General features: G+C 65.0%; 96 protein-coding genes, 5 pseudogenes and 2 riboswitches (2 of these 103 cut by a window edge). Of the genes and pseudogenes, 53 read left to right on the top strand and 48 right to left on the bottom strand.

Features of this window, described 5'->3' with window-relative positions; genetic code table 11:
• The 3 genes and pseudogenes from E3T31_RS07670 to E3T31_RS07680 form a co-directional block, all read left to right on the top strand.
• A protein-coding gene (locus tag E3T31_RS07670) for a branched-chain amino acid ABC transporter permease/ATP-binding protein (RefSeq protein ID WP_134468204.1) crosses the window boundary here: on the top strand, window positions 1-1,553 show its 3' portion. It extends 1,159 nt beyond the left edge of the window; only the last 1,553 of its 2,712 coding nucleotides appear in the window; the start codon falls outside the window, past its left edge; it ends in the stop codon at window positions 1,551-1,553.
• Window positions 1,550-2,233, top strand: a complete 684-nt coding sequence (locus E3T31_RS07675) for an ABC transporter ATP-binding protein (protein ID WP_134468205.1) — start codon at window positions 1,550-1,552, stop codon at window positions 2,231-2,233. The genes E3T31_RS07670 and E3T31_RS07675 overlap by 4 nt, the downstream gene beginning before the upstream one ends.
• Before the next feature lie 137 nt (window positions 2,234-2,370).
• A pseudogene (locus E3T31_RS07680) lies at window positions 2,371-3,359 on the top strand (beta-ketoacyl synthase N-terminal-like domain-containing protein).
• A 392-nt stretch (window positions 3,360-3,751) separates the two neighbouring features.
• On the opposite strand, the gene E3T31_RS07685 reads toward E3T31_RS07680, so the two are convergent.
• From E3T31_RS07685 to E3T31_RS07720, 8 genes are all read right to left on the bottom strand, one after another.
• The gene (locus tag E3T31_RS07685) at window positions 3,752-4,684 is read right to left on the bottom strand and encodes a cytochrome b/b6 domain-containing protein (RefSeq protein WP_134468206.1); all 933 of its coding nucleotides are present in this window, start codon (window positions 4,682-4,684) and stop codon (window positions 3,752-3,754) included.
• Complete coding sequence (locus E3T31_RS07690; protein ID WP_241977743.1) at window positions 4,681-5,655, bottom strand: electron transfer flavoprotein subunit alpha/FixB family protein; 975 nt, start codon at window positions 5,653-5,655, stop codon at window positions 4,681-4,683. The genes E3T31_RS07685 and E3T31_RS07690 overlap by 4 nt, the downstream gene beginning before the upstream one ends.
• 37 nt (window positions 5,656-5,692) lie before the next feature.
• Entirely contained in the window at window positions 5,693-6,472 is a 780-nt protein-coding gene (locus E3T31_RS07695; protein ID WP_134468208.1) for an electron transfer flavoprotein subunit beta/FixA family protein, read from the bottom strand.
• Between the two features lie 143 nt (window positions 6,473-6,615).
• Entirely contained in the window at window positions 6,616-7,809 is a 1,194-nt protein-coding gene (locus E3T31_RS07700) for an acetyl-CoA C-acetyltransferase (RefSeq protein ID WP_134468209.1), read from the bottom strand.
• On the bottom strand, window positions 7,802-8,695 hold the full coding sequence (locus tag E3T31_RS07705; RefSeq protein ID WP_134468210.1) for an acyl-CoA dehydrogenase family protein: 894 nt from the start codon (window positions 8,693-8,695) through the stop codon (window positions 7,802-7,804). The genes E3T31_RS07700 and E3T31_RS07705 overlap by 8 nt, the downstream gene beginning before the upstream one ends.
• On the bottom strand, window positions 8,692-9,819 hold the full coding sequence (locus E3T31_RS07710) for an acyl-CoA dehydrogenase family protein (protein WP_092448057.1): 1,128 nt from the start codon (window positions 9,817-9,819) through the stop codon (window positions 8,692-8,694). The genes E3T31_RS07705 and E3T31_RS07710 overlap by 4 nt, the downstream gene beginning before the upstream one ends.
• 112 nt (window positions 9,820-9,931) lie before the next feature.
• A complete protein-coding gene (locus E3T31_RS07715) occupies window positions 9,932-10,762 on the bottom strand; it encodes a cyclase family protein (RefSeq protein WP_134468211.1) in 831 nt (276 codons plus the stop codon).
• Window positions 10,759-11,847, bottom strand: a complete 1,089-nt coding sequence (locus E3T31_RS07720) for an MBL fold metallo-hydrolase (RefSeq protein ID WP_166788422.1) — start codon at window positions 11,845-11,847, stop codon at window positions 10,759-10,761. The genes E3T31_RS07715 and E3T31_RS07720 overlap by 4 nt, the downstream gene beginning before the upstream one ends.
• Before the next feature lie 299 nt (window positions 11,848-12,146).
• Between E3T31_RS07720 and E3T31_RS07725 the strand changes: the two genes are divergently transcribed.
• The 3 genes from E3T31_RS07725 (at window position 12,147) to E3T31_RS07735 (ending at window position 15,139) form a co-directional block, all read left to right on the top strand.
• A complete protein-coding gene (locus E3T31_RS07725) occupies window positions 12,147-13,397 on the top strand; it encodes an ABC transporter substrate-binding protein (RefSeq protein WP_166788423.1) in 1,251 nt (416 codons plus the stop codon).
• 158 nt (window positions 13,398-13,555) lie between these two features.
• Complete coding sequence (locus tag E3T31_RS07730) at window positions 13,556-14,314, top strand: glucose 1-dehydrogenase (RefSeq protein WP_134468214.1); 759 nt, start codon at window positions 13,556-13,558, stop codon at window positions 14,312-14,314.
• A gap of 66 nt (window positions 14,315-14,380) precedes the next feature.
• Window positions 14,381-15,139 (top strand): SDR family oxidoreductase, encoded by a 759-nt coding sequence (locus tag E3T31_RS07735; protein ID WP_134468215.1) that lies wholly within the window; start codon window positions 14,381-14,383, stop codon window positions 15,137-15,139.
• A gap of 294 nt (window positions 15,140-15,433) precedes the next feature.
• Here the strand turns inward: E3T31_RS07735 and E3T31_RS07740 are convergent, their stop codons facing one another.
• A complete protein-coding gene (locus E3T31_RS07740; protein ID WP_092448197.1) occupies window positions 15,434-16,585 on the bottom strand; it encodes a glycerol dehydrogenase in 1,152 nt (383 codons plus the stop codon).
• 391 nt (window positions 16,586-16,976) lie between these two features.
• Complete coding sequence (locus tag E3T31_RS07745) at window positions 16,977-18,398, bottom strand: GAF domain-containing protein (RefSeq protein WP_134468299.1); 1,422 nt, start codon at window positions 18,396-18,398, stop codon at window positions 16,977-16,979.
• Between the two features lie 209 nt (window positions 18,399-18,607).
• Here E3T31_RS07745 and E3T31_RS07750 point away from each other — a divergent pair, with 209 nt between their 5' ends.
• From E3T31_RS07750 to E3T31_RS07795, 10 genes and pseudogenes are all read left to right on the top strand, one after another.
• Window positions 18,608-19,651: an amidohydrolase family protein gene (locus tag E3T31_RS07750; protein WP_104132945.1), complete on the top strand. Its 1,044-nt coding sequence runs from the start codon at window positions 18,608-18,610 to the stop codon at window positions 19,649-19,651.
• Window positions 19,651-20,475: an iron-sulfur cluster assembly protein gene (locus E3T31_RS07755; RefSeq protein WP_241977744.1), complete on the top strand. Its 825-nt coding sequence runs from the start codon at window positions 19,651-19,653 to the stop codon at window positions 20,473-20,475. Before E3T31_RS07750 ends, E3T31_RS07755 begins: the two co-directional genes overlap by 1 nt.
• Window positions 20,472-21,506 carry an NAD(P)-dependent alcohol dehydrogenase gene (locus E3T31_RS07760; RefSeq protein WP_198416993.1) on the top strand — a complete coding sequence of 345 codons (1,035 nt, stop codon included), beginning with the start codon at window positions 20,472-20,474 and terminating at the stop codon, window positions 21,504-21,506. Before E3T31_RS07755 ends, E3T31_RS07760 begins: the two co-directional genes overlap by 4 nt.
• 516 nt (window positions 21,507-22,022) lie before the next feature.
• Complete coding sequence (locus tag E3T31_RS07765; RefSeq protein WP_134468216.1) at window positions 22,023-22,802, top strand: carbon-nitrogen family hydrolase; 780 nt, start codon at window positions 22,023-22,025, stop codon at window positions 22,800-22,802.
• Window positions 22,803-22,909: 107 nt separating this feature from the next.
• Window positions 22,910-23,062 (top strand): annotated as a pseudogene (locus tag E3T31_RS18670) (DUF2848 family protein); the annotation flags it as partial.
• Window positions 23,016-23,279 carry a DUF2848 family protein gene (locus E3T31_RS18675; RefSeq protein ID WP_166788424.1) on the top strand — a complete coding sequence of 88 codons (264 nt, stop codon included), beginning with the start codon at window positions 23,016-23,018 and terminating at the stop codon, window positions 23,277-23,279. The pseudogene E3T31_RS18670 and the gene E3T31_RS18675, both read left to right, overlap by 47 nt.
• Before the next feature lie 75 nt (window positions 23,280-23,354).
• A pseudogene (locus E3T31_RS18295) lies at window positions 23,355-23,970 on the top strand (hypothetical protein); the annotation flags it as partial.
• 45 nt (window positions 23,971-24,015) lie between these two features.
• Window positions 24,016-25,344, top strand: coding sequence for a M20 family metallopeptidase (locus tag E3T31_RS07785; RefSeq protein ID WP_134468218.1), 1,329 nt, complete (start codon window positions 24,016-24,018; stop codon window positions 25,342-25,344).
• Window positions 25,345-25,383: 39 nt separating this feature from the next.
• On the top strand, window positions 25,384-26,961 hold the full coding sequence (locus E3T31_RS07790) for an AbgT family transporter (RefSeq protein ID WP_134468219.1): 1,578 nt from the start codon (window positions 25,384-25,386) through the stop codon (window positions 26,959-26,961).
• 68 nt (window positions 26,962-27,029) lie between these two features.
• Window positions 27,030-28,001 carry a RimK family alpha-L-glutamate ligase gene (locus E3T31_RS07795; RefSeq protein WP_134468220.1) on the top strand — a complete coding sequence of 324 codons (972 nt, stop codon included), beginning with the start codon at window positions 27,030-27,032 and terminating at the stop codon, window positions 27,999-28,001.
• Window positions 28,002-28,108: 107 nt separating this feature from the next.
• On the opposite strand, the gene E3T31_RS07800 is transcribed toward E3T31_RS07795, so the two are convergent.
• The gene (locus E3T31_RS07800) at window positions 28,109-28,390 is read right to left on the bottom strand and encodes a glutaredoxin domain-containing protein (RefSeq protein ID WP_134468221.1); all 282 of its coding nucleotides are present in this window, start codon (window positions 28,388-28,390) and stop codon (window positions 28,109-28,111) included.
• Window positions 28,391-28,551: 161 nt separating this feature from the next.
• On the opposite strand from E3T31_RS07800, the gene E3T31_RS07805 reads away from it, so the two are divergent.
• On the top strand, window positions 28,552-29,496 hold the full coding sequence (locus E3T31_RS07805; protein WP_134468222.1) for a cytochrome b/b6 domain-containing protein: 945 nt from the start codon (window positions 28,552-28,554) through the stop codon (window positions 29,494-29,496).
• Window positions 29,497-29,506: 10 nt separating this feature from the next.
• On the opposite strand, the gene E3T31_RS07810 is transcribed toward E3T31_RS07805, so the two are convergent.
• The 3 genes from E3T31_RS07810 to mmsB (E3T31_RS07820) all read right to left on the bottom strand — a co-directional run bounded on the left by E3T31_RS07810 (window position 29,507) and on the right by mmsB (E3T31_RS07820) (window position 32,770).
• Complete coding sequence (locus tag E3T31_RS07810) at window positions 29,507-30,265, bottom strand: EI24 domain-containing protein (RefSeq protein WP_134468223.1); 759 nt, start codon at window positions 30,263-30,265, stop codon at window positions 29,507-29,509.
• A gap of 87 nt (window positions 30,266-30,352) precedes the next feature.
• Entirely contained in the window at window positions 30,353-31,837 is a 1,485-nt protein-coding gene (locus E3T31_RS07815; RefSeq protein WP_134468224.1) for a CoA-acylating methylmalonate-semialdehyde dehydrogenase, read from the bottom strand.
• Window positions 31,838-31,867: 30 nt separating this feature from the next.
• Window positions 31,868-32,770: a 3-hydroxyisobutyrate dehydrogenase gene (gene mmsB / locus E3T31_RS07820; protein WP_134468225.1), complete on the bottom strand. Its 903-nt coding sequence runs from the start codon at window positions 32,768-32,770 to the stop codon at window positions 31,868-31,870.
• 112 nt (window positions 32,771-32,882) lie between these two features.
• Here mmsB (E3T31_RS07820) and E3T31_RS07825 point away from each other — a divergent pair, with 112 nt between their 5' ends.
• Window positions 32,883-33,785 carry a LysR family transcriptional regulator gene (locus E3T31_RS07825; RefSeq protein ID WP_241977745.1) on the top strand — a complete coding sequence of 301 codons (903 nt, stop codon included), beginning with the start codon at window positions 32,883-32,885 and terminating at the stop codon, window positions 33,783-33,785.
• Window positions 33,786-33,864: 79 nt separating this feature from the next.
• On the opposite strand, the gene E3T31_RS07830 is transcribed toward E3T31_RS07825, so the two are convergent.
• Entirely contained in the window at window positions 33,865-35,250 is a 1,386-nt protein-coding gene (locus E3T31_RS07830; RefSeq protein ID WP_134468227.1) for an MFS transporter, read from the bottom strand.
• 192 nt (window positions 35,251-35,442) lie between these two features.
• On the opposite strand from E3T31_RS07830, the gene E3T31_RS07835 reads away from it, so the two are divergent.
• Window positions 35,443-36,084: a hypothetical protein gene (locus tag E3T31_RS07835; protein ID WP_134468228.1), complete on the top strand. Its 642-nt coding sequence runs from the start codon at window positions 35,443-35,445 to the stop codon at window positions 36,082-36,084.
• A 31-nt stretch (window positions 36,085-36,115) separates the two neighbouring features.
• Here the strand turns inward: E3T31_RS07835 and E3T31_RS07840 are convergent, their stop codons facing one another.
• From E3T31_RS07840 to E3T31_RS07870, 7 genes are all read right to left on the bottom strand, one after another.
• Window positions 36,116-37,573 carry an MDR family MFS transporter gene (locus E3T31_RS07840; RefSeq protein ID WP_134468229.1) on the bottom strand — a complete coding sequence of 486 codons (1,458 nt, stop codon included), beginning with the start codon at window positions 37,571-37,573 and terminating at the stop codon, window positions 36,116-36,118.
• A 175-nt stretch (window positions 37,574-37,748) separates the two neighbouring features.
• Complete coding sequence (locus E3T31_RS07845) at window positions 37,749-40,241, bottom strand: excinuclease ABC subunit UvrA (protein ID WP_134468230.1); 2,493 nt, start codon at window positions 40,239-40,241, stop codon at window positions 37,749-37,751.
• Window positions 40,242-40,256: 15 nt separating this feature from the next.
• A complete protein-coding gene (locus E3T31_RS07850; protein WP_092448079.1) occupies window positions 40,257-41,312 on the bottom strand; it encodes a hemolysin family protein in 1,056 nt (351 codons plus the stop codon).
• Window positions 41,305-42,672 carry a hemolysin family protein gene (locus E3T31_RS07855; RefSeq protein WP_134468231.1) on the bottom strand — a complete coding sequence of 456 codons (1,368 nt, stop codon included), beginning with the start codon at window positions 42,670-42,672 and terminating at the stop codon, window positions 41,305-41,307. Before E3T31_RS07855 ends, E3T31_RS07850 begins: the two co-directional genes overlap by 8 nt.
• Window positions 42,673-42,801: 129 nt before the next feature.
• On the bottom strand, window positions 42,802-44,436 hold the full coding sequence (locus E3T31_RS07860) for an AMP-binding protein (RefSeq protein ID WP_370304377.1): 1,635 nt from the start codon (window positions 44,434-44,436) through the stop codon (window positions 42,802-42,804).
• Window positions 44,437-44,475: 39 nt separating this feature from the next.
• On the bottom strand, window positions 44,476-45,657 hold the full coding sequence (locus E3T31_RS07865; protein WP_241977747.1) for an acyl-CoA dehydrogenase family protein: 1,182 nt from the start codon (window positions 45,655-45,657) through the stop codon (window positions 44,476-44,478).
• A 74-nt stretch (window positions 45,658-45,731) separates the two neighbouring features.
• The gene (locus E3T31_RS07870) at window positions 45,732-46,463 is read right to left on the bottom strand and encodes a TetR/AcrR family transcriptional regulator (protein ID WP_134468233.1); all 732 of its coding nucleotides are present in this window, start codon (window positions 46,461-46,463) and stop codon (window positions 45,732-45,734) included.
• A 1,728-nt stretch (window positions 46,464-48,191) separates the two neighbouring features.
• Here E3T31_RS07870 and E3T31_RS18680 point away from each other — a divergent pair.
• The 5 genes and pseudogenes from E3T31_RS18680 to E3T31_RS07895 form a co-directional block, all read left to right on the top strand.
• Window positions 48,192-49,898 (top strand): annotated as a pseudogene (locus E3T31_RS18680) (peroxidase family protein); the annotation flags it as partial.
• A 378-nt stretch (window positions 49,899-50,276) separates the two neighbouring features.
• Window positions 50,277-52,538: a fibronectin type III domain-containing protein gene (locus E3T31_RS18685; protein WP_370304389.1), complete on the top strand. Its 2,262-nt coding sequence runs from the start codon at window positions 50,277-50,279 to the stop codon at window positions 52,536-52,538.
• A gap of 156 nt (window positions 52,539-52,694) precedes the next feature.
• Window positions 52,695-55,379 carry an Ig-like domain-containing protein gene (locus E3T31_RS17710; RefSeq protein WP_166788426.1) on the top strand — a complete coding sequence of 895 codons (2,685 nt, stop codon included), beginning with the start codon at window positions 52,695-52,697 and terminating at the stop codon, window positions 55,377-55,379.
• Window positions 55,380-55,546: 167 nt separating this feature from the next.
• On the top strand, window positions 55,547-57,175 hold the full coding sequence (locus E3T31_RS07890) for a multicopper oxidase family protein (protein WP_241977748.1): 1,629 nt from the start codon (window positions 55,547-55,549) through the stop codon (window positions 57,173-57,175).
• Between the two features lie 146 nt (window positions 57,176-57,321).
• Complete coding sequence (locus E3T31_RS07895) at window positions 57,322-58,125, top strand: hypothetical protein (protein WP_134468235.1); 804 nt, start codon at window positions 57,322-57,324, stop codon at window positions 58,123-58,125.
• On the opposite strand, the gene E3T31_RS07900 is transcribed toward E3T31_RS07895, so the two are convergent.
• The 4 genes from E3T31_RS07900 to E3T31_RS07915 all read right to left on the bottom strand — a co-directional run bounded on the left by E3T31_RS07900 (window position 58,082) and on the right by E3T31_RS07915 (window position 61,924).
• Window positions 58,082-59,428 (bottom strand): sensor histidine kinase, encoded by a 1,347-nt coding sequence (locus E3T31_RS07900; protein ID WP_134468236.1) that lies wholly within the window; start codon window positions 59,426-59,428, stop codon window positions 58,082-58,084. The two genes, E3T31_RS07895 and E3T31_RS07900, sit on opposite strands and share 44 nt — an antisense overlap.
• Window positions 59,421-60,134, bottom strand: a complete 714-nt coding sequence (locus E3T31_RS07905) for a response regulator transcription factor (RefSeq protein WP_134443231.1) — start codon at window positions 60,132-60,134, stop codon at window positions 59,421-59,423. Before E3T31_RS07905 ends, E3T31_RS07900 begins: the two co-directional genes overlap by 8 nt.
• 123 nt (window positions 60,135-60,257) lie before the next feature.
• Window positions 60,258-61,241: a BTAD domain-containing putative transcriptional regulator gene (locus tag E3T31_RS07910; protein WP_134468237.1), complete on the bottom strand. Its 984-nt coding sequence runs from the start codon at window positions 61,239-61,241 to the stop codon at window positions 60,258-60,260.
• Between the two features lie 101 nt (window positions 61,242-61,342).
• On the bottom strand, window positions 61,343-61,924 hold the full coding sequence (locus tag E3T31_RS07915; RefSeq protein ID WP_134468238.1) for a hypothetical protein: 582 nt from the start codon (window positions 61,922-61,924) through the stop codon (window positions 61,343-61,345).
• 84 nt (window positions 61,925-62,008) lie between these two features.
• Between E3T31_RS07915 and E3T31_RS07920 the strand changes: the two are divergent.
• Window positions 62,009-62,188, top strand: a pseudogene (locus E3T31_RS07920) (family 1 glycosylhydrolase); the annotation flags it as partial.
• A gap of 120 nt (window positions 62,189-62,308) precedes the next feature.
• Here E3T31_RS07920 and thiC read toward each other — a convergent pair.
• Window positions 62,309-63,940 (bottom strand): phosphomethylpyrimidine synthase ThiC, encoded by a 1,632-nt coding sequence (thiC, locus tag E3T31_RS07925; RefSeq protein WP_304993881.1) that lies wholly within the window; start codon window positions 63,938-63,940, stop codon window positions 62,309-62,311.
• An 18-nt stretch (window positions 63,941-63,958) separates the two neighbouring features.
• A riboswitch (TPP riboswitch) is annotated at window positions 63,959-64,066 on the bottom strand.
• A 165-nt stretch (window positions 64,067-64,231) separates the two neighbouring features.
• Window positions 64,232-65,200 carry a response regulator transcription factor family protein gene (locus E3T31_RS07930; RefSeq protein WP_134468240.1) on the bottom strand — a complete coding sequence of 323 codons (969 nt, stop codon included), beginning with the start codon at window positions 65,198-65,200 and terminating at the stop codon, window positions 64,232-64,234.
• A gap of 114 nt (window positions 65,201-65,314) precedes the next feature.
• Here E3T31_RS07930 and hxlB point away from each other — a divergent pair, with 114 nt between their 5' ends.
• From hxlB to E3T31_RS07945, 3 genes are all read left to right on the top strand, one after another.
• On the top strand, window positions 65,315-65,899 hold the full coding sequence (hxlB, locus tag E3T31_RS07935; protein ID WP_134468241.1) for a 6-phospho-3-hexuloisomerase: 585 nt from the start codon (window positions 65,315-65,317) through the stop codon (window positions 65,897-65,899).
• A gap of 58 nt (window positions 65,900-65,957) precedes the next feature.
• The gene (gene hxlA / locus E3T31_RS07940; RefSeq protein ID WP_134468242.1) at window positions 65,958-66,581 is read left to right on the top strand and encodes a 3-hexulose-6-phosphate synthase; all 624 of its coding nucleotides are present in this window, start codon (window positions 65,958-65,960) and stop codon (window positions 66,579-66,581) included.
• A gap of 417 nt (window positions 66,582-66,998) precedes the next feature.
• A complete protein-coding gene (locus tag E3T31_RS07945; protein ID WP_134468243.1) occupies window positions 66,999-68,429 on the top strand; it encodes an FAD-binding oxidoreductase in 1,431 nt (476 codons plus the stop codon).
• A 234-nt stretch (window positions 68,430-68,663) separates the two neighbouring features.
• On the opposite strand, the gene E3T31_RS07955 is transcribed toward E3T31_RS07945, so the two are convergent.
• Window positions 68,664-69,482, bottom strand: coding sequence for an SDR family oxidoreductase (locus E3T31_RS07955; RefSeq protein WP_198416994.1), 819 nt, complete (start codon window positions 69,480-69,482; stop codon window positions 68,664-68,666).
• A gap of 441 nt (window positions 69,483-69,923) precedes the next feature.
• Window positions 69,924-70,592 (bottom strand): HAD hydrolase-like protein, encoded by a 669-nt coding sequence (locus tag E3T31_RS07960; protein ID WP_134468244.1) that lies wholly within the window; start codon window positions 70,590-70,592, stop codon window positions 69,924-69,926.
• A 112-nt stretch (window positions 70,593-70,704) separates the two neighbouring features.
• Here E3T31_RS07960 and E3T31_RS07965 point away from each other — a divergent pair, with 112 nt between their 5' ends.
• Window positions 70,705-71,640, top strand: a complete 936-nt coding sequence (locus E3T31_RS07965; protein WP_241977750.1) for an aldo/keto reductase family oxidoreductase — start codon at window positions 70,705-70,707, stop codon at window positions 71,638-71,640.
• On the opposite strand, the gene nucS is transcribed toward E3T31_RS07965, so the two are convergent.
• From nucS to E3T31_RS08005, 8 genes are all read right to left on the bottom strand, one after another.
• The gene (gene nucS / locus E3T31_RS07970) at window positions 71,637-72,332 is read right to left on the bottom strand and encodes an endonuclease NucS (protein WP_134468245.1); all 696 of its coding nucleotides are present in this window, start codon (window positions 72,330-72,332) and stop codon (window positions 71,637-71,639) included. The two genes, E3T31_RS07965 and nucS, sit on opposite strands and share 4 nt — an antisense overlap.
• A gap of 76 nt (window positions 72,333-72,408) precedes the next feature.
• Window positions 72,409-73,404 (bottom strand): dihydroxyacetone kinase subunit DhaK, encoded by a 996-nt coding sequence (dhaK, locus tag E3T31_RS07975; RefSeq protein WP_134468246.1) that lies wholly within the window; start codon window positions 73,402-73,404, stop codon window positions 72,409-72,411.
• Window positions 73,405-73,447: 43 nt separating this feature from the next.
• The gene (gene dhaL / locus E3T31_RS07980; protein ID WP_134468247.1) at window positions 73,448-74,080 is read right to left on the bottom strand and encodes a dihydroxyacetone kinase subunit DhaL; all 633 of its coding nucleotides are present in this window, start codon (window positions 74,078-74,080) and stop codon (window positions 73,448-73,450) included.
• Window positions 74,077-74,868, bottom strand: a complete 792-nt coding sequence (locus tag E3T31_RS07985) for an HAD-IA family hydrolase (protein ID WP_134468248.1) — start codon at window positions 74,866-74,868, stop codon at window positions 74,077-74,079. Before E3T31_RS07985 ends, dhaL begins: the two co-directional genes overlap by 4 nt.
• A 3-nt stretch (window positions 74,869-74,871) precedes the next feature.
• The gene (locus E3T31_RS07990) at window positions 74,872-75,732 is read right to left on the bottom strand and encodes a class II fructose-bisphosphate aldolase (protein ID WP_134468249.1); all 861 of its coding nucleotides are present in this window, start codon (window positions 75,730-75,732) and stop codon (window positions 74,872-74,874) included.
• A 110-nt stretch (window positions 75,733-75,842) separates the two neighbouring features.
• Window positions 75,843-77,135, bottom strand: a complete 1,293-nt coding sequence (locus E3T31_RS07995; protein WP_134468250.1) for a GAF domain-containing protein — start codon at window positions 77,133-77,135, stop codon at window positions 75,843-75,845.
• A gap of 145 nt (window positions 77,136-77,280) precedes the next feature.
• On the bottom strand, window positions 77,281-78,519 hold the full coding sequence (locus E3T31_RS08000; RefSeq protein WP_134468251.1) for an MFS transporter: 1,239 nt from the start codon (window positions 78,517-78,519) through the stop codon (window positions 77,281-77,283).
• A gap of 90 nt (window positions 78,520-78,609) precedes the next feature.
• Window positions 78,610-79,419 (bottom strand): SDR family oxidoreductase, encoded by an 810-nt coding sequence (locus E3T31_RS08005; protein ID WP_166788427.1) that lies wholly within the window; start codon window positions 79,417-79,419, stop codon window positions 78,610-78,612.
• 233 nt (window positions 79,420-79,652) lie between these two features.
• Between E3T31_RS08005 and E3T31_RS08010 the strand changes: the two genes are divergently transcribed.
• The 3 genes from E3T31_RS08010 to E3T31_RS08020 all read left to right on the top strand — a co-directional run bounded on the left by E3T31_RS08010 (window position 79,653) and on the right by E3T31_RS08020 (window position 83,785).
• Window positions 79,653-80,690, top strand: coding sequence for an extracellular solute-binding protein (locus E3T31_RS08010; RefSeq protein ID WP_134468253.1), 1,038 nt, complete (start codon window positions 79,653-79,655; stop codon window positions 80,688-80,690).
• 174 nt (window positions 80,691-80,864) lie between these two features.
• Window positions 80,865-82,436 (top strand): iron ABC transporter permease, encoded by a 1,572-nt coding sequence (locus tag E3T31_RS18300; RefSeq protein ID WP_134468254.1) that lies wholly within the window; start codon window positions 80,865-80,867, stop codon window positions 82,434-82,436.
• Window positions 82,436-83,785 carry an ABC transporter ATP-binding protein gene (locus E3T31_RS08020; protein ID WP_241977752.1) on the top strand — a complete coding sequence of 450 codons (1,350 nt, stop codon included), beginning with the start codon at window positions 82,436-82,438 and terminating at the stop codon, window positions 83,783-83,785. The genes E3T31_RS18300 and E3T31_RS08020 overlap by 1 nt, the downstream gene beginning before the upstream one ends.
• Before the next feature lie 110 nt (window positions 83,786-83,895).
• On the opposite strand, the gene E3T31_RS08025 is transcribed toward E3T31_RS08020, so the two are convergent.
• Window positions 83,896-85,218, bottom strand: coding sequence for an MATE family efflux transporter (locus tag E3T31_RS08025; RefSeq protein WP_241977754.1), 1,323 nt, complete (start codon window positions 85,216-85,218; stop codon window positions 83,896-83,898).
• 429 nt (window positions 85,219-85,647) lie between these two features.
• Between E3T31_RS08025 and E3T31_RS08030 the strand changes: the two genes are divergently transcribed.
• From E3T31_RS08030 to E3T31_RS08040, 3 genes are read left to right on the top strand one after another with little or no spacing between them, the layout of a single operon-like run.
• Entirely contained in the window at window positions 85,648-86,763 is a 1,116-nt protein-coding gene (locus tag E3T31_RS08030) for an NAD(P) transhydrogenase subunit alpha (RefSeq protein ID WP_134468256.1), read from the top strand.
• Window positions 86,764-86,766: 3 nt separating this feature from the next.
• A complete protein-coding gene (locus E3T31_RS08035) occupies window positions 86,767-87,093 on the top strand; it encodes an NAD(P) transhydrogenase subunit alpha (RefSeq protein ID WP_092448111.1) in 327 nt (108 codons plus the stop codon).
• Between the two features lie 2 nt (window positions 87,094-87,095).
• Window positions 87,096-88,517 (top strand): NAD(P)(+) transhydrogenase (Re/Si-specific) subunit beta, encoded by a 1,422-nt coding sequence (locus tag E3T31_RS08040; RefSeq protein WP_134468257.1) that lies wholly within the window; start codon window positions 87,096-87,098, stop codon window positions 88,515-88,517.
• A gap of 43 nt (window positions 88,518-88,560) precedes the next feature.
• Here the strand turns inward: E3T31_RS08040 and E3T31_RS08045 are convergent, their stop codons facing one another.
• Window positions 88,561-89,130: a hypothetical protein gene (locus E3T31_RS08045; RefSeq protein ID WP_134468258.1), complete on the bottom strand. Its 570-nt coding sequence runs from the start codon at window positions 89,128-89,130 to the stop codon at window positions 88,561-88,563.
• Window positions 89,131-89,677: 547 nt separating this feature from the next.
• Between E3T31_RS08045 and E3T31_RS17715 the strand changes: the two genes are divergently transcribed.
• The 4 genes from E3T31_RS17715 (at window position 89,678) to mmsB (E3T31_RS08060) (ending at window position 94,077) form a co-directional block, all read left to right on the top strand.
• Window positions 89,678-89,842, top strand: coding sequence for a hypothetical protein (locus E3T31_RS17715; protein ID WP_166788428.1), 165 nt, complete (start codon window positions 89,678-89,680; stop codon window positions 89,840-89,842).
• Window positions 89,843-89,941: 99 nt separating this feature from the next.
• Complete coding sequence (locus E3T31_RS08050) at window positions 89,942-91,906, top strand: M13 family metallopeptidase (RefSeq protein ID WP_134468259.1); 1,965 nt, start codon at window positions 89,942-89,944, stop codon at window positions 91,904-91,906.
• Window positions 91,907-92,230: 324 nt separating this feature from the next.
• Complete coding sequence (locus tag E3T31_RS08055) at window positions 92,231-93,112, top strand: serine hydrolase (protein WP_092448202.1); 882 nt, start codon at window positions 92,231-92,233, stop codon at window positions 93,110-93,112.
• A gap of 71 nt (window positions 93,113-93,183) precedes the next feature.
• Window positions 93,184-94,077: a 3-hydroxyisobutyrate dehydrogenase gene (gene mmsB / locus E3T31_RS08060; protein ID WP_134468260.1), complete on the top strand. Its 894-nt coding sequence runs from the start codon at window positions 93,184-93,186 to the stop codon at window positions 94,075-94,077.
• A 104-nt stretch (window positions 94,078-94,181) separates the two neighbouring features.
• Here the strand turns inward: mmsB (E3T31_RS08060) and E3T31_RS08065 are convergent, their stop codons facing one another.
• From E3T31_RS08065 to E3T31_RS08080, 4 genes are read right to left on the bottom strand one after another with little or no spacing between them, the layout of a single operon-like run.
• Window positions 94,182-95,003 carry an energy-coupling factor transporter transmembrane protein EcfT gene (locus E3T31_RS08065; protein WP_134468261.1) on the bottom strand — a complete coding sequence of 274 codons (822 nt, stop codon included), beginning with the start codon at window positions 95,001-95,003 and terminating at the stop codon, window positions 94,182-94,184.
• On the bottom strand, window positions 95,000-96,664 hold the full coding sequence (locus tag E3T31_RS08070) for an ABC transporter ATP-binding protein (RefSeq protein ID WP_166788429.1): 1,665 nt from the start codon (window positions 96,662-96,664) through the stop codon (window positions 95,000-95,002). The genes E3T31_RS08065 and E3T31_RS08070 overlap by 4 nt, the downstream gene beginning before the upstream one ends.
• A complete protein-coding gene (locus tag E3T31_RS08075; protein WP_241977757.1) occupies window positions 96,657-97,256 on the bottom strand; it encodes an ECF transporter S component in 600 nt (199 codons plus the stop codon). The genes E3T31_RS08070 and E3T31_RS08075 overlap by 8 nt, the downstream gene beginning before the upstream one ends.
• A gap of 22 nt (window positions 97,257-97,278) precedes the next feature.
• Entirely contained in the window at window positions 97,279-97,914 is a 636-nt protein-coding gene (locus E3T31_RS08080) for a YkoF family thiamine/hydroxymethylpyrimidine-binding protein (protein ID WP_134468264.1), read from the bottom strand.
• Window positions 97,915-97,931: 17 nt separating this feature from the next.
• Window positions 97,932-98,042: riboswitch (TPP riboswitch) on the bottom strand.
• An 88-nt stretch (window positions 98,043-98,130) separates the two neighbouring features.
• Between E3T31_RS08080 and E3T31_RS08085 the strand changes: the two genes are divergently transcribed.
• Window positions 98,131-98,475 (top strand): PadR family transcriptional regulator, encoded by a 345-nt coding sequence (locus E3T31_RS08085; RefSeq protein ID WP_134468265.1) that lies wholly within the window; start codon window positions 98,131-98,133, stop codon window positions 98,473-98,475.
• Window positions 98,472-99,257, top strand: coding sequence for a hypothetical protein (locus E3T31_RS08090; protein ID WP_134468266.1), 786 nt, complete (start codon window positions 98,472-98,474; stop codon window positions 99,255-99,257). The genes E3T31_RS08085 and E3T31_RS08090 overlap by 4 nt, the downstream gene beginning before the upstream one ends.
• On the opposite strand, the gene E3T31_RS08095 is transcribed toward E3T31_RS08090, so the two are convergent.
• From E3T31_RS08095 to E3T31_RS08105, 3 genes are all read right to left on the bottom strand, one after another.
• The gene (locus tag E3T31_RS08095; protein ID WP_134468267.1) at window positions 99,254-99,616 is read right to left on the bottom strand and encodes a hypothetical protein; all 363 of its coding nucleotides are present in this window, start codon (window positions 99,614-99,616) and stop codon (window positions 99,254-99,256) included. The genes E3T31_RS08090 and E3T31_RS08095 overlap by 4 nt on opposite strands.
• 311 nt (window positions 99,617-99,927) lie before the next feature.
• On the bottom strand, window positions 99,928-100,158 hold the full coding sequence (locus E3T31_RS08100) for a YbdD/YjiX family protein (RefSeq protein WP_370304391.1): 231 nt from the start codon (window positions 100,156-100,158) through the stop codon (window positions 99,928-99,930).
• Entirely contained in the window at window positions 100,155-102,440 is a 2,286-nt protein-coding gene (locus E3T31_RS08105) for a carbon starvation CstA family protein (RefSeq protein WP_134468269.1), read from the bottom strand. Before E3T31_RS08105 ends, E3T31_RS08100 begins: the two co-directional genes overlap by 4 nt.
• A 163-nt stretch (window positions 102,441-102,603) precedes the next feature.
• On the opposite strand from E3T31_RS08105, the gene E3T31_RS08110 reads away from it, so the two are divergent.
• Both E3T31_RS08110 and E3T31_RS08115 read left to right on the top strand, forming a co-directional pair.
• Window positions 102,604-103,989: a glycine--tRNA ligase gene (locus tag E3T31_RS08110; RefSeq protein WP_134468270.1), complete on the top strand. Its 1,386-nt coding sequence runs from the start codon at window positions 102,604-102,606 to the stop codon at window positions 103,987-103,989.
• Window positions 103,990-104,062: 73 nt separating this feature from the next.
• Window positions 104,063-105,112, top strand: a complete 1,050-nt coding sequence (locus E3T31_RS08115; protein ID WP_134468271.1) for an alcohol dehydrogenase catalytic domain-containing protein — start codon at window positions 104,063-104,065, stop codon at window positions 105,110-105,112.
• A 116-nt stretch (window positions 105,113-105,228) separates the two neighbouring features.
• Here E3T31_RS08115 and E3T31_RS08120 read toward each other — a convergent pair whose 3' ends face one another.
• Window positions 105,229-106,608, bottom strand: coding sequence for a glutamyl-tRNA reductase (locus E3T31_RS08120; RefSeq protein ID WP_134468272.1), 1,380 nt, complete (start codon window positions 106,606-106,608; stop codon window positions 105,229-105,231).
• A 72-nt stretch (window positions 106,609-106,680) separates the two neighbouring features.
• On the opposite strand from E3T31_RS08120, the gene hemE reads away from it, so the two are divergent.
• From hemE to hemB, 10 genes are all read left to right on the top strand, one after another.
• Window positions 106,681-107,787 carry a uroporphyrinogen decarboxylase gene (hemE, locus tag E3T31_RS08125; protein ID WP_134468273.1) on the top strand — a complete coding sequence of 369 codons (1,107 nt, stop codon included), beginning with the start codon at window positions 106,681-106,683 and terminating at the stop codon, window positions 107,785-107,787.
• An 8-nt stretch (window positions 107,788-107,795) separates the two neighbouring features.
• Window positions 107,796-109,448 (top strand): NAD(P)/FAD-dependent oxidoreductase, encoded by a 1,653-nt coding sequence (locus E3T31_RS08130; protein WP_134468274.1) that lies wholly within the window; start codon window positions 107,796-107,798, stop codon window positions 109,446-109,448.
• A 225-nt stretch (window positions 109,449-109,673) separates the two neighbouring features.
• On the top strand, window positions 109,674-110,087 hold the full coding sequence (locus tag E3T31_RS17720) for a hypothetical protein (protein ID WP_166788430.1): 414 nt from the start codon (window positions 109,674-109,676) through the stop codon (window positions 110,085-110,087).
• A gap of 75 nt (window positions 110,088-110,162) precedes the next feature.
• Window positions 110,163-110,582 carry a phage holin family protein gene (locus E3T31_RS08140; protein WP_134468275.1) on the top strand — a complete coding sequence of 140 codons (420 nt, stop codon included), beginning with the start codon at window positions 110,163-110,165 and terminating at the stop codon, window positions 110,580-110,582.
• Window positions 110,569-110,817: a DUF3618 domain-containing protein gene (locus E3T31_RS08145; RefSeq protein ID WP_134468276.1), complete on the top strand. Its 249-nt coding sequence runs from the start codon at window positions 110,569-110,571 to the stop codon at window positions 110,815-110,817. Before E3T31_RS08140 ends, E3T31_RS08145 begins: the two co-directional genes overlap by 14 nt.
• 72 nt (window positions 110,818-110,889) lie before the next feature.
• On the top strand, window positions 110,890-111,642 hold the full coding sequence (hemQ, locus tag E3T31_RS08150; RefSeq protein WP_134468277.1) for a hydrogen peroxide-dependent heme synthase: 753 nt from the start codon (window positions 110,890-110,892) through the stop codon (window positions 111,640-111,642).
• A complete protein-coding gene (locus tag E3T31_RS08155) occupies window positions 111,642-112,766 on the top strand; it encodes a ferrochelatase (protein WP_134468278.1) in 1,125 nt (374 codons plus the stop codon). Before hemQ ends, E3T31_RS08155 begins: the two co-directional genes overlap by 1 nt.
• The gene (hemC, locus tag E3T31_RS08160) at window positions 112,763-113,716 is read left to right on the top strand and encodes a hydroxymethylbilane synthase (RefSeq protein WP_134468279.1); all 954 of its coding nucleotides are present in this window, start codon (window positions 112,763-112,765) and stop codon (window positions 113,714-113,716) included. Before E3T31_RS08155 ends, hemC begins: the two co-directional genes overlap by 4 nt.
• A 4-nt stretch (window positions 113,717-113,720) precedes the next feature.
• Entirely contained in the window at window positions 113,721-114,509 is a 789-nt protein-coding gene (locus tag E3T31_RS08165; RefSeq protein WP_134468280.1) for a uroporphyrinogen-III synthase, read from the top strand.
• 58 nt (window positions 114,510-114,567) lie between these two features.
• On the top strand, window positions 114,568-115,343 hold the 5' portion of the coding sequence (gene hemB, locus E3T31_RS08170) for a porphobilinogen synthase (protein ID WP_092448142.1). The gene runs 208 nt beyond the window's last position; only the first 776 of its 984 coding nucleotides appear in the window; its start codon is at window positions 114,568-114,570; the stop codon falls past the right edge of the window.

Genomic DNA, 115,343 nt, shown 5'->3' on the forward strand with positions numbered 1-115,343 from the left:
TCTTGGCCACCATTCCGGTCGGAATTCTCATTGCGCTCCCCGCGGTGCGAACCCGGGGGATCACCCTGGCCGTTGTCACTCTCGGGTTGGGCACGACTCTCGAGTTCATGGTCTTCAACAGCGACTTCCTGACGGGCGGCTTTTTCGGGACCCAAATCGGGCAACCCCGGCTTTTCGGCCTCAACATCAGCGCCATCGTTCATCCCGAGCGATATGGACTCGTGGCCTTGGGGCTCCTGCTCCTGATGACCCTGGTCGTGGGCAACATCCGTCGCGGCCGAAGCGGCCGCAAGCTCATTGCGGTGCGAACGAATGAACGAGCCGCCGCCGCACTCGGAATCAGCATCACGTCAGCCAAGCTGTACGCCTTCGGTGTCGCTGCCGGCATAGCGGCGTGCGGCGGTATCATCCTCGCGTTCCGCAGCGAATCGATCGTCTTCGGTTCGACCTTCACGAGCTTCAACTCGATTTCGGCTGTGGGCTGGGCGATGATTGGCGGAATCGGATTCCTCCTCGGCCCGCTCTTTGGCGCAACGCTGGCTCCGGGATCCATTGGTGCCGCGCTCCTGAACGCAATCCCAGGAGAGTTCAGCACGTTCCTGCCCCTCGTCAGCGGTGTGCTGATCATCTTCTTCGTGATCCAGAACCAGAACGGTGTTGCCAAGGAAATGTCGACGCTGTTCAAGGGACTTCTGCCCAAGCTGGCCCGTGATGCCAAGGCGCATTCCTCCAGGGAGCTGATGGTCCCCAACGCAGCTCCGGTGCGCGTCAGCCAGAAGGTATTGGAAGTCAGGAACCTGACCGTTCGATACGGCGGAACGGTCGCCGTGGAAGGCGTGACCCTGACGGTCCGCCCTGGGCAGGTTCTCGGCCTGATCGGGCCCAACGGTGCCGGAAAGACCTCCATCATCGATGCGATCACCGGTTTCGCCCCGCAGACCGAGGGCGATGTCATCCTCGATGGAGTCAAGATGAATGATCTCTCGGCCATGCGTCGAGCACGGGCCGGAGTCAGCCGTTCATTCCAGTCTCTTGAGCTTTTCGAAGACTGTACCGTTCTCGACAATCTGCTTACGGCTGCCGATCCATTCGAGTCGGGTTCATACTTCCTGGAGATCTTTCGGCCGAGCAAACCGCGACTCTCCCCGGCCACAATCGAAGCGATCCGTGAGTTCGACCTCGCTGATGAACTCGACACGGTGGTTGAGAACCTGCCCTACGGCAAGCGTCGACTTGTCGCTCTCGCCCGCGCTGTTGCCATCGAACCCAGCATTTTGCTGCTGGACGAGCCCGCAGCCGGATTGGGCGATGTCGAATCGGCGGAGCTCGCAGAAATGGTTCGAAAACTCGCAAAGAACTGGGGCATAGGAGTCCTGCTCGTGGAGCATGACATGAACTTCGTCATGGGTCTGTGCGACGAGATCGTTGTCGTCGACTTCGGAAAGAAGATCGCCGAAGGAAGCCCCGCTGAAGTTCGCGGGGACAGCCTTGTTCTCGAGGCCTACCTCGGAGCTCCCTCGTCGGAAGAAATCACGGAAGGAATGAATCGATGAGCGCACTTGACGTTATCGGGATGAGCGCTGGATACGGCACCCAACCCGTTGTGGAAAACATCAACCTGACCGTTGAATCGGGAACCGTCACCGCTCTCTTCGGGGCAAATGGTGCGGGAAAGTCAACCACGCTCAAGGCCATCAGCGGGGCCATCGGCGTCCTGGCGGGAAGTGTGGCGATTAACGACAGCGCAACCACAGCCCCTTTGTACCAGCGTGCACGCAATGGGCTCTCGTATGTCACGGAAGAACGGTCCGTTTTCAAGGGGCTGACCGTTGAGGAAAACCTCCGAGTCGGCGGTGTAGACATTCCCACCGTGCTCGCGCTCTTCCCAGAACTTGAGAAACGTTTGCGCATTAAGGCCGGACTCATCTCGGGAGGCGAGCAGCAGATGCTCTCGCTCGGTCGGGCCATGGTGCGAGGACCCAATCTGATTCTGGCCGACGAACTGTCACTCGGTCTCGCCCCGCTCGTCGTAACACGCCTCTTCAAGGCGTTGCGCACTGCGGCGTCTGAGACAGGGTTGGGTGTTCTCCTCGTTGAACAACACGTTCGGAAGGCACTCGACTACGTTGACCACGTCTACGTCATGAGGCGCGGGCGAGTCGAACTAGACCTTCCGATTGCCGAGGCGAAGAACCGCATTGAAGACATCGAGAACGCCTATCTCTCGGCCTGACGAGCGACCGGCCCGGCCGTTGGACTGCGGACCGAGAACCATCCCGTCAGCTTGCTGACACACGCTGATATTCTCAGCCGAGTCAAACAGACTGCCACGGCACAGACCCCATAATTGCATCGTCGTCAGGAGAGGACGTGGCAGAGGCTTACCTCGTTGGAGGAGCACGAACGCCCGTCGGTCGATATGGTGGGGTGCTGGCGGGGGTGCGTCCGGATGACCTCGCGGCGATCGTGGTGGCGGAGGCGGTGCGTCGTGCCGGGATCGATCCGGCCCTGATTGACGACATCATTTTCGGCGCTGCCACGCAGGCCGGGAAGGACAACCGTAATGTGGCGCGGATGGCGGCTCTTCTGCCCGGTCTGCCCGATCACGTGCCGGGGATCACGGTCAATCGCCTGTGTGCGTCGGGTTTGTCGGCGATCACGATGGCGGCGCAGGCCATTCGCGCCGGCGAGGCCGACGTGATGGTGGCCGGCGGTGTGGAATCGATGACGCGGGCGCCCTGGGTTCAGGGTAAGCCGGACCGGGCGTGGGTGAAGCCCGGTGCGCAGTTCGATACGTCCATCGGGTGGCGCTTCATCAACCCGAAGTTGGCGGCGCGGGATAAGGCCACGTTTTCGATGTCGGAAACGGCGGAGGAGGTCGCTCGCATCGACGGCATCACCCGTGATGAGGCGGATGCCCTCGCCCTTCGCAGTCAGCAGCGGGCGGCGGCGATTGATGCCGGTCATTTCGTGGACGAGATCGTCGGCGTGCCGACGAAGGCCGGCGAGGTGTTCGTGTATGAGGGCCCGCGCCGGAGATCATGGGGCTGGGTCCGGTTGCGGCTACCCAGAAGGTGTTCGCTCGAACGGGACTGCGGGTGGAGGACCTGGGCGCGATCGAGCTGAACGAGGCCTTCGCCACCCAAGCGCTGGCGTGCATCCGGCGCCTCGACCTTGACGACGAGATCGTGAACCGCGACGGCGGCGCGATAGCCCTCGGGCATCCGCTCGGATCGAGTGGGGCGCGACTCGTCGTTACTCTCCTCGGACGCATGGAACGTGAAAACGCCCGGCATGGCCTCGCCACGATGTGTGTGGGCGTCGGCCAGGGCTCGGCCTTGATCCTGGAGCGTGTCTGATGACCACAATGGGACTCGAACTCGCCGCGACGAGAACCTTCAGTTCTCCAGAGGTTTGGCTACAGCAACTCCGCTTCTGAGGCGGAAGCCCGACGCAAGGGACGGCTGCCTTCGAGGCCGGCCTGAATTGCCTCAACAGCATCTCCCACGTCACCGCCGACGCTAACTGACTGGCATCTTTGGGTTTCTTCCCTCCGATGGTGGGATTCTGTGTTCTGGCGGTTCGCCCGAGGATGGTAGCCGCATCGTGAACTGTGCAGGGTCCGGCGGCCTTCATGAGGTGGTGGCCGGCCTGTCCTTCTGTCGTTCCCAACCCGTCGCACTCCGGACGCATTCCGCGACCGGCTCGCCGTGATCGGTCACTTCGCCCAGGCAAGCCCGGAAAATTGCCGCTAGCGAGAAACTGTTCCGGTCAGTGCGGCAACGGAGCGCAGCACGAGCGGTGTCGCTGCGAACCAAGCCGCAATCATGACCACCAGTGATCCTGCGAAAATCCAGAACCCCAACCATGTTGTGTTGTCCTGGGAGGCATACATGTGATTGAGGTTGCGCAGCGCACCTGTTGCGAGCACGAGTGTCACGTGAAGGATCGTGAACCCGGCGAACCAGAGCATGACGGGAAAATGAATTGCTCTGGCCATCGCCAGGGGGAACGCGGCGTTGATTCTTCGGGCACGTTGTGGCCAGGCTGAAGACATCCGGAGCCCGGTTGCGATCGCCAGGGGCGCGGCGACGAAGATTGTCGCCGAGTAGCTCAGAAGCTGAAGACTGTTGTAATTGACCCAACCGTTGTCAGTGGGCCAATTCAGCGATAAATACTGAATGCCCACGGAAACAGCGTTGGGAAAGACGTCCCAACCCAGGGGGACAACTCTCATCCACTGGCCGGTCACGACGAGCAAAACAATGAAGACAATACCGTTGAGAATCCAGAGGAAGTCCAGGCTGAGGTGTAGCCACAGCATGATGCTGACTCTTTGCGGTGCCGATTTCGTGCGGAAGATACCGGAATTGCGTCTGGTCCAATAGGCCGCGGGGCGACGCTCGGTGCGTACCTGCCATCCCGATCGAATGATCAGCAGGATGAAGAAGGCATTGAAGAAATGTTGCCACCCCAACCAGGCGGGCAGGCCCACCGGAGCGTTGGCGGGTAATGCGGAATGCCCGGGGTAAGTCTGCATGAAAGAACGCACCTCGGGTACGTCGCGCACGGCCTGGGCACCGAGAACTGCGGCGAGGAGAAGAAGGACGCTCAGCAGCGCTAACCCGGCGGCCTTGACCCATCGGCGGCGTACCGGCTCCCGCACCTTCAGGGAGGAGCTCAATGTCGGAGCCGATGCAGGGCTTCAATGGTCTGCGGAATGACCGTGAAGATATCACCCACGATGCCGAAGTCGGTGAAGTCGAAGATGGGGGCGTCGGGATCTTTGTTCACGGCCACGATGACCTTGGCCGTTTGCATTCCGGCCAGATGCTGAATTGCGCCGGAGATGCCCAGGGCGATGTAGAGCTGGGGTGACACGATGGTTCCGGTCTGGCCTACCTGCAGGGAATGGGTGACGTACCCGGCATCCACCGCGGCGCGTGAGGCCCCCACGGCTGCACCGAGAGCGTCGGCGAGTTGCTCAACGAGGAGGAAGTCTTCCTTCGAACCGACACCGCGCCCGCCGGAAACCACAGTTGCGGCCCCACGAAGGTCGGGCCGGCCCGAATCGGTGGGTGCTTCCGTTCGGGATGTGATCGTGGCGGCGGCAACGCCTGTGAGGGACAGGGTGATGGTGGTCAGGTCGGGAGTGTGGGCCGTGACCTCCTCGTCGATCGAGCCCTGTCGGAGCGTTATGACAGCCGGCCCGCCGTGGATGGACGACTCGACGTCGAAGGCTCCTCCGAAAACGGAGTTGCGGGCAACCACTCTGTCGTTGACGAGCGCGACGTCTATGGCATCGATTGTGAGGCCTCCACCGATTCTGACCGCGAGTCGTCCCGCAATCTCACGGCCTTCGACGGAGTTCGTCACGAGCACAGCGGTTGAGGTCTCGAAGTGAGAGAACGCTGCCGCGAGGGACTCCACGGCAGGAGTCGCCAACAGGGAATCGGTCTGGGTCGACTCCGCGATGAAGACATGGTGAGCTCCGAGATCGCCAAGCTGTTTCACGTGTTCGCTGTGGTCGCCCGGCGTGGTGCTGAGGACGGCGACGGGAGTTCCGAGTCGCGTCGCGGCGGCAAGCAGCATCTTCGCGCTTCCGCGAATCTCTCCCGACGGAGACACTTCAATCAAGGTCAGTGCAGTTGACACGGTGTCATTCCTTATGTTTGATCGAGGTTTGGCGGGGTTAGACGAAGCGCCCGGCGGCAAGAAACTCTGCCAGTTCGACGCCGGCATTTCCCGAGTCGACAATCTTGATTCCAGCGGTGCGTGCGGGGCGACGCGTGACGGTCGTTATCGTCGATCGGCCGGTTGACCCGAATGAGGTTTCCGGGTTGATGCTCAGGTCGGAGAGGGAGAGGGTTGCCAGGGGCTTCTTCTTCGCCTTCAGGAGGCCCTTGAAACTGGGAAAGCGAGCGTCAGGGGATTGTTCCGTCACCGAGACGATGGCAGGAAGCCGTGCTGTCACGGTGAGGGTCCCGTAATCGGTTTCGCGTGAGCCGTTGACGACATCGGCGGCTATGTGGACCTCGGACAGCGATGTCAGGTGAGGCACCGATAAATGCTCTGCAACCATGGCAGGGATTACGCCTCCGCGGCCATCGGTTGACTCGTTTCCTGCAATCACCATGTCGAAGCCCGCGTGGGTAATGGCAGCAGCAAGCACGCTTGACGTCCATGTGACATCGGCACCGGCGAGGGCGTCGTCCAAAACGTGAACCGCCGAATCCGCGCCCATCGCAAGGCAGTGGCGCAGCGCAACCGCGGCGGAGGCGGGGCCCATGGTGAGAACGATGATTTCTGCGCCGGTCTCGTCTTTGTGCCGGAGGGCAACCTCCAGGGACCGATCACTGATCTCGTCGATGATGTTGTCGGGTGCGGAACGATCAAGCGCCCCGGTCGCTGAATCGAGGGATCGTTCGCCCCAGGTGTCGGGAACCTGCTTCACGAGCACGATGATCTTCACGGGGCACTCTTCCTGCTGTTTGGAGGACGGATGATGATGAGATGCTCGTTGTTCAGGGACAAGAAGCTTGTTCTCCATTGAACACCACGTATGTCGAAAAATCAATCAATCGTTTGTTTTATTCTCACGCTTTTGAAAAGTTGTCAGGACAGCCGCTCGATAACCATGGCCATGCCCTGGCCACCCGCAACGCACATCGTCTCCAGACCGAATTGCTTGTCATGCCACTGCAATGAGTGGATGAGCGTGGTCGTGATCCGCGCGCCGGTCATCCCGTAGGGATGACCGATGGCGATGGCCCCACCGTTAACGTTCACCTTTTCGAGCGGGATGCCCAGCTCTCGGTAGGAAGGGATGACCTGCGCGGCGAAGGCTTCGTTGATCTCTACGAGATCCAGGTCCTGGGCGCTGAGCCCAGCGAGGGCCAACGCTTTCTTGCTCGCCTCGACGGGGCCGAGGCCCATGATCTCGGGGGAAAGCGCGGAGACGGCCGTTGAGACTATCCGCGCGAGGGGCGTCAGGTTCAGTTCTTTTGCCCGCTGAGCACTCATGATGACGAGGGCCGCCGCCCCGTCGTTCAGACCGCAGCAATTACCAGCCGTGACAGATCCACCCTCGCGGAAGACAGGTTCCAACCCGGCTAGTTTCTCCATCGTCGTGCCGGGACGCGGTCCGTCGTCGCGGCTGACGACGGTGCCGTTCGGAAGCGTGATGGGTGTGATGTCGAGGTCCCAGAAGCCAGATAGACGCGCCTGCTCTGTCAGCGCCTGGCTCCGAAAGGCGTACTCGTCCATTTCCCGACGCGAAACGCCTCGAATGCCCGCGATGTTCTCGGCTGTCGTTCCCATATCGACAAATGCATTGGGCATGTCCCCGGTGATCCTGGGGTCAACCCAATCTCCGGACTGCGGTGTTCCGGAGGTGAAGGCACTGTTGCCGTACTGAGGGTCGTCTGGGTTTCCGTCGCGGATGCGGGAGACTATCTCGACGCCGGCGGAGATGAGCACATTGGCTTCACCCGCTCTGATCGCGTGCATGGCCATACGCGTCGTTTGCAGGCTGGACGCGCAGAACCTATTGACCGTCGTCCCGGGGATGTCATCGTAGCCCATCAAAAGCGGGACAATTCGGCCGAGGTTGGCGCCCTGTTCCCCTCCCGGGAGGCCGCAGCCGAGGAGGAAATCCTCGACGGTGGCAGGGTCCAGCTCGGGGATCTGGGCCAGGGCGGCGATCGTGATCTGCGCGGTGAGGTCATCACCGCGGATCTCGGTCAGTGATCCCTTGAAGGCGCGACCAATCGGCGATCGAGCCGTGGCGACGATGACGGCTTCAGGCATGTTCACCGAGCGCCGTGACCATTTCTCGCAGGGTGATGAGGTGGCGCAAGTAAAAGTGAAGACCCATCTCCCAGGTGAATCCGATGCCTCCGTGAACTTGAATCGCCAGCTCAACAGCGCGGATGCTGAGGTCGAGCGAGTAGACAGCACTGCGATGCGCGTTGGCGGGATCCAGGCTGCCCCAGACGACGGCGGTTTCCGCCTGTTCGGCGTCCATGTGGGCATTCGACAAGTGGTGTTTGACGGCTTGGAACGAGCCGATCGGCTTACCGAACTGCATGCGCTGCTTGGCGTACGTCACGGCATCGGCCACGGCGCGTTTGGCGATACCGCTGCCCTCCGCAGCCCACACGACAGATATTTCACGGGCGGCCTCCGCAGTGAACGTTGTGATGTGCGATGAGTGGGCGGCTCGCAGACTGGGAGCGAAAATGTCACTGGCGAGGCTCTGCACGGCAACGAGGGAGCTCGTGTCGGAGATGAAATCAGAGACCACGTGCATGTCTGCGATCTGACCAAAAGGCACCATCCCGGTGCCCGCGGCGAGAGCGCGTGTGGGGATGCTGAAGGTGACGGGACCATCGTGCTCGGCTGCGCGGGCGGAGTGGCGCTTCGCCATGATCGTGGTCAGCAGAGGGAGCTGAACGGTGATTTCTCCCCAGGCTTTGGCGATTTCCACAAGGTCGCGAAGGGTCGCGGACTCGTCGTCCTCGGTGACGCCGACAAGGTCCCAGCCGGCATCAGAAATGTCGCTCCAGGCGAGAGGAGACTGCCCTTCGATATAGGAGGAGATGTTCGCCTGGTCCGTGGCCTTGACGAGGGCTGAACGGATCGCTCCGGCGGCAAGCAGACCGATCTCGCCCGGACGCGTGGTGAGAAGTGTCATCGCGGCAACCCCAATACTCGTTCGCTGATAATGTTTCGTTGGATTTCATTGCTTCCCGAATAGATCGAGGAGGCGCGGGTTTCGAGATACTGCAGACGCCAGTGATCCGATGTTTCGGGGGTCATGTTCTCGAGTCCGAGAATGGAGGTTTCTTGCCACAGCTCGCTCCACAGCAGCTTCAAAATGGATGTCGCCCGGAAGAAATCCGGTGAGTCGAGCTCAAGGTCAACCGCTTTGGAGACCTGCCAGTGGACCAGTTCGACCCGAATGTCCAACTCGTCGAGTTGCTTTCGCAGGTCTGGCCGGTCACCGAGCGTCGCGAGCAGGAGATCCATGTCGGAGCGAATCTCGACATAGCGGCTTGTCGCTTCGACGCCTCCGCGTTCATTCATCAGGGTCGTCATGGCGACTTTCCACCCTGAGCCTTCCGTGGATACCCGGTCGGCGTCGGCGACAAAGACGTCATCGAACTGGACCTCGGCAAAGTGTGTCAGTCCGGAGGCTTGTTTGATCGGGCTGATGTTCACGCCGGGCTGCTTCATGTCCAGCAGGAACATGGTGAGATTCTTGTGGCGGGGCGCGCTCGGATCCGTCTGGGCCAGAAGGAGGCAACGATGGGCCATCTTGGCGAAGCTGGTCCAGGTCTTCCGGCCCGAGATGAGATATCCGCCGTCGACTTTGACTGCTCGGCAAGATACGCCGGCGAGGTCCGATCCGGCATTGGGCTCGGAGAATCCCTGGCACCAGATTTCATCCCCGTTGAGGATCTTCGGCAGGAAGCGCGCAAGTTGCTCATCCGTTCCGTGGCCGATCAGGCTGGGTGCCGTCAGGATGCGGCCGATGCGGGCCAGCCCGTCGGGGGCCTGAGCCTGGGCGGCGAGATCGTGGAAGATCACCTCTTCAACCATGGAGAGCCCCTGGCCACCGAATTCCTTCGGCAGGGAGAGTCCGGCAAACCCGCCGCGGTGAAGCTGACGGTCCCACTCGTGTCGGATCTCGTCCGTTTCCTTCTCGCTCAAGCTGCCTCTGTGTTCCCTCCAACGCGCGGGGACGTTCTCTTGGAGCCACACGCGGGCGGCGCTGGTGAACACTTCCCTCGCATTGCGCTCTTCTGTGGTGGGCATTTGTACTCCTTATAATTCAGCCAAACGATTGTTTGAATATTACACCCGGATTTCCTCCCGTGACTAGTGCTGCGGAGAAACCTGGGAAATTGTTCGGCCCTGACGGTTGTGGTTATTGCGGAACAATCGCGAGAGGCCGAATGGGGGAGCCGGTCCCTCCGCCGATGCGCAGTGGTGTTGCGATGAATGTGAATTCAGAGACGCCTGCCTTGCCCAGTTCTTCGAGGTCCATGGATTCCATGATGGGAATTCCCATTTCAACCAGGTTGTGAACGTGCACGGGCAGGTTGATGATGGCGGAAGAAGGCTTGTGCTCGTAATTCATGGTGTCGGATCCCGTTGCGAGAATGCCTTTCGCACTGAGCCATTGAGCGCCCTCGAGGGTTACTCCGGGCAGTCCTGTTGAAAGCCCGATGTAGCGTTCGGAATCCGCCCAGTACTTCATCCAACCCGTGCGGATGAGCACGATTGATCCGGGGATGGGGAGAGCGCGACCGGTGAACCACTGCTCCAGTTCCCTGGGGCCGAAGCTGTCAGCCGGGGTGAGGTCGCGACCAAAGAGCTCAGGGCCGTTGATAAGGTAACCCGGCCCAATGATTGGTGGCATCTCCTCGATGCTGCCGGCGTCGAGGCCGCCCAGCCCTTCGGCGCCCATGAGCACGTCGCGACACCCAAAGGTCATGCCGTCTTTTGACACATGACCGAGGGCGTCAATGTGCGTGCCGACGTGAGCACCCATGGCGATCATCTCCATCGCGGCAGAGACGCCGTCGCGGTATCCGTGCCCGCCATGCGTTTTGGCCATGGCGAAAGAGTAGGGCGGGTGGTGAGGGTGTCGAGCCATACCGTTTTCCAGACGTACCGCAAGGTCGAAGACGCGAACTCGTCCTTTCAGCGTGATGTCGAGTTCGGTATCGAGAAATGATCCGGACCAGTGGGTCATGGGGTGGTCTCCGTTTCGGTAGTAGGGAGGAAACGAGAGATCTCGATTTCCTCGGTGAGAGTGGTCGTGAAATATATTCTTCCGTCGGTGACGGCCCGACTCAAGTGTCCCCAGGCCAGCAGGAGATGGGCGTAGGCAACGACGCGCGACACAACGAATCCGAACCAAGTCGAACCGGGGTCGGAACGGCTCAGCTGGGAAACCAGTTCCCCGGCGGACTGAGGTTCGTGGGCCGCCTTCAGTAATCGGTTGCAGACCTCGGTGTGTTTCGTCGCCTGTCTGGCGAGTGCGGCGGCAACGCCCCTGAAGGGCTCCTCGTGTCCGGGGAGGATGAGCGTGTCTTCGGGGATGGACCGTCGGATGAGGTCCATGGATGCAATGAACCCAGCGTAGGGATTTGCGTCGGGCTGGTCGGACATGACGGCGACGGGAGGCACCAGCCGGTCCGACAGTTGGTCTCCACAGATGAATATGTTGTCTTCGGAGCAGTGCAGGCCAGATGCAAGAGGGGAGTGCCCGGATAGCGGGAGGATTTGAAACGTCCGTTTCCCCACTCTCACCGGATCACGAGGTCCGATCGGAATGTAGGTTTCGGGAAGGGGGAAGATCATGGACATGTTCTGAAAGCCTTCAGCAAGCCATCGGTCAAGCGCTGGGAGGGCGGCGCCATGGGCCAGCAGGTAACGCCGCTCCCGGTCGTCGCGAGCGTGACGTGTCTGATCCGCTTGACTCGCTCCGCGCTGGTGCTCCTCGTCACTGATCAGCAGGGTTGCTCCGGTGCGGCGAGCGAGCCAGCCGGCCATTCCGAGGTGATCGTTGTGCCAGTGCGTGACGAGAATACGAGTGATCGGCTTGGACGCCAGCGGTCCGGAGATGAGGGCAAGCCAACTTTCTCGGCTGGCCGTGCTGTCGACTCCGGTGTCGACAACGAGCCAACCGTCAACGTCGTCCAGAACATAGATGTTGACGTGGTGGGGGGAGTAGTGAAGGGGAAGGCGCCCCCAGGCTATGCCGGGAGCGATCGGAGTGAGTTCGCCGTCGCAGGGCACAGCAAAGGTGTTGGGCGCAGGTGCTGTGTCATGCACGGGTCCTCCTGAAGTGATGGCGTGAAAGACAGCTTGACCCAGGGATGTACTATCCGTCAATCGTTTGTTTGATTAAGTGTGGAGTCCACCGGCTTCTCCCCCCGAAAGACGCCGAGAAAAGAATTCTCTTGACTCCTATAAGAGGGGGTGGTAAAAAATAAATCAACCAATCGTTTGCTTGAGCAACTGGATGGTTGTCGCTTATCCCACAGCATCCTCACCCTCATCGGGAAATGAGCGACGTGACTCAAACCTCGCGGTTCGGCCCGCACCACATTTCAGCTCAAGGAGGAGCTCAATTGATCAATTTCCGTAAATCCACCCAGAAGCTGGGGGTCGTGGCGGCTGTCGCCGTTGCCGCCCTCATGCTGTCCGCTTGTAGCTCCGGTTCCGCCACCGATGGCAGCGCGTCCGTGGCTGGCGCAGCGGTCGGCACCCCCATCAAGACAGTGACGGTAGCTGCCGCCGACTGGAACGGCCCGACCTACGAGAACATCTTCGTGGCCGCAAAGGCATACGAAAAATGGATCAACGACCAGGGCGGGATCGCCGGACACCCGCTCGAAGTCACCGTGTGCGATGACAAGGGCGACCCTACGCTCACGGCCGCTTGTGCTCGCGACGCCATCGCCGCGGGTGCCATCGCCGATGTGGGTTCCTTCAGCTACAACGCATACGTCAACGTTCCCATCTATGACGCCGCGAGCACGGCCATCCTGGGAGCGTGCTGCAACCTTTCCGCTGTTGAGTACACGAGCCCGAATACATTTCAGATGGGCAACAGCCCCGCGCTGAATCCCGCCGGTGTTGCCCGTGCCGTGCAGGACGGCTGCGAGGACATCGCAGTGCTTGAGCTGGACATCCCGGGCGTCACTGACGACACGAACATTATTTTCAGCAATATCGCCAAGGCGTATGGCTACGAGAAGGAACTTAAATTCATTCGTGTTCCCCTCACCGCCACTGACTACAGTTCCGTTGTCGCTCAGGCCACTGATGGCACTGACTGCATCAGTATGTTCCTCGGGGAGAACAACATCTCCGGAATGATGGCGCCATTCGCACAGTCCGGCGGAACACAGACTCTGTATGGAGCACAGGGAAACCTGAACGCCGTTTCGACCAAGGGATATGAAGACCTTGCCGGCGTCAAGAACAGCGTTGTCACCGGCGCTTATATGCCTTTGAACGACGCCGTCTGGGACGACTTCCGCGGAGCACTCACGGCCAACGACGCTCCGGACACGTTCGACTACAGCTCCCTGGGAGCCTTGTCAGCCTGGTCCGGATACAGCGCCTTCACACAGATCGCCGAGTCGATCACGGGGGACATCACGCCGGAGAGCTTCCTCGCCGCCGCCTCGACAACCGTTGTGGACAACGGCGGCATGACCCCTGCCATCGACTTCTCCAAGACCTGGGATGCCTTCGACGGCCAGTACGCACGGGCCTTCAGCCGGCAGGTGACCTACATGAAGATCGACGGCACTCCTGTTGACGGTGGCGGATGGATTGACCTTTCCGGACCCATGCAGGGACTGGCACCGTAACGCGCGGGGCATCGTTTGCCGATGAACCGTCGAACGACAAGATGTAACGAAACATAGCCACGGGGCCTTCGCTCGGAGTCGATCAGTCAGAAATGATTGCTTCTCCGCATCAGCGAGGGCCCTCCGTGCACCAGCCCTCAACGATAGGAAGTAGTGAAATGAATCGTCTACAAGGCAAAGTCGCACTCATCACCGGGGCAGCTCGCGGCATGGGCGCAGAGCATGCACGCCTCTTCATCGAGGAAGGCGCACGCATTGTCATCGGCGACATCCTTGACGCTGAGGGGCAGGCCCTTTCTGCCGAGCTGGGAGACGACGTCGTGTACGTTCATCTGGACGTGACGAAACCGGACGACTGGATCCACGCGGTCGACACGGCCGTCCAGCGATTCGGCGGCCTTGACATCCTCGTGAACAACGCGGGCATCGCAGAGTTCGCGCCCATCGCGGAGACCTCCATGGCCTTGTGGGATCGAACCCTCGCGGTGAACCTCACTGGCCCGTTCCGCGGAGTCATGGCAGCCCTGTCCGAACTGAAGAAATCAGGACGTGCGTCCATCATCAACCTGTCCTCGACGGCAGGCTTTGTCGGCTACGAAGGGCTCAGCGTCTACAACGCCTCCAAATTCGGAGTCCGTGGACTGACGAAATCCATGGCCCTGGACCTGGCGAAGCACGGTATCCGCGTGAACTCGGTACATCCTGGCGTCATCAAGACCCCGCTATCGGAGGGACTCAGTGAGAGCCCCAGCCATGTTGCCATGCGCCGTATGGGCGAGCCACGAGAGGTCTCCTATCTCGTGCTTTTTCTTGCCAGCGATGAGGCTTCGTTCTGCACGGGCGCTGAATACCTTGCTGACGGCGGGGAAATCGCCGGCCTAGCTAACAACGCCATCTTGTCGCGCCACACCGTCTGACGGCCGCACGCGGGTGCGCTCAAGCCAGACAAATTCGAAAAACACGAATGTTGAAGGAGCAGGACCATGGCACGTTTAGCTGGAAAAGTTGCACTGATCAGTGGGGCCGCACAGGGAATGGGCGCCGCGCACGCGCGCACCATGATTCGGGAAGGAGCCCGTGTCGTGCTCGGTGACATCGGAGATGCCCAGGGTGAAGCGCTCGCCGATGAGCTCGGAGTTAATGCCAGATACGTTCATTTGGATGTCACCGACTCTGAGGACTGGGACCGGGCCGTTGCGGTCGCGGTTGAGAGCTTCGGGGGACTGGACATCCTGGTGAACAACGCCGGAATCGCGGAATTCGTGAGCCTGGAAGACACGACGATGGAGCTGTGGGACCGGACGATCGCAATCAACCTCACCGGTGCTTTTCGGGGGATCCAGGCGGCCCTGCCCGCACTGAAGCAATCCGAGCACGCATCCATCATCAATATCTCCTCAATCGCCGGATTCGTCGGGTTTGAGGGTTTGGGCGTCTATAACGCTTCGAAGTTCGCTCTGCGCGGGCTGACCAAGTCGGTGGCCCTTGACCTCGCGGCCGATGGTATCCGAGTGAACTCGGTGCACCCCGGTGCTGTCAGGACACCGATGACTGTGGGACTGAGCCTTAACCCCAGCAACACGGCCATGCATAGACTAGGAGAGCCTGAAGAAGTCTCCAATCTCGTTCTCTTTCTCGCGAGTGATGAATCTTCGTTCTGTACCGGAGCGGAGTACCTAGCTGACGGTGGCGAAGCAGCGGGCCTTTCCAATCTCATACCTCTGTCGCGGGTTGTCGTCTAATCCGGCACGTTAGCCACGGGACCTGCTGGCTGAACTTCCCTAGGTAAAGTCGACGTGCGCCGATCATCTCCGATCCGTTCAGCGCGCCCGAGGTGAACGAGATCTGAGCGGCGATCGTGGGGGCGATGCTGGGCACCTCGGCTGGGATCGGCGAGGTGCCCGCCATCTGATACGAAGTTGATTCCAAGCGAGGTCTCTGATTCGTCCGCATATGATTTCAGCAAATCGAAACCGCTAAACAATCAGGTCGTCGGCGGCCTCAGCCCGGTTGGACTGGAGAAGCCCAAGAACACGTCAGTGAGCAGCCACGTATGGCGTCGGAACCGGGAGGCTGGCTTCCTCGCGGACTCGGCGAGAGAAACGCTCTATCGACTTAAGGGCCGAAACAACATCGGCCGGCCGCACGTCGAAAGGCATCGCGTGAATGGTCTCGCCTTTCTCGGTAGCCGCACTGGCGACCAATGCGAGCTCCTGGGAGCTTTCCACCGTCAGCCCGACTTCGGTGAGAGTTGTGGGGAGACCCACTCGAGTGGTGAACTCGATGAAATCACGGATGTCGCCGGTCGGTGCCCCCTCAAGTACCAGCTGCGTGAGTGAACCGATGTTGACCTTCTGCCCATGAGCCAGTCCATGTGTTTGCGGTACCGCCGTCAGCCCGTTGTGGATGGCGTGGGCTGCGGCTAGACCACCGGACTCGAACCCCATGCCCGAAAGCAGAGTATTCGCCTCGATGACTTTCTCGACTGCCGGGGTTACGAGGTGATCGCGTACAGCGTCGAGAGCTGGCAGCGCGTTATCCCAAAGGACATCCCAGCTAAGTCGGGCCAGGGCGGTGCCGGTGAGGGTAGGAAGGCCCCCGGCCATCGTCAGCGAGTTTGAAGCTGCCGTTGCCCGTGCCTCAAGCCAGGTGGCCAAAGCGTCGCCCACTCCCGCTGCGAGAAAGGCCGCCGGGGCGTTGGCAATAATCTGCGAATCGACAAGGACGAGGTCCGGGTTGCGAGGAAAGAAGCGGTACTCCTCGAATGCACCTTCTTCGGTGTAAACCACGGCCAAGGCGGAAGTCGGCGCATCCGTGGAAGCGACCGTTGGTACGGTCACCCACCGGATACCTGCGAGAAATCCGGATGCTTTGACCGCGTCGATCGTACTTCCGCCGCCGACGGCGACGACGACGTTCGCATTCGTGCTCTTGATCACGGCAACGAGGCGATTGATCTCTCTTGCAGACGGGATTCCACGGAACGTTTCTCGGGTGACAGGCAGCCCAACCGTCTTCAAGGATGAGGTTACATCGTGCCCCACGAAACCCCAGACGGCATCATCGGCGACGATCAGGGGTGTGTCTCCGATGGGTGCGAGGAACTCGCCCAGACGGGAAATGGCTCCCGGCCCTTGGACGTAGCGCCCCGGGCTGATGACTGTGCGGATGGGACTTATTGCGGACATGTGGGGCTCCTTGACGTCGTTGTCGATGCAGGCCAAATGGCGCTCCCGGAGCCTTTTTTCTGAACCCCGGTGTGAAGAGAGTATTAGGCCGATGGAGTTCCGAGTGATGGCGACTATCTCAACTTGAGACGGGCACTGCGCGTTGTTGCAGCCCCGCGGTTTCGTCCAGTCGGGAGTGTGGACCTGATTTATACGATTGTGTCGTCTCGGATCATGGTGGAGAGGACGTCGCAGCGGCGGTGGGCTCCGGAATGAAGGCTTGGCTGTGATGTTTGCCTTGGGCGATCTTCGGGTGCAGCCATTGCGTGAGACTGGTGCGTTGAGCGTGGCGAATGCGGCGAGAAACAGCGCGCGGTTGAGGCCTACGGTGCCTCGTCTCGAGGGATGTTGTTCAGTCGTGGCGGGGGAGCTGAATTCCGTATTGCGCCAGTTTGCGGTACACGGTGGCGCGACTCATTCCCAGCTCGGCCGCTGAACCTTCTGAGGTGGCACCGGGTCTACTGAGCACGCGCACGATCTCGTCGCGCTCAAACGCCTTGATGCGCGAAAGGTGCTGGCCGCGGGACAGTATCTGTGGCGGAAGGTGGCGCACGTCGACTAAATCGGTGCGGCTCGCGGCCTCTCTGACGGCCTGAGCGAGTTCCTCGACGTTTCCCGGCCAGGCGTAGTCGGTGAGCGCGCGTGAAGCGGCGGTGGTGAAATCGACCTCGCGGCGGCGTGCCCGCCAGGCTAGATGGTTGGCGAGGGGGAGGATGTCGGCCGCCCGCTCACGCAGCGGAGGCACCTGCACCACCGTTTCGACAAGGGTGCGAAGTGGCAGCGGAATGGCATCGAAATGCTCTGCGGACACTGGGCAGGCAGCCGCGTCGGAGGTGCGCTCGCCGACCAGCATCGCGCGCAGGTGCTCGGCGGCGGGAGAGGAGAGATCATCAACGTCGCACAGCACGAACCCGGTGTTGGGACGGCTGAGCTCGGGTGTCCAGACCGAGAACCACGAATCCGTGTCGCGCGGCGCTGGGGCGCGTACGGCAAACAGCCGGTCGTGAGGGTACACCTGCCGAACGGCTTGGGCCAACAGCGTAGCTCGTCCCGAACCTCGCTCGCCCACCGCTGCAACCATACGGCCCGCGGTGAGGGCTTCGACGGTGCGGGTGACGGCATTGTTCCAGGCGTCCGACAGATCGCGCAGTGGAGCGTTCCCCGACTGCTCCCGGAGACCCTCGATGCGAAAGACCTGGCCGCGCGATACCCGCCGCGGGTGGTGGCCCTGCGATCGAGCGAGCATGAGGTTCGCGGTCGACGTGGCAGCCGTCTGCGCCAGCGCGAGCAGCAGGTCAGAGCCTTTCTCCGACCAGGTCGTCAGGTTCACCGCCCCCTCGAGCCGACCGCTCACCGGGTCGAAAACCGGGGCAGCGGCACAGCTGTACAGGCGCAGGCTCAGCGTGTAATGGTCTTCCGCGCGCACGAGGGTGGGTACTCGATCGGCGAGGGCGAGGCCGAGGCCGTTAGTGCCCGCCTGCCGCTCGGAGTATGAGAATCCTGGTGCTAAGTGCACATCGTCGAGCGCGAGCAGCAGCTGGCGGTCTCCGCTGAGTCGGTTGAGCACGAGTCCGTCCGCATCGGTGAGCATGAGTCCGACCGGTTCGGACGAGAGGGTGTCGTGCAGTTCTGTCAGGACCTCACGCCCACACTCGACGAACAGCGATTCGTCGTCGTACGTGCCCGAGAACATGGGCTGGACGTCGTCAAGGGAGACGCCGTAGTCTTCACTGCGCCGCCACGAAGCGAGAAGGCGAGGGGAGATCGCCGCCATCGGTGCGTTATGCACGTGTGCACGGGAAGGAAGATCGTGAGCGTCCATCAGCACCTTTGCGGTAGTCGGTCACCATCAGTTTAGGTCTTCCCGCCACCGAGGTGCCCCGACCGATCTCAGAATGAGACGGCGCCATCGCTCCGCTCCGGCAGGCGTCCGTTAGCGTGACGTAGGTAATCACGATTCCCGCATGCAGCAAAGGAGCAGGTATGTATCAGAAGGATGGCGAGAGCTACTTTATTGTCGACGCCCATGTGGCGCTCTGGGACGCGCGCCCTGAGAATCAGCGCAACATCCACGGCAAGCAGTTCATCGACTGCTTCTACGATTACCACGCCAACCTGTCCCCAGCTTCGGAGAAGTGGCCATATGAGGAGTACCTCTATCAGGGCGGCGAGCGTTTCATCAAGGACATTTTCACCGACGGCTACGTCGACCACGCGATTTTTCAGCCTGCCCACCTCGGCGAGTTCTACAAGACCGGCTTCGGGCAGACCGAAGAAGCGTTCGCGCTCACCCAGGCGAACCCTGGGCGGCTCACCTACAATCATAATTTCGACCCACGCAACGGCGAGGCCGGCCTGGACCAGCTGCGCGCCGACGCCGAGCGTTTCAACTTGAAGGGTGTGAAACTTTACACCGCCGAGTGGCACGGTGACTCCCGGGGCTACAAGCTCAACGACCCCTGGACCTACCGTTACTTCGAGTTGTGCCGCGAGCTCGGCATCCGCAACATCCATGTGCACAAGGGGCCGACAATCCGCCCACTCGATCGAGATGCCTTCGACGTGGCCGATGTCGACCACGCCGCGACCGACTTCACCGACCTCAATTTCATCGTCGAGCATGTGGGCCTGCCCCGCCTCGAAGATTTCTGCTGGATAGCCACGCAGGAGCCTAATGTGCACGGGGGGCTTGCAGTAGCGATGCCGTTCATTCACACGCGCCCGCGTTACTTCGCCCAGATCATGGGGGAGTTGATCTATTGGATTGGCGAAGACCGCATCCAGTTCTCCTCCGACTACGCGCTGTGGACCCCGCGCTGGCTTATCGAAGCCTTCGTGGACTTTCAGATCCCGGAGGACATGACGGAGTACGCTCCCATCACGATCGAGCAGAAGCGAAAGATCCTCGGGCTTAATGCGGCGAAGATGTACGACATTCCGGTGCCGGTCGAACTGCAGTTGCCGAGTGCAGATGAGACGGCGACGGGGCCGCGTCAGCCCGAACGGGCCGATCTGGCTGCAGTGTGATGGGTACCACGACGATGCCAGCCGCAGTGGCGGCCACTCTGCACTGGGAGGCAGGGGCACCAGAGCCGCTCACGGAGGCTGACGTGCTGCGGGCTTTGGATTCGGTCATCGACCCTGAGCTCGACGAGCCCATCACCGACCTCGGATTCGTGCGCTCGGTGACGCTGACGGGTGCGAGCGTTGAGGTTCACCTGCGTCTGCCCACGTCATTCTGCGCACCGAACTTCGCCTATTTGATGGCGTCGGACGCCAAGGACGTGCTCACAGCACTGCGCAATGTCGGGGTGGTGACAGTCGAGCTCGACGACCACCATGACTCCGACATCATCAACAGTGGACTGGCAGCGAACGCCGGGTACAAGGGAACGTTCCTGCACGAGGCAGAGAGTGATCTCGATGAATTGCGGGCCACGTTTCAGCGCAAGGCCCACACCGCGGCGATGGAACGCTCGCTCACCGCGTTCCTGCGCGCTCGGCCTGAACTCGCCGAGACGGCGGTCGCGAACGTGGTGTTGGGCGATTTGCCCGACGACTCGGCGAAGGCTGCCTTGCTGAGGCGGCGGGCGACGATCGGCCTGAGCACCGTCGATTCCGCATCGGTGCTGGTTGACGACAGCGGATCACCGTACCCTGCAGTATCCGTTGCTCTCGCCCTTCGCCGGGCTCGCTCGACTCGTATCTCGATCGACGGCAACGCTCATTTCTGCCGGGGTTTGCTCGCAACGCGGTATCCGGGCGCCGAGGTCGATCAACTACCCAGGGCAGAAGAGAATTTCTTTCCCTTGTCTTCAGTCATCCGCACGCACAAAAGGAAAATTGCATGAGCACCATGAGAGCCGTTCAGGTCGTCGACTACCACCAGAAACTTGTAATGACCGAGGTTCCAAAACCTCAGATCACCGGTCCGTTCGACGTGATCGTGAGGATCGGAGGCGCAGGGGTGTGCCGCACGGACCTGCACATCCTCGAGGGACAATGGGAGCAGAAGTCAGGAATCACCCTCCCGTACACGATCGGCCACGAGAACGCGGGATGGGTCGACGAGATCGGCAGTGCGGTGACGAATGTGGCTGTCGGCGACAAAGTGATCGTGCATCCGCTCATCACCTGCGGGTTTTGTCGTGCGTGCCGATCCGGTGACGACGTACATTGCACCGCGAGCGCTTTTCCAGGGATCGACACCCACGGCGGCTACGCCGAGTACCTTAAGACCTCGGCTCGTAGCATCGTGCCTATCGCTGATTCACTCGAACCGGCGGATGTTGCAGCGCTCGCCGACGCGGGCCTCACTGCCTATCACGCAGCGGCCAAGGCCGCCCGGCACCTGCGCCCCGCCGATCGGTGCGTCATCATTGGGGCGGGCGGGCTCGGGCACATCGGCATCCAGGTGCTGAAGGCGCTCACGGCGTCGGAGCTGATCGTCGTCGACCGTAACCCGGCCGCGCTCGAACTCGCGATGTCGCTTGGTGCCGACCACGGGGTGATTGCCGACGGATCACACGTCGATCGCGTTCTTGAACTGACCGGTGGCGCCGGGGCTGAGGCCGTGATGGACTTCGTCGGCGAGGGCGGATCGACAGCGGAGGGCATTCGCATGCTGCGCCAAGCCGGCGACTACTACGTCGTGGGCTACGGCGAGAACATCGACGTGCCCACGATCGACATCATTTCGAGCGAGATCAACTTCATCGGCAACCTCGTGGGTAGCTACACTGACCTCACCGAGCTGATGGTGCTTGCTGCACGAGGCCAAGTCACACTGCACACGACGTCCTACGCTCTCGACGACTTCCAGCAAGCTGTCGACGACCTCGGGGCCGGGCGCGTGCGCGGGCGCGCCATACTCATCCCCTGACACCGGGTGGGATGTTATGGGCGCGGTTTCACTATTGTCGGGCGATCGCGAGTACATCGCTGTCGGCCGTCGCAAGCCAGGTTGCGCGGTGCAGAGAGACGAGCTGTTCTAGATGGGCGGCAGTCTCGGCCAGAGTGGCTCGTTAGCCGTGTGGATCCAGGCTCTCCGGGCAGCGTGAACGGGTGATTCTCTCCGCCATTTTCCACAGGCTGAGTTAGGGAAGTGTTCCAGCGTTCTGGAGTACGTCCTCGGCGCGGTCGGCGTGATGGTCACGCAGCGAGGTGCTGCGTTCGGCGACACCGAGGAAGGGATACTCGTGCGCCGGACAGGCCTAGAACCCATCCCACGAAGTCCACGGATCCCAAAGTGGCGTCCTCGTTTGTGGCGCCGGAATTTGAGCCCGTGAGACGGGGGATTCCCGCTCAATTTCGTACAAGGCCTCGAGATCGGAAGATGGGGAAGGCGAAATCGACCGCTTAGGAACCCTGCTTCACAGAATCTAGAAGGGCACTGACAATGCGTATTAGCCTCATCCAAGTAGCCAGCCCCGACAACGAAACAAGCAACGAGCGCCGTGACAGAGTATCAAAAATGGTGCTCGGAACCGACGCAGATTTGGTGGTTCTGCCTGAACTATGGGCTGCGGGGTACTTCAACTTCGATCGATACTCTGAAGAGTCCGAGCCGTTCGAGGGCCGCACGGTCACTGACGCCGCCGCGTGGGCTCTCCAACTCGGATGCTACGTCCATGCGGGAAGCTTCATTGAACGGGGCTCCAACGGCGGCTACCACAACACTGCAGTCCTGCTCAGCCCTGAAGGCCGCGTAATTCACTCGTACCGGAAAATCCACGTCTTCGGCTACGAATCCCGTGAAGCTGAACTATTGTCGCCCGGAACCACGGTCACAACGAGCCCATCAAGGTTGGGTCGGATCGCGGCTACTACTTGCTACGATCTCCGATTCCCGGATCTGTGGCGATCGCTCGTAGACTCGGGAGCAGAAGTTGTGGTGACCCCCGCCGCTTGGCCTCTGACCAGACTCTCGCACTGGCGCCTCTTCACAGCAACACGCGCCGTCGAAAGCCAAATACTGATGATCGCCTGCAACGCAGTCGGCGAGCAGCAGGGGGTGGTCCTCGGCGGCCATTCCTCGGTCATCGATCCCTGGGGAAACATCCTCCTGGAAGCACGAGACCGTGAGGGGGTCTTCAGCGTAGACGTATCCGACGACATCGTGAAGTCCGTCCGTAGTGAATTCCCGGTGCTCGGCGACCGTCGACCGGTACTCCCCTGAAGAGCAAAGAAGGTTATCTATGAAATTCCGGCCTCGCCAACTCTGCTGAGCGTAGCTCTGCCCAATTACACAATTCCACGGGCACCGTCGTAGGCTCTGCCGAACGCGATCAGGCTGCCGTTCAACGCCACATCGATGAGCTTGCCGCCATGGGCGTCGCCGCGCCACCCCGAGTCCCTATGCTCTACGCGATGGCGACTAATCCGTTCCAATTTGGAAAATCGTGTCTGCCTCGGCCTAGCAGGCTCTGGTGGAGTTGAGTCCGTTCTCCCACGGGCCAGTGCGGAGTGGCTCCTCACCGTCGGTTCCGACCGCACTGACAAGGCTATTGAGCGCGAAAGCATCGCTCACTTGAGGGAGAGGTCTGGGGAACCCTGCCTCTCTTCGGCCATCCGGCTCCCGAGCGACCGGCTTAGCCTGAATCCACTGGTCGACCTGAGACTTTCACGGCGCGTTAAACTGAGAATGCTACTCTGACCAGCGAAAATAGTTGTTACTGAGACAAATTATTTTACGCTCAGGGAGACATCTCGTAGATGCAACTTTTTCACACTCACCGGGGCGGATTCCATTGATGATATGGCCGTGCTCCGGCACGGTGCTCTCCGGAAACTGTTCAAGGGAACTTACGCACCGTCGACGTTGGGATCGTTTCTGCGGGCGTTCACCTTCGGCCACGTCCGCGAACTCGATGCCGCGGCATCCCGGTGGCTCCAGAGCCTCGCGGCCGTCACGCCGATCATGGCCGGTATGGACCTCGCCCTGGCCGATATTGACGACACCATCAGAAAAGTGCACGGCTACAAGAAGCAAGGCGCCGGTTTCTGCGACTCCGGTGTTCGCGGCCTCAACAACCGTCGACGCCGACAAAACCCACCGCCACCATGCGATCATCGAAAATTTGGACGCCGATATGAAAGCGTCGGCGATGGCGCACGTCCCGTCCAGCGTATTCACCGCCAACGCCGCCTGACTCGTGCTGGCCTGCATCGCGTTCAACCTCACCCGCGCCGCCGGTACTCTCGCCAGTCCCGCCCTCGGAAAAGCCGTCACCGCGACCGTCCGCCCCAAACTCATCAACGTCGCTGCGAGGATCTCCACCGATTGGCGACCTCAGTCCAAGTCCACCGGCGGCAAACCGGCGCAACGGCCGGAGATTGCGGCGTAGGTCAGGATGGTGCCACGAGATAATCACCTTGTCTAGTGTGGATATATGAGTCATTCGATAGTGCCGACTACCACTTATCTTCAGAAGCTTCAGGCCGACACTGCGCGGAGGATGCAGACCTCGGTGCCGGTGCCATCGCGGTTCGCCGGGGCCCCGGAGGAACTGGTAATCGTTGTCGAAGCCCACGCCGAGGCGCTTGCTAAGGATCTGCGGGACGTCGTTCACAGCCTGCACGCCGACCCGGAGACCGCGTTTCTTGAGCACCGCAGCGCCGCCTATTTAGTGGAGCTGCTCGGTCGCCACGGGATAGCCGCACAGCTGGGCGTGCACGGGGTTGATACCGCAATTCGCGCCGAGATCGGGTCGGGCGACGGCCCGGCCATCGCGATTCTCAGCGAGTACGATGCTTTGCCTGACGTGGGGCATGGCTGCGGCCACAATGTGATCGCAGCGGCCGGAGTCGGTGCCTTCCTCGCGCTGGCGAACACACTCATTGAGAATCCCAACGCATTCACGGGCCGGGTGGTATTGCTCGGCACCCCCGCTGAGGAAGGCTTCTCGGGCAAGGAGGTGATGGCCAGGCACGGTGCCTTCGATGGTCTCGACGCCGCGATCATGGTGCACCCCTACGGTTACGACCTCGCCGACCAGGTGTGGCTCGGCCGCCGGGTGCTCACCGTGACGTTTATGGGCGTCGCGGCGCACGCATCCGCTCAACCTTTTATGGGACGCAACGCCCTCGACGCGGCAACCCTGGCGTATCAGGCCGTTGGCCTGCTGCGTCAGCAGCTGCCGCCGGTGGACCGCGTGCACGCCGTGATCAGCGAGGGGGGAACTCGGCCGAGCATAATTCCTGAGCGGGCGGTGATCGAGCTCTACGCCCGCTCCAAATTCGCCGAGACCCTCAAGGACCTCAGTGAACGGCTGAACGGCATCGCCCGAGGCGCGGCCTTGATGACCGGAACCAGCGTCGAGGTCGACTGGGATGAACACGCCCCCACCCTGCCGGTGCGAACGAACGACGCGCTCACCGAACGTTGGGTCGCTGCCCAGCAGCGCCGCGGCCGCCAGCCGCTGCCGCTCGGTGTGGTGTCGGAAACCATCGCAGCGTCGACCGACTTCGGCAATGTCAGCCATCGCATCCCCGGTATCCACCCACTGATCAAGATCGCGGCACCAGACGTTGCCCTGCACACCCGAGAATTCGCGGCGGCTTCAGCAACGGATGCCGCCGAGCTCGGCGCCATCGACGGAGCCTGCGGCCTCGCGCTCACCGCCCTCGACTTTCTCTGCGACGCCGAGCTGCGCCGGAGCGTGGCCGAGGAGTTCGCGGAGCAGGGCGGCGCGATCGATGTGCCGCACTTCTTCGACTGACTCCTCATTCACCGATCGACCCGAAGCAAGGTGGGCCCCATGTCTTCACAACCGTCCCTAACCCGGCGCAGCGCCCTGATCGATCGTGTTCTCGGCGGAATCGAACGCGTCGGTAACAAGCTGCCAGACCCGTTCATTCTCTTCCTCCTGCTCTTTGGCATCACGGCGGTGGCGTCGACCGCGATGGCGTGGGCGAATGTCACGGTGCAATTGCCCGGAACCGACGAGATCACGGTGGTCAAGGGCTTCTTCACTGCGGAGGGGCTCACCTGGTTCACGCAGAATATCGGGGTCAACTACCTGGGCTTCCCGCCGCTCGCGACGGTGCTGCCCATCCTGCTCGCGGTCGGTGTGGCCGAGAAGTCCGGTCTGCTCGCGGCGCTGATCCGCAAGGCCTTCGGATCGGCGCCGCGCTGGTCACTGCCCTATGCCGTGGCGTTCGTGGGGGTCGTTGGATCGATCATGTCTGATGCGGCCTTCGTAGTCATCCCTCCGCTGGCCGCAATGGTATTCAAGGCAGCCGGCCGGCACCCGGTGGCTGGGCTGCTCGGCGGGTTCGCGGCCGTGGGCGCCGGCTACTCAACCTCGCTGTTCGTGACGAGCCTCGACGCATTATTCGCCGGAATCACAACGTCTGTGACGCAGAACCTGCCCAACGCCGGTTCCGCCGTTACCCCGGTGTCGAACTATTTCTTCAATGTGGCCTCCGCGCTCGTACTCATCGCCCTGGCCGGCTTCATCATCGACAGAATCCTCGAACCGCGTCTGGGCCGCCAAGGGATTGCTCGCGAGGAGATCCTCGACGATGACGCCGTGTTGGTTCCCACCGTGATGAACACGCGACTCACGGACACCGAGAATCGCGGCCTGTTCTGGGCGTTCGTGGCCGGCGTCGTGGTCGCCGCAGTGATCCTCATCGGCGTGCTCTTGCCGGAATCCCCGTGGCGCAACGAAGACGGCGAGTTCTTGCCGCGCTCGCCCTTGTTAAGCTCGATCGTGTTCATCGTCTTCGCCATGTTCGCGATTCCGGGTCTGGTATACGGCAAGATCACCGGTTCCATCGCCAGGGGCAGTGACGTGCCCCGCGTGATGGGGCAAGCCATCAAGGACATGAGCGGATTCCTCGTGCTCGCGTTCATCCTCGGCCAGTTCATTGCCCTGTTCAATTTCTCCGGAATCGGGAGTTGGCTCGCCGTTGCAGGAGCCGGGGGCCTTGAGTCCATCGGCCTCACCGGATTTTCGGCCGTCGTTGCCTTCGTACTGCTCGCCTCGCTGCTGAACCTTTTCATCATTTCAGGCTCGGCGATGTGGACGCTGATGGCGGCCGTCTTCGTGCCGCTGTTCGTGCTCCTTGGCTACGAACCCGCGTTTATCCAAGGTGCCTTCCGAGTGGGAGATTCAGCCACCCAGGTGCTGACACCCCTCAACCCGTACATGATCGTGCTGCTCACGATGCTGCGCAAATACGAGCCACAGGCGGGGCTCGGTACCGTGATCGCCCGCATGCTGCCCTTCGCTGTTACGTTCTGGCTCGCCTGGGTGGGGGTGCTGAGCGTGTTCTACTTCTTCGACCTGCCGATGGGCCCGGGCAACGGCATCATGATTCCGCAGCAGTGACCACGCGAGATCCAAGGAATACGCCGCGCCGGAGCCTCCTTAAGTTCATTGCAACCGAAAGGATTTACATGACTTCCAGCCAGCCCACGATCTATGCCCTGCACGAGAACCCCGAGTGGTTTCCGCCGTTCGCCCGGGCGTTTGAAGCAGAGGGTCTGGAGGTGAAGGAATGGCTGCTCACCGACGGCGTTCTCGACCTGGATTCGGTGCCGCCGGAGGGAATCTTCTGGTCGCGCATCAGCGCATCCGCTCACACCCGCGACCACGGAATGTCGAAAGACTACGCGCGCGCCGTACTGGCCTGGCTCGAGGCACACGGCCGCCGCACGGTGAATGGCCGGCGCGTACTCGAACTGGAGATGAGCAAGGTCGAGCAGCTGGTCGCGCTCAAGGCCGCCGGCATCGACACCCCGCGCACCGTGGCAGCGGTGGGCCGCGAGCAAATTCTCGCCGCGGCGCAGGACTTTGCCGCCCCGTTCATGACCAAGCACAATCAAGGCGGCAAGGGCCTGGGGGTGCGCAAGTTCGACAGCCAGGACGAGCTTGCTGAGTATGTGGCCTCCGACGAGTTCGAGGAGCCGCAGGACGGCATCACACTCATTCAGGAATACATCCAGGCCAAGGAGCCCTTCATCACCCGGGTCGAGATCGTGGGGGGCGAATTCATCTACGCGGTCAAGGCCGATACCGCGCGCGGCGGCTTCCAACTCTGCCCAGCGGATGCCTGCGCCATCGACCCGATCACCCGCGAGCTGATCATGCCTCCTGGTGCCACCATCGCGCCAGTGGCCGGTCAGCAGCTGTTCAGCCTGCGCGAAGACTTCGACCACTCAATCATCGAGAAATACCTCGAGTTCGCACGCCGCAACGGCTTGGAAGTATGCGGCATCGAGTTCATTGAAGCTGAAGACGGCCGTGTGCTCACCTACGACGTGAACACCAACACGAACTACAACGCGCTCGTCGAGGCCGAGGCGCCTCGCTCGGCTCCATTGGCCCTGGCCGGCTACCTCAAGGGGCTCGCGACCGGCCAGAAATAAGTCGTAACGGTCGAACCCGCACCGACGAGCCCGTCACGGTAGGCAGCGTCGGCTGCGGCCCAAGCCCCTGCTCCCGAGGCCACGCCGTGCAACGTGGTGGCTTCAAACTAAGAGATGACGCCGAGCGCGGTGAGCTTCGCGTGCAGGGCGGCGTCGGTGGGCTCGACGACGTGGGAGCTGTCGGGGAAGGCGATGACCGGAATCTTGGTGAGGCCGCTAATGGCCTTGGCCCGGTCGGCACCACCTTCGACGGACTCAAGGTCGACATAGTCGTAGTCCACGCCCAGGGTGTCGAGCAGCTTCTTGGAGCGACGGCAGTCGCCGCACCACTCGGCACCGAACATAGTGATGCGCTGGCTCTGGACTGTGGGTGCGGCTGTGTCAGTCATTCTCTGAGTCTAAAGGTGTCACATCCGCTTATGCCGAGTGCGGCACTGCGCGACCGGGCAGGTTTTGTGACCTACCGTGTCAGTGATCTACACCCCGGCCCGAGGGACAAGTAGCCTTGCGTGGACGCTGCGGTAAACCGCCCGCGCGGGAACGGATCAGGATGACGACGGGTGCCTCCCGGGCGAGTGCATTTCAGCCGAGTCGGTGGTTGCGGCTGGTCTGGATCGTGCCCGCGGTTCTTGTGGCACTGGCCCTCGTCGCGCTCGCAGCCCAAGGACTGCGCACCGTTCCATTCATCGAATCCTTCCTGCGCAGCTATCCCGGCGTCTCCACCCACTCGGCCGCCACACCCGTGGGAATCCCGGCGTGGTTGGCCTGGCAGCACGGGCTCAACGCCTTCTTCATCCTGTTCGTCATTCGCACCGGCTGGCAGGTGCGCACGACCAAACGCCCGTCCATCTTCTGGACGCGCACCAATACCGGCTGGTTGCGCACCAGGAATCCGCCGATCCGCATCACCCTCGACCTGTGGCAGCACATCGTGTTCGACACGCTGTGGCTGGTGAACGGGATCGTGTTCTACTTTCTGTTGTTCGCGACCGGGCAATGGCTCAAAATTGTGCCGACCAACTGGGACGTCTTTCCCAACGCCGTGTCTGCCGGCCTGCAATACGCCTCGCTGAACTGGCCGACCGACAACGGCTGGGCGTACTACAACGCCCTGCAACTGCTCAGTTACTTCACGGTCGTGTTCGTGGCAGCACCCATCGCGCTCGTTACCGGCCTGCGCATCTCTCCCGGACTCTCCGCCCGGTTTCGGCCCCTGGACCGGGTCTTTCCCCTGCCCGTCGCACGCAAGCTGCACTTCGCGGCTCTTATCTTCTTCGTGGCATTTATTGTCGTGCACGTTCTGCTCGTGGTCACGACCGGTGCCCGCGCCAACCTCAACCACATGTATGCGGCACGCAGCGACACGGGCTGGCTCGGCGTCTGGATCTTCGTCGGCTCGATCCTGCTGACGGTTGCAGTCTGGGTCGGGGCGCGCCCGGTCGTGGTGCGCGCCATCGCCGCGCGCAGCGGGCGCATCATTCACCGCAAGCGCTAAACCGTAAGCTCTAGGCGGTCCGGGCCTCGGCCTCAAGAACGTCCCGGCTCAGCAGTGCGGCGCCCGCGACCGCGGCGGGCATCACGATGACCGCCGCGCCCGGAATCAGGAACAGCAGGTAGGTGAGTACACCGAAACCGAGGCTGCGGGATCGGCGGGCGCGCAGCATCCGTCGTCGCTGGCTGAGGGTGAAGCCACGGGCGTCGAAGGCGAATCCGGTGAGTTCAAGCGCGAGGATCCAGCCGCCCAAAACGGCCCCGAGAACGAGCGCGAGCAGCTGACCGAGACCGGGAATCAGGCCGCAGATAAGCAGCAGCAGAGCGGCCAATGCCGCGAGGGCGATGAGTCGCACGTCGTCAACGATCGACCATAGCAGGCCGCGCTTCGCTTCGACCGGCGCGTCGCCGAGGCTGGTCTCGACCGCGCGCCAGATGCGCTCGTAGAAGGCGTCGCCGACCAGCAGCGTCACGGCCACAAAGGTGTACGCGAGCAAGAGGATGCCGGCCGCCGCGACCGCAACGCCGGTCACGACCCGCATCCCCGTGCGCCACGGCTCATCCCAGCCGCTCGCGAACGGACTGATAGCGACGGCAATCGTCTCGAGGTTGACCAGCAGCACCACGATCCCGGCCAGATAGACGAGGCCGACGATGAAGGCGGGCAGGGCGCCGAGCAGCATCAGGCGGGGCGAGGTGATCCACATTCTGAGGCCGCGACCGAGAAATGCGGCTCCGGCGAAGAACTCAATCCTGGCGGGTGGACGGTTCATAGGTGTGGGCGTGGTTGAAGGCGGCACCCCCACACCCTAACCCGCCGCCGTGCAAGCCAGGCGGATCCCCGCGGGGACCCGCCTGGCTTACGCGAGCTGCGGAAACCCGAGGTCGATCTCGGAGCTGGCCGGGTCAGGCCAGCGGGTCGTGACTACCTTGCCCCTGGTATAAAAACGGATGCTGTCCGGCCCGTACATATGCGCGTCGCCGAACAGCGAGTTCTTCCAGCCGCCGAAGGAGAACGACCCGACCGGCACAGGGATGGGCACGTTGATGCCGACCATTCCGGCTTCGATCTCGAACTCGAACTGCCGGGCCGCCCCGCCGTCGCGGGTGAACAGGGCGACGCCGTTGCCGAACTCGTGCTCGTTGACGAGCGTCACGGCCTCGTCGAAGGTGTCAACGCGCACGACCGAGAGCACCGGGCCAAAGATTTCGTCGTCATAGACCTGCATTCCGGGGGTGACATGGTCGATCAGGCTGACGCCGAGAAAGAAGCCGTCGCTGTCGAAGTTCTGGGCGCGGCCGTCGACGACCATCGTGGCGCCGGCTGCCTCAGCGCCGGCCAGGTAGGACGCGACCCGGTCGCGGTGTTCGCCGGTGATGAGCGGTCCCATTTGCGAGGCCGGGTCGGTTCCGGGGCCGACGGTGAGGGTCTTCATGCGCTTTTCGATCGCGGCGACGAGGTCGTCGGCGATGCCGCCGACGGCGACAAGCACGCTCACGGCCATGCAGCGTTCCCCGGCCGATCCGTACGCGGCGTTGATGGCGGCATCCGCTGCCATGTCGAGGTCGGCATCGGGCAACACGACCATGTGGTTCTTGGCCCCGCCGAGTGCCTGTACCCGCTTGCCGTTCGCGGCTGCCCGGCTGTAGATGGATTTCGCGATCGGAGTGGACCCGACAAAGCTGATCGCCCGGACTTCCGGGTTGTCGAGCAGCTCGTCGACGGCCTCCTTGTCGCCCTGCACGACGTTGAGCACCCCGGCGGGCAGTCCGGCCTCCGTGAAGATCTCGGCGATGAAAATAGCCGATGAGGGGTCTTTCTCGCTCGGCTTGAGCAGCACGGTGTTGCCGCAGGCGAGGGCGCTGCCGATCATCCAGAGCGGCACCATGGCTGGAAAGTTGAACGGGGTGACGCAGGCGACGACGCCGACGGGCTGGCGCACCGAGTGCACGTCGATCCCGTGCGAGACCTGCTGGGAGAAGTCGCCCTTGAGCATGTGGGCGAGCCCGGTCGCGAACTCGATGTTCTCGAGCCCGCGGGTGATCTCGCCGGCCGCGTCGGAGAGCACTTTGCCGTGCTCGCTCGTGAGAATCGCCGCGAGTTCACTGGTGCGCTCGGCGAGCAGCTCGCGCACCTTGAAGAAGATGGCGGTGCGCTTGGCCAGACTGCTGGCCCGCCACTCCGGCAGTGCCGCCCTGGCCGCCTCGATCGCCTCGACGACGACAGCGCGGGAGGCCAGGACCACCTGCTTCTCCTGCACGCCGGTTGCCGGGTTGAACACCGGGCCGAACCGTTCAGCCGACTCGACGCGCTGGCCGTTGATGTAGTGGGGAATCGTTTGCATGGGGGTGCTCTTTCTGGTGGATGACATGGTTCAGGCGCTCGGCTGCAGGCTGCCGTCGACGAGTTTGACGATCATGGAGCAGTCCTTGCCGCCCTCGCCCTCGTCAATCAGTCGCTGAAACAACTCGGCGACGTGCTCGCCGATTTCGAGCGGGGTGTTGGTCGCACGGGCGGCCGCTATGGCGAGGCCGATGTCCTTGCTTGCGAGCGCGGTGGTGAATGTGGGGGCGAAATCCTGGTTGGACGCGGCCGTCGCGACGACATCCTTGATCGGATACCAGGTGCGCAGCGCCCAGCTGTCGCCAGAAGAAACGGATGCGATATCCCAGAACACCTGCTTGTCCAGTCCCAGCCGCTCGGCCAAAACGGCGCCCTCGGCGGTCGCGGCCAGGTTGATGAACAGCATCAGGTTGTTGCAGATCTTCGCGGCCTGACCGGTCGTTGCTGCCCCGGTGGGGATGATGTTAGCCGCCATCGGCTTGATGAACGCGGTCGCGTCGGCCACCGCGCCGGCCTCGCCGCCGATCATGAAGGTCAGTGTTCCGGCCTTCGCACCGCTGATGCCGCCGGAGACCGGGGCATCGACGAACCGAGAGCCCGCCGCTGCTGCGGCATCGTGCAGCGCCTGGGCGGTCGCGATGTCGATGGTGGAGGAATCCACCAGCAGGGTTTTCGTGTCAGTGTTGGCCAGCACGCCGTCGGCGCCGAAATAGACCGAGCGGGCATGCTCCCCCTTGGGCAGCATGGTGAAGACGACATCAGCCCCGGCCACGGCCTGGGCAATGCTGCCGACGGCGGTGACGCCCCCCGTCACTGCGGTGGCGACGGCATCCGGATTCAGATCGAACCCGCGTACCTCGTGGCCTGCGGCCACCATATTGGCTGACATGGGTCCACCCATGTTGCCCAGCCCGATCCAGGCGACTACTGACATGTGAAGCTCCTTTGCTTGTGTTCCTCCACCCTCGCAGCCGGATAGAGTGCAATCAAGGCAAAATTTCACAGGGGGTATGTGCGCAGATGCACAGACTCGAAGGGACCATTCCGTGAGTTCACACCAGCTTCCGAGCCCGAACGACCTGCTCGTACTGCTCACCGTGGCCCGGCTGGGCCGGTTCAACGCGGTCGCCGAAGCACTCGGCACCACCCACACGACGATTTCGCGGCGCATCCTCTCGCTCGATCGCGAACTGGGCGGTCGCACGCTCGAACGCAGCCCGCACGGCTGGGAGCTCACCGAACTGGGGCGGCACGCGGTCAGCGCGGCCGAAGCGATCGAAGATCGGCTCGGCGCGCTCAGCACGGCGATCAGTCAGACAGATCCGCTTTCCGGGCTGCTGCGCATCAGCACGATCGACGGATTCGGGGCTGAGGTCGTCACGCCGGCGCTCGTGAAGCTGCAACAGAGTCACCCGCGCATCAACATTGAGATGTTCAGCGCCACCCGCAAGGTGAGCCAGAACCGGTCGGGGGTCGACCTGGAAATCGTGGCGGGGCGCAACGACGTCAACAATGCACAGGCGGTTTTTCTCACCAACTACTTTCTGCGGCTGTACGCGAGCCGCGGCTACCTGTTCGCCCGCGGTGTTCCCGCGTCGCTCGACGATATTCCGTCGCACGGTTTTGTGTCCTACGTCGAGAGCGCACTGCTCGTCACCGACCTCGGCTACCGGTCCTCTGAGCTGCCCGAACCCGCCACGACCTTTCAGGCGACCAGCCTGTTCGCGCAGCTGGAAGCCGTGCAGGCCGGCGCCGGAATCGGCCTGCTGCCCAATTTTCTCGTACACGACCGGCCCGAATTCGTGCCCGTCCTGCGCGACGATTTTCAGCGTCAGCTGCCGATTTGGGCCGTGGTGCGGGCCGAATCGCTGCGCTCCCCGGTGGTGCGCGCCGCGATCGAGGCCATCACGCTCGAGATCGCGGGTCGACCGGCGGCCTTCACCGACTGACCGGGCGAGCGGATGTGCGTCACTCGCGCAGCGAGATGGCCCGATCGACGAGATCGGGCCATCGCTTCGTTCCGCCGAGCTAGCGGCGACCGGCCCCAGCCAAATCGGCGGCGGCGCGATCGGCTGATTCGGCGGCATCCGCTGCATCAATGTCGTGCAGCGAGAGGCCGCGCGTCTCCTTGAGGGTCAGCACAACGAGGGCCGTCAGGAGGCAGGCTGCCGCGAGGTAGATGGCCACCGGCACCGAGGAATCGAAGGCGGAGAGCAGGCTCACAGCGATGATCGGGGCGATCGAGCCCGCGATGACCGAGGTGACCTGGTAGCCGAGCGAGACACCGGAGTAGCGCATGCGGGTGGGGAACATCTCCGCCATGATGGCGGGCTGCCCGGCATACATGAGAGCGTGGAACAGCAGACCCAACATAATCGCGACGATGATGATGAAGTCGTTCGCGGTATCCATCATGGGGAAGGCGAAGAAGCCCCAGGTGCCGGCGAGGACGGCACCGAGGAAGTACACCGGGCGGCGGCCGACTCGGTCGGACAGGTGGCCGACGAGCGGAATGACACTGAAGTGCAGGGCGTGGGCGAGGAGTAGAAGCAGCAGTACCCGCGAGGTGTCCATCTCGACGATGATCTTCAAGTAGGTGATCGAGAACACCACCACCAGGTAATAGAGGACGTTCTCGGCGAAACGCAGGCCCATTGCGGTGAAGACGCCGCGCGGGTAGCGACGGAAAACCTCGACGATGCCGAAGCCCTTGTCGCCCCCCATGACCTCTTTCTGCGCCTTGAGAAAGATCGGCGCATCGCTGACCTTGGTGCGAATGTAATACCCGACCAGAACGATCACGGCGGACAGCCAGAACGCGACGCGCCAGCCCCAGCTCAGGAAGGCCTCATCGGAGAGGGTGGAGGCGAGTACGAACAGTACGCCGGTGGCCAGTAGGTTTCCACCGGGCACAGCGGCCTGCGGCCAGCTGGCCCAGAATCCGCGCGACTTCTCCGGGCTGTGCTCGGCGACGAGCAGAACAGCGCCGCCCCATTCGCCGCCGACCGCGAAGCCCTGAATGAAGCGCAGGAGCACGAGCAGAACGGGCGCGAGGTAGCCGATCTGCTGGAAGGTCGGCAGACAGCCCATCAGGAAGGTGGCGACGCCGACGAGCACGAGGCTGAACTGCAGCAGTCGTTTGCGGCCGAACTTGTCGCCGAAGTGTCCGAACACGATGCCGCCGATGGGGCGGGCCAGGAATCCGACCGCGTAGGTGGCGAAGGCGGCGATGATGCCCTCGAGCTCACTGCCCGCGTTGGGAAAGAACAGGGTGCCGAAAACCAGGGTTGCCGCGGAGGCGTAGAGAAAGAACTCGTACCATTCCACGACCGTGCCGGCCATGGAGGCTGCCACGACCTTTTTCAGTCCGGACGTCTGTACGTCCTGTCGGGAATTGGATCTGGTCGTGCTCATGGGAATCCCCCTCGTGTCGTCATTGACACAACGTGCGTGCACGTCGTCTGGCTCGTCTCAGCTTGCGCTTCGCACTGCTGACTGTCAAAGGCGATTCGCGCAGGGGCGCCGTGCAGAAATGCACACGTGGTCTGAGGGAACGAACTCGGCAACGGTATTCTCAAAGGAACAAACAGTGAGGTGGGAACAACCGTGACGCACGCGCATCCGCTGCACGTCGACGTGGAGGTACCGTGCCTGTGCTGCCTCGCGCCGCAGCCGTTTCACTTCACCGCGCTGAGCGATCAGGTGGTCTGCGCGCAGTGCGTGCACCACATTGGGGCCGAGAAGAGTGAGCGTCGCGACGCTGAGCACGTCAAGCTGTGGGCCGCTCGCTGGGCGGTTTCCGAGTCCGCGCACGAAGAATATATCGCCGAAACGGATGCTCTCCTCGTCGCCCGCGACATTGATCTGACCGCCCTGCGCGCCCAGGTCACCGAGCTCAGTGCCGTCGTGGAAGGTCAGTTCGCGGACGGGATCGACGGGGTGCGTGCCCTGCTGCAGAATGATCTGGTCAAGCGGGCCGAACGCAATACCGAGCTGGCCCGGCGCCAGATTGACTGGGCGATGGGCGGCCTCTGGCGCATCGCTGGGCTGCACCACGACGACCCGGCTCAGCCGGCGAAGTGCTCCTGCGGACGCACAGCCGGCAGCTGCGCGGAGAGCAGCGCAATCGACGCGCTGAGGCAGGCGCTAGGCGACTGGGAGAAGAAGAACGTGCTGCTGCTGCAGGGTGGCCGCCGGCATGGACTGCCGGCGGACCACCCTGCGGTGCTGAACCAGCGCATCCGCTGAACCAGCGTGCTGCGCTGTGCAGGTGCGCGGGCTAGCGCCCGATCGGAACCGGCGCGCCGAGCTGCGGACGCCGCACCAGGAAAGCTGCCGGAATGGCGAACAGCGAGATGATCGCGCCGCAGAGGAACGCACCGCGAATACCGGCGGCCGTCGCCGACACCTCGTTGACGCCCTGCGCAATGAGCGTGGCCGACTGCGAGGTCATCACGGCGATGAACAGGGCTGTGCCGATGGCACCGGCCAGCTGCTGGACCGTGCCGACGACCGCGCTGCCGTGGGAGTACAGGCTCGGTTTGAGTGAGCCGAGACCCGAGGTGAACAACGGTGTGAACAGCAGGGACAGGCCGGCGCTCATGCCGATGTGGGCGACCATGAGCATCCACGGTTCGGTGGTCTCGCCCATCCTGGTCATGGCCCAGAACGCCGCGCTGACGAGGAACGACCCGGGCACCAGCAGGATGGTCGGCCCGCGACGGTCGTAGATACGGCCGACGAACGGCGCGAGCAGGCCCATGGTCAGCCCTCCGGGCAGCAGCAGGAGCCCGGTAGCGAGGGCGGTCATGCCGAGCACGTTCTGCATGTAGAGCGGCAGCAGAATAATGGTACCGAACAGGGCCAGCATGCTAATGCTGAGCATCGAGATGGAGAGGGTGAACGTGCGCGAGGTGAACACGCGCAGGTCGAGCAGGGCACGATCGGTGCGCTGCAACTGCAGTTGGCGCAGCACGAACAGAGCCAGGGCAACCAGGCCGATGCCGAGCGGCAGCCAGCCGGCCGTTGCTGCGCCGCCCAGGTTGCTCAGACCGTAGACGAACCCGCCGAAGCCGAAGGCCGAGAGGATGACCGAGAGCACGTCGATCGGAATCTGGCGCGGCGTGGTCACGTTCTGGATGCGCGTGGCGCCGAGGACAAGGGCGCCGATGGCGATCGGCAAGACCAGGATGAACATCCAGCGCCAGTCGAGCACGCTGAGGATGATGCCCGAGATCGTCGGGCCAATCGCCGGGGCGACCGAGATGACGATGGAAATGTTTCCCATGGTCTTGCCGCGGGAGCTGGGTGCGACGAGGGTCATCACGGTGGTCATGAGCAGCGGCATCATGATGGCCGTTCCGCTGGCCTGCACGATGCGGCCGAGCAGCAGCACCTCAAAGCCGGGAGCGAGCGCGGCGATCAGGGTGCCGGTGCTGAACAGGGTCATCGCGGCGATGAACACCGGGCGGGTGTTGAAACGCTGAATGAGAAAACCGGTGATCGGAATGACCACGGCCATCGTGAGCATGAACGCCGTGGTCAGCCACTGCGCGGCGGTCGCCGTGATGCTGAGGTCGTCCATGAGGTGCGGCAGGGCCACACCCATGATGGTCTCGTTCAGAATGACCACGAACGCCGAGACCAGCAGCAGCCGAATCACCAGCTGGTTGCGCTTGGCATCGGCATCGGGGCGGCGGTCCACCGTGGTTGTGGGCACGCTGGCTGTTGTGGTCATAACTGGTCCTGACAGTGGTACGAAAAAGGATATGCATAAAACGACATGCGAAAATGAGCTGCCGCCGCCCCCGAGCCGGCTCGCTGTGTGCGCCTCTAGGTGCAGCGTTTTGCAGGGTGTGAATTATTCCTGTGCACGCGAATTAGCCACCAAGAATCGGGATGAGGCGCGCGATTTAGGGCAGCCGGAGCTTGAGATAGGGCGCGGTGCGGCTGGTCGAGTGGGCCGCCACGGTCGCGGGGGTGCCGGCCGCGATGATTTGGCCGCCCTGGTCGCCCCCGGACGGGCCGAGGTCGATCACCCAGTCGGCGGCGGCGACCACGTCCATCTCGTGTTCAACCACGACGACGGTGTTGCCGGCGTCGACCAGGCGTCCGAGCTGCTGCAAGAGCAGCTCGACGTCGGCCGGATGCAGCCCGGTCGTCGGCTCGTCGAGCAGATAGAGGGTGTGGCCGCGGCGGGCGCGCTGCAGCTCGGTCGCGAGCTTGATGCGCTGGGCCTCGCCGCCGGAAAGCTCGGTGGCCGGCTGCCCGAGTCGCAGATAGCCCAGGCCCACCTCGCGCAGGGTCTCGAGGCTGCGCGCGGCGACGGTTACGTCTTCGAGAAAGTCGAGTGCGGCATCCACTGTCAGGCCGAGTACCTCGGCGATGTTCTTGCCGCGGTAGGTCACCGCGAGGGTCTCGGGGTTGTAGCGCGAGCCCCCGCAGTCCGGGCAGGGCGCGTAGCTGCCCGGCAGAAAGAGCAGTCCGACCGCCACGAAACCCTCACCGAGGCAGGTCTCGCAGCGGCCGCCGGCCACGTTGAACGAGAACCGTGACGCGGTGAAACCGCGCGCCCTGGCGTCGTCGGTGGCGGCAAAGGTGGCTCGCACCGCATCGAACAGGCCGGTGTAGGTGGCGAGGTTGGAGCGCGGGGTGCGGCCGATCGGCTTCTGGTCGACCTGCACCAGACGATCCACGGCTTCGAGGCCGGTGACCGCGGCGACCGGGCTCGAGTCGAACTCGACTTCGGTATCGGGGTCGCCCAGATCGAGTACCGGCACGTCGTCGGGGTCGGGGTGCAGGTGTCGACCGACAGCCTCGGCGAGCACCTGGCTGACCAGGGTGGATTTGCCCGAGCCGCTGACGCCGGTGACGGCCGTCAGTACCCCGAGCGGAATCTGCGCATTGAGACCCTGCAGGTTGTGCCGGGTCACGTCGTGCAGGCCCAACCAGCCAAGCGGATGCCGCAGCTCGCCCCGCGCCACCGTCTCCCGGTCCGCAGTAAACAGGTAGCGCCGCGTGACCGAGGCGTCCACCTCGGCCAGCCCCGCGGTCGGCCCGCTGTAGAGCACCTCGCCGCCACCTTCGCCGGCCCGAGGACCGACGTCGACGACCCAATCGGCGCGTCCGACGACGTCCATATTGTGTTCGACCACGAAGACGGAGTTGCCCGAGAGCTTGAGCTGCTCGAGCACGAGCAGCAGTGGTTCGGCGTCGGCCGGGTGCAGACCGGCGGAGGGCTCGTCGAGCACGTAGATCACCCCGAACAGGCCAGAGCGCAGTTGGGTGGCGATGCGCAGCCGCTGCATCTCGCCCGGCGAGAGCGTGGGGGTCGAGCGGCCGAGGGCCAGATAGCCGAGGCCCAGTTCGAGCAGCACATCGATGCGGCGCAGCAGGTCCCCGGCCAGGGTGACGGCCACCTCTGACACAGAATCGCCCGCCACAATCGGCCGCAGAACATCGGCCAGGGCCGTCATCGGCAGGGCGTTGAGCTCGGCGATCGAGTGACCGGCCACGGTGACGGCGAGGGCTTCCGGCTTCAGGCCGCTGCCACCGCAGTCGGGGCACGGGCCGGTATCGACGTAGCGCAACACCCGCTGCCGCACGTTCGGGCTCTTGCTGTCGGCGAGGGTATGCAGCACGAAACTCTTGGCGCTCCAGAACCGGCCCTGGTAGGGCTTGGCGATGCGGTCGCGCTGCGGCACGACCTCGACCACCGGCTGTTCCTCGGTAAACAGAATCCAGTCCCGGTCGGCTCTGGACAGGTCCTGCCAGGGCAGGTCGATGTCGTAGCCGAGCACCGCGACGATGTCGCGCAGGTTCTTGCCCTGCCAGGCACCGGGCCAGGCCGCGATGGCGCCGTCGCGAATGCTGAGGGTGGGATCGAGCACCATCGATGCTTCACTGACCGTGTGTGCCATACCCAGACCGTGGCAGCGCGGGCAGGCACCCATCGCGGTGTTCGGCGAAAAGGAGTCGGATTCGAGGCGACCGGCAGCATCCGCTGGATATATGCCGGCACGGGAATACATCATGCGGAGCGAGTTAGACAGCGTGGTGACCGTGCCGACGCTCGAACGGGAACTCGGTGTACCGCGTCGTTGCTGCAGGGCGACCGCCGGGGGCAGGCCGGTGATCTCATCGACGTGCGGGGTATGCCCTTGTTGAATGAGCCGACGGGCGTAGGGCGCTACCGACTCAAAGAAACGGCGCTGAGCCTCGGCAAAGATGGTGCCGAAGGCGAGCGAGGATTTGCCGGAGCCCGAAACGCCGGTGAAGGCCACGATGGCGTCCCGGGGCACATCGACGTTCACATTGCGCAGGTTGTTCTCGCGGGCACCGCGCACCCGCACGAAACCCTCGGATTGATTTTCACTAAGCATCCGAGCAAGTGTAGTTCGCTCCATTGGGAACCGCGCTGGTCAGATCGAGGTGGCGTCCTCGACCTGACCGACGAGCTCTTCGATGATGTCCTCCAGAAAGAGCACACCGGTCACGGTGCCGTTGGCGTCGAAGGACGTCGCTACGTGCGCTCCGAGGCGTCGCATCGACGCGAGCGCGTCTTCCAGCTCGCTGTCACACGACACGGATGCGAGACGCCGCAGTCGTTTGCTCGGTACCGGCTGGGTGAAGGTGTCGCCGCTGGTGAGATCCATGACGTCCTTGAGGTGCAGGTAGCCGGTCGGCTGATCGTCGTCGTCGGTGAGGATGTACCGCGAGAATCCGTGCTGGCTGACGGCCCGCTGGATGTCGGCCGGTGAGGCCGTGGAGGGCAGGCAGACCATCGATTCGATCGGCACCTGCACGTCGGACACCTTTTTCGCCGTGAACTCGAACGCGGCCGTGAGCGTGCCGGAGGCATCCTGCAGCATCCCCTCGCGGGTGGACTGCTCCACGATGCTGGCGACCTCGTCGAGGGTGAACGCGCTCGTCGCCTCGTTTTTGGGCTCGACCTTGCACAGGCGCAGCACGCCGTTGGCTAGCCAGTTCAGGCTGAAGATGATCGGGTTGAACACCCGAGCCACGAACACGAGTGGCGGCGCCAGAATGAGGGCGGCCTTTTCGGGAACGGAGAACGAGATGTTCTTCGGAATCATCTCGCCGAAGACAACGTGCAGAAAGGTCACCAGAATCAGCGCGAAGCTGAAGGCGATCGTGCTGATCATGCCCTCGGAGAGGCCGGTTCCCGCGAGCGGGTATTCGAGCAGACCGTGAATGGCCGGCTCGGAGACGTTCAGAATGAGCAGTGAGCACACCGTGATACCCAGCTGGCTGGTGGCGAGCATGAGTGTGGCGTGTTCCATGGCCCACAGGGTGGTCTTGGCGGCCTTGCTGCCCTGGGCGGCGAGCGGTTCAATCTGGGAGCGCCGGGCGGAGATGACGGCGAATTCGGCGCCGACGAAGAACGCGTTCACCACCAACAGCACGACGAGCCAGATCAGTCCGGGCAAGTACGCGGTTAAATCGGCGCTACTCATGGATCAGATCTTTCTGAATTTTGTTGACGATGCGGTCGTGCGGGGTGGCGAGGCTCGGATCGGTCTCGGGGTCGACGGGCGTGTAGCGGACGCGGTGAACGCGTACGCCGTCGACGCGGTCGATGCGCAGCACGCCGCCCTCGATGGCGACCTCGTCACCGAGTTCGGGAATGCGATCGAGCTGATCGGCGAGGAATCCGCCGACCGTGTCGTAGTCGCCGTCGGCTGGCACGGTGACGCCGGCCCGGTCGAACAGCTCGTCGGGGCGCCAGGCCGCGTCGAACACGACCGACCGGCCGGAGCGGATGACGCCGGCCTTGGCCCGATCATGCTCGTCTTCCAGCTCGCCGACGAGTTCTTCGACGAGGTCTTCGAGGGTGACGATGCCGGCGGTTCCGCCGTATTCATCGGCGACCACGGCAATCTGGAACCCCTGCTGGCGCAGAGCGGCGAGCAGGGAATCTACGCCCATGGTCTCGGGAACGCGCAGCGCGGGGGCCTTCAGGTCGGCAGCGGTCACCGTGGCCCGCTCACCCAGTGCAACGGCGAAGGCCTGTTTCACGTGCAATACGCCGACGATGTCATCGGCGTTCCTATCGATCACGGGGAACCGTGAGTAGCCGGTGCTGGTCGCAAGACGCACAACGGCCTCGGCCGTGTCGGTGACATGAACGGAAGCCATGCGCACCCGCGGCGTCATGACATCGGCAGCAGAATGGTCGGAGAACCGCAGGGTGCGGTGCAGCATGGCGGCGTGGTCGTCGTCCAGCACCCCCTCGAGGGCTGAGCGGCGCACCAGAAAGCTCAGCTCTTCGGCGCTACGGGCGCCGGAGAGTTCTTCTTTCGGCTCGATGCCGAACCGGCGAATGATCGCGTTGGCCGTGTTGTTGAACAGCAGAATGACGGGTTTAAACACGGCCGTGAACACGGTTTGGGCCGGCACGACGATTTTCGCGGTTGCCAACGGCACGGCGAGGGCGAAGTTCTTTGGAACGAGCTCGCCGATCACCATGGAGAACAGCGTCGCGAGCGAGATCGCGATGATCGTTCCCAGCAGCGGCACGATGCCGGCCGGTACGCCCGCACTTGTCAGCGGCCCGCTGAGCAGGGATCGAATGGCCGGTTCGAAGGTGAATCCGGTCAGCAGCGTGGTGAGGGTGATGCCCAGTTGGGCGCTCGACAGGTGCGTCGAGGTGATCTTGAGCGCCTTGATAGTCGGACCGAGTCGCTTTTCGCCGCGATCACGCCGAGCTTCGAGCTCATTGCGGTCGAGCGTAACCAAGGCGAACTCGGAGGCTACGAAAATTCCCGTTCCGACGGTGAGTAGGAGTCCTACGCCCACCATGATCCACTCATACATGTTGTGCTCCTCTCAGATCGAGAGGCATGTCGGTGGTGGCGGGCGAGGGTTTATGCGAGGGAGGGTCTTCCATTGTGCTTATAACGCTATAGGCGGATGCTGACAAACCGCCGGTCCGCCGCGTCTCGGCTACGAGACCGCCGGTTCGACGACCTCCTCGGGCAGTTCGCGCAGCACGACCTTCATGATCTTGCCGGTGGCCGTGCGCGGCAGCGCGTCGACGAAGGTCACGTAGTCGGGCACCTTGAAGGCGGCGATCAGGTACCGGATGTGGGTGAGCAGGTCGACCTCCGTCACCAGGGAGTCCGGCCGCAGCACGACGTAGGCCTTGGGTCGCTCGCCCCACTTGGGGTGCGGGATGCCGACCACGGCAACGTCGAGCACGGTCGGGTGGGTGAGCATCGCATTTTCGACCTCGATGGTCGAGATGTTCTCGCCGCCCGAGATAATGATGTCCTTGGCCCGGTCCTTGATCTCGATGTACCCGTCGGGGTGCATGACGCCGAGGTCGCCGGTGTGGAACCAGCCGCCGCGAAAGGCATCCGCTGTGGCCTGCGGGTCGTTGAAGTAGCCGAGCATGACGTTGTTGCCGCGCAGCACGATCTCGCCGATGGTCTGCGCGTCGTCCGGCACGTCCTGCATAGCGGAGTCGACGATGCGGGCCGATTCGGCTTGCACCATGCCGACGCCCTGGCGGGAGATCTTGCGGGCGCGTTCCTCGGCGGGCAGATCGTCCCACTCGCGCTGGTATTCGCAGATCGTGTACGGACCGTAGACCTCGGTCAGGCCGTAGACGTGCACGACCGTGATGCCGAGCGCGTCGAGCTGTTCGATCACGCGCGGTGACGGCGGGGCACCGGCGGTCGTGATCGACAGCGGAGTCTCGAGCACGTGCTTCATCGGTGCGTTGGCGATCACGCCGCACACCGTGGGCGCACCGCACAGGTTGGTCACTCCGAGGGTGTCAATGGCCGACCAGACTGATTCGGCCCGAACCGTGCGCAGGCAGACGTGGGTGGCACCGGCAGCCGTGACCGCCCACGGGGTGCACCAGCCGTTGCAGTGGAACATGGGCAGGGTCCACAGATAGACCGAGTCGCTGGTGAACTTATTGTGGAACACCTCGCCGAAGGAGTTGAGGTAGGCGCCGCGGTGCGAATACATGACGCCCTTGGGCTTGCCGGTCGTGCCCGAGGTGTAGTTGATCGAGATCACAGCGCGTTCGTCGGTGACCTCCCACGCCAGCGGCTCGGCTGAGTCGTTGTCGGCTTCGGCCAGGAACGACTCAAGGGTTTGCTGGCCGACGCCCCGGCCGCTCTCGGTGAGGCCAAACTCGCCGTCGGCGATCTCGATCATGCCCTTCAAGGCAGCGGATGCCGCGAACGCGTCACCGACACCGCTGACCAGCTCGGCGTCAATGAACAGCAGGGTCGCCTCGGAATGCTCGAGCACGTAGTGCACCTCCGGCCCGGCCAACCGGGAATTCAACGCGACGAGCACCCCGCCGGCCAGCGGAACGGCGTAGTGGGCGATTAGCATCTCGGGTATATTCGGCGCGAGGAATATAACCCGGTCGCCCGGTGTGATACGCGAGCGGATGGCGTGGGCCAGCTCCTCGGCGGCCTGCGCGAACTCCCGGTAGCTGTAGCGCCGAGCGCCGTAAACGATCGCATCCTTGCCCGGGAATACTTCGGCGCTGCGCTGGAGAAATCGCATCGGTGTGAGCGGTGAATCGTTGGGCGAGCTGGTCTTGGTATCAATCACGCGGGACTCCTTTGTCCGGAAAGATGTAGCGAAGTGGGGCTAGTGGAAGGCGCTGACCCCGGTGAGGTCACGGCCGATGAGCAGCGACTGGATGCTCTCGGTGCCCTCATAGGTGTGGATTGACTCGATGTCAGCGAGGTGCCGAATAACGTGGTTTTCGAGCAGGATGCCGTTGCCACCGAGCATGTCGCGGGCTAGCGACGCGAGCGAGCGCGCCGCCCGGGTGTTGTGGAATTTCGCCAGGCTGGCCTGGATCGGGCGCAGCGTTCCGGCCGCGTCGAGTTCGGCCAGGCGCATGCAGTGCAACTGCATGGAGGTGAGTTCGGAAAGCATGAGAGTGAGGCGTTCCTGGACAATCTGAAAACCGGCGATCGGCTTGCCGAACTGCACCCGCTGCTGGGCATAGTTGAGGGCGGCTTCGAACACCGCGGTGGCGTGTCCGAGAGCCGACCAGGCCACACCGAGCCGGGTCGCGAACAGTACGCCAGCGGTGTCCTTGAAGGTATGGGCGCCCGGCAGGACGGCGTCCAGCGGAATGCGCACGTCGGTCAGCGTGATGCGGGCCTGGTGCACGGCGCGCAGGGAGCCCTTACCGAGCATCGTCTCACCGTGGTAGCCCGGCAGGGACTGATCGACCAGAAATCCGCGCACGTTGCCGTCGTCGTCGCGGGCCCAGACCACGGTCACGTCGCCGACCGAGCCATTGCCGATCCACTTCTTCTCGCCGTTGATCACCCACTCGTCACCGTCTCGGTGGGCGGTGGTCTCCAAGGCCACCGAATCCGAGCCGTGGTCCGGTTCGGTCAGGGCGAAGGCACCGAGCTTTTCGGCCCGGGCCAGCGGCACCAGCCAGGTGGCTTTCTGCTCGTCGCTGCCGAACATGGCGATGCTGCGCAGGGCGAGCCCGCCCTGCACGGCCACAACGGTGCCCATCGAACCATCGCCGCGGGAGATTTCCATGTTGACCAGGCCCGCCGCGAGCGGAGACATGGGCGTGAGGCCCGGACCTTCGACGCCGTCCGTGAGCAGGTCAAGCTCGCCGAGGCGGCGAGCCAGGTGCAGCGGGTACTCCGCTTTGTCCCAGGCTTCGCTCAGCTCGTCGAGCGTCTCCACCGCAAAGGTACGTGCCCTGCCCCAGAAGGCCCGATCCGCCTCGGGAACATCGGCGAAGACGCCGTAATAGTCGGTGTCAAGCGGGGCGGACACATCGTAATCGGGCATCATTGCCTTTCGCAGCAGCGGGTGTGACTACAGTTCTACCTGACACGGAGTGTCAGGTCAAGTGACACTTAGTGTCAGATGCTGCCCGATTGGTACCGGCCCGCGATCGCCCGGGCGACGTCGTCGGGCAGGGCGGAGGCCGGAAACACCGCGACCAGCAGCTCGCTGGCCGGGGTGGCCGCGGCCACGCCTCCGGGGGCAAAGCGAGTGCGTACCGCCTGCAGGTGGGCGGCCAGTCCTGCCGAATCGAGCATCCGTTCTGTTTCGGCAGCGCGAATCATGCGGCGCAGCTCATAATTGTGCGTGGCCGTCACCGCCGCAGCGAATTGAATGGCCAGCACCGGGTCGACCTGCGGCAGCCGTCGCCGCAGATAGGCCGAGAAGGTCTTCTCATAGCGCGACACCATGACCGTTTCCCGGTCGCGCAGAACGGATGTCTGGCGCACCACCCGGTCGCGCACCCGCACGACCTCGAGGCGCTCCCGAAATCGCTCGAAAACGAGCGCGGCAGCGTCGCACACGGCCAGCCACGGGTCATCGTGTTCGCGGGTGAAATACTCGCCGATCTGCTCGAGCAGCTCATCATGATCGGCGAAGATCACGTCGTCCTTCGACCGGAACTGTCGAAAAAAGGTGCTGCGGGACACCCCGGCGGCGGCGGCGATCTGGGCCGCGCTGGTGGCCTCGTATCCCTGGGTGTGGAACAGGCCGACGGCGATGTCGGCGACGGCGACGCGGCTGCGGGCATCCGCTGGTCGCGAACTGGAAACCGGGGTGAGGGCGGCTGGTGCAGACGGATCAGACATGGTCTGGCGAAATTAGCACGGAACGGTGGGCGGCCGTCGCGCCGCCGCGGGAAGACGGCCGGGGCCCGGGCCCGATCCCGGACCGCGGGAGACGGTGGATGGACGTGCCGGCGTATGCACAAGGTTTCCATAAGGCTCACGAAGCACGCTTGCACCATTCGCTCACCCTGAGGAGATAGGCGCGTCATGAGCAGGTTCGAAGGCAAAGGAATCGTTCGCAGCAACAGCAATTCCTCCGGAATGCGAGGTAGTCCACCTTCCCAGGACAGTGGAAGACCCAAGCGCGTCTTCGGCAAGCCCATGCGCATGCTTGCCGCCGGCATGGCTGCCGTGCTCTATGCCGGACTCGGCCTGACGGCCGCACTCCCGGCCCAGGCTGTCGTTGCCCCAGTCGGTCAGGGCTTCGCCGTCACGGCTTCTGACCTCGCCTACATTCTCAAGCAGATCAAGATCGCCGAAGCCCACGTCGCCAACACCACCTCCGCTACCGGACCGTGCGGCGCGCTCGTCGGCACCGGCCCCAACCAGATCGCTAGCCCGCTGCTCTCGCTCGGACTGCGCACCGTCGACGGTTCCTGCAACAACCTGCAGCCCGGCCAGGACCAATTCGGCGCCGCCGACCAGGTCTTCCCGCGCCTGGCGACGCCGGTCTTCTCCGCAGCGGATGTCACTCCCTCCGGCTTCGGACCGCCGAACCCGACCTCCTACGCCCAGAAAAAGGGCCTCGTCTTCGACTCGGAGCCGCGCACGGTCAGCAATTTGATCGTCGATCAGACCTCGACCAACCCGGCCGCCATCGCTGCCGCCGGAAACCCGGTGCGGACCCAGGGCAATGAGGGCGTTGTGGCCTGCACGACCGACCCGAGCCCGGACGTGCCGTTCGGCGTTCCCGCCGGCTGTATCCCCTCCCACGAGACGCTGTTCATGCCGAATGTGACGACCGACGTCGGCCTCTCGCCGCCATACAACTCCCTGTTCACCCTGTTCGGCCAGTTCTTCGACCACGGCATTGACCAGACGGTCAAGGGCGGCGGCACAGTCTTCGTGCCCTTGCAGGCCGATGACCCGCTGGTCGCCGGGCCGGACCACGTGTTCGGCAACGCTGACGACCTCGACCCGAACCTGCGCTTCATGGTGCTGACCCGCGGCCAGAACCAACCCGGAGCCGACGGCGTCGCTGGCGATAACCCGTCCACCCCGGCCGATGAGAGCGCCGACGACATTCGGGATGCCCTCAACACCAACTCGCCTTGGATCGACCAGAGCCAGACCTACTCCTCGCACGCCTCGCACCAGGTATTTCTGCGCGAGTACGTCACCGAGGGAAATCGACCGGTTGCCACCGGCAAGCTGCTCGGCGGACCGGCCGGACCCACAGCTGGCGGTATGGCCACCTGGGCGACCGCCAAGGCCCAGGCCGCGAACGTGCTCGGACTCCTGCTCGTCGACCAGAACGTCACCAACATTCCGATGTTGGCAGTGGATGCCTACGGCAAGTTCATCCCGGGACCGCTGCGCGGAATGCCGCAGTATGCCACCGCGACCGGCCTGGTCGAGGGTGACCCGGCGAACCCCGTGGCCGTTCCGAGCAACGTGCTGTACTTCAACACCCCGTTCCTCACCGACATCGCGCACAACGCGGAGCCGAAAGCCGGACTGACCCCGGACGGCAACTCGACTGCATCCGCTGACTTCGCCAGCCAGCCGGCCGGAACCTACGACGATGAAATGCTCAACGCGCACTTCATCGCCGGAGACGGTCGCGTCAACGAGAACATCGGCCTGACCGCCATTCACCAGGTCTTCCACTCGGAGCACGACCGCCTGGTGGACGATATCGAGAACACCCTGACCAACGACACTTCTGCCAAGGGCGTTGCGGCCCTGGCCGAGTGGAAGTTGGCCAGTGGGGCCGCCGGCTGGAACGGCGAGCGTCTGTTTCAGGCTGCTCGATTCATCACCGAGATGGAATACCAGCACCTCGTGTTCGAGGAATTCGCGCGCAAGGTGCAGCCGGGAATTAACCCGTTCGAACCGTTCGCGTTCACGCAGACCGAGATCAACCCCGCGGTCAAGGCGGAGTTCGCTCACGCCGTGTACCGCTTCGGGCACTCCATGTTGACCGAGACGATCTCGCGTACGAACGAGGGCAAGCCCGGCGCCGACGGCGAGTTCGGCACGAGTGACGACGTTCAGGGCAGCCTGAACGACATCTCCCTGCTCGAGGGGTTCCTCAACCCGCCTTCGTATACCGACGGTGGACCGGAGGGGCAGCTGACCTCGGAGGAAGCCGCCGGCAGCATCATCATGGGTATGAGCGACCAGGTTGGTAACGAACTCGACGAGTTCGTCACCGATACGCTGCGCAACGACCTGCTCGGCTTGCCGCTCGACCTGGCAGCGATCAACATGACTCGTGCGCGTTCTGAGGGCGTGCCGCGGTTGAACGTGTTCCGCCGCGACCTGTTTAACAAGACCAACGACGGGGCGCTCAAGCCCTACACGAACTGGATCGACTTCGGGGAGAACCTCAAGCACCCGGAATCGCTGATCAACTTCGTGGCCGCCTACGGTCAGTACCCCACCATCACGGGCGCGACCACGCTCGACGGCAAGCGTGACGCCGCACGACTGATCGTGAGCCCGGACGCCCTGGCCGGGGAGTTCTCTCCGGATGGCGCCATGGACTTCATGAACAGCACGGGAGCGTGGGCCAACTCGGGCACGCACTCGATCACCGGTCTCGACGAGGTCGACCTCTGGGTCGGCGGACTCGCAGAGATGACCACGCCGTTCGGTGGCCTGCTCGGCACGACGTTCAACTACGTGTTCGAGAACCAGATGACCGACCTGCAAAACGGTGACCGGCTGTACTACCTGGCCCGCACGCCCGGCATGAACCTGCGCACCCAGCTGGAGGGCAACTCGTTTGCCGAATTGATGATGCGCAACACGAACGCGCATTCGCTCAAAGCGGATCCCTTCGCCACGGCCGACTGCAAGTTCGAGCTGAAGAACCTGGCTGGAACCGTCGCAGGCTTCGCGGCTTCGGGCAACACCGTCGCCAACGACCCGCAGTCCGAGTGTGACGAGACAGCGCTGCTGATTCGCATGCCCGACGGCACGATCAAGTACCGTGCCCGCAACACGGTCGACCCGACCGGCATCAACGGCCAGGCGGTCTACAACGGCACCGCGCAGGTGGATCGGGTATTCGGCGGCAACGACAACGACACCTTTTGGGGTGGCCTCGGCAACGACGTCATCGAGGGTGGTGGCGGAGCCGACGTGGCTCTCGGCGGTGAAGGTGACGACATCATCACCGACCTTGCCGGAGACGACGTGCCCAAGGGTGGCCCCGGTAACGACGCGATCGACGCCGGTCCCGGACTCGACATCATCATGGGTGGCGAGGGCAAGGACTTCACCAACGGTGGAGCCAATGCCAACGAAACCTTCGGCGGCGCCGACGACGACTTCATCATTCTCGGTGAAAGCCTCGACGCGGCCTTCGGTGACGGTGGCGACGACTGGGAAGAGGGCGGCAACCAACCCGACCTCATGATCGGAGACAGTAGCAATCTGTTCTTCCTGGACGACTCACAGAAGCCCGGTCACGACTTCATGATCGGCCAGGGCGGCGATGACGACTACGACATGGAGGGTGGCGACGACATTGGCGTTGCCGGTCCGGGAATCGAAAAGAACGCTGGCGGGTCCGGCTACGACTGGTCGACCGGCCAGGGTGACCCGCAGGCGCAGGACGCCGATCTGGCCCTGCCGATCGCGCCCCTCGACATTCTGCAGGTCGGTGTGCGCGACAAGTTCAATGAAGTCGAGGCACTTTCCGGCTGGAAGCTGAATGACATCCTGCGTGGTGACGACCTTGTTCCCAGTGCTGTGGGTGCCGGCGGCTTCATCGGCTGTGACGTTCTGGACCAGGCCGGAGTTGACCGCATTGCGGGCTTCGACGCGCTGATTCCGGAGTTCACGACCACGCTGGCATCCGTTGTCGCACTGTCGGCACAGGGTGACTGCCCGATCCTGACCGGCCCGAACGTCTGGGGCGCCGGCAACGTGCTCCTCGGCGGCGGCGGAAGCGACCTGATCGAGGGACGAGGAGCCGACGACATCATCGACGGTGACGCGTACCTCAGCCTTCGACTGAGCGTTCGGACCAACCCGAACGATCCGGCGACGGAGATCGGCAGTGCCAGCATCAACGGCACGAACCAGAGTGCAATGACCAGCCAATACCTCTCTGACGGCGCCGGTGGGCTCACCGGTCCGACGCTGCAGGAAGCTGTCTTCGCCGGCGCGGTCAACCCGGGCAACATCGTGGCTGTCCGCGAGACCCTGTACGGATCTGGCGGAACCGACACGGCGCAGTTCTCAGGACTGACCAGCGATTACGAAGTCACCACCACCGGCGGCGACGGCACGCTCGGGTCAGCCGGATCGACCACCACGGTGCTCGACAACCGCGGTACCGACGGTACAGACACCCTGCGCAACATCGAACGCCTGCAGTTCAGCGACACCGTGGCTCCGGGAACCCCGACCATCGGTGCTGCCATCGCCGGCAACGGGCAGGCAACCGTGGACTGGACCGCGTCGCCGACCGGCATCGCCACCAGCTTCTCGGTGAGGGTGCTCGACGCGTTCGGAGACCAATTCGGTGCACTCCGCACCGCAGCCGGAACCGCGTTCAACCTGGTTGTCACCGGGCTGAACAACGGCTCCAGCTACACCTTCCAGGTATCGGCGACCAATGTGGAGGGGACGAGTGCATTCTCGGCACCGTCCAACGCGGTGACTCCGTCGGCACCGGTGGTGCAGGTGGTCGCCGATGCTCCGACGATCGGAACCCCGGTCGCCGGTAACGCCCAAGTGACCGTGAACTGGACGGCCCCGACGCCGGTGGCCAACCAGGCGACAATCACGGGCTACCGGGTTCGCACCTACGAAGGAACGAGCGCCACGGTGTTCCGAACCTCGATGGTCGCTGACGTCTCTACCGTCACGATTACCGCTCTGACCAACGGAACCGGGTACACCTTCGACGTCGCCGCGATCAACGCGGTCGGCACCGGAGCGGCCTCGGCCCGGTCAGTGGTAGTCACCCCGACCGCCCCGGTGGTGCAGGTGGTAGCTGGAGCTCCCGTGATCGGAACCCCGGTTGCCGGTAACGCATCGGCGACAGTGAACTGGGCCGCCCCGGCACCGGTGGCCAACCAGGCACCGATCACGGGCTACCGGGTGCGCACCTTCGTCGGAACGGGAGCAACGGCTGTTGCCACCGCGACGGTGGCCAACGTCACCAGCATGGTGATCGGGTCGCTGACGAACCGTACCGGGTACACCTTCGATGTCGCCGCGATCAACGCGGTCGGCACCGGAGCGGCATCCGCTCGTTCGGTCGCGGTCACACCGCGCACGGAGTTCGTGCTCCCCACGGTGATCGCACGCACGCCGGCCTCCGGTGCTCGCTCGGTCAGCCAGACCGGCAATCTGACGGCGACGTTCAGTGAACCTGTCGCCGGGGTCAGCGGAACGACGTTCGTGCTGCGGCTCGGTACCACGGTGGTTCCGGCACTGGTTTCGTACAATGCCACGACTCGGGTCGCGACGTTGAACCCGAGTGCGACTTTGCTCGCCGACCGCAGCTACACGGCTACTCTGTCGGGCATTCGGGACGCGGCCGGCAACACGATGGCGACAAGTACCTGGTCGTTCATCACCGGCCCGGCTCCGACGATCACCACGAGGACTCCCGCTTCGGGAGCCACCGGGGTGCGCCGGAACGCCAACGTGACCGCGCTCTTCAGTGAAGACATCACCGGAGTCAGCGCGACCACGGTTCGGATCACCCGAGTCTCCACCGGTGCGGTCGTCACCACCTCGTCGGCATTCAATGCCACCACGAACGTGTTGACCATCAACCCCTCGGTGACCCTCACCTCGAACGTGCAATACCGGGTGACCATCACCGGTGGTAACACGAGCGTTCGAGATCTGATCGGGAACCCGTTCGTGACGAGCACCTGGACGTTCACGACCGGCACCCTGCTCTAGGAAATACCTGATCAGCTTCACCCGGCCGGCGACGGAATCCAGTCGTCGGCCGGTCCGCGCCGCTCTGATGCCGACTGCAGCATTTTTTCAAGCTCCGGCTGACATGGTTCGTGCACGCGTGAATAGTTCTTCAATTTATGGAATGGAAGGCGAATCATGAAAAAATTGTCAAACGGGTTGAACCGGGCCGAATCCCGGTCGCCGGGTCGGCGCCAGAGCGCACTAGCGGGGCTCGCTGTCGCAGTGCTGTGCTGCAGTTTCGTTCTCGCCATCCCGGCGGCGCAGGCGGCCGTTCCGGCCTTTCCCGACAATATAGTGGTCTTCCCTAACCGAGACTTCGTCGTGCTCGAGGGCTACCAAACCCATGTCGGTGAGACGGCGACCGTTGAAGTCAGCCGCGCCGGGGTTGGCGTGATTGGTTCTGCGCAGGCTGTTGTCCAGGCCGGCGACGTCGCCTTTGAGATCAACCATCCCGGGGGCGTATGCTGGGGCTCCGGAACCGGCCTGCAGGTGACTCCCGATATCCTCCCGGCGGACACCGTATCCGTTAAATTTGGTGCCACCGTTGCCGGAGACACGCTGGTCCAAGACCTGTTTGTGACCGGCCGCGCTGTGCGCAGCGGCACCACCGTCACGGTTACCGGCCATATCGGCGCGACGGTCAACCGGGCACAAGTCGAACAACGAATCATCGAGCCGGCATTGGTACCAACAACCGTGCAGCGTCGCGATGTGCGTGCCGTACCGGGCCCACTGGCCCCCGCTCCCAAAGGTGGCTACCGCTCCAGTCTCGAATTTGATCTGAATGGGCCGAATACCTTCACCGCCACATATGTTTTCGACCAGTTGGACGCGGCGCAGCTCGCGGCCGATGCGGGCGGCGAGCGAGCCATGGGGTGGCAGGCCGAAGACCTCGATGCTAACCGCCAGGGTCTGACCATCGCCGAGTTCGGTGAACTGGGCGGCCCCGGCATGGGCGGTTGCCCCAACGGCCCGCTCGCGTCGGGACCTCCCGGACCGACGAACGTCGCAGCCACCAAGGCAGGCAACGGGATCGCACTCACCTGGACCCCCGCGCAGGTGATCCCCGGAACAGCGGCCGTTACCGGGTACCGGGCCGTCGCCGTGGCGCAAACCATCACCAACAACGAGCAGGTTGAAATTGGCAAGCGCATCACCGGCCAGGGTTCGACCGGCACCACCATCACCGGACTGGCCGTCGGCGAAACCTACGACGTGTACGTGGTTGCGGTCAGCAGTGTCGGAGAAACCTTCCCGGCCGTCCATGCCGTCCCGGTAACCGACAGCACGGCGCCCACCGTCGCAGCAACACCGGCCGGCGGCACATTTGATACGGCACAATCGGTCACGCTGACCGCCAATGAGACTGGAGCGGATATTTACTACACCGTCGGCGGTTCCGACGTGGTTCTTGCCGGCGGTGTCTTGTCCGACTCAGCCACGCTCTACACCGGGGCGATACCCGTCGCCACCTCTACAACGCTCACGTTCAATGCCTTCGATCCCGCCGGAAACGTTTCGGCCACTGTTCAGGCCGTATACACAATCAATGTGGTCAATCCGGAACCTGATGTTGTCGCCCCCACTGTGACGGCGAGGACACCGCTGGCGGGCGCTAGCTCGGTCAGCGCGACCGGCGACCTGACGGCAACATTCAGCGAACCCGTTACGGGAGTCAGCGACACCACTTTCGTGCTCGCCAACGGTGCCACGGCCATTCCCGCCGTCGTCACATACGACGCCACCTCTGGGATTGCGACCCTGAACCCCAGTGCAACGTTGTTGGCCGACACCACCTACACGGCAACGCTGTCGGGTATAGCGGATGTTGCGGGCAACCTGATAACTGCCGACACCTGGTCGTTCACGACCACACCGACCGCCCCGGTTGTGCAGGTGGTCGCTGGGGCTCCCGTGATCGGAACCTCGGTCGCCGGGAACGCGTCGGTGACTGTGAACTGGTCCGTTCCGGCGGCTGTGGCTAACGCCGCGGATATCACGGGCTACCGGATTCGCACCTACGTCGGGGCGGCCACCGGGGTAACCCGCACGTCGACGGTGGCGAACGTCACCACGTCGGTGATCGCAACGCTGACCAACGGTACGGGGTACACCTTCGATGTTGCGGCGATCAACTCGGTCGGCATCGGAGCGGCATCCGCTCGTTCGGTCGCGGTCACACCGCGCACGGAGTTCGTGCTGCCGACGGTGATCGCACGTACACCGGCGTCCGGTGCGCGTTCGGTCAACCAGACCGGAAACCTGACGGCAACGTTCAGCGAACCGGTCACCGGGGTCAGTGGTACGACGTTCGTGCTGCGGCGCGGGACGACGGTGATTGCCGCTGCGGTCGGCTACAACGCCACGACGCGAGTCGCGACGCTGAACCCGAGCGTGACCCTGCTCGCCGACCGTACCTACACGGCTACGCTCTCGGGTATCCGTGACGCGGCCGGGAATACGATGGCGACAAGTACCTGGTCGTTCATCACCGGCCCGGCTCCGACGATCACCACCAACAGCCCAGCTGCAGGCGCGACGGCAGTTGGACGACTGGTGAGCCCGACCGCGACCTTCAGTGAAGCCATCACTGGATTCACCGCAACCTCGGTGAGGGTCACCCGCCCCGGCGCGACGATCGCTACGACCCTGTCGTTCAACGCTGCCACCCGCGTGCTGACGATCAACCCGAATGCCACACTCCTGGCCAACACGACGTACACGGTGACCATCACCGGTGGCACGGGTGCTGTGCGAGACCTGGCTGGCAACCCGGTGGTCACCCGCACCTGGTCATACACGACGGGGGCGGTGAACTAAGACAATCAACCGAATAACCCGGCTGGCGACTCTCGTATGAGTCGCCAGCCGGTTACCAAAACATCCCCAACCAAGCAGTGTGTTCCAGAAAATCAGCAGGAGACGTCATGACATCACGCAGGGAAGTATTACAGCTCGGTGCATTCGGTGCTCTCGGCGTCATCGGAATGAGCGGAGAAGACGAGCCGGTATCCACCGCCCCACTCCTGACGAAAAGCCAACTCGCACCTGCCAATATGCCGGTGCCCTACGCTGGCGTGTTCCGTCGTCCCCCCGAATTAACGCCGTACCAGACGGGCTTCGATGACGGCGATCCGTCGCGTCCCTTTGCCCGCTACGCTCTCACCCAGAAGCTCGGCCAGGCTCAGTTTGTTCCCGGGCTGGCCACGACGGTCGCTGGCTATAACGGGATCTTCCCTGGCCCTACCATCCGGCTCACCCAGGGAACCCGGAGCGAGGTGCGTATTCGCAACGCTCTGCCGGCCAACGGTCTGCTTCACCCAAGTGCGTTTCGCACCGTCACTCACCTGCACGGCTCGGCATCGCTGCCGCAGTACGACGGGTACGCCAACGATTTTACCGCCGTCGGCAAGGTCAAAAACTATCAGTACCCCAACTGGCAGCCGGCGCGTACCCTGTGGTACCACGATCACAACATGCACCTGACCGCGCAGAACGTGTACTCGGGGTTGGCCGGCATCTATCCCCTGCACGACCCGTTCGAACTGGCGCAGCTGCCGCAGGGTGAATTCGACGTGCCGCTTATGATATCCGACGTCATGTTCAAAGCCGACGGCTCCCTCGGCTACAACGATAACGAGCGCAAGGGGTTGTGGGGCGATATCATCATGGTCAACGGGGTGCCGTGGCCCAAGATGAAGGTCAAGCCCCGCATTTACCGGTTTCGAGTGCTGATCGCCTCCATTTCACGCTCCTACCGGCCGACCCTCTCGACCGGTGATCCGATTTACATCGTCGCCACCGACGGCGGCATGACTCCCATCGTTCAAGCAGTGAAATCCTGGCGACAAGGTACGGCCGAACGCTACGAGATTCTGATCGATTTTCGCAAGTACCGACCTGGGCAATCAGTCGAGCTTCGCAACTTGAGCAACAAGAACAACGTGGACTTCGCCAACACCGGCAAGATCATGAAATTCACGGTCGTAGCCGACTCCGGTTCGAACGTTGGGTCGATCTCGGCCATTCCTACTTCCCTCGATGACGGCGGTGCGACCCATCCCGATTTGGGCGGCTTGGCGACCATGAGCCTTACCCCGGACATGGCCAAGGTGAAACGGAAAATGGTGGTGGAGCGAGGCAACGGCCTGTGGAGGATCAACGGCACGACCTGGGCCGACGTGGAGAAGTCGAACTTCACTAAGTTGTTCGGCAATCCGCAGCCCTACGACGTGGAGCAGTGGACCATTACCAACGCCTCGGGCGGTTGGTTCCACCCGGTACACATCCACCTGATTGACGGAAAGATCATCGGGCGAAATACCAATGGCGGCAAACCGTTTGCTTGGGAGAAGGGCCCAAAGGACGTCTTTTATATCGGTGAGAATGAATCTGTCACGGTGCTGATGCAGTTTGATACCGGCAAGGCTTCCGGTGGCCGGTACATGATCCACTGTCACAACCTCGTGCACGAGGACCACGACATGATGATTCAGTTTGCCGTGGGCGATTATCGAGTGAACGATCCGATCACCTCGGACGTTCCCGTGCTTGACAGCACGCCGATGGGCTCCTACCCGCCGGTCTACCAACCGGGATTACCGGCGGGTACCTGATGTTTTACGTGAATCGACTGGCTCCGGCGGTGTTGTTGGTGCTCATTCTGAGCGGCTGTACCGCCGGGGTAGTTGCTTCGGATTTGCCGCCAAAATCGACTATTGCACGCGAGCCCGGCGCTGACCTCGGCAATGACAGGCCCGATGTGACTTTTGACGGCCTCATGGTGCGTCGGAGAGTGGCGCTCGCGGTGCAGACCGACGAAAACGCCGACCTCCCGGGTCTGCGTGCCGAGCTCGAGCGACGGGCGACGGATGCCAGCCTGACGTTGTCGGACATCCCCCCCGACGTCCTCCCAGCGGGCCTCCTCGACCAGACTGTGCCCGTGCTGACGATGCTGCTGCCGGCCGGCACGACGATTGCCCAAACGCGCGCTTTGGTTGGGCCGGAAGCATCCCTCTCGTCGCTGTCAGCGAGCCAGGACTCGACCTTTTTCGTGGTCGATGTGCTCGTGCACGATCTTCGATTCGAGATCGCGGCGGCCGACCCGGCGAAGGTGGCCGATTCGATGGCGACGGAAGGCATAGTTGCTGACGCGATCGGCAACTACAGCACGACTTTCAGCGCTGGTCTGCTCGCGGTTGACTATGTCGGACCACTGCTCAGCGACTCCGTGGTGGAGTCTGTGCGCGTTGGAATCGCTCGCGGGGCCGGCGCGGCGCCGGCGGAGGTAGCCGTGCGACCCGAGTCGGTGACCGGGGTTGGTGTGGACATGGCGATCGAGCCGTTGCCAGCTCCCGCAGTCATCGCCCAGACCATGGTGGATCACTCCGTCGACGAGGAGACCCCGGTGCCCGTCTCGCCTGGCCCGTGGATCGGCTATTGGGTTGGACTCACAGTGCTGCTGTGTGCGACCTTAGCGATCATGTTACGGAGCCGGTTCCAGCGGCGGCGCCGGCGTTTGGCTAGCGCGTTCGAACGGGAACAACCCGATCCAGAGTCGCCATGACGGAGGTGCCGCCGCCCACCCAGGAGCGCACCTCGAGGGTGCCGTCGGCGACCTCGATGGTGTCGCGCATGATGCGCAGACCCAGGTGATTCTCGGGTGCGTCCGCGGCCATGTCGAAGCCGCAGCCGTTGTCATGGATGAGCAGGATGGTGCGATCGATATCTTGCATGAGCGTCAGCTCGACGGTGCCGGCCTTGGCATGCTTCACGGTGTTGGTGAGCACCTCGCGGGCCACCCGATAGAACATCGCCGAGCGGTCCCGGTCGAGATCGCAATCGGGGGAGATATGCAGTTTGACCTCGATGCCGTGCTCGCGCAGCGGGGCGGCCAGCCGGGTGAGGGCGGCCGGCAGTCCGAGTTCCGCCAGATCGGGCGGGTAGAGCTCGGTCGTCATGGCGCGCAGGGTGCGCACGTTCTTTTGCAGGATGGCCTTGGCCTGGCCAAAGAGCGCCCGATTCTCGGGGGTGGAATGCATTTCCTCGGCTTCGAGGGCGTAGGACAGGCCGGCCAGATCTTGAATGACTTCGTCGTGCAGATCACGGGCAATGCGCTGGCGTTCCAGGTCGGAGGCGTCGACCGCGTGCTGCAGGAGGCGGCGTTTCGTTGACTGGTGACCCTGGATGCGCCGGGCCAGCTGGATCGCCGGAATGAGCTGGGCCAGTTGCAGAGCTCCGAGGGAGAGCAAAAAGGTGGGGATCAGGCCGAGAACGAGAGCGTTTTGCTCGTCACGCACGGCGTCGTCATTGAAGTACGCCTCCAAAATTACTACCCGACCGTTGGCCGCCGTGGTGCGCACGTGCACCTCGACCAATTCGCCGGCCTCGGATTCGTGCGCGTTCTCGGCGCCGTCCTGCACGCCGAGGTTTGCACGCCCTTTGCCGCCGGCCAGGAGTTCAGGGGCAAAGCTCGGCAGGTCGAAGACCTGGCCGACCAATGCCGGGAAGTCGGAGTACACGATTCGCCCCCCGGAGTCCCAGACCTTGATGCGCACAATCGATCCGTCGGAGATGCGGGGAGCCAGGCGGTCGTCCAGTCGACGGGTCGATCCGGGCAACCCAGCGAGGAGGTCGTCGGTAATGAGCGGTCCGATGGAATAGTCGGCGAGGCGTTGAGCCTGTTGGATGGCGTTGTCCAGGGCGTTGCTCTTGGATTCAGCGCGAACCCAGAGTGCGGCCGGTACGGCGATGATGATCATGGCGATGACGCCGACGGTGATGAACCGGCCCACCGCCGAGCGCACCTCGGAACGTTCGTCCGACCGGGTTCGGTCGAGGCGGCTGGGCTTCGCCGCCGAGTTAGACATGCTGGGCGGGAACCAAACCCAGGCGAGTGGCGATCACGACGGCTTCGAGCTGGGAGTGTGCGCCGAGCTTGCCGAGGATGGACTTGACGTAACCCCGGCAGGTGTTCTCCGAGATGCCGAGGGTCTTGGCGTTGGCCCGCACGTCGGAACCCTCCCCCATGAGGCGGAGCACGGCGAGCTCGCGCTTGGTCAGCTCGGGAAACGGAACCTCCTCGTTGTGCTGTCGGCGTCGGGCACTGAGCAGGCCCACGAGCGACGGATGCACAATGAAACCGCCAATCCGAGCATGGCGGAGCGTGTCGAGCACCGTGGCGAGCGAACCGTCCTTGGGCAGGAAGGCGCAGACGCCGATCGCCGCGGCCTGTTCGAGGGCCTCGAGGGCCGGGTCGCCGGTGAGGATCACGATGCGGGTCTGCGGGGCGCGGGCCAGAATAGCGGCGGCCGCGACGAGCCCGCTGCCGTCGGGCAGGTGGTAGTCCATGACGACAACGTCGGGGACCAGCTCCAGACACGCAGCGATGCCGCTCGCGACGTTGTTGGCTGAGCCAACGCTGCACAGGTCGGGCTCGCGGTTAAGGGAACCGGTGAGCAACTCGGCAAAGGTCGTGTGGTCGTCGACGATGAGAATGCGAATCTGTGCAATGGCGGGCGAGTAAAGCGCCGTCCCCTGAATGCTGGGTTCAAGGGGGGACATCTGCGTGGTCATCTGCGGCGACCTCTCTGCCCTGTCGCGAGCTGCGTTAGCTCGATCGACCAAATCAGTATCTGCAGAAACTGAGATTCTGTCGAGTCCTGTTGTTTTTGTCCCCCATATGGTACGACTCGGGAATCAGGCGCGAGCGACGGCGCGGCGCAGGAATGAGGTGATGACATCAGTGGCCTCTTGGAGGGAATCCGCGACCGGCTCTGGTCGCGGAAGTGTGCTCGGTCGGGGGCGCGAATCGGGTGCTGGCACTCCCAGCTGTTCGTACAGCACGAGAAGGGCCGAGAGCACGTCGGCAAGGTCACCGTCTTCGGCGGCCGTCGCGTGCAGCAGACGCAGCTGGGCTGAGCGCAGAATCTGGCCGGGTGCGCAGCCCAGTTCGCTCTGCATGGCATGGCGGCACCGGTCATAGGCTTGCAGGCCCTGGGCGTGGCGCCCGGCAGCCTCCAGCCCGAGGATGAGGGCCGTCCAGGCTCGTTCATTGAGCGGGTCATCGGCAATCGCGAGGTTGGCGAGATCGACGGAATCGTCGATCCGGTGCAGAGCAGCGGCGGTTTCGGACGCCAGAACGCGGGCTACGGTCAGCCGGGACGCGTGCTGGTCACGTGCCTCCGATGCCCACGCTGCGACCAGTTCATCGCAGAGCAGTGGGGCTTCGGCGAGGTCGAGGGCGCGAAGTAAGAAGGGGTAAGCCAGCTCGGGATTGGTTTTCTGGGCTCGTTGCAGCAGATGGTCGAACTGGTCAAGGTCGACATCGACCAGGTCGCGGTCCAACACATAGCCGCCGGTCGTTGTCTGCAACGGCCCGAGCTTTCCCGCACCGGGCTGCAGGTGGCTGCGCAGCACGCTGACATAACTTTCCAGGGTGGGCAGGGCTTCGACCGGAGGGTTTGCTCCCCAGAGCAATTCGATCAGGTGGTCTTTCGACACCGGGAGGCCAACGTGTACGAGAAGAATCTCCAGGATCTGGCGTGGTTTCGGTCCGCCGAGTTGGTGGGCGTGCAGAACAATGGAGCCGCGTCGAATGGTCAGGTTGCCGAAGAGTTGAACGTTGAGGTGTGCGACGGGCGCGCTGGCTGGCTGCACTCGGGTGTCCGATTCCATTGTCATGAAGACCTCCACTGTTGGAATGCGACAATGGTGCCGGTTTGCCCAAGCCCGGGGTAAGCCGCGGGTGGACTAGGGAACTACCCCCAATTTCGGGGACAATTTCAGGAGTTGGTATGGTGCCCGGTTCCGAGGGACAGGCTGGCCCCCTGAGGCCCGTCCAGGACGAGGGCAATGACCTGATTGGGGATTTCGAAAACGAGGGTCGCTTGAACGGATGCTCCGCTCTGCTCTGCCGGGTCGACCCAGAGCGCGGTGGACCGCGCGCCGAGTCCGGACAGGGAGTAGTCGGCGGCGCGAAAGGCGAGGCCGGAGGCATCCGTTTCGGTCAGTTCGAGCAGAATGCGCACGCGGTGGGCCCCGGGCTGCACCGGGCTGGAGAGCAGGTCGGCGGCGGTCGCCGGCACCCAGCCATCGGTTTCGAGCGGGATGATCGCGCTGATGCGGGCGAGTCCGCCGGGCACGGTGGCCGTGTCGCCGAACGGGGTGCTCGGCTTCGTACCGGTGAGCAGCAGCACGCCAGCCAGTGCGGCCATCACGAGCCAGGCGATGGCCAATGGGATCAGAATTTTGCGGCGGCGTTGGAACAGGGTTCGAGGCGGGGGACGCCTGTGCCGTGTGGTGCCCGAATGCTTCTCCCCGTCGTCGGGACGCACCAGACGCAGCGTTACATTCGCGGGAGTCATGTGCGGCATTCTGGCCGCGGGACCATGGGAAAACCCTGCTCCGGTCTGGTTTGTCGCGGATGGGCTGGCGTGGGCGCGCCCGTCGAGGACGGCATCGAGGTGCTCGGCTACGAGCACTGGAGCGCCCTCGACAACTACGAGTGCGCGAGCGGATTCCGGCCGACATTCGGGCTCATCGAGGTCGACCGCGAGACGTTCGTTCGCACGCCGAAGCCGAGCCTGGCCTGGCTGGGCGGGGTCGCGCGGGCGAACGGGCTGGAGTAGCGGCTCTTCGCGACCGGTCGTTCACAACTGCTCGCGGCGCCAGCGATCCGGGCCCGGCGACCCCGGAAGCGGCGACCGTGGGAGTGTCGGTGGGCATCCGCTTGTCGAAAATGACCGTCATCAGAGCACCCGAAGCGGCAGGTAGACCGAGCTGCCCAGACGGGTGAACTCGGCCGACTTCTCGGCCATTCCCGCCTCGATGGCCTCGAGACTGGTGAGGCCGTTTTCTTCGGCGTACACCCGAACATCCGCTGAAATGCGCATGGAACAGAACTTGGGCCCGCACATGGAACAAAAGTGGGCGGCCTTGGCTGGGCCGGCCGGCAGTGTCTCGTCGTGAAAGCTCTGCGCGGTGTCCGGGTCGAGCGAGAGCGCGAACTGGTCGGTCCAACGAAACTCGAACCGGGCCCGACTGAGGGCGTCGTCGCGTTCCTGGGCGCGCGGATGGTGTTTGGCCAGGTCGGCGGAGTGGGCGGCGATCTTGTACGTGATCACGCCGGTTTTCACGTCGTCGCGGTTGGGGAGGCCGAGGTGTTCCTTGGGCGTGACGTAGCAGAGCATGGCGGTGCCGGCCTGGGCGATGATGGCCGCGCCGATCGCGCTCGTGATGTGGTCGTAGGCCGGCGCGATATCGGTGGCGAGCGGGCCGAGCGTGTAGAACGGGGCCTCCTCGCAGAGTTCCTCCTCAAGGCGCACATTTTCAACGATCTTGTGCATCGGAACGTGACCCGGCCCCTCGATCATCACCTGCACGCCGTGCGACTTCGCGACCTTCGTGAGCTCACCGAGGGTGCGCAGCTCGGCGAACTGGGCCTCGTCGTTGGCGTCGGCGATCGAGCCGGGGCGCAGGCCGTCGCCGAGCGAGAAGGTCACGTCGTAGCGGCGCAGAATTTCGCACAGCTCCACGAAGTGGGTGTAGAGAAAGCTCTCCTGGTGGTGGGCGAGGCACCAGGCGGCCATGATCGAGCCGCCGCGCGAGACGATGCCGGTCACCCGGTTGGCGGTCAGCGGCACGTAGCGCAGCAGCACGCCGGCGTGCACGGTCATGTAGTCGACGCCCTGCTCGCACTGCTCGATCACGGTGTCGCGGTAGATCTCCCAGGTGAGCAGCGACGGGTCGCCGTTGACCTTTTCGACGGCCTGGTAGAGCGGAACGGTGCCCACCGGAATGGGCGAGTTGCGCATGATCCACTCCCGAGTGAGGTGAATGTCCTTGCCGGTGGAGAGATCCATCAGGGTGTCGGCGCCCCAGCGGGCCGCCCAGACCATCTTCTCGACCTCTTCGGCGATCGACGAGGTCACCGCCGAGTTGCCGATGTTCGCGTTGATCTTCACGGTGAAGGCCTTGCCGATGATCATCGGCTCGCTCTCCGGATGCTTGTGGTTGGCCGGAATGACGGCCCGGCCGCGCGCCACCTCGTCGCGGACGAGCTCGACCGAGACGCCCTCGCGCGCGGCGATGTAGGCCATCTCCGGCGTGACAATGCCGGCCCGGGCCCAGACCAGCTGGGTGGCAGCGCCGTCGATGGGCAGCGGATGCTCCCACCCGGCTCTGGTCTGCGGCAGCCCCTTCTCGAGATCGATACTGGCCGTCTCGTCGGTGTACGGGCCGGACGTGTCGTACAGGTCGAAGTGTTCGCCGTTGCTGAGGTTCACCCGGCGAACGGGAATTTCGAGCCCGGGCCAGTCCTCTACCGGTTCGTAGCGTTTGCTGCTGCCCTGGATCGGGCCGGTCGTGACCGTTTTTGACATGGTTGTTTCGTCAATTGTGCGCATTGGTTTCGAACTTCCTACGCCGGCATTACCCGGACAGGTTCAACGGTCGACGGCCCTGGCCGTCCTCTCAGCTCGCTGGTGCGCGCTCCCGTGGTTGGTGTGTCTTCTGACTCCTTCACCCTAGCGCTGGTTGCGCGCTCGGGTCCTACCGGGGTCGCGGTCACCGCGCCCGGTGGGGGCCATCGCGCCACGCATCGCTGGCGCGATGACCGGGAGCTGGCGCCCGAGTCTGCGGCGGGCCAGGCATAGCTGGCGCTGGGCATCCGCTTAGCGAGCGAGGGCGGCCAGCTCGGCGCGGGTCGAGGCGCCGACCTTGCGCAGCAGGTTGGCCACGTGAAACTTCACTGTGTTCTCGCTGATGGTCAGGGCCTGTGCGATGGCCTTATTGCGCGCCCCAGAGGCGACGAGTTCGAGCACGTCGCGTTCGCGTGGGCTGAGGCCCCAGGCCGCAGCGGCGGTGACGGATGCCGTGGGCGCGTCGAGCGGCAGCGACACGGCCATCTCGGAGCCCCAGCCGGCGGTGGCCTCGACGTTGAGGGTGCCGCTGAGGGCGACGACGCGGGCGGCGAGCTGGCGCACGCTCGGAACCTCGGCATCGAGGTTGCCCGGACCGTCGTCCCGAATGCGGATGAGCAGGTTACTTCCGTCGCAGTCCCACTGCACGCGCACCCGCGCGACCCCGGCCTGTTCGACGAGGGCGAGTACGGCGCCGCGCACGATGGCGCGGGCTTCGTGGGCGACCTCGCCGGGCAATGCCCGACCGTTCACCGGGGGCTCGATGAACTGCACGTCGAGGTCGCCGAAGCGCACGAGCGGGCGCAGGTCGTTCCTGAGGCGTTCGAAGGCGCGGGCGACGGGTTCCTCGGTGAGACTGCGATCGAGGTCGCTCACCGCGCGCAGGGCGACCATCGCGGCGGCGGCGAGTTCGGTGGCCTTCTGTCGGGCGGCGGTGTCACTCGTGCTGCCGGAGCGCAGCACGGCGAGCAGGGATTCCAGCGTGGTGGCGTGTGCGTCGGTGAGGTCGGCGATGAGTTTGGAGCGTTCGGCGGCTGCGCTGCGCGCTGTTTGAACCGGGGAGTTTGCGGGGAGCGTCGGGCGTTTTGCGGTCGTGGCGGATGACGCGGCCGGTTCGGCTGCTCCGGTACCAGCATCAGACCGGAGGGCGGCGGCCGTGCTGCGCGCAGCGGCCTCAGTGGCGGTGGCGCGCACGCCGGGGTTAGATGGAGCGGAAGTCATGCCCCCCAGCCTACCCGGGCCATCCTCGGAACCCACCCAGAGCCATCCGTTTGGGTAGGAAAACCGCTCGTTTGGCGGGCAGCATTCCCACTCGAAGGAGTGGACCATTGAATCATGACCGAAACGACAACCACCCCACTGGCAGCGGATGCCCTCGGCCTCATTTTCGCCGAGAACGGCCGCGTCGTCGAGGCGCTGCGATCGGCATCCGCTTCAGTACTGGATGAGGCGGCAACCCTGCTCGCCGCGGCGCCCCGGGTGTTCGTGCTCGGCGCTGGCCGCTCCGGGCTGGCACTGAAGATGACCGCGATGCGACTCATGCACCTCGGCCTCGACGTGCACGTGGTGGGCGAGGTGACCAGCCCGGCGATCGTGTCGGGCGACGTGCTGCTGGTGGCGAGCGGATCCGGAACGACGGGCGCCATTGTGCGTGCCGCCGAGACGGCTCACGGCGTGGGGGCGAGCATTCTCGCGCTGACCACTGCGCCCGAGTCGTCGCTCGGGCGGCTCGCCGCGGTGACCGTGGTAATTCCCGCGGCTGCCAAGCAGGACCACGCTGGGCAGGTGTCGGCCCAGTACTCGGGCGGCCTGTTCGAGCAGTCGGTGTTGTTCGTCGGCGACGCCCTGTTTCACACGCTCTGGAAGGCGAGCGGTTCCACGGCCGAACAGCTCTGGCCGCGTCACGCCAACCTCGAATAGGGCGCGCACCATTTCCAAAAACTTTCCACTCTTAATTACTAATAGAAAGTAGAATCCCATGAAGCTTCAGGTAGCTATGGACGTACTGACCACCGAAGCGGCGCTCACGCTGGCTGCTCAGGTTGCACCGCACGTCGACATCATCGAGCTCGGCACCCCGCTGATCAAGGCAGAGGGCCTGCGCGCCGTCACCGCGATCAAGAACGCGCACCCCGACAAGATCGTCTTCGCCGACCTCAAGACGATGGATGCCGGCGAGCTCGAAGCCGACATCGCCTTCGCCGCCGGTGCAGACCTCGTAACCGTGCTCGGCACGGCCGGAGACAGCACCATTATCGGAGCTGTCGCCGCCGCGACCAAGCACGGCAAGGGCATCGTCGTTGACCTCATCGGCGTTGCCGACAAGGTCACCCGCGCCCGCGAGGTCACCGCGCTCGGTGCCCAGTTCGTCGAGATGCACGCTGGACTCGACGAGCAGGCCGAGCCCGGCTTCTCGCTCGCCACACTGCTCAACCAGGGCGAGACCGCCAAGGTTCCGTTCTCCCTTGCCGGCGGCGTGAACCTGTCGACCATCGCTTCGGTGCAGCGCGCCGGAGCAACGGTCGCCGTTGCCGGCGGAGCAATCTACGGCGCCAAAGACCCGGCTGCAGCTGCTGCCGCCCTTCGCGCCGCGATTATCTAGTCACTCGCGTTCTCTGGTGCCGTCCCGCTTCTGCGGGGCGGCACTTTTGCGTTAAGCGGATGCCCCTGCCGGGTGACGAGAAATCCGACCGGGCCCGGGCCCGGAAACCGGGCCCATGTTGGATCATGGGCCCACGTCCCGGGCCCGGTCGACGGGGGCATCCTGCACGCATGGGCCCAGGTTCCGGGCCCGGGCCTCGGGGCACGTGTTTCGCGGGACCTGCGTCAGTGCGCGGGGGTGTGCCGCCTCCCGCGTAGCGGCGCAACCCCCGCGTAGCGTGACGCGGATGGGGCAACCCGCGAACAGAGCGGATGCCGCGCCCCGGCCTGTCGGTGGGCGCGGCTAGGCTGGTGGCGCCCAGACTAGTTGGCGGCATCGTCGCCGCGAGAGGACGCCACCCATGACCAGCAGCCACGCATGAGCAGCACCATTTTCGACCGGGCCCGGCCAGCGGCATCCGTTGTTAAAACCTCGCTCACGGGAACACGCCTGGGCTCGTTTTGGCTCGAGGACCTCGAGCCGCGTACCGGCTATCCAGCGCTCACCGGCGACCTGCGCTGCAACCTCGCGATCGTTGGCGGCGGCTACCTCGGACTGTGGAGTGCGGTGCTGGCCAAGCAGCAAAACCCTGATGCGAGGGTGCTTTTGTTGGAGGCGCGCACGGTCGGCTGGGCGGCATCCGGTCGCAATGGCGGCTTCTGCGAGGCGAGCCTGACCCACGGTGACGACAACGGGCGCAGTCGCTGGCCGAAAGAGATCGACCGACTGACCGAACTGGGCAACGAGAACCTCGACGAGATCGAACGAGCGGTGGCAGACCTCGGCATCGACTGCGATTTTGAACGCACCGGATCCATCGACCTCGCCATCGAAGAGCATCAGATTGAGTGGCTGCGCGAAGAGCCGACCGGCGAAAACGTGGTGTTTCTCGACGAGTCCGCAGTGCGGGCCGAGGTCGCGTCACCGACCTACCTCGCCGGCGTCTGGCACCGGCGCAGCACCGCCCTCGTGCATCCGGGCAAGCTCGCCGCCGAACTGGCGCGCGTGGCGACCGACCTTGGAGTGGAGATCTTCGAGCACTCGCTCGTGCAGAGCGTGGACACGGCCCGACATCGGCCGGCCCAGGGCGCCCGGGTAGTGACCGCGGGCGGCACCGTGACCGCCCAGAAGGTCGCGCTCGCCACCAATGTTTTTCCCTCGCTGCTCAAACGCAACAAACTCGCGACCGTTCCGGTCTACGACTACGTGCTAATGACCGAACCGCTCGATGCGAGCCAGCTCGCCGCGATCGGCTGGCAGAATCGGCAGGGCCTAAGCGACCTCGCCAACCAGTTTCACTACTACCGGCTGAGCGCCGACAACCGCATTCTGTTTGGCGGTTACGACGCTGTGTATCACTACGGCCGCAAAGTGCGCACCGGTTACGAGAACCGGCCGGAGACATTCGAGAAGCTGAGCCGCCACTTTTTCACCACGTTTCCGCAGCTGGCCGGGATGCGGTTCAGCCACAAATGGGCCGGCGCCATCGACACGTCCACGCAGTTCTGCGCCTTCTTCGGCCAAGCACGCGGCGGGCGCATCAGCTATGCGGCCGGCTTCACCGGACTCGGTGTTGGTGCCACGCACTTCGCGGCGCAGGTCATGCTCGACCAGCTCGCCGATCGCACCACGGACCGCACTGAACTGGCCATGGTGCGGGGGCGTCCGCTTTCGTTCCCACCGGAGCCGATCGCATCCGCTGGAATTCAGGCGACGCGCTGGGCGCTGAACCGTGCCGACCACAACCGCGGAAAGCGCAACGCCCTGCTCAAGACCCTCGACGCGCTCGGGCTCGGCTTCGACTCCTAGCCGCTAGGGATTTAGCCGAGCAGCAGCTTGCGAAGCTGGTCGGTCGAGTGCACGACCGCGGTCGCCGCCTCGAGCCTCGGCGGGGGAGCCGAAGCCCCATTCCACCAGAATCGTCGGGATGCCATTGGCCTGCGCGCCGATGGCGTCGTAGCTGCGGTCACGCCGTCGGGGCCGCTCGACGACGTTCTGGACGACGGCGGGAACCGCGGTGGGGTACTACGCAGTTCTGCAGTACTAGATGCTGCGGTGGTCCCGTACCGCTAGTTCAAGGGCCTCAAGGCCGGGCGCGACCGCTGCATCCACCGCCATCGGGTCGGTGAAGTTGAGTTGCTGCATCTCGTCCGGTGCGGTGTTGATGTCGTGCTCGCCAGCCTCCAGCGCAGCAATCATGTCGGTGATGACGTCACCCAGACTGCGGCGTCCCCATCCGAGTTCGGCGCCGGCGTTCTGTGACGCCATCATGGCCGTGTCGGTCGCACCGGGATAGACGGTCGCAACATGCACGCCCGTTCCGATCAACTCGCGGCGAAGCGCCTCGCTGAACTGCGCAATGCCCGACTTCGTCGCCGCATAGACCGAATAGAACGGCATCGCCACGAGCGCAATCCCGCTGGAAATGTTCACGAGGATACTGCCGCGTCCCTTCCCGCTCTGCAAAAGCGCAGGCAGCAGGGTCTTGGTCAGCAAGATCGGGGCGGTCAGATTCAGATCGATCATCGAGTGAACATCCGCATCACTGGACAATTCAAGCCTGCCCGCGCGCACATTGCCGGCGTTGTTGACGAGGAGGTCAACGACGCTCCAGGACGCAACCGTCTGCGCGATTCTCTCCACGGCGCCAGGCTGAGTCAGGTCTTCGACCAGGATCTCGGTCGTTCCGCCCTCGGCGGCCACGAGGCGTGCGGTTTCTGTGAGCGTCGCCAGCTGTCGGCCAACCAGCAGCAGGTGGCCACCACGGCGACCGAATTCGAGCGCGAGTGCCCGACCGATGCCCTGCCCTGCGCCCGTGATGATTCCGCGCCGATTGGTGAGATCCAGATTGTTTATGCCCATGAGCTGACTTCTTTCCGTTGATTCTGGCTGGATGACAGCGGCCGTACTTCCCGACCACCCTCATACGTGCGTGCATGACAACCGGACACCACCATGTTTTATTTCTCCTGCACCGTCCAGCGACTTCTTGCCCATACGTCACCGCGGCAACCGATAGCAAGCCCTCAGCAGGCGCGAGCGATGACTCAGCTCCGTCTCTTCATCATTGTCTCTCCGCGGCGCATTCTTGGTTTCGGCGAGTGCGCGGATACAAGCTGGCGCGGCTCATCGCCTGGGTCTCGACAGCGGAGGCAATCGTCTTGCCCGAAGTGCCCAACGTACGGACGGCGTCGATCTCCACAGGGAACATTGCGACCCGTGGCGATCGCCCGGGAGCGCCGCATTGCGTGGGCGAACTACTCCGGTCGGCTTCGACTCGTAGCCGCCCGCGCAGCCGACACCTTAGCCGAGCAGCAATTTGCCGAGCTGGTCGGTCGAGTGCACGACGGCGGTCGCCCCGGTGGCCTCGGCCGGCGAGCCGTAGCCCCACTCCACCAGAATCGCGGGAATGTCGTTCGCCTGCGCGCCAATGGCGTCGTAGCTGCGGTCGCCGACCAGGACGGCTCCGCTGGTGTCGACGCCGGTTGCCGCCAGGCGGGCGAGCGCCTCTGCGACGATGTCGGCCTTGTTGCTGCGGGTGTCGTCGGCGGAGGCACCGACGGTGGCCGTGAAGTACTTGGCGAGGTCGAAGTGCGTGAGAATAGCGATCGCACTGAGCTCGGGCTTGCTGGTGGCCAGGGCGAGCGGAATTCCGGCCGCGTGGATACGTTCGAGCAGGCCGGCGACGCCGGGAAAGACAGCCGTGTCGAGCGCGGCGGCGCCGTGGTACTCGGCGCGGTAGACGGCGATGGCTTCGACGGCTTCGGCGGGGGTCATGCCAGCGTATTCCTGAAAGGCGTCGAACATGGGCGGGCCGACGTAGGCGAGCAGTTGGGCAGCGGAGGGCACCGGTCGGCCGAGCAGCGTAAACGTGCGGGCCAGAGAGCTGGTGATGGCCGGGGCGGAATCAGTGATGGTTCCGTCGAGGTCGAAGAGAATGGCGCTCCAAGTGCGCGTCAATGTTGCGTTCATTCGGCATAGCTTAGGCGGTCAGCCGAAAAAGTGTCCCATTTACCCATTTTCTCAGCTTTCGCACGGTTAGTGAGGCGCTAGCCTTTTCGTTCCCCCTCACAAAGGAATCCGTATGACGCTGTCTCCGCCCGCCCGCCTGATCTACGGATGCATGGGACTCGGCGGCGACTGGACGCCCGGGCCGGTCACCCCGGCCGCTATCGATCAGGCCGCAGCGGCGGTCGAGGCCGCGCTGTCCATCGGCATAACGGTGTTCGACCACGCCGACATTTACCGCTTTGGCAAGGCGGAGCATGTGTTCGGTGAGGTTCTGAAACGCTCGCCGGGACTGCGCGATCGCATTGAGATTCAGACGAAGTGCGGCATCCGCTTGGATGCAGAGCACGCTCCCTACGACCTCGGGGCGATCGTGGCGCGCGTCGACGACAGCCTCGCGCGCCTGGGCGTTGACTACGTCGACACGCTGCTGCTGCACCGGCCCGATCCGTTGCTCGAACCCGCCGTTGTCGCCGCGGCGGTGACCGACCTGCACGCCGCCGGAAAAATTCGCGCGCTCGGCGTCTCGAACATGTCGGGGGCGCAGATCGCGTTCCTCCAGCGCGAGGTCGACCTGCCGATCGTGGTGAACCAGCTTGAGATGAGCCTGCTCAAGCGTGACTGGGTCGACAGCCCGGTGCTGGTCAACCACCCGGACGGCGCCGACAACACCTTTCCGCACGGCACGCTCGAGTACTGCGCGAGCAATGGCGTGCGGCTGCAGGCCTGGGGCGCACTCGCGCAGGGCCGGTATTCCGGGGCGACGGGCACGGCGGCCGAGGAGGCGGCATCCGCTTTGGTGCAGACGCTGGCCGAGGTGAAGAACACGACCCGCGAGGCCATCGTTCTCGGCTGGCTGATGCGGCACCGCGCGCACATCGACCCCGTCCTCGGATCGAGCGATCCGGCGCGCATTCGGGCCTGCGGGGATGCAGCCGCGCAGGCAGCGGCGATGACCCGCGACGAGTGGTTCGCGCTGTACCTTGCGGCCCGCGGGCGCCCGCTGCCCTAAAAGAGTTTCGAGGCCGTATCGTCGAGGCCGCGCATGGCGTCATAGTCGAGCAGCAGACAGCGGATGCCGCGATCCTCCGCCAACTTGCGGGCCTGCGGTTTGATCGTCTGCGCGGCAAAAACCCCACTGACCGGCGCCAAATGCGGGTCGCGATTCATGAGTTCGAGGTAGCGCGTGAGCTGTTCCACCCCGTCGATATCACCATTTCGCTTGAGTTCTACCGCGACAGATCGGCCGGCGGCATCCTGCGCGAGGATATCGACCGGTCCGATGGCGGTCATGTACTCGCGGCGCACGAAGGTGAAACCCTCGCCGAGCAGATGAATGTGCTCGGCCAACAGCTTCTGCAGGTGCGACTCCGCGCCGTCCTTGATCAGGCCGGGGTCGAAGCCGAGTTCGTGGGCCGAGTCGTGCTGCACGTCGTAGACGCTGACCACGAGTTGGTCGGCGGTCTTGGCGTGGGTGACCGTCCAGAGGGCGGTGATGCCGGCATCCGCTTGATCGCCGTCGGGCTCGGAGATGGCGATCGAGCAGGGTGGGCTCATCCAGTTCAGCGGTTTGTAGGAGCCGCCGTCGGAGTGCACGAGCACGCTGCCATCGGACTTGATCATCAGCAGGCGGGTGGCCAGCGGCAGGTGCGCGCTGAGACGCCCGGCATAGTCAACGGAGCATTTCGCAATTACAAGGCGCACTGGACGAGTTTATCCTGGTCGCCTTCGGCCTCTCATCGGCACGGGCCTCGGCGACCGCGCTCACGGGTCGGGCGGCTCAGAAAACTCGCATTGCGATCTCGGCCGGGGCGGCGAGTAGCGCCGCTATCTCGTCGTCGAGTCGCACCAGCGTGATCGAGGCACCGGCCATGTCGAGCGAGGTGCAGTACTCGCCGACATAGTTACGTCCCACGGTCATGCCCAGCGCGGTGAGCCGCTTGTGGATGATCCCGTAGAGAATGTACAGCTCACTGATCGGCGTGCCGCCGAGGCCGTTCACCATCACGGCGACCCGGTCCCCGCTGACGAATGGCAGGTCGGGAACGATCGCGCTGAGCAGCTCGTCCACGATCTCGTCGGCGGGCATCCATTTGGCCCGGCGTCGCCCCGGTTCGCCGTGGATGCCGACGCCGATCTCGATCTCGTCGTCGCCGAGGGCAAACAGGGGTTCCCCCCGGGCGGGAGGAGTGCAGGCCGTCAGCGCGACACCCATGGTGCGGGTGACGGAGTTGACCTTTTCGCCGATGCGCACCAGCTCGTCGAGGTCGGCACCGGACTCCGCCGCGGCTCCAACGGCCTTCATCACGAAGAAGTTGCCGGCCACTCCGCGGCGGCCGACGGTGTAGGTGGAGTCCTGCACCGACACGTCATCGTCGATGAACAGCGTGCGCACCTGGATGCCGTCGGCGCTGGATGCCTCCTCGGCCATCTCGAACGCCATCCGGTCTCCGGTGTAGTTGTTGACCAGGAGCAGCACCCCCTTGTCGGAGGCGAGGAGCTTGGTGGACTCGATAATGAAGTCGATCGGCGGGGCGGCAAAGACGTCTCCAGGGCACGCGCCGTCCAGCATCCCCTTACCGACCGTCATCACGTGGGCTGGCTCATGGCCGGAGCCGGAGCCCTGAATGATGGTGACCTTGTCGTGGTTGGGGGCATCCGCTCGATGGATGAGGTGATATTCGGGAACGTAGCGCAGGGTGTCGGGGTTCGCGAGCGCGATGCCCTCGAGCATCTCGGGAACGAACTGCTGGGGGTCGTTGATGAACTTCTTCATGATGTCTCCACGTCGTTGTCGGGATCGGATGGTTATCGGTGGGCTAGTTGGCCCAGGTTCGGGCGAGGCGCTCGACCAGCACCGCAATGGCGATCGCGCCGGCGTCGGGCGATCCCACGCTGCGCTCGCCGGTGTAGCTCGCGCGCCCGCGCCGGGCCTGGAGCAGGCTCGTGGCTTGTGCGGCCGCCCGAGCGGAGACCGCCATCTTGCCCAGAGCAGTCTTGGCGTCGTCGCCGGCCGCAAATGCGGCCTCGAGCGTGTCGACGGCGGGCACGAAAGCATCGAGCAGGGTTTTGTCACCGACATCGGACTTACCGCGGTACTTGATCCCTTCGATGGCCGCGCGCAGCGCGGTGATGGTGTCCGCCGGGCTGATCTCGTTTCGGCCCTTGAGCGCGGTGCCGGCGCGCAGGAATGCCGTTCCCCAGAGCGGCCCCGACGTTCCCCCGATGGTGCTGGTGATGACGATCGCGATCTTGCTCAGGAACACCCCGGGGTCCGTGCGGTCAACGCCGTCCCAGCCGGAGAGCACAACCTCGAAACCGCGGGCCAGGGAGTAGCCGAAGTCCCCGTCACCGACAACTGAGTCAAGTTCGCCGAAGTATTTCTCGTTGACGAGGGCCTCCTCGGCGATGGAGCGCACCACGAATTCAGTCGCGTTCAGGGAACTGGTCATGATTCTTCCTCCTGGTTGGGGGCGCGCAGCAGCATCGAAAGGTCGCCCAGCGTCACGAAACCGTTCGGCACCACGCCGGCAGGAGAGCCCAGCACGGTTGCGAGTTCGCCATCCGGGTCGCCGAGCGAGGTGACGACGAGGGCAGCACCGTCAAAGTTCTCATCGACGGTGTAACTGCTCACTGTGACGAGGGTGCGCAACCCGGCAGCGCGGGCGGCGCGCAGGCCGTTGTTACTGTCCTCGATGACGATCGCCTCGTCGGTGCTCACGCCGAGGTGCTCCAAGGCATAGGCGTAGATGTCCGGCGCAGGTTTCTTGGCGGCCACGATGTCTCCCGCGAATACCTGGAACTGCGCGGCCAGGGACTCGCCCACCGCGTGGGTTAGCACTGCCCGCACGGAGGGTTCGGCCGAGGTTGAGGCGACCGCGAGCATCCAGCCGGCAGCAGCCGCCTCGGCGACGATCCGGGCGATCCCCGGGCGGGCGGGCAGCGCTCCGACAGCGATCAGGTCGGTGTAAATCTGGGTCTTGCGCCGATGCCAGGTGGCGACGGTTTCTTGTTGCCGGGCCGGATCGGCGGGAAGATTGGCCGCCTGAACGAAGTCCGGCGTGAGCAGGCTCGTAAGGCGTTCCTTGCCACCGCCGATCAGCAACTTCTCGGCGTAATCCTCCTCGCTCCAGTGCACGGGCAGTCCGAACTCCGCGAAGCTAGCGTTGAAGGCGGGCAGGTGTCCGTGGCGTTCGGTGTCGGCGAGTACGCCGTCGCAGTCGAAGATCAGTGCCGGCATCGCTTACCAAGCCTGGCCGGCCGAGCCGAACGTGCGGGCCAGGCCCGTTGTGAGGTCGACGACATCACCACTCACAGCGCGAAAAAGCGTCGGCGGGTCCCATGTGTCGGCCTCTTCGGCGAACCGCAGGTTAGCCAGGGTGGATTGCAGATAGGTCACCTTGAGGGCGGTAGAGATGTTCACCTTGGAACAGCCGCGCTGGATCAGGTCGTGGAATTGGGCGTCCGTCATTCCGGTGCCGCCGTGCAGGGCGATGGGTATTGGATGCGCCGCCACCAGATCGCTGACCCGGTCGAAGTCCAAAACGGGTTTCGATTTGTAGACGCCGTGGGCGTTGCCGATGGACGGAGCGAAGACATCGACGCCGGTCGCTTCAATGAACGCGAGGGATACGTCAAGGGTCTGCCGCGCCGCGGTCTGATCGGAGCCGACACCGTCTTCGACGCCGGTGATGGATTCAATCTCACCCTCGACATGGGCTCCGTAGCCTCGGGCCTCCTTGACCACCTCAATGGTTTGGCGCTGGTTCTCGGCCACGGGCAGCTGGGACGCGTCGAAGAGCACCGAGTTCCAGCCGATGGCCAGGCACTCGCTGATCACGTCACGGTCGGGGCAGTGGTCGAGGTGCAGGGCGACGGGCACGTCAATGTCGGCGGTCATGGATTGCCACATAGCGAACAGCACCTTCGCGCCGATCGAGCGCACGGTCTTGACCGACGTCTGCACGATGATCGGCGAGCGAACTTCGACTGCGGCAGCCAGCACCCCCTGCATGGTGAGGTCGTTGAACACGTTGACAGCAGGCACGCCGTAGCGGGCATTGAACGCCCGGTCGACGATTTCCTTCAGGGAAACAACTGGCACGACGGCCTCCTTTGGCTTCGTCTCACGTTAAACCGGCACGCGCATCGCGCGCTATCGGGGAGTCCCCCCATTCGCTTTGGGGGAAATCCCTGGTCGTCGTCGGCATCCGTTCAGGAATGATGCGGATGGGCCAGCCCGGCCAGCATTGTGCGGTTGGCTGCTCCCGTCTTCCTGAGGATCGTGCCGACGTGTTTTTCGACGGTTTTTACCGAGATGCCAAGCTCCGTACCGATCTGCTTGTCCCGGAGTCCGCCCTCCACCAGCCGGCGCACCTCCCGCTCGCGGGACGTGAGGAGGGCGGGATCGGCCGGTTCGCCCCACATTTCCAGTAGGGAGCGCGACAGAACAGCATCGCCGGCAACGGCCGAGTCGACCGCTCGCACGAGCGAATGCCCCTCGGCGGATCGGTTCAGGAACCCGCGGGCGCCAGAGTGGGCCGCGCGCCGGATTCGTTCGTCGTGTGGGTCTCCGACCAGGAGCACGACGGCCGTGCCCGGACTGGTGCGAGCCAGCGCCTCGATCAGGTCGGCGCCTGGCAGGTCGACCAGATCGATGTCAGTGACCACGACGTCGGGCTGCAGATACCGTGCCGCAGCGAGGGCGCCGGCAGCGTCGCCGCACTCGGCGATCACCTGGATGCCCGTCCCCTCCTGCGTGAGCAGGTGCACCAAGCCGGCGCGGATCACCGGTCGTTCGTGCATGACGAGCACCCGATGGGGGTGTGCCTCGGTCAGGCGCCCGATCGATACGTGCGTCGGTCTGCACGGATCGTCGCCGCCCGGCAGCCCGAATCCGTGGGCCAGCGCTGCGCGCTCGGACGTGTGAAACTCGGCCAGATTGATGTTGACCTCGATGGCCACGGTGTGCAGACGGAAGTCGGCGATGGCGGCGGCCGCCTGAGCGGCGAAACGTTCGAGTATCCGGGCGTCCTGGCTGGTGAAGAGGCGCTCGGAGGTATTGGCAAAGACCACGCAGGCGCCGATGACCCCGGAAGGAAGCCTGATCGGCACGCCGATGACCGGGCGCTGGTAGCGGGCGTCGTCCCGGCCGAGATGACCGCCCGGCACTTTGGAGTACTCACTGAACACAACGGATCCACCGGCTCGCACGACTGCTCCGGTGACGCCTTCATCCAGTGAGAAGACTTGGCCAGCCCGGCATTCGTCGCCGAGGTCGACCTCTTTGCGGTAGACCTGAGCGGTCTCATCGATAGTGCAGATCGATCCCATGGCGCATCCCAGCAACTGGGCGGCGCGCAGCAGGATCCGTTCCAGCAGAGGTCCGAGCCCGGTATCACCGGCCGGCCCCGTAGCCAGGAACAGGGCTACTTCATCGCCGGGCTCATCGGTCTGCGACCGAGGGGCATTACGAGGGGTCGGCAGGTGAGTCGGGGTCGGGCCCATCGTATTCTCGTCTCTGAGTGTGCAAGCCAGCCTGGTTCCGTAGACAGCACTTCACCCTATGGGCCTGTCCCCCCTTGGCGCTAGCGGCGGGTGCTTCGATGTGGCGAGGAACCACACCAGCCGACGTAGCCTTCTGCGTCGTGACTCATGCGGCGTGGGGCCGTGCCGCCGGGGCCGCCAGCCCGGCCAGCACCATGAGCACCAAAACCAGGTAGAGGGCGTTGAGAATGCCCCAGGTCTCACCGAGCAGTCCGAGCACGGGCGGTCCGACCAAAAAGGCGAAGTAGCCGATGATGGCCACGGCGCTCACTCGAGCCGCCGCGTTCTTGCTGTCGTCGGCAGCCGCCGACATGCCTACCGGAAAGCCGAGCGAGGCGCCGATACCCCAGAGCAGCGTTCCGACAATAACGAGTGGGGTGGTCGGTGCGAGGATGAACAACACGAGTCCCGCAATGCCCACGACGGCGCAGGCGCGCAGCACCTGAACCCGGCCGAACCGGTCGAGCAGCGGTCCGCCGATGACGCGGCCCACGGTCATGGCGGCTACGAAGACGCCGAAGACGATCGCGCCGTCGGTGTTGCTGAGGCCGTGACCGTCGACCGAGGCGAGAGCGAGCCAGTCGTTGGCCGAGCCCTCGGCAAAGGTCATGCCGAGCACGATGAGGCCGATCAGAAGCAGCTTGCGGTCGCGCCAGACGGCGAAACTGTCATGCAGGCGTTCGCGCCAGGTTTGCGTGGGGGCATCCTCTTCGGTGTTATCGACGACCGACGGAAGAAAACGCACGGCCACGACGATCGTGCCCAAAATCAGCACGGCCATGACCAACAGATGCCAGAACACTGAAACCTGCCAAGCGGATGCCGCGGCGCCACCGAGGGCGCCGATCACCGTGCCGAGGCTGAAACAGGCGTGCATGAGCGGCATGAGCGTGCGGCCGATGGCGCGTTCAGCCGCGGCGCCCTCGACGTTCATCATGACGTCGACGGATCCCATGCCGATTCCGAACAGGGCGAGGGCCGCGAACACGAACGGGGCCGAGGGCACGACGCTGACACCGGTGCCCATGAGCACGAGCCCGGAGGCTGATAGCGAGACGCTGAGCAGCATGGCCCGGCGGGCGCCGAGGCGATTGAGCAGGCCCGCGGCTATCAGCAGGCCGATGACCGAGCCGGCGGAGAGCCCGAAGATGAGCAGGCCGACCTGGGCGGTATCGAGCCCGAGTCCGTCGCGCACGGCGGGTACCCGCGACATCCAGCTGGCGAGGCCGAGGCCCGACACGAAGAACGCTGCGAAGACGGCATTGCGCCAGCCGAGCAGGGCGGGGCGCGTGGGCGCGATCGCGACGGCGGGGAAAGCGGCGCGGGAGTCAGCGGGGGTGACCACAATAGGCCTCACGGTTCCTGGGGCGGACGGCCTCGATTCGAGACGGGCGAATACGTCAAAGGTACAACGAGTGCCGCCCGAACGATTTACTCAGATGCTGCGGTGGTCTCGAACCGCGGATTCCAAATCTGCGAGCCCGGGGGCCATCGCGGCATCGACGGCCATGGGGTCGGAGATGTTGAGCTCCTGCATGCCACGCCGGCTTTCGGGGGTCGTATTGATTTCGTGATCGCCAGCCTCAAGCCCGGCCAGCACATCGGCAATGACGTCGTCGAGGGATCGACGCTCCCAGCCCAAGTCGGCGCCGGCGTTCTGAGAGGACATCATGTCCGTATCCGTCGCGCCCGGGTAGACGGTGGTCACGTGCACTCCCAATCCGGTCAGTTCGCGCCTTAAGGATTCTCCGAACCGAGCCAGGCCGGCCTTGGTGGCGGCATAGACGGAATAAAACGGCATGCCGACGAGGGCGATTCCGCTGGATATGTTCAGAACAATGCTGTCTCGGTCGGTGCTAGCGCGAAGACGCGGCAACAGAGCCCGGGTCAGAAGCACGGGGGCAACGAGGTTGAGATCGATCATGGATCGAAGGTCGGCCTCGGTGGTCAATTCGAGCCGCCCGGCACGCACGTTGCCGGCATTGTTCACGAGCAGGTCCACGGAGGACCACGACTCGACGGCCTCAGAAACTCGGTCAACGCTATTGGGCAGGGTGAGATCCTGCGTCAAGACTTCGGACGTGCCGCCGGCGGCTTCGACCAGTCGAGCTGTCCCGACCAACGTTGACTCTTTCCTCCCCACCAGGAGTAGGTGTGCGCCGCGCGATCCGAATTCAACGGCCAGGGCCCGCCCTATTCCCTGCCCCGCTCCGGTGATGATGCCGTGTCGGTTGATTAGATCCACAGTAATGATTCCTTCGTATCGGACGAGACAGGCAGCGAGTGCCTGAACCGCATCGCTCCGTTGAGTCAGCGGTCTGCTGACGCGGGCTATTCCCCGCGCTTTCCGCCACAGATCGGGCGTCGTAGCAATCGAGACCGGCGGCTTGCCCGAGTCGAGCGGATCCACGATTCGCTCCGTTGATGAAGTTAGCGTAGCCTTACCTTAGCCAATAAAAACCCTGTCCTTGGAGTCACATGCGCATCCCGCTCTCCCTCGCCGCCCTCGTTGCCGGCGCCACTGTTCTTGCCCTCGCCGGGTGCACCCAAGCCGCCGAGCCAACGGCAGAAGGGGCCACGAGCGACGGCGCCTTCACGCTCTACTCCGGTCGCGACGAAGCGCTCATCCAGCCGCTCATCGACCAGTTTGAAGAGCAGAGCGGCATCAGCGTCGAGGTTCGTTACGGCAACACCGCCGAGCTCGGCGCGTTGCTGCTCGAGGAGGGCGACGCCACGCCCGCCCAGGTCTTCCTCGCGCAGGACGCCGGAGCGCTCGGTGCTCTCGCCAACGCCGACCTGTTTGCCACGCTTCCCGCCGAGACGACCGACGCGGTCCCGGTCGGATTCACCTCGACCGACGGCACCTGGGTCGGCGTCACCGGCCGGGCCCGCGTGATCGCCTACGACAGCGAGGCGATGAGCGCGGCCGAGGTGCCAACATCCGTTGACGCCTTCACCGACCCGGCGTGGGCCGGAAAATTCGGAATCGCGCCGACCAATGCGAGCTTCCAGGCCTTCGTCACCGCCTACCGTGTGCTGAACGGCGAAGAAGCCGCCGATGAGTGGGTCGCCGCCATCGCCGCGAACAGCCCGGTCATCTTCGACAACAACCGCGCCATTCTCGCCGCCGTCAATGACGGTGTGATCGAGGCCGGACTGCTCAATCACTACTACTGGTTTGCCATGGCCGCCGAGACCGGCGAAGAAAACATGCGTGCTCAGCTCTCCTACCCCGAGGCTGGAGACGCTGGATCCATCGTGAACGTGGCCGGGGCCGGCCTGCTGGCCGGAGCAGCCGAAGACGCCGACGCGCTCGAATTCATCGACTACCTGGTCGGCGCGAAGGCGCAGCAGTACTTCGTGGATGAGACATTCGAGTACCCGTTGATCGCTGGCATCGATGCCCCGGCTGGCCTGCCGGCGCTCGACTCGCTGGTTAACCCCGACCTCGACCTCGCCGACCTGGAGACCCTCGAAGACACCCAGACCCTGCTGGGCAAGCACGGCCTGATCTAATATTAAAGCAGTGAAGGCGCGGTTGCGGGCTCAGGTCGGCAGCCGCGCCCTACCCTTTACCAAAGCGGATGCCCCGGCGCCCGCCCGGTCTCGGAGCGCCAGCCGCTGCGGAGAGCTGCGCCCGACGCCACAGCTGGCCGCTCCCCGAGCCGCCCGATCACCCGGGCCGCGCGCATGACCGAACTACTGATCCCACCGCCGGAAACGGCCGCGCCCCGCGCGCCAGCCCGGTACCGCTTCGGTGCCCCGCCCTGGCTGCTGGCGGTCGCTACGCTCTGCGCCGCAACTGCCGCCATCCCGCTGGTCTACCTGGTGGTGCGCACGACCGAGGCCGGTCTGACCGAACTCCTCGATACCCTCGTGCGCCCGCGAGTGCTGCAGCTCACGATCAACACCGCGCTTCTCGCCGCAGCCGTCACCCTGTCCGCTCTCGTGCTCGGCACGATCTGCGCCTGGATCCTCACTCGCATTCGCTTGCCGTTCCAACGCACGCTCCTACTGGTATCGGCGCTGCCACTCGCGGTGCCGAGCTACCTCGCCGCCTACGGCTGGCTGGTGTGGTTTCCGCACCTTAACGGCTTCTGGGCCAGCTGGTTCGTCATGACCATGGTCTGCACCCCCTACGTGACGCTGCCGGTCGCGGCGGCGCTGCGCGGGGCATCCGCTGATCTGGAATTGGTGGCCCGCACCCTGGGTCGCGGTCCGCTGCGGGCCTTTGCGGCGGCGACCTGGCCGCAGATTCGCCCGGCCGCGATTGCCGGCGCGCTGTTGGTCTGCCTCTACTCGCTGAGCGATTTCGGGCTCGTCTCGATGCTGCGTTTGCAGACGCTGACCTGGGGAATCAACGCCGCCTACGGCGCAAGCTTCGACCGCAACCAGGCCGCGCTGCTCGCCCTCGTGCTCGTGGTGCTCGCCCTCGTGGTCGTGGCCGGCGAACGCCGCAGCCGCCGTCAGGTGGCCAGCGTTCCCGGTCGCAGCACCATGCCTTCCCGCGCGCCCGGCCGCAATGGGCCCTTCTACGTGGCAGTGCTCGTTGCCGCGCCGCTGGCCGGGGTCGTGGTTCCCGTGGTCGGGCTGCTCAGCCGGCTGATCGAGGCCGAAACCCTGCGCGCCATCGACGTTCCCCGGCTGCTCGAGGCGGTCGGTTCGACCCTCGGGATCGCCCTCGCCGCCGCCGTGGTCGCCGTGCTCGTGGCGCTGCCGATCGCGGCGCTCGCGGCCCGCTACTCCGGTCGCCTGGTCGCCGTGATCGAGGCCGTCGGGTTTCTCGGCCACGCCCTGCCCGGCATCGTCGTGGGTCTCTCGCTCGTATTCTTCGCGCTCGCCGCGGTTCCGATGTTCTACCAAACCTCCGTCGTGCTCGTCTTTGCCTACGTCGTTCTGTTCATGCCGCGGGCGATCGGCAGCGTGCGCAGCGGCATCGCGGCGGTGCCGACGAGCCTCGGCGATGTCTCCCGCATGCTCGGCCTGTCACCGTTTCAGACCTGGTGGCGGGTCACCGCGCGCCTCGCCCTGCCCGGCATCGCGATCGGTGCACTGCTTGTGGCCATCTCGGCCATGAAAGAATTACCAGCGACGCTGCTGCTGCGGCCGACGGGCGTGTCCACGCTCGCCACCGAGTTGTGGAGTCGCACGGCACTGTTCGAGTTCGGCGCTGCGGCGCCCTACGCTGCGGCGCTCGTGCTCGTGGCGATGGTGCCCGCGGTGCTGCTCTCCGGCATCCGCGGCACAGCAAGGGAGAACTAGTGGGCTGGGTAACGATCGAGGCGCTCCGCGTCGCCTACGGTGACCGCCGCGTGCTTGACGACGTCAGTTTGCGCATTCCGCGCGGCTCGCTCGTGGCCGTTCTCGGTCCAAGCGGATGCGGCAAGACCACGCTCCTGCGCGCCGTCGCGGGTTTATTGCCGGTCACCTCCGGCACCATCAGCGTCGGTGGACGCCTCGTCACCGGCCCCGGCGTGCAGCGGGCTCCGGAGAAACGCGGAATGGGCTGGGTTCCTCAGGATGCCTCGCTGTTTCCGCACCTCACGGTCGGCGAGAACATCGGCTTCGGGCTGCCGCGCACGAAGCAGAACGACGATCTCTACTGCGAACCGGGCGAGGTTCCGAGCCGAGTCGCCGGGCTCCTTGCCGGACTCACGCAGCGGGGGCGCGCGAACCGCACACGACCGGCCTCGCTGAGAGCCGGTGCGGCGCTGCCCGCGAACCCGCGCACAGTTTCGTTGGCGCACCACCCAGCCGCGCCGGGGCACAACCACCTCGCACCCGCACCGATCACATCCGACCGCGATCGCCAGACCAGCCGCGCGGCCCGCATCGCAGAGCTCGCCACCCTCGTTGGCCTCGCCGAACTCGTCGATCGCGCCCCCTCCCAGCTCTCCGGCGGACAGGCCCAACGGGTCTCGTTGGCACGGGCGCTCGCCCCGCGGCCCGACCTGATGCTGCTCGACGAGCCGTTCGCCGCCCTCGACCCGCTGCTGCGCTCCGCCCTGCGCACCGAGGTCGCGGCCCTGCTGCGCGGCCAGCACAACACGAGCCTGCTCGTGACGCACGACCAGGAGGAGGCGCTGTCGCTGGCCGACTTCGTCGCCGTGATGCGCGGCGGCGAGATTTTGCAGTTCGGCACGCCAGCGGATGTCTACGAGCGCCCGGTCAATCCGTGGGTCGCCGGCTTCGTCGGCGATACCGTCGAGCTCGATGGTTTGTGGCGGGGCGGCCGGGTCGAGTGTGCCCTCGGCTCGCTCGCGGCGGACTGGATGGGCGCGCAGGCAGTGCCAGCGCAGCCGTCGGGTGCGCCGAGGGGCGAGCGGACCGCAGCATCCGCTCCCGCCGACGGAACGGGCGTGTGCGTGCTGCTGCGTCCGGAATGGCTGACCCTGGGCGCTCGGGGTTCGGCCCAGCCAACAACGGATGCTGACGTCACGGCCATCGCCTACGCCGGCCACGATGCCCTGGTCACTTTCGCCCTCGCTAATGCGGAGAAAACGGTGGTGCGCGCGCGCATTGCAGCGCCCGACCTGCCCCAGCTCGGCGACCGCGTGACGCTCGGTATCTGCCAGAACGCCCTCGCCTACCCCCTTTTTAGGGGGATATAACCCCCGTTCCGGGGCGCATCGCCACTCGCTCAGGGCGCTGCCGATTCGTGCATGCGGGCTTGGCGTACCGCGCGCGCGAGCTGTAATCGCCGGCGGCGCCCAGGCCGAGGTCAGCGCGCGCCGACGACCATCCAGGCCAGGCTGCGGGCGCGCAGCGACAGGGTCACGGCACGGGCGCCGAGGTAGCCGAGCGCGAACGCGGCCATGAGCAGCGCGAGCCCGGCCTCGCCCGCCGGCGCCCAAACCAGCACCGCCGCGGCCAGCGGCACGAACACGGCGAGGTTGAGCAGCCCGGTCAGTGCGAGATAGCGGGCGTCGCCGGCGCCGATGAGCACGCCGTCGAGCACGAATACCACCGCGCCGAGGGGAACGGATACTCCCAGCACGATAAGGGTCAGCGGCAACAGCTGCGTCACAGCCGAGGCATTGGTGAATGCGTGCCCGAGCACCCCGCTGGTGCCGATAACGACGACGGCGAGCATGACGCCGGCGAGCGCTCCCCACTCCAGGCAGCGGCGCAGCACGGCGCGCACCTGCGGCACATCCCCGGCGCCGAGGCCGCGACCAACGAGGGCCTGGGCGGCGATCGCGAGGGCGTCGAGGGCGAAGGCGAGCGTCGCGAACAGGGTCATTGCGATCTGAAAGGCAGCGAGTTCGGGGGAGCCGAGTTGGGCGGCCACGAACACGGACAGCAGCATGGCGGCGCGCAGGCTCAGGGTGCGCACAAATAACCAGCCGCCGCTGCGGGCGCCGAGCAACAGGCCAGCCCGGTGCGGGCGCAGCGGAGCGCTGTGGCGCCGGGCATGCTTGGCGACGACCACAAGATAGACCGCGACCATGCCCCACTGTGCCACGACGGTGCCGACGGCCGACCCGGCGATGCCCCAGCCGAGCAGGTAGATGAACAGGTAGTTGAGCACGATGTTCGCGCCGAATCCGATCCCGGCCACGTAGAGCGGGGTGCGGGTGTTTTGCAGGCCGCGCAGCAGTCCGGTGGCCGCGAACACCACCAGCATGGCGGGCAGGCCGAACATGGAGATGCCGAGGTAGCTGGCGGCATCCGCTGTCACGGCGGTTTCGGCGCCGAACGCGCCGACCAGCGTCGGGGTGGCGAGCAGGCCGCCAGCGGCGAGCACCACGCCGAGGCCGAGGGCAAGCCAGAGCCCGTCGATGCCGACGGAGACCGCCCGTCTCGTGTCGCCGACGCCAAGCCAGCGGGCCACGGCCGGGGTTGTGCTGTAGGCGAGAAAGACCATGAGGCCGATGATGGTCTGCAATACGGCGCTCGCCAGGCCGAGTCCGGCCAGCGGAGTGGTGCCGAGGTGCCCGATCATCGCCGAATCGGCCAGCAGAAAGAGCGGTTCGGCCACGAGCGCGCCGAGCGCGGGCACAGCGAGCCGCAAAATATCCCGGTCGATGGGCTGCGTGCGCAAAATGTTGATGCTTCGACTCTACGGCGGTCCGCTCATACGCCACCCGCGTATGACCGCGCCCGAAATCGGTGTGCGCTACGCCGGTTACCTTAGCGCTCACCCGGATCGGGCGCGGTCATCCCGGCCCTTCCAAGAACGCCCAGAGTGCTCCACGGATGCTGACTGCCCAATGTACGAAAACGCCTCAAGTCAGCCCCGGCAACCCGCTGCATTGTTAAGAAAGCCGAATCTTTCATCAACGACGACCGCTTATCGGGCATATTCCGCGCCCCATCCCGATATGTTCGTCCCAGAAGCTTCTGCCGACCGTGGATGCTTCGGGCACGCGCCGGGAACATCCCTTTTTGGCCCACGTACCCGCGTCTACCCCGCCAGGATGTTTGCCGCCTCAGGCCGAGCGTGCGGACATCCGCTTCGAAAGGCCCCACCATGCCGGACCCCCAACCGCACCCCGAAACGCCCAGTATTGGCGTCGTCCGCGAGAGCGGGGCGGATGAGCGGCGAGTCGCTCTCGTGCCACGCGCTGTCGCGTCGCTCGTCGCGAAGGGACTCGACGTCGTCGTCGAGTCCGGCGCGGGGGCGGAGGCCCTCATGGGTGACGACCTCTACCTCGAAGCCGGTGCCACCCTGGGCGACGCCTGGAGCGCCGACATCGTGCTTAAGGTCGCCCCGCCCACCGACGCCGAGATCGCTCGGTTGAAGACGGGCGCGACCCTGATCGGGTTCCTGGCACCGCGCAACACGGAGAACAAGATCGCCGCCCTGCAGAACGCGGGCATCATCGGCTACGCGGTCGAGGCGATCCCGCGCATCTCCCGGGCCCAGGTCATGGACGCCCTCTCGTCGCAGGCCAACGTCGCCGGTTACAAGTCGGTCATCCTCGCGGCATCGCTGTCGACTCGCTTCTTTCCGATGCTCACCACCGCGGCGGGCACGGTCAAACCCGCGAGCGTGCTCGTGCTCGGCGTCGGCGTCGCGGGGCTGCAGGCTCTCGCCACCGCGAGAAGGCTCGGCGGTCGCGCAACCGGCTACGACGTGCGCCCGGAGGTCGCCGACCAGGTGCGGTCGGTAGGAGCCCAGTGGCTCGACGTCGGCATCGATGCTGCCGGAGACGGCGGCTATGCCCGCGAACTCACCGCCGACGAGCGCGCCGAGCAGCAAAAGGCGCTCGAGGCCGCGATTTCCACGTTCGACGTCGTGATCACGACGGCGCTGGTTCCGGGACGCCCGGCACCGCGGCTCGTGACCGCTGCGGCCGTGCACGGCATGAAACCCGGCAGTGTCGTCATCGACATGGCCGGGGAGACCGGCGGCAACTGCGAGCTCACCGTTCCCGGCGAGACCGTCATTATCGGCGGCGTCACCATTGCCTCCCCGCTCAATCTGCCCTCGACGATGCCCGAGCATGCGAGTGAGCTCTACTCGAAGAACCTCACCGCCCTGCTCGAGTTGCTCGTGCGGGACGGCCGGCTCGACCCCGACTATTCCGACGACGTTGTGGCGCTCTCCTGCGTTACACGTGACTCAGTCTCGAACAGGAACTAACCCATGGACTCCTTTCTGGCGAACATCGCCATCCTCGTGCTCTCTGGCTTCATCGGCTTCGCCGTCATCTCCAAAGTGCCCAACACGCTGCACACCCCGCTCATGTCGGGCACCAACGCCATTCACGGCATCGTCGTGCTCGGCGCCCTTGTCGTGCTCGGCACCGCGCACAACCCGGGCCTTCCGCTGCAGATCATCTCCTTCGTGGCCATCGTGTTCGGAACCGTCAACGTCATCGGCGGCTTCGTCGTGACCGACCGGATGCTCGCCATGTTCAAAACCCGCCCAGTCGACACCAACACCAGCACCGCGACCGACGGGAAGAACTGACCATGGACATCCTCGTCTACGCCCTGTATATCGTCGCCTTCGCCATGTTCATCCTCGGGCTGTCCGGGCTGACCGCCCCCAAATCCGCCGTGCGCGGCAACAAGATCGCCGCTGCCGGCATGGGCGTCGCCTTCATCGCGACCCTGATCCACATCCGCGAGACCAGCAGCTGGCTGGTGATCGTCGCAGCTCTCGTGGTCGGGGTGATCATCGGTATCCCGCCCGCCCGCAAGGTCAAGATGACGGCGGTGCCGCAGCTCGTCGCCCTGTTCAACGGAGTCGGCGGCGGAACCGTTGCCCTCATCGCCTGGGGCGAATTCATCGAAAGCGAGGGCTTCACCGGGCTCCGCGTCGCGTCTGGCCCGGCGCTCCCACTCGTCATCGCCTCCCTCTTCGCGGCCATCATCGGTTCGCTCTCATTCTGGGGTTCGATCGTCGCTTTCATGAAACTGCAGCAGATTTTGCCCGGGCATCCCCTGTCGGTTGGTCGGCTGCAGCAGCCGCTCAACGCGATGTTGTTTCTCAGCGCCATCGTCGCGGCCGGCATCGTCGGGATCGGCTCAACCACCACCGGCGCTGACCTGGTCTGGTTCGTGGCGATCCTCATCCTGGCGGGCATCCTCGGGGTTATGACCGTGCTCCCGATCGGCGGCGCCGACATGCCTGTCGTCATCTCGCTGCTCAACGCCCTCACCGGTCTCTCCGCGGCGGCGGCCGGGCTCGCGCTGAACAACATCGCGATGATCGTCGCCGGCATGATCGTCGGAGCATCGGGTACCATCCTCACCAACCTCATGGCCAAAGCCATGAACCGGTCGATCCTGTCGATCGTCGCCGGCGGCTTCGGCGGCGGCGGCTCCAAGGGTGTTTCGGCCACGAGCACCGGTGACCAGCATGCGAAGTCCACTTCTGCAGCGGATGCCGCCATCAAGCTGGCCTACGCCAACCAGGTCATCGTCGTGCCCGGCTATGGGCTCGCCGTCGCCCAGGCCCAGCACGCCGTGAAGGACATGGCCAAGGTGCTCGAGTCCCGGGGCATCGAGGTCAAGTATGCGATCCACCCGGTGGCCGGGCGCATGCCGGGGCACATGAACGTACTCCTCGCCGAGGCCGACGTCTCCTACGACGCGATGAAGGAGATGGACGACATCAACTCCGAGTTCTCCCGGACCGACGTCACCATCGTCATCGGAGCCAACGACGTCACGAACCCGGCGGCGCGCAACGACCCGAACTCGCCCATCTTTGGCATGCCCGTGCTCAACGTGACCGAATCCCGGTCGGTGATCGTGCTCAAACGTTCCATGAGCTCGGGCTTCGCTGGCATCGAGAACCCCCTGTTCTTCGCGGCCAACACCACGATGCTCTTCGGCGACGCGAAGAAGTCCGTCGCCCAGGTGACCGAGGAACTCAAGGCACTGTAGGGGGCTCTTGTTGCATAACTGCGCCCAATGCTGAAATCACGCGCTACCGTGCCAGGATCGCCAGTCTTGCCAGGGTTGAGCCGTCCACCAGTGCACGAGCGCGAAACAGGTGATCGGCGGCCGCCAACAAGCGGTCATCATCGCTGACCGCGGGCGCGATGCCATAGTTCTTCACAAACCACTCGCACGCGCTGGCAAAGGAATACAGCGCCCACCCATCGCCCGAAATCGGCGCTGGAAACCCACCCGGCCCCCGCCGACCCTGAGCGATCAGTCGCAGCCCCTCGTAGCTGCGCCTCAAGCATTGCGCGATGGTCTTCAGCGACACGAGATCTCCCTGCTGCAGCCCAACGATGCGAAACCCAGCCCGCCCGGCGTCCTCGCAGACACTCACGAGTGCGGCGCTCAGGGAGGCGGACTCGCGCGTGACCATGAGTACACCCCGACCGTCTTCGGTTCCCGGGGTCGTATCGTCGAGCCCCGCGTCAAAGAGGCGGTCGTAGTCGTCGTCAACGGGGGCCCGGTCGAGAGTGACGGTGAACTCATATGTCGGCATCATGCCCTCCGTGTTCGTGTTGATGTCGCTCAGCGAATCGAACAATAGCTTTCGCATTGTTTTCAGGTACTCGTGGAGTTGACCAAATTGCCCGAGTTGCTCCGCCGTATTTGCACCGTACGATGCCGCACCGATGACCGTGGTGCACCTGATCCACCTCGAATTTAGTGCCGTCGAGATTCTCGATGGCACTGTTGATCGGATTCTTAGGGTGCCTCCCGGCACTCACCATCATCTGAGACTACGCCCGCTGTTGTGACTGCACAACACATTGGCCGTCGCGCACGGAGCCACTGGACACCCTGGGAGCATGAAGTCGAGGATGACACCGCTTGCGCCGACGCGTAAAAGTTATCCACAGGCCCGTCAGTACAACGGATGCGTGAATTGTGATTTTGTGTCGAAGGCGTTTCGGACTAGGACGCCCCGTATGGGGACGAGCGACGCATGGATGCACTGCTTCGGGCCACCCTTCGTGACCGCGCCCACCGACGTGAATGTAGCAAACTGCTCGCCGTGACCACTCAACCCGGGTGCCGCGCTGGGAGCATCCGTTCGTTCGAAGGTCCTCGCCGCTGCCGACTACCTCAGGGTGGCCCCGGCCGTGGTTAACGTGGTGCGCGACCTCGACCTGCCAGCGTTCGCCGCCCGCATCCGCTCGAGCACGCCGGATCAGGTCGCCGAGCTCGAGCGTCCCACTGCCGAATGGAGTCTCGGTGCCTCGCTGACCCGCGCCCGCGAGGCGCTGGCCGCGCGCATCCGCTCGTAGAAATCGTCTTCGCCGAGCGGATGCCTGCGCGCTCGCCCGTCACGGCCGCTCGCGCCCACTATTCGGCTGCCTGTCACCCCGCCCGGATAGGCTGGGCACATGACTGAGCTGGCGACTGCATCCGGAATCAACAGACACGAACTTGACCCGGAGGTGCGCCCGCAAGACGACCTCTTTCGGCACGTCAACGGGCAGTGGATCGCGCGCAGCGAAATTCCCGCCGACAAGGCCCGCTGGGGCTCCTTCATGATGCTCGCCGAAGACGCCGAAAAGGCCGTGCGCGAGATCATCATCGAGGCGCAGACCGCGCCGGAGGGCAGCCTCGAACGCAAGTTCGGCGACCTCTACACAAGCTTTCTCGACGAAGAGCGCATCGAAGCGCTCGGCGCGACACCCCTGCACAACGACCTTGCAGCGGTCGACGCCGTCACCACCATCTCCGAATTGCTCGCCACCCTCGGCCGCCTCGAGCGCGGCGGAGTCGCCGGAGCCTTCCACCTCTACGTCGACAACGACCCGGGCAACCCCGAACGCTACCTCGTCTTCATCGCGCAGGGCGGCATCGGCCTGCCCGACGAGTCCTACTACCGCGAAGAGAAGTTCGCTGATATTCGCGCCAAGTACCAGCAATTCCTTGAGCGGATGTTCACCCTCGCCGGTTTCGCCGACGCCGCCGGCCGCGCCGCGCGCGTCTTCGAGCTCGAGACCGAACTCGCGTCGCACCATTGGGACAAGGTCGCCACCCGCGACAGCGAGAAGACCTACAACCTGCGCACCTGGGACCAGGTCTCGGCGCTCGCTGCCGGCGCCGACGTGGACCTCTGGCTGGACGGCCTCGATGCCCCGGCCGGAGCCCTCAATGAGGTCGTCGTACGCGAACCCAGCTACATCGTCGGCCTCGCCGGCGCCCTCACCGAGGACCGCCTGCAATCGTGGCAGGACTGGCTGCGGTGGCAGGTCATCCGCTCGAGTGCTGCGTACCTGTCTGGTGAATTTGTCGAGGCGAACTTCGACTTCTACGGTCGCACCCTAAGCGGCACCCCGCAGCTGCGCGAGCGCTGGAAGCGCGGTGTCTCGCTCGTCGAGGGTGCCCTCGGTGAGGCCGTCGGTCGTATCTACGTGGAGCGCCACTTCAAGCCGAGCGCCAAGGCGAGCATGGACGTGCTGGTCGCGAACCTCGTCGCCGCCTACGAGAACAGCATCAGCACCCTCGACTGGATGACCGAGGAGACCCGCGGGAGGGCGCTCGAGAAGCTCAGCAAGTTCACGCCGAAGATCGGCTACCCGGTGAAGTGGCGCGACTACTCGAGCCTGGAAATCACCGCCGACGACCTGATCAGCAACGTCAAGGCCGCTGGCGAGTTCGAGTTTCAGCGCGAGCTCGGCAAGATCGGCAAGCCGCTCGACCGCGACGAATGGTTCATGACGCCGCAGGCCATCAACGCCTATTACAACCCCGGATTCAACGAAATCGTCTTTCCGGCCGCCATTTTGCAGTTTCCGTTCTTCGACGCGGAGCGCGACCCGGCCGCCAACTACGGCGCGATCGGCGCGGTCATCGGCCACGAGATCGGCCACGGCTTCGACGACCAGGGCTCCAAGTACGACGGCGACGGCCGCCTCACCGACTGGTGGACCGCCGACGACAAGGTCGCATTCGAGCTGCGCACGACCGCACTCATCGCCCAGTTCGAGGGCCTCGAACCAAAAGCTATCCCCGGAAACACAGTGAACGGCGCGCTCACGATCGGCGAGAACATCGGCGACCTCGGCGGGCTCTCCATCGCTTGGAAGGCCTACCTGCTCTCGCTCGATGGCCAGGACAGCCCGGTCATCGACGGCCTCACCGGGCAAATGCGCTTCTTCCTGTCCTGGGCCCAGGCCTGGCAAATGAAATTACGCGACGCTGAGGCCATCCGCTTGCTGGCCGTTGACCCGCACTCGCCGAACGAGTTTCGCTGCAACCAGATCGTCAGTAACATTCCCGCGTTCTATGAGGCATTCGACGTTTCCGAAGCGGATGCCCTGTGGCTGACCCCCGAGAAGCGCGTCACGATCTGGTAGCGGTACTGTCCGTGGCGGGCGCGCCGGGGCCCGAGTGGGGTGTCATGATCTGGCCTTCTCGCCTCGGCCAGTTCGGGCGTCCCCCGTCTGGGTTAGGGTTGGCCGTGCGCCTTGATCGGCCAGAGGCTGGCCGTGCGCCGTTTGCCGCTGTAGTCGCTGGCTGAGCAGAGTGACTCAGAGCAGATTGACGCAGTCCGGGTTTGTAGCAATCGGCAGCACCGAGGGAGGAATGAGCCAACGATGGTCTTGTCCAGCGGTTCTGGTCCGAGCGGCGGCGGGCATCGGTCCGGCCCGGATGCGGGCGATACCGTCGCCGCAGGTTTGATGCGTTCCCGCCACGCCGCAGCGCCCGGCGGCAAACACCGCGGCGCCGAGACTCCAGAAAGCTTCGCTCGCGGCTTCGCGGCACTAGGTGACCTCGCCCTGAACGGTGTGCAGGTTTCGGCCCGGGCGACCGACCTCGCGACCGGCCGGGTCTTGTTCTCGGTCGACGACCACGTCTCCATGCCGACCGCGAGTATCGGCAAGGTGCTGCTGCTGATTGAGGTGGCCGCGCGGCTGAAAGACGCCGAGTTCGGTATGGCCACGATGCTCGAGCGTACGAATGTCGATGCCGTGAGTGATTCCGGCGTCTGGCAGCACCTGCAGGTGGCCCGATTGGGCGTCGCGGATCTCGCCGCCCTCGTTGGGTCGACGAGCGACAACCTCGCGACGAACGTGCTCATTCGCGCCGTCGGGCTGCACTCGGTGCGTGCCCGCACCGAGCAGCTCGGCCTCAGCCGCACGGCGCTGCTCGACCTGGTGCGCGACAAACGCGGCCCCGATGACGCACCGCAGCTGTCGGTGGGCAGCGCCAAGGAACTGACCTGGCTGTTCACCGCGCTCGCCCGCGGCGAGATCGTGGACGCCGAGACGAGCGCGCGCGTCATCGGCTGGCTGTCGCTCAACACCGACCTGTCACTGGTCGCGAGCGCCTTTGGGCTCGACCCCCTGGCGCATCGGGAGAGCGATCACGGTCTGCTCATGGTCAACAAGACCGGCACGACCGCCGGGGTGCGCAGCGAGGTGGGTATCCTCCGTGGCCCTCGGGCCGGTGCGACCTATGCCGTGTCGATGGCGTTCGACGACGCCCTGCTGATGACCCGCCTCGCGGTGCTCGAGGGGATGCGCGCCGTGGGAGCGGACCTGCTGGAGTACGTGCACTAGCTCCCGCCAAGTTGTGCCATCGTGTACGGGACGGGCATTGACGCCCGTCACCGGAGCGAAGGAGCTATGCCATGGCGGTTATCGGATGGATTGGACTCGGTCACATGGGTGGCCCCATGACGGCGAACCTGGTGAAGGCGGGGCACAGCGTGCGCGGCTTCGACCTCAACGCCGAGGCCCTCGACGCTGCGGTCGCTGCCGGCGTGACCCGAGCGACCAGCATCCAGGACGCCGTTGACGGCACCGATGTCGTCTTCACCATGCTTCCCAAGGGTGAGCACGCCCGCGCGGTGTACTTCGGCGAGGCGGGAGTCTTCGCCCATGCCGACCCGAAAACGCTCCTGGTGGAGTCGTCGACGATCGACATCGAATCATCCCAGGCCCTGCACGACGCGGCGAAAGCTGCGGGTTTTCGCCTCGTCGACGCCCCGGTCTCGGGTGGCATCACCGGTGCTGAGGCCGGCACGCTGACCTTCATGATCGGTGGCGTTGCGGATGCCGTCGCTGATGCGACCACTTACATCCAGCCCATGGCGGCGCACATTATTCCGACCGGCGGGGCCACGACCGGCCAGGCGGCGAAGATCTGCAACAACCTCATGCTGTTCATCAACCTGGCCGCGACATCCGAGGGGGCAGTTTTGGCCGATCGGCTGGGACTGGACCCGCAGGTTTTCTGGGATATCGCATCCGTTTCATCGGGCGACAGCTGGGCGCTGCGCACCTGGTATCCGATCGAGGGCGTCGTGCCGTCTGCGGCCGTGAACCGCGACTTTGCGCCGACCTTCACCGCCGAACTTGCCAATAAGGACATCGGCCTCGCGGTCGCCGCGGCCGCCGCGACCGACACCCCGCTGGAGATTGGCAAGCACGTTGCCGAGCTGTTCCAGCGCCTGGTCGATCAGGGGCAGGGCAGCAAGGACTGCTCGATGATCGTGAAGCTCGTCGACGGCACCCTGGCCTGACGCTTGCGCCGAGCCGTGATTTTCATACCGCTTCAAACGCTTCCACGCGTTGAGACCCACGGGGCGGCGGGTTGACCATGGCGACCAGGTGCATCTGGGTTCGTTCAGGTGTTGAGCGCATGAACGCCTTCCAGAAAGCCGAGGAAGGAACTCAGGCCGACGACGACGGTGAGCGTGGTCAGTACCGCGGCGGCCATGGCCCAGTCGGTGCGGGTGAGGGGGATGCGCCGCCAGGTGCTGCGTGGGGTTAGGCCGAGGCCGCGCGACTCGAGGGATTGGGCCATCCGCTCGCCCTTGCGAATCGACAGCACCAGCAGGGCGAACGCTGCCCGACCGTATTGACGGAGGCCGCGAGGCGGCTTGCCATTGGGGCGGAGGGGAGCGCGCACCGCGTGTGCCTGGCGGATGGTCTGCCACTCGCGCGGCAATTCTTCGAGCATGCGGTAGCCGGCGAGCACGGCGTAGGTGAGGCGGGAGCCGAGCCGGGCGTGCTGGTGCAGGCTGGTCATGAGGGCCACGCCGTCGGTCGAGAGCACAAAGCCGATCGAGAGCACGCCGATGACGAGGGTGCGCAGCGCCAGCGCCGTGCCGACGAGGACGCCCTCGGTGGTGATCCGCAGCACCCCGGACTGCCAGAGGACGTCCCCCGGGCGGCTGAGCGCGTTCACGATCAGAAGGCCGAGAGCAAATGCCAGAAATGGAATATGTGCGAGAACGAATACTTTCACGGGAATGCGAGCCGTGACGGCGACCGCGCCGAGAGCGAGCAGGTACAGCACCAGTGGCGTGATCGGATCGAAAACAAACATCAGCACGAGGGAGACGACGAACAGAAGCGCGAGTTTGACGGTCGGGTTGCGTCTGGCCAGGGCGCTGCCGGGCCGTCGTGTCGGGGGAGCAGCGACGTCGATGAGTTGAGCAGTCATGTCGTCGCGCCCACGGCAGCGTCGAGCTGACCCAGCACGCGGCGAATCCGCGCGTCAGAATCGAATTCCTTGAGCAGGTGCCGAATCAGCGGGGGCAGCTCGAGCCCGGCCTGCTTCAGCACCTCGTCCCACCGCAACACCTCGAACACGGGCCCGTCGGCGATCACCGAGTGGTCGGCCAGCACGATCACCCGGTCGGCCAGGGTTGCCACGGTTCGCAGATCATGACTGGAGAAGAGGATGCTGCGGCCCGCGTTGGCCGCCCGGCCGAGCGCTGCCAGGGTGGCGATGGTGTCCCGGCGATCGAGGCCGAAGGTGGGTTCGTCGGCGAGCAGCACCGGCCGATCGTGCGCGAGCATGGCGGCGACGCTGAGCCGCCGCTTCTCGCCGCCGCTCAGTCGATACGGGCTTTGATCGGCGAGGTGGATCAACCGGTGCCGGTGCAGAATGGCCTGAAGCTCGTCATCGCTCAGGCTCGGCAGCCCATGCCGAATCTCGCCGCGCACGGTGTGTTCTACGAATTGGTGCTCGGCATTCTGAAAGATCATGCCGGGTCGGGCGCCGGTCACGGTGCCGACCGATGGCCGGTGCAATCCCGCCAAGGTCAGCAGCAACGAGGTTTTGCCCGTTCCATTGCCGCCGAGCAGGGCCACGATTTCGCCGCCCCGCAGGGTGAGGCGGACGCCGGCGAGAACCGGAGCAGCGGTCCCGTTCGGCGCGCCAACCCCGCGATCAATGACCACATCCGTGGCGGTCAGAACGATCCGGCCGAAGTCCTGACGTCGCCCCAAGGCTCCGGCCGGCTCACCGAGCGAGCGGAGGCCGGCGCGCACGCCCGGTTCGCCGAGCCCGCCGGCGTGACCGGTCACGGCGAGCAATTCGGTTTCGAGCGGAAGCCAGCATCCGTTTTGATTGAGCGACGGCCCGTGCTGGGCGAGCACGTCGACCGTGGGGCCATCGGCAATGACGGTTCCGGCCTCGCCGAGCACGAGGGCGCGCGGCGGCAGCCCGGCGATTCCCGCCGTGCCCGTGAACTCGTCGATGCGGTGTTCGACCAGCACGACGGCCGGCCGGTAGGTGTCGACGGCCGAACGGATGGCGTGGCGCACGGCGCCCAGGCCCGCCGCGTCGAGCATCGAGGTGGGTTCGTCCAGCAGGAGCACGGCCGGTTCGGCGATGAGGGTGGCGGCGAGGGCCACGCGCTGGCCTTCGCCGCCGGACAGCTGCGCGGTTGACCGGTGTCGCAGCATCCGTGCCTGAACAGCGTCAAGCGCGCGATCGATGTGCGCCGAGATAAGTGCCGGGTCGACACCGCGGTTTTCGAGCGGCAGCGAAAGCTCCTGTTCGACGTTGGGCAGGCAGACCGACGACGAGGGGTCCTGCGCGACCACGCCGACGAGCCGGGACAGCTCGACGACGGAGGTTTCGGTGGTGAGCGTCCCTCCCATGCGCACACTGCCGCCGAGCGAGGCTACGACCGAATGCGGAATGACGCCGGTGATGGTCTGCAACAGGGTGGATTTGCCCGAACCGGAGGCGCCGAACACGATGAGCTGCTCGCCCGGCGCGAGGCGCACCGACACGTTGCTGAGCACGGCCTCGGACCGGCGCGGGAATCGCACCGACACGTCCTGCAGCGTCAGGATGTCGGTCTCAGGCACGGGCGAGGCGATCGCGGCCGATCGCGAAGTTGTCGACGACGCCGGTTTTGTCGAGGGCATCGACGATGAGTTTGGCCAGCAGCCCGCCGAGAATCACGCCGGAGATCAGCTGAATAGCGAGGCGCAGCAGAAAGATCTCCTGGCCGTACCAGCCGGAGCGAAATGCCGAGTAGAAGAACACCAGCCCGGCGCCGAGCAGCCCCGAAAGCGCGTAGGTCAGCCAGCTGTAGTTGCGGTAGCGAGTGAGGGCGAACGGAATCTCGCTGCCGGCGCCTTGAATGGCGGCGGCGACGAAGAGCAGCGGCCCGACCATGGAGCCGAGAAAGACGACCTCGATCACCGATGCGATAACCTCCGCAAAGATACCGGCGAACGGCCGTCGCACGATGGCGATCGCGATCGGGGCGACGAGCAGCCAGGAGCCAAGCAGAAAGTGCTGCGCGAGGTCGCCGGCCGGACCCATCGCGATCGACAGGGCGGTCCAGGCCTGCACGAAAATCCAGTACAGAAAGCCGAACACGACACCGAGCACGACGACAAGCACGAGGTCTTTGAGGCTCCAGCGCCTTTTCTTGGCGGATGCTGTGGGCATGGCTGTTTCCTTCTGGTCGGCGTCAGGACGCATGGGAGTTCAGGCTCGGGCTGTTGAGGGATAGGGTCGCGTGCGTCGCCACGTGCTGCACCGTTCGGCCGGCCACGATCCAGCTGGCGGCGATGACCTGCAGCACGAGGGCGAGGTCGCCCTCCAGCCGGGTGACGAAGTGCTCGCTGTGTACCGTGAGCCCGGAGGCCTTGGCGCTCTCGATCGCGGCGTAGATGTCGCGCATGTGATCGGCGGAAGCAGAACCGGTGCCGTCATCCAGTGGATACAGTGCCCATTCTGCGACGGCGTGTACGCCGGTGGGGGTGAGGTTCACGACCTCGGCGAACAGCCCGCCGGTGGGCGGCAGCGTGCAGGTGACTTCGCCGGGACAGCCGCGGGAGAATTGCACGGTTGCCGTGACGTGGGCTCCGCTGCGGCTCGCACCGGCGACGACCTGGCTGACGTAGCGCAGCAGGTCGGGTTCGGCGCCGGACAGGTAGGTGCTGACGACGCCGGTTTGAAGTGCGAGCCCGGTCGAATCTGCCTGCTGGAGCGCGTCGAGAATTACGGCGGCGTAGTCGTCGCGCATGACGGCGAGGGTGAGGCGCGCGCCAATGCCGAACTCCGCCGGTGTGGCTGTGAAGGTTTCTGGAATGATCGTGCCCATTTCTTTCGTGGGGGCACGGGAATGACGAGTCAGCCTCCCTGCGCTGGCATGATCCAGATCAGGTTCGACGGTCGAAGCCTCTGCAGCTTCCTCTCAGCCCGATTAATCGGACTCCCGTGTTGATACAACAAAAGTATGGCATGCCGCGGCCGGGTCGCGGGTGCCGAGGCGGCGGTCCGAGTAGACAGTCTGGCTAACTAGTGCGACTATGTAGTCATGCAAACGAAAACCTGGCCAGCCGAGTGGATGCGCGCCGCCCTCGGCCTCTGCGTGCTCCGCACGCTCGCGCCGGGCCCGACCTACGGCTACGCGATCGCATCGGCGCTCGAATCCGCCGGCTTCGGCGCCATCAAGGGTGGCACGCTTTATCCGCTGCTCACCCGCTTCGAAGCCGCCGGCTGGATCGCCGCCGAATGGCGACCGGGCGCCGGGGGTCCGGGCCGCAAATACTTCTCGCTCACCGACGACGGCCAGCAAGAACTCACCGACCAGACCGCCCACTGGCAGCTCTTCTCCACCACCGTGCACGACCATTTGCAGAAAGGGCCGGCCGAATCATGATGACCAGCAACCCGCGCGATCCTGAGGACGGCAGCGCCGGCATCCGCTCTGAACAGGCGGCGCTCGCAGCCGAAACGGATGACGTTACCTGGTTTGACGAGTTCACCATCGAACTGCGGCTGCTCGGCGTGCCCGGCGACGACATCGGCGATGCCCTGGCCAGCGCCCGGGAGTTTCTCGCCGATTCCGGTACGAGTGCTGTGGAGTGTTTCGGCAGTCCCCACCGTTACGCGGCTGAGCTGAGCTTGCCGAGCATCCCGCTGCGCCGGGTGAATCGCGGGGCACTACTGGCCGGTCTTGGAGTGCTGGGACTCTTCGGATTCCTGCTTTCGGCCCTGCCATTCGTGTACGGCGAGGCGGTCAAAATCGATCTGGTCACGCTCGTCGTATCGGCTGCCGTGGTCATCGTCGTGGTACTGGTGCCGACACTCCTGACGGTACTCGCACGTCTGCGCCTGCGCCCCTGGATGATCGTGGTCGCAGCCCTGCTCGGTCTCGGAACCTCGCTGGGTCTGGGCCTGGGGGGAAGCGGCACCGTACTGTTTAGCATTCCGGCGCTGCCGATCGTGATCGTCTCCGCGCTGCTCGTTCTCGTGCCGGCGATCTGGAGCCAAGCGAGCCACTCCCTGAGTGACGACGCGATTATCGACCCGGGCGGGTCGCCCGAATTCCGGCCGTCGCTCTCGACCCGCCTGTTCCTCGGCGTGGTCACCTGGTCGATGGTGGCTGCGTCGGTGGTGGTCTGGCTGTTCGCGCTGTTCGGCGGCCCGCTCGAGCGCTAGGGATACCCGACAAACCAGAGCAGCACGATTGCGATCGGCTGCAGCGCGATCGACCCGGCCAGCAGGGTGAGCCGCAGCGGCTTCGACCGGGCGATCGCCGGTTCGCCGAGCAGGGGCGCGAGTGGAAGCAGCAGCAGAAACAGGCTTTCGGCGTAGGCGACCTGCAGAATGAACGACAGCGGCCCGAAACAGAACAGGGCGACCGCCCAGAGCGCGGAAGTGTTCCCCACCCGCGGGGCCAGCGGTCGGTACAGCATGAGGGCCGCCCCGGCCCCGAAGGCCGTCGCCACGAGTGTGCCGGCGACATAGAAGTTCAGGCCGGTCAGCGCCGAAACGCCGCGCACGAGCCACGGAAACACCGGCAGAAACGCCCAGGCGTTCGGCTCGGCCTGGCTGGCAGTATCCGTTGGTAGCTGGCTGGGGTGCCCGTGGGTAAAAGGAGCTGTCCCACGACCCCGAGAAGGTGAAGAAGCTCCGATAGCTCGCGAAGGTCCAGTCCAACCGGGTGGCGACGGCGAACATGGTGCCGAGCAGGGCCGTCGTGAGCAGCCGCGAAATAGCCCAGATCAGCAGCACGATCTCCCACGGCGGCAGCCGGTCGAGGCGGGGGCGGAGCGCGCTCAGTCGCTGCGCCCCGCCCCCGCTCGTCATCGCCCCAGACTATCCGCCGCTAGCAGCAGCGTCCCTGCGGGTTCCTATCCTGACGGTCGGTCTGGTCGCGCCAGAATTCCCGCTCTGTCATAAGCGGATGCGGCGCGCGGCCCGCGCCCGCAGCATCCGTTTCGCAGACGCTCGCGTGGTGCGCCACATATTTCTCGTAGGCATCCTCGCCGAGGATCCCCTTGAAGAACCAGACCACCCCGCGGGCGCCCTTGCGGACGCCCGCCAGCAGGGTCATCAGTGACCCGTGATTTTGATCTTCTTGTGCACCGGCAGGGCATCCCACTCGGCCTGCAGCACCTTCTCGGGCGGGGTCATGATGAATCCAGCCGGGGCGTAGGTCTGCGACTGCACGGCGTCATCTTCACTCGTCGCACTGGAGTTCTTGCGGTACGCGTTCCAAGTGGCCTGAAGAGCCGTGAGAATCACGATGATCGCGAGCACCACGAACACGATCGACAGCACGCCCTGCACCATCGTGTTGCGCACGACAGCTTCCATGGCTTCGACGCTCGGTGCGGTGCCAAAGCTCGTCTCGCCAGCGGCGAGGGCCTCGGAGAATGCGCGGTTCTGCGCGAAGTAACCGATGCCCGGGGTGGTCGAGAAGATCTTCAGGAACGACGCCGAAATCGTGACGACGGCAGCGAATCCGAGCGGAAGCGCCACGACCCAGAGGTACCTGAACAGTCCACGTTTGGCGACGATGGCCATGCACACGGCTAGCGCGATCGCCGCGAGCAGCTGGTTGGCGATTCCGAACAGCGGGAACAGCGTGTTGATGCCGCCGAGCGGATCGGTCACCCCCATCAGCAGCACCGCACCCCAGGCGGCGACCATGATGGCCGTGGCTGCCCAGGCGCCGGGACGCCAGGAGGTGTTCTTGAACTTCGGGAAGAAGTTGCCGAGGCTGTCCTGCAACATGAAGCGGGCGACGCGGGTGCCGGCATCCACTGCGGTGAGAATGAAGAGTGCTTCGAACATGATGGCGAAGTGATACCAGAAGCTCATCATTGACGTGCCACCGACGAGCTGCTGCATGATGTGCGAGAGGCCGACGGCGAGCGTCGGCGCGCCGCCGGTGCGGGAAACGATCGACTCCTCGCCGACGTTGGTCGCCATGTCGGTCAGCATGTCGGGCGTGAGGTTGACACCGGTCAGGCCGAGGCTGTTCACGAAGGCGACCGCACCCTGCACGGTGCCGCCGGTGAGGGCGGGCGAGGCGTTCATGGCGAAGTAGATGCCGCGGTCGATCGACAGCGCGGCGACGAGGGCCATGATCGCGACGAGCGACTCCATGAGCATGCCGCCGTAACCGATGAAGCGGGTCTGGCGTTCCTTCTGAATGAGCTTCGGTGTGGTTCCCGAGGCGATGAGCGCGTGAAAACCCGACAGGGCGCCGCAGGCGATCGTCACGAACAGGAAGGGGAACAGCGTTCCGGCGACGACCGGGCCGGTGCCGCTCGATGCGAATTCGCTCACGGCCGGCACGCTGATCTCGGGACGGATGATGACGATCGCCACGGCGAGCATGCCGATCGTGCCGATCTTCATGAAGGTCGACAGGTAGTCGCGCGGGGCGAGCAGCAGCCAGACCGGCAGGATAGCGGCGATGAAGCCGTAGATGATGATGCCCCAGGCAATGGTGACCTTGTCGAGCAGCAGGTAGGTCTGACCCCAGTCGGTGCCGGCCACCACGCCGCCGCCGATGATGGCGGCGATGAGCAGCACGAAGCCGATGATGGAGATTTCGGTGATCTTGCCCGGGCGGAAGAAGCGCAGGTAGCAGCCCATGAACAGCGCGATCGGGATGGTCATGCCGACCGAGAAGACGCCCCACGGGCTTTCGGCGAGGGCGTTCGTCACCACGAGGGCGAGGATCGCCACGATGATGACCATGATCACGAGGGTCGCGATGAGGGCGGCGGTGCCGCCGATCACACCGAGTTCGTCGCGGGCCATCTGGCCGAGCGAACGACCGCCGCGGCGCATGCTGAAGTGCAGAATCAGGTAATCCTGTACCGCGCCGGCGAGAACGACGCCGACAATGATCCAGATAGTGCCGGGCAGGTAGCCCATCTGCGCGGCCAGAACGGGGCCGACCAAGGGGCCGGCGCCGGCGATGGCAGCGAAGTGGTGACCGAACAGGACGCGGCGATCGGTGGCGGCGAAGTCCTTGCCATCGGCCTTGTACTCGGCCGGGGTGGCGCGGCGGTCATCGGGGCGAATGATGTGCTTCTCGATGAACTTCGAGTAGAAGCGGTAGCCAATGAGATAGGTGCAGATCGCGGCGAACACGAACCAGATGGCGTTGACGGTTTCACCACGCACGACGGCGAGCATGACCCAGCTGAGGCCACCGAGCAGTGAAATAGCTGACCAGATTGCAATCTTCAGGGGCGTCCAGTGGCGATCGTGGGCGTCAAGTTCCTCCGGATCCAGAGCGACCGCGAGGTCGTGCGGAATCCGTTTCAAAGCGGTCGGTGATTCGGTCGTGCCTTCGGTCGTGCTGGACGCGGCGCCCATTTCTCCTCCTTGAGCCATGGCAGACGCTGTGAATCTGCCTTCTTACGTTACCTCCGCGCGAGAACTTGTCCGAACCAGGGCGGGAATCGGCGCAGGATCGAGCGCGTAAAATGGGTAACCGGGCACTCGCCCGCATTCTGCGCCTTCGACCATTGGAGCCACCGTGGCGACGCCCACTCATCTTGATTCCGTCATCGCCCTCGCCCGCCACCGCGGCTTCGTTTTTCAGGCCGGTGAGATCTACGGCGGTTCCCGCTCCGCCTGGGACTACGGACCCCTCGGCGTCGAGCTCAAGGAAAACATTAAGAAGCAGTGGTGGCGTTCGATGGTCACGAGCCGCGACGACGTCGTCGGCCTCGACTCCTCCGTCATTTTGCCTCGCCAGGTCTGGGAAGCATCCGGTCACGTCGAGGTTTTCAGCGACCCGCTGATCGAGTGCACGAGCTGCCACAAGCGTTTTCGCGCCGACCACCTCGAAGAGCAATATGAGGAGAAGAAGGGCCGCCCGCCCGAAAATGGCCTCGACGACATTGCCTGCCCGAACTGCGGCAATCGTCACATCTGGACCGAGCCGCGCGCCTTCTCCGGCCTGCTCAAGACCTACCTTGGCCCGGTCGATGACGAGGCCGGCATGCACTACCTGCGCCCCGAAACCGCGCAGGGCATCTTCGTGAACTTCGCCAACGTGCTGCAGGCGTCGCGCTCCAAGCCTCCGTTCGGCATCGGCCAGATCGGCAAGAGCTTTCGCAACGAGATCACCCCCGGAAACTTCATCTTTCGCACCCGCGAGTTCGAGCAGATGGAGATGGAATTCTTCGTCGAGCCCGGTACGGACGAGACCTGGCACCAGTACTGGATCGATACCCGCATGAAGTGGTACACCGACCTCGGCATCAACCCCGAGAACCTGCGCCTGTTCGAGCACCCGGCCGAGAAGCTCTCGCACTACTCCAAGCGCACCGTCGACATCGAATACCGCTTCGGCTTCACCGGCACCGAGTTCGGCGAACTCGAGGGCGTGGCGAACCGCGGCGACTTCGACCTGTCGACGCACGCCAAGGCATCCGGTAAAGACCTCTCCTACTTCGACCAGACCAAAAACGAGCGCTGGACGCCCTGGGTGATCGAGCCGGCCGCCGGCCTGACCCGGTCGCTGATGGCCTTCCTGGTCGATGCCTATGTCGAAGAAGAGGTCCCGAACAATAAGGGCGGCGTCGACAAGCGCACCGTGCTCAAGCTTGACCCGCGCCTGTCGCCGGTCAAGGCCGCCATCCTGCCGCTGTCGCGCAACGAGAAGCTCTCCCCGATGGCCCGCGAGCTGGCGTCGAGCCTGCGCCAGCTCTGGAACGTCGACTTCGACGACGCCGGCGCCATCGGTCGTCGCTACCGTCGCCAGGACGAGATCGGCACCCCGTTCTGCATCACGGTCGACTTCGACTCGCTCGACGACCAGGCCGTCACCGTACGCGACCGCGACACCATGGCGCAGGAGCGCGTACCGCTCGCCGAGCTCGAGGCATACCTCGCCGTGCGCCTCCGCGGCGCGTAGCGTTCAACCAACGGATGCCGCGACTCGGTCTCGAAAACCGCGCCGCGGGCATCCGTCGGGCAGACTGTAGAGCATGAAAGCGGTCTATTTCGAAGAATTCGGCGTGCTTCCGGTGCTGCGCGAGGTGCCAGAGCCGTTGATAAGTGCGGCCGGCGTGATCGTGCGGGTCGAGGCGACCGGACTCTGCCGCAGCGACTGGCACGGCTGGCTCGGCCATGACGCCGACATTGCGCTGCCGCACGTTCCCGGCCACGAACTGGTCGGCGTGATCGACGCTGTCGGGCCGCTCGTACGCCGATTTCGGGTTGGTCAGCGCGTGACGGTGCCGTTCGTCTGCGCCTGCGGCGAGTGCCCGGAGTGCGACGCCGGCAACGGACAGGTCTGTCGCAACCAGACCCAGCCCGGATTCACCCACTGGGGGTCCTACGCCGAGCGGGTCGCGCTGCACAACGCCGACGTGAACCTCATCGCCATCCCCGATGACCTCGACGCCGGCGCTGCCGCGATGCTCGGCTGCCGGTTCGCCACCTCGTACCGCGGACTCGTGCAACAGGCACGGCTGCAGGCGGGCGAAACCCTCGTGGTCGTCGGCTGCGGTGGAGTCGGCCTAAGCGCGATCATGATTGGGCAGGCGCTCGGCGCCATCGTCATCGCCGTCGACATCAATTCCGACGCGCTCGAGGCGGCGAGCCGGGTGGGAGCTGCTCACGTCGTCAACTCGGCCGAACTGCCCGACGACGAGGTGGTCGAGCGCATTCGGGCGCTCGCATCAGGGGGTGCAGACGTGAGTCTCGAGGCGCTCGGCCGGGAGAATACGGTGGCCATCGGCATCCGTTCCCTGGCAACGCGTGGGCGGCACGTGCAGATCGGCCTGCTGGCGGACGACCCGCGGATACCGCTCGGCACGGTGATTGCGCGGGAACTGACCGTGCTCGGCAGCCATGGCATGCCCGCCCACGACTATCCGGCGCTGCTGGACCTTGTGCTGAGCGGTGGGTTGCGCCCTCAGGACTTGATCAGCCGCCGAATCACCCTCGCCGAAGCGCCTGCGGCACTCGCCGCTATGTCCACGCCCGGTGCGGCCGCCGGAGTCACCCTGATCGAGGTTACCCGGCCGATCTGACCCTCGCGAATTGCCTCGTTTGGCCCCTGAGACCGCAGCGCCTGGCCCGTCGGTATCAGCAGGCGGCGCTGAACGGATGCTCAGGGCTGGCCGACACGGTCGGCCGTTCGGGAAAGCTAGGAGGCGATTGCGCCGGCATCCGCTGCGCCGGCATCCGCTGCGCCGGTGGCGGGCAGCGTCACGTCGATGCCGAACAGGGCGTCGAGGCCCCCGAGGTAGGCGTCTTGCTCGCCGGCGCGGGCGAGCTCGCGGGCCCGCACCATGGGAGTGTGCAGCAGCACGCCGGCCAGGTGGCGCAGGGCCGACTCGGTCGCCTCGCTCGAATCGCCGCGGCTGCGGGCCCGGGCGATTTCGGCGTCGCGCAGCTCGAACACGTAGCTGCGTAGCGCCACCACTGCCGGGGTGAGGCTCTGCTCTTCGGCAACGTCGGAGAACTTGCGGGCCGCCTTGCCGATGATTTCTCGGGCTTCGGTCGTGGCGTTGAGCTCTTCGAGCGGGGCGTGGATGCTGATGGTTTCAAGGTCGAGCAGCTCGACGCCGGGTACCAGGGTCACGTCGGGGGCGACGTTGCGGGGCAGGCCGAGGTCGATGATGAGCTGCGGCGGCGCCTCTGGACCGGCGTCGGCCGGGCAGATGCGGGTCGGAGCGTCGGCGGTGGCGCCCGAAATGGCGAAGGGATCAATGCCGATCTCGGCGCGGCCACGACTGATCAGGGCCGCATCGATCACGTGGTCATCGCGCAGGGTGCAGGTGACGACAACGTCGGCACGCGCCACCTCGGCAGCAAAATCCGCAGCGGGAACGGCTTCGATGCCGTGCGAGGTCGCGAATCCAACGGCGCGCCCGGACGGCGAGTAGACGCGAACGTTCTCGGCTCCGCGGTCGCGCAGGGCGGCGAGCGAGGCGCCGGCGTAGCGGCCGGTACCGACCAGCAATACTCGAGCGCTGGACCAGTCGCTGACCCGGCTTTCGGCCAGTTCGAGCGCGAGGCGCACGATCGAGCGGCCGGCCGAGCCGATGCCGGTGCGATTCTTGACGCCGCGAGAAGTCTGGGAGGCGCGCTGAAACAGACGCTCAAGTTCGGGGCTCGTGGTGCCATCGGCGCGAGCCTGTTCCAGTGCGCGCCGCACCTGGCCGGCGATCTCGACCTCGCCGACGACGACCGATTCGAGGCCGCTGGTCACGGCGAACAGGTGCTCGGCGACGCCATTGCCGTGCACGAGGGTGAGATTGTCACGCAGGGTGTCTTCGGCGACGCCGGTGCTCGCGCTCACGGCTTCGATCGCCGCGTACACGGCGGGCAGCGGCGACACGCCGTAGGGTTCATCGAGATCGAGGTAGGCCTCGAAGCGGTTGCAGGTCGCGACGACGACGGCACCGCTGAGCCGACCGTGCTGCTCGACCATGCGGGTGGCCGCAGCGCTTCCGCCGACAGACAATTTCTCCAGCACATCGAAGGTGGAGTTTTTGTGACTGGCCGACAGAAGAATGAGCACTGCCCAATTCTACGACTTATTGCTGTACGCTTTCGGCGCGCATCGTCAGGGATGTTTGAGAGGATGGGGGGGATGATCCTCGACGCGCAGCATCCACTCTCCTCCGGCCTCACCGCCGACTCCCGCCTGATTCAGGCCTATCAGGGCGTTCGACCCGACGTGACCCCGGTGTGGTTCATGCGCCAGGCCGGGCGATCACTGCCCGAATACCGCGAACTGCGCGTCGGTACGCGCATGCTCGACGTGTGCCTCGACCCCGAACTGGCGAGCGAAATTTCGCTGCAGCCGGTGCGGCGCCACAACGTCGACGCCGGAATCTTCTTCAGCGACATCGTCGTTCCACTCAAGCTCGTCGGTGTCGACGTGACGATTGTGGCCGGCAAGGGCCCGGTGCTCGGCAAGGCCGTGCGCACGTCAGCGGATGTCGACGAGCTCACCGCCCTGGATCCCGCCATTCTCGATGAGGCCCTCGCGCCGATTCGCGACGCCGTGGGTCGCGCGGTGTCCCAGCTCGGATCGACCCCGCTGATCGGCTTCGCCGGCGCGCCCTTCACCCTGGCCGCATACCTGGTCGAGGGCGGTCCGTCGAAGGATCACATCCACGCCCGCACCCTCATGCACGCTGAGCCCGAAGCGTGGGCGCGGCTCATGGCCTGGACCGCCAATGTCACCGGCCGGTTCCTGCGCGCCCAGGTGCTCGCCGGCGCGAGCGCTGCCCAACTGTTTGACTCGTGGGCCGGAGCGCTGTCGCTGGCCGACTATGCGGCATCCGTTGCGCCAGCTTCGGCGGCAGCGATCGCGCATGTGCGCGACCTCAGCTACAGCGTCAACGGCGCTGATCGCAATGTACCGATCGTGCATTTCGGCGTGGGCACCGGCGAACTGCTGAAAGAAATGCACAATATCGGCGCCGACGTCGTGGGCGTCGACTACCGGGTGCCGCTCGATGAGGCCAACCGCCGACTCGGCGGAGCCGTTCCGGTACAGGGAAACGTCGACCCGGCCCTGCTGACGGCGCCGTGGCCCGTGCTCGAAGCGCACGTGCGCGACGTCCTCGAACGCGGACGCAGCGCGCCCTCGCACGTGCTCAACCTCGGCCACGGCGTTCCACCCGACACCGACCCCGACGTGCTCACCCGCCTGGTCAGCCTCGTGCACGACGTCAGCGCGGCCGAGTAGGAGCCAGCATGACCAGACCAATCGACGTTCTCGTCATCGGCGGCGGAGTGGCCGGCCTGGTCGCCGCCCGCGAATGCGCCCAGGTCGGCCTGGCCGTGACCGTCATCGAGACAACGGATGCCGTCGGCGGCCCGGTCGCCGGCCACGTTCTCGACGGGCTCACCCTCGACAGCGGCGCCGAGAGCTTCGCTGTGCGCGGAGGCACGGTCGCGTCGTTCATCGAGGATCTCGGCCTCACCGACCAGATCGTGGCCCCCAATATCGCCGGGGCCTGGCTGCACTTGCCGGCCCTCAAACAAGCGGATGCCGCGATGAGCGTTCCGCTGCCCAAGGCCGGCGTTCTAGGAATCCCCGGTTCACCGCTCGCCGACGACGTGCGCCGCGTCATTGGCTGGAAGGGGTCGCTGCGCGCTTACGCCGACCGGCTCATGCCCGTGCTCACGATCGGCCGCGAGCACAGCCTCGGCGACCTCGTGAAGAAGCGCATGGGCCAGCGCGTGCTCGACCGGCTGGTGGAACCCGTCGCGTCTGGCGTCTACACGACGAGCGCCGTCGACCTCGAGATCGATGTGGTCGCCCCCGGACTCAACCGTGCCCTCACCACGGCCGGCTCGCTCTCCGGCGCGGTCTCGGCCCTGCGTGCTGGCGCCCCGGCCGGGTCTAACGTCGGCGGCCTGCTCGGCGGAATGGCCAGCCTGCCCGCCGCGATCGTGGCCGCCCTGCAACGCCACGACGTGGCGATTCTGACCGGAACCACGGCCACAGCACTGGCCCGCTCGGGCGCCGACGACGCGCCGACCTGGTCCGTCACCGTCACCCGGCAAGCGGATGCGGCCCCGGCCAACCCCGCCGCCCCGACCGACCCCGCCGCCCCGACCGACCCCGCCGCCCCGACCGACAGCGCCTCGCCCGCTGACGCAGGTGCGCCGACCGACCCCGCCGCGCCGCTTGCTCGACCGACCGACCGCACGCCCGCCGAGAGCACCGCGCCCGCTGCCGAGCGAACCACCAGCACCCTCACCGCCCGTTACCTCATCATCGCGACCCAGGGCGCGCAGGCACTGCGCCTGGTCAACCCGCTTGGTGACCAGTTCGACGCCCTCGCCGAGCTCGACTGGCCAGCACCGACTGCCGTCACCCTCACCACGCTCGTGCTCGATGCGCCAGCCCTCGACGCGCACCCACGCGGCACCGGCGTGCTCGTCTCGGCCGATGCCCCCGACGTCACCGCGAAAGCGCTCACCCACGTCACCGCGAAGTGGGCCTGGGTCGCCGAAGCGGCCGGCCCCGGCCGCCACGTCGTGCGGCTGTCTTACGGCCGCGCCGGTCAGCCCAACCCAACCGACGACCTGAGCGACGCGGAGCTGCAGGCCCTCGCTCTGCACGACGCGAGCGCCCTGCTCGGTGTGCCACTGGCAGCGGCCGCGGTGCGCGCTTTCGCCCGCACCGAGTGGCGCGACGCCCTGTCGCCGGCCACCCTCGGTGCTCCGGAACGCGCGCAGCAGGTGCGCGAGGCCGTCGCCGCGACCCCCGCAATGGAGATCACCGGTGCCTGGCTGGCCGGAACCGGCCTCGCCTCGGTCATCCCACACGCACTCCAGGCCGGCGACCGCATCCGCCACGCCGCCCTCGGCCTGACCATCACCGGGCCGGACGCGTAGTCGTGGTACCGAACCGCGGAGATCCTCGTCTTGAACCGCGAATGCGGCCCGATTCGCCGGATTCTCCGCAGTTATGCACGGGCCCCCGAACGGTGGGCGCGCAGGTGCCCCAAACTGTGCACTTCCTGTATTGATACGAGCACTCCGAGACATACCCGGGCATCACCCGAGATCGAAACGGCGAACCGGGTTACTCTGGGGAGACCTTACGAAAGTGGAGACTCAATGCGCGGAAAGCTTCTGTTCATCACGGGCGGACTCGTTGGCTATGTGCTCGGTGCACGCGCCGGCCGCAAACGTTACGACCAGATCGCCGCCGCCGCCAATGACCTCTGGAACGCCAAACCTGTGCAACGCCGGGTGACCGAGGTGCGCGACGCCGCGCTCGAACTCGTCGGCGACGTTCCCGTAACCCTGTACAACGCCGGCAAGAAGGCCGTCACGCAGGCTGTCGCCAAAAAGAAGAAGAACAAGAAGGCGGCTGCCCAGACCTCGACAACGTCAGCGAAAGCGGATGCCGCCGCCCCCGCAGCCACGGCCAGCACCACGACGAGCCGCACGGCCGCCGCGAAGCCGAAGGCGACCGAGAAGCCGACACCGACGGCCAAGGCCAAGCCTTCGGCTGACGACGCCCAGTAGCTCGTAGAATTCGGACACCCGTTACACCGCCGGGCGCGACACCCCGACGACACCCGAAAACAGGGAAGGCAATTCGTGACTAGCAGTGGATTCAACCCGAAGAGCAAACGTCCGTTGCTCGCGCTGATCGGGGAACTGCCCGGCCAGATCAGCGCTCTCGTGAAAGCCGAACTCGATGCCTTCAAGGCCGAGTTCACCGCCAAAGCCAAGAATTTCGGCATCGGTGCCAGCCTCTTCATCGTGGCCGGGGCTTTTCTGTTCTTCGCGCTCGGGGTGCTCGTTGCCCTCTTCGTGATCTTGCTGGCCCTCGTGCTGCCGCTCTGGCTTGCCACGCTCATCGTGCTGGTCGTGCTCCTGCTCATTGCCGCACTCCTCGTGCTCATCGGTGTCAACCGGGTGAAGGCGGCAACGAAACCCGACCCGGAGGGCGTGCACGCGAGCATCCGTCACGACGTTGATGCATTCAAGGGAGTTGGCGAATATGACCACAAATGACCTGCGCGCCGAAGCCCGACACGCTCGCGCCGAGCTCGCCTCGACGCTCGATGCGATCGAGTACAAGCTCAATATCCCCAAGCAGCTGCGCATCAAGCGCCGCCGCCTGACCCACGCCCTGCACCAACTCGGCGAAGACAGCCCGGCCGCCCTCGTCGGCATCGCCCTCGGTGCGGCGACCGTGGTCGGTGTCATCGTCTGGTTCGGCGCCTCCGCGGTGGCCAAAAACCGGTAGCAAGCGGGGTGGGTTCACAGCAACCGCACTGCTCATTTTGGTAGTAGGGGCAATTCAGAGCAAAATAGACCCATGACTCACCCGGCTGCCGGAGAGGCAGTAACCAGCGTTCAGCCCACCACTCCCACCGATACCGAGGTACCCGCGGCTTCGCCGCAAGGATTCACCCTCTTTACCGTGCTGCGAAGAGACCCGCACAACCCCGATGATCTCGACGGCCGCGATGTTCCGCACGCCGTGAACGAGCTCGACGACGTGGTGGCCTTGATCGAAGCCGAGGGCGTCACCGTGCGCGGCTTCTACGATGTCTCCGGCCTCAAGGCCGATTCCGATGTCATGATCTGGACCCACGCGCCCGAGGCAGAGACCCTGCAGTGGGCGAACCGTGAGCTGCGCCGCAGCCGCCTGCTGAAGAGCCTGTTGCCGACCTGGAACGCCATGGGCGTGCATCGGGACGCCGAGTTCAACAAGAGCCACGTGCCCGGATTCCTGCGCGGAGTCGAGCCCAAGGCCTGGATGACCGTCTACCCCTTCGTGCGCAGCTTCGAGTGGTACCTGCTGCCCGACGAAGACCGCAGCCGCATGCTCGCCGACCACGGCCGCAAGGGCGCCGCCTACCGTGGTGCGATCGCGAACACCGTCTCCGCCTTCGCCCTCGGCGACTACGAATGGCTGCTGCCGATCGAGAGCGACGAGCTCACCGAGCTCGTCGACCTCATGCGTGGCCTGCGTGACACCGAGGCGCGTCGCCACGTGCGCGAAGAGATCCCGTTCTATACCGGACGCCGCATCTCGACCGCCGAGCTCGTCGAGGTTCTGCAGTAATGGCCCAGTACGACGCCGTCTTGCTGGCCGGTTTCGGTGGTCCAGAGGGCCAGGACGACGTGATTCCGTTCCTGCGCAACGTGACCGGTGGTCGCGGCATCCCGGAAGAGCGCCTCGAAGAGGTCGCCACCCACTACCGCCACTTCGGCGGCGTGAGCCCCATCAACGACCAGAACCGGGTGCTCAAGGCGGCCCTGCAGGTCGAACTCGACCGTCGCGGCATCAACCTGCCGGTCATTTGGGGCAACCGCAACTGGGCACCGTATCTGCGCGACACCATCTCCGACGCCCACGATGCTGGCCAAAACCGCCTGCTCGCGATCGCGACGAGTGCCTACAGTTCCTACAGCGGATGCCGCCAGTACCGTGAAGACTTCGCCGCAGCCCTGACCGACAAGGGCCTGAACGACACGGTCCACATCGACAAGATCCGCCAGTTCTTCGACCACCCCGGCTTCGTCACCCCGTTCATCACCGGTGTCACCCAAGGACTCGAGGATGTCGTCGCGGCCATGCCCGGCATCGACGTCGAATCCGAGGTCGAGATTCTGTTCTCGACCCACTCGATCCCGATGACGGACGCTAACAAGAGCGGCCCGGCCGATCGCGGATTTGGCGAGGGTGGCGCCTACGAGGCGCAGCACCGCGCCGTCGCCCAGGTCGTCATGGACGCCCTCGTGGAACCCGGAGACGCGTCCACCCCGGTCAAAACGCAATGGCAGCTGGTCTACCAGTCCCGCAGTGGCCCGCCCAGCATGCCGTGGCTCGAACCCGACATCAACGATGCGATCGCCCTGCTGCCGGCCCGCGGCATCCGTGCTGTGATCATTGTGCCGCTTGGTTTCGTGAGCGATCACATGGAGGTCATGTGGGACCTCGACAATGAAGCGATGGAAACCAGTGCGAAGTTCGGGATTCACGCCGTGCGCGTGCCGACCCCCGGGGTCTCGCCCGACTTCGTCAGCGGCCTCGTCGACCTGATCGAGGAACGCCTCAATGACACCCCGGTCGAAGACCGTCCGGCCGCAACCAACCTCGGTCCCTGGTACGACGTCTGCCGCCCCGGCTGCTGCGAGAACGTGCGGCTCGGCTTCAAGCCGGCCGTCGCGGGGCTGGCACCGTGACCGTCATCCGGGTGGGAACGCGCGCCAGCGCCCTCGCCCTCGCCCAGACCCAGACGATCGTGAACCGCATCGCGGCGTCGGCCGGCGTCGAAGTTGAAATCGTGCGCGTCACCACGCACGGCGATACCTCCACCGAGCCGCTCTCGAGCCTCGGCGGCACCGGAGTGTTCGCGAGCGCCCTGCGCGAAGCCCTGCTGAATGACGAGTGCGACGTCATCGTGCACTCGTTCAAAGATCTGCCGACCGAGGCCCACGCAGGCCTGCGCATTGGCGCAATCCCCAAGAGAGCGGATGCCCGCGACGTGCTGGTCGCGCGCGCCGGCTTCACCCTCGATACCCTTCCGGAGGGGGCCCGCGTCGGTACGGGTTCGCCCCGCCGCGTCGCCCAGTTGCTGGAGCGTCGTCCCGACCTCACGATCGTGGACATTCGCGGCAACATCGACACTCGGATCGGGCGCGTCGCCGAGGGCGACCTCGACGCCGTCGTGCTGGCCGCGGCCGGCCTCGGTCGTCTCGGTCGTCTCGAATCCCTCGCGCCGGAGTTTCTTGAGCTGTCGGCCTGGCCGACCGCTCCCGGCCAGGGTGCGCTCGCGATCGAGGTGCGTGACGGCAAGCCGGAGCGCCTCCTCGGCGTGGCACTCGCGGCGATGAACCATGGCTCTACTCAGGCGACAACCACCGCCGAACGCACCGTGCTGGCCCGACTGGAGGCCGGTTGCGCCGCGCCGATCGGCGCCACCGCCGCGGTCGACGATGGACTGCTCTTTCTCACCGCAACCGTGTACAGCCCGGATGGATCCCGCAAGATCACCAGCTCGCACGCGGCGACGCCCGATTCCCACTCCGCACCCCATCTCACCGAAGCCGCACTCGACGTGGCCGAACGAGTGTCCATAGATCTTCTGGCCGGTGGCGCGGCCGAGTTCGCTCCCCTGAAAGTGACTGAGTGACCACGTGACCAATCGACTGACCAAGCCCCTCGCGGGCTGGCGAGTTCTCGTTCCGCGCGGCGGCCCCTGGGGCGACCAGGTCGCAGCGAACCTGCGCGCCAAGGGCGCGCATCCGATCGTCGCACCGATGATCAACTTCGCCGCCACCGATGACGCCCCGGCTCTGAACGCGGCGCTGACCCGTCTGGCCGCCGGGGATTTCGACTGGATGACCATCACCAGCGCCACGACCGTCGATGTACTCTCGTCGCACCGCGCGGTCGTCGCCCCGGGAACCCGCATCGCCGCCGTCGGTGAGACCACGGCCGCCGCACTCATCGCGGCCGGCTACCACGTGGACATCGTGCCCTCCGAAGACAACTCCGCCCGAGGACTGCTCGAGGAATGGGAAACCGCGACCGCTGGGGTTATTCCGTTGCGCGTGCTCACCCTGCGCAGTGAGATCGCCAAGCCGCTGCTCAGCGAGGGACTGCGCCGCGTCGGCCACGACGTTGAATCGGTCGTCGCTTACCGCACCATCGGTGTTCCGGTCAGCGACCAGGTGGTCGCCGACGTTAAGGCTGGCCTCGTGCACGCCGTACTCGTCACGAGCGGCAGCGTTGCTCGTCAAGTGCGCGAACAGTTCGGGGACATTCCCGAACGCACCCTGGTTGCCTGCATCGGCCCGCAGACCGCCAGGGACTCCCGGGCCCTCGGACTGCGCGTCGACGTTGTCGCCTCGGAGCGCAGCGCCGAGTCACTCATCGATGCACTCGTCGATGCAGCACTCGCGGGGAGCACGCCAGCAGCCTGACCCAGCCCGGTAACGAGCCGATAACGAAATGCACAGCCGGGCGGCGTAGTGTAAAGGGGTGACCAAACCCGTTATCCGCCCACGACGGCTGCGCACCAGCGGCGCGCTTCGTCGCCTGGCAAGTGAAATCCGTCTCCACCCGGCCGAGCTCGTGCTCCCCATGTTCATTCGTGAGGGCAACGAGCAGCGGCCGATCAGCTCGATGCCCGGCGTCGTGCAGCACAGCATCGACAGCGCCCGTCGGGCCGTGGCTGAGGCGGCAGAAGCTGGTGTCGGGGGCATCATGCTGTTCGGAGTGCCAGAGGTGCGCGACGCGACCGGGACCGGCGCGACCGATCCCAACGGAATCCTCAACCTGGCCACCCGTGCTCTCGTCGACGAGATCGGTGATGCGCTCGTGGTGCAGACCGACTTGTGCCTGGATGAATTCACCGACCACGGCCATTGTGGCGTGCTAGCCGCCGATGGCCATGTCGACAACGACGCGACCCTCGAACGCTACCGCGACATGGCGCTGGCCCAGGCGAGCGCCGGCTCCGCGCTGCTCGGCCTCTCCGGCATGATGGACGGCCAGGTCGCCGCCGTGCGCGAAACCCTCGACTCCAATGGTTTCGAAGACACCGCTGTGCTGGCTTACTCGGCCAAGTACGCCTCGGCCTACTACGGCCCGTTCCGGGAGGCCGTCGCCTCGACCTTGGTCGGCGACCGCCGCACCTACCAGCTCGACCCGGCGAATCGACGCGAGGGCGTACGCGAAGCCCAGCTGGACATTGACGAGGGCGCCGACATCGTCATGGTCAAACCGGCCGGCAGCTACCTTGACGTGCTCGCCGA

Origin of the sequence: Cryobacterium sp. TMS1-13-1, from assembly GCF_004403125.1 — a bacterium.
Classification (GTDB): domain Bacteria; phylum Actinomycetota; class Actinomycetes; order Actinomycetales; family Microbacteriaceae; genus Cryobacterium; species Cryobacterium levicorallinum.

Excerpts from the sequence above, each read along its gene's own strand:
- E3T31_RS07715 (WP_134468211.1), bottom strand. The coding sequence starts at position 10,762 with ATGACCCACTGGTCCGGATCATTTCTCGATACCGAACTCGACATCACG.
- E3T31_RS07960 (WP_134468244.1), bottom strand. The coding sequence starts at position 70,592 with ATGAACGCAACATTGACGCGCACTTGGAGCGCCATTCTCTTCGACCTC.
- E3T31_RS07890 (WP_241977748.1), top strand. The coding sequence starts at position 55,547 with ATGAGCGGAGAAGACGAGCCGGTATCCACCGCCCCACTCCTGACGAAA.
- E3T31_RS07910 (WP_134468237.1), bottom strand. The coding sequence starts at position 61,241 with ATGACAATGGAATCGGACACCCGAGTGCAGCCAGCCAGCGCGCCCGTC.
- E3T31_RS08030 (WP_134468256.1), top strand. The coding sequence starts at position 85,648 with ATGCCGGACCCCCAACCGCACCCCGAAACGCCCAGTATTGGCGTCGTC.
- E3T31_RS07995 (WP_134468250.1), bottom strand. The coding sequence starts at position 77,135 with ATGGGCCCGACCCCGACTCACCTGCCGACCCCTCGTAATGCCCCTCGG.
- hemE (WP_134468273.1), top strand. The coding sequence starts at position 106,681 with ATGATCCTCGACGCGCAGCATCCACTCTCCTCCGGCCTCACCGCCGAC.
- E3T31_RS07745 (WP_134468299.1), bottom strand. The coding sequence starts at position 18,398 with ATGGCGGCGATCTCCCCTCGCCTTCTCGCTTCGTGGCGGCGCAGTGAA.
- E3T31_RS08035 (WP_092448111.1), top strand. The coding sequence starts at position 86,767 with ATGGACTCCTTTCTGGCGAACATCGCCATCCTCGTGCTCTCTGGCTTC.
- E3T31_RS07730 (WP_134468214.1), top strand. The coding sequence starts at position 13,556 with ATGAATCGTCTACAAGGCAAAGTCGCACTCATCACCGGGGCAGCTCGC.
- E3T31_RS18300 (WP_134468254.1), top strand. The coding sequence starts at position 80,865 with ATGACCGAACTACTGATCCCACCGCCGGAAACGGCCGCGCCCCGCGCG.
- E3T31_RS07750 (WP_104132945.1), top strand. The coding sequence starts at position 18,608 with ATGTATCAGAAGGATGGCGAGAGCTACTTTATTGTCGACGCCCATGTG.
- E3T31_RS07900 (WP_134468236.1), bottom strand. The coding sequence starts at position 59,428 with ATGTCTAACTCGGCGGCGAAGCCCAGCCGCCTCGACCGAACCCGGTCG.
- E3T31_RS07930 (WP_134468240.1), bottom strand. The coding sequence starts at position 65,200 with ATGACTTCCGCTCCATCTAACCCCGGCGTGCGCGCCACCGCCACTGAG.
- E3T31_RS07945 (WP_134468243.1), top strand. The coding sequence starts at position 66,999 with ATGAGCAGCACCATTTTCGACCGGGCCCGGCCAGCGGCATCCGTTGTT.
- E3T31_RS07840 (WP_134468229.1), bottom strand. The coding sequence starts at position 37,573 with ATGACCACAACAGCCAGCGTGCCCACAACCACGGTGGACCGCCGCCCC.
- hxlA (WP_134468242.1), top strand. The coding sequence starts at position 65,958 with ATGAAGCTTCAGGTAGCTATGGACGTACTGACCACCGAAGCGGCGCTC.
- E3T31_RS07855 (WP_134468231.1), bottom strand. The coding sequence starts at position 42,672 with ATGTATGAGTGGATCATGGTGGGCGTAGGACTCCTACTCACCGTCGGA.
- hemQ (WP_134468277.1), top strand. The coding sequence starts at position 110,890 with ATGACTCACCCGGCTGCCGGAGAGGCAGTAACCAGCGTTCAGCCCACC.
- E3T31_RS07955 (WP_198416994.1), bottom strand. The coding sequence starts at position 69,482 with ATGGGCATAAACAATCTGGATCTCACCAATCGGCGCGGAATCATCACG.
- E3T31_RS07905 (WP_134443231.1), bottom strand. The coding sequence starts at position 60,134 with ATGACCACGCAGATGTCCCCCCTTGAACCCAGCATTCAGGGGACGGCG.
- E3T31_RS08065 (WP_134468261.1), bottom strand. The coding sequence starts at position 95,003 with ATGACTGCTCAACTCATCGACGTCGCTGCTCCCCCGACACGACGGCCC.
- E3T31_RS08155 (WP_134468278.1), top strand. The coding sequence starts at position 111,642 with ATGGCCCAGTACGACGCCGTCTTGCTGGCCGGTTTCGGTGGTCCAGAG.
- E3T31_RS07845 (WP_134468230.1), bottom strand. The coding sequence starts at position 40,241 with ATGGAGCGAACTACACTTGCTCGGATGCTTAGTGAAAATCAATCCGAG.
- E3T31_RS08055 (WP_092448202.1), top strand. The coding sequence starts at position 92,231 with ATGCGTTCCCGCCACGCCGCAGCGCCCGGCGGCAAACACCGCGGCGCC.
- E3T31_RS07675 (WP_134468205.1), top strand. The coding sequence starts at position 1,550 with ATGAGCGCACTTGACGTTATCGGGATGAGCGCTGGATACGGCACCCAA.
- E3T31_RS08085 (WP_134468265.1), top strand. The coding sequence starts at position 98,131 with ATGCAAACGAAAACCTGGCCAGCCGAGTGGATGCGCGCCGCCCTCGGC.
- E3T31_RS08090 (WP_134468266.1), top strand. The coding sequence starts at position 98,472 with ATGATGACCAGCAACCCGCGCGATCCTGAGGACGGCAGCGCCGGCATC.
- E3T31_RS07800 (WP_134468221.1), bottom strand. The coding sequence starts at position 28,390 with ATGACTGACACAGCCGCACCCACAGTCCAGAGCCAGCGCATCACTATG.
- mmsB (WP_134468225.1), bottom strand. The coding sequence starts at position 32,770 with ATGTCAGTAGTCGCCTGGATCGGGCTGGGCAACATGGGTGGACCCATG.
- E3T31_RS08130 (WP_134468274.1), top strand. The coding sequence starts at position 107,796 with ATGACCAGACCAATCGACGTTCTCGTCATCGGCGGCGGAGTGGCCGGC.
- E3T31_RS07705 (WP_134468210.1), bottom strand. The coding sequence starts at position 8,695 with ATGACACTTCTCACCACGCGTCCGGGCGAGATCGGTCTGCTTGCCGCC.
- E3T31_RS07795 (WP_134468220.1), top strand. The coding sequence starts at position 27,030 with ATGACTTCCAGCCAGCCCACGATCTATGCCCTGCACGAGAACCCCGAG.
- E3T31_RS08075 (WP_241977757.1), bottom strand. The coding sequence starts at position 97,256 with ATGCCCACAGCATCCGCCAAGAAAAGGCGCTGGAGCCTCAAAGACCTC.
- E3T31_RS07755 (WP_241977744.1), top strand. The coding sequence starts at position 19,651 with ATGGGTACCACGACGATGCCAGCCGCAGTGGCGGCCACTCTGCACTGG.
- E3T31_RS07765 (WP_134468216.1), top strand. The coding sequence starts at position 22,023 with ATGCGTATTAGCCTCATCCAAGTAGCCAGCCCCGACAACGAAACAAGC.
- E3T31_RS08045 (WP_134468258.1), bottom strand. The coding sequence starts at position 89,130 with ATGCGAAAGCTATTGTTCGATTCGCTGAGCGACATCAACACGAACACG.
- E3T31_RS07700 (WP_134468209.1), bottom strand. The coding sequence starts at position 7,809 with ATGCCTGAAGCCGTCATCGTCGCCACGGCTCGATCGCCGATTGGTCGC.
- E3T31_RS07785 (WP_134468218.1), top strand. The coding sequence starts at position 24,016 with ATGAGTCATTCGATAGTGCCGACTACCACTTATCTTCAGAAGCTTCAG.
- E3T31_RS08145 (WP_134468276.1), top strand. The coding sequence starts at position 110,569 with ATGACCACAAATGACCTGCGCGCCGAAGCCCGACACGCTCGCGCCGAG.
- E3T31_RS07815 (WP_134468224.1), bottom strand. The coding sequence starts at position 31,837 with ATGCAAACGATTCCCCACTACATCAACGGCCAGCGCGTCGAGTCGGCT.
- E3T31_RS07870 (WP_134468233.1), bottom strand. The coding sequence starts at position 46,463 with ATGTCTGATCCGTCTGCACCAGCCGCCCTCACCCCGGTTTCCAGTTCG.
- E3T31_RS08115 (WP_134468271.1), top strand. The coding sequence starts at position 104,063 with ATGAAAGCGGTCTATTTCGAAGAATTCGGCGTGCTTCCGGTGCTGCGC.
- E3T31_RS08080 (WP_134468264.1), bottom strand. The coding sequence starts at position 97,914 with ATGGGCACGATCATTCCAGAAACCTTCACAGCCACACCGGCGGAGTTC.
- E3T31_RS07850 (WP_092448079.1), bottom strand. The coding sequence starts at position 41,312 with ATGAGTAGCGCCGATTTAACCGCGTACTTGCCCGGACTGATCTGGCTC.
- E3T31_RS17720 (WP_166788430.1), top strand. The coding sequence starts at position 109,674 with ATGCGCGGAAAGCTTCTGTTCATCACGGGCGGACTCGTTGGCTATGTG.
- E3T31_RS07805 (WP_134468222.1), top strand. The coding sequence starts at position 28,552 with ATGACGACGGGTGCCTCCCGGGCGAGTGCATTTCAGCCGAGTCGGTGG.
- E3T31_RS07710 (WP_092448057.1), bottom strand. The coding sequence starts at position 9,819 with ATGCCCACCACAGAAGAGCGCAATGCGAGGGAAGTGTTCACCAGCGCC.
- E3T31_RS07965 (WP_241977750.1), top strand. The coding sequence starts at position 70,705 with ATGACGCTGTCTCCGCCCGCCCGCCTGATCTACGGATGCATGGGACTC.
- E3T31_RS08105 (WP_134468269.1), bottom strand. The coding sequence starts at position 102,440 with ATGGGCGCCGCGTCCAGCACGACCGAAGGCACGACCGAATCACCGACC.
- dhaK (WP_134468246.1), bottom strand. The coding sequence starts at position 73,404 with ATGAAGAAGTTCATCAACGACCCCCAGCAGTTCGTTCCCGAGATGCTC.
- E3T31_RS17710 (WP_166788426.1), top strand. The coding sequence starts at position 52,695 with ATGAAAAAATTGTCAAACGGGTTGAACCGGGCCGAATCCCGGTCGCCG.
- E3T31_RS07735 (WP_134468215.1), top strand. The coding sequence starts at position 14,381 with ATGGCACGTTTAGCTGGAAAAGTTGCACTGATCAGTGGGGCCGCACAG.
- thiC (WP_304993881.1), bottom strand. The coding sequence starts at position 63,940 with ATGTCAAAAACGGTCACGACCGGCCCGATCCAGGGCAGCAGCAAACGC.
- E3T31_RS07760 (WP_198416993.1), top strand. The coding sequence starts at position 20,472 with ATGAGCACCATGAGAGCCGTTCAGGTCGTCGACTACCACCAGAAACTT.
- E3T31_RS07740 (WP_092448197.1), bottom strand. The coding sequence starts at position 16,585 with ATGTCCGCAATAAGTCCCATCCGCACAGTCATCAGCCCGGGGCGCTAC.
- E3T31_RS07865 (WP_241977747.1), bottom strand. The coding sequence starts at position 45,657 with ATGCCCGATTACGATGTGTCCGCCCCGCTTGACACCGACTATTACGGC.
- E3T31_RS08040 (WP_134468257.1), top strand. The coding sequence starts at position 87,096 with ATGGACATCCTCGTCTACGCCCTGTATATCGTCGCCTTCGCCATGTTC.
- E3T31_RS08010 (WP_134468253.1), top strand. The coding sequence starts at position 79,653 with ATGCGCATCCCGCTCTCCCTCGCCGCCCTCGTTGCCGGCGCCACTGTT.
- E3T31_RS07810 (WP_134468223.1), bottom strand. The coding sequence starts at position 30,265 with ATGAACCGTCCACCCGCCAGGATTGAGTTCTTCGCCGGAGCCGCATTT.
- E3T31_RS07790 (WP_134468219.1), top strand. The coding sequence starts at position 25,384 with ATGTCTTCACAACCGTCCCTAACCCGGCGCAGCGCCCTGATCGATCGT.
- E3T31_RS07830 (WP_134468227.1), bottom strand. The coding sequence starts at position 35,250 with ATGAGCACGACCAGATCCAATTCCCGACAGGACGTACAGACGTCCGGA.
- E3T31_RS07985 (WP_134468248.1), bottom strand. The coding sequence starts at position 74,868 with ATGCCGGCACTGATCTTCGACTGCGACGGCGTACTCGCCGACACCGAA.
- E3T31_RS07915 (WP_134468238.1), bottom strand. The coding sequence starts at position 61,924 with ATGACTCCCGCGAATGTAACGCTGCGTCTGGTGCGTCCCGACGACGGG.
- E3T31_RS08050 (WP_134468259.1), top strand. The coding sequence starts at position 89,942 with ATGACTGAGCTGGCGACTGCATCCGGAATCAACAGACACGAACTTGAC.
- hxlB (WP_134468241.1), top strand. The coding sequence starts at position 65,315 with ATGACCGAAACGACAACCACCCCACTGGCAGCGGATGCCCTCGGCCTC.
- dhaL (WP_134468247.1), bottom strand. The coding sequence starts at position 74,080 with ATGACCAGTTCCCTGAACGCGACTGAATTCGTGGTGCGCTCCATCGCC.
- mmsB (WP_134468260.1), top strand. The coding sequence starts at position 93,184 with ATGGCGGTTATCGGATGGATTGGACTCGGTCACATGGGTGGCCCCATG.